106 protein-coding genes and 1 tRNA gene (2 of these 107 cut by a window edge) are annotated in these 115,343 nt (G+C 53.8%); 61 read left to right on the top strand and 46 right to left on the bottom strand.

What is annotated here, in order from left to right; genetic code table 11:
- The 13 genes from VN577_11925 to VN577_11865 all read right to left on the bottom strand — a co-directional run.
- Positions 1-202, bottom strand: the start of a protein-coding gene (locus VN577_11925; GenBank protein HWR15529.1) for an alpha-amylase family glycosyl hydrolase. The gene continues 3,479 nt to the left of window position 1, outside the view; the window shows 202 of its 3,681 coding nt (coding positions 1-202); the start codon lies at positions 200-202; the stop codon falls past the left edge of the window.
- 91 nt (positions 203-293) lie between these two features.
- The gene (locus VN577_11920) at positions 294-911 is read right to left on the bottom strand and encodes a hypothetical protein (GenBank protein ID HWR15528.1); all 618 of its coding nucleotides are present in this window, start codon (positions 909-911) and stop codon (positions 294-296) included.
- A gap of 7 nt (positions 912-918) precedes the next feature.
- The gene (locus VN577_11915; protein ID HWR15527.1) at positions 919-3,474 is read right to left on the bottom strand and encodes an AsmA family protein; all 2,556 of its coding nucleotides are present in this window, start codon (positions 3,472-3,474) and stop codon (positions 919-921) included.
- Positions 3,475-3,539: 65 nt separating this feature from the next.
- Positions 3,540-4,307 carry a signal peptidase I gene (gene lepB, locus VN577_11910; protein ID HWR15526.1) on the bottom strand — a complete coding sequence of 256 codons (768 nt, stop codon included), beginning with the start codon at positions 4,305-4,307 and terminating at the stop codon, positions 3,540-3,542.
- A gap of 17 nt (positions 4,308-4,324) precedes the next feature.
- Positions 4,325-5,122 (bottom strand): signal peptidase I, encoded by a 798-nt coding sequence (gene lepB / locus VN577_11905; GenBank protein HWR15525.1) that lies wholly within the window; start codon positions 5,120-5,122, stop codon positions 4,325-4,327.
- Entirely contained in the window at positions 5,119-5,907 is a 789-nt protein-coding gene (gene rnc, locus VN577_11900; GenBank protein HWR15524.1) for a ribonuclease III, read from the bottom strand. Before rnc ends, lepB (VN577_11905) begins: the two co-directional genes overlap by 4 nt.
- Positions 5,908-5,956: 49 nt before the next feature.
- Positions 5,957-6,898 (bottom strand): hypothetical protein, encoded by a 942-nt coding sequence (locus tag VN577_11895; protein ID HWR15523.1) that lies wholly within the window; start codon positions 6,896-6,898, stop codon positions 5,957-5,959.
- A 59-nt stretch (positions 6,899-6,957) separates the two neighbouring features.
- Positions 6,958-8,466, bottom strand: coding sequence for a tetratricopeptide repeat protein (locus VN577_11890; protein ID HWR15522.1), 1,509 nt, complete (start codon positions 8,464-8,466; stop codon positions 6,958-6,960).
- Between the two features lie 162 nt (positions 8,467-8,628).
- Positions 8,629-9,291: a zf-HC2 domain-containing protein gene (locus VN577_11885; protein ID HWR15521.1), complete on the bottom strand. Its 663-nt coding sequence runs from the start codon at positions 9,289-9,291 to the stop codon at positions 8,629-8,631.
- Positions 9,288-9,992 (bottom strand): sigma-70 family RNA polymerase sigma factor, encoded by a 705-nt coding sequence (locus tag VN577_11880; GenBank protein ID HWR15520.1) that lies wholly within the window; start codon positions 9,990-9,992, stop codon positions 9,288-9,290. Before VN577_11880 ends, VN577_11885 begins: the two co-directional genes overlap by 4 nt.
- A gap of 194 nt (positions 9,993-10,186) precedes the next feature.
- On the bottom strand, positions 10,187-10,363 hold the full coding sequence (locus VN577_11875) for a hypothetical protein (protein ID HWR15519.1): 177 nt from the start codon (positions 10,361-10,363) through the stop codon (positions 10,187-10,189).
- Positions 10,364-10,413: 50 nt separating this feature from the next.
- Positions 10,414-11,073: a hypothetical protein gene (locus tag VN577_11870; protein HWR15518.1), complete on the bottom strand. Its 660-nt coding sequence runs from the start codon at positions 11,071-11,073 to the stop codon at positions 10,414-10,416.
- Between the two features lie 76 nt (positions 11,074-11,149).
- Positions 11,150-11,329 (bottom strand): hypothetical protein, encoded by a 180-nt coding sequence (locus tag VN577_11865; GenBank protein ID HWR15517.1) that lies wholly within the window; start codon positions 11,327-11,329, stop codon positions 11,150-11,152.
- Between the two features lie 128 nt (positions 11,330-11,457).
- Between VN577_11865 and VN577_11860 the strand changes: the two genes are divergently transcribed.
- Positions 11,458-11,533, top strand: a tRNA-Ala gene (locus VN577_11860).
- A gap of 61 nt (positions 11,534-11,594) precedes the next feature.
- Here the strand turns inward: VN577_11860 and VN577_11855 are convergent.
- Positions 11,595-12,755 (bottom strand): tyrosine-type recombinase/integrase, encoded by a 1,161-nt coding sequence (locus VN577_11855; protein ID HWR15516.1) that lies wholly within the window; start codon positions 12,753-12,755, stop codon positions 11,595-11,597.
- A gap of 750 nt (positions 12,756-13,505) precedes the next feature.
- Here VN577_11855 and VN577_11850 point away from each other — a divergent pair.
- Both VN577_11850 and VN577_11845 read left to right on the top strand, forming a co-directional pair.
- Entirely contained in the window at positions 13,506-14,456 is a 951-nt protein-coding gene (locus VN577_11850) for an ArdC family protein (protein ID HWR15515.1), read from the top strand.
- Positions 14,457-14,539: 83 nt separating this feature from the next.
- A complete protein-coding gene (locus VN577_11845; protein HWR15514.1) occupies positions 14,540-15,064 on the top strand; it encodes a ParB/RepB/Spo0J family partition protein in 525 nt (174 codons plus the stop codon).
- A gap of 223 nt (positions 15,065-15,287) precedes the next feature.
- Here the strand turns inward: VN577_11845 and VN577_11840 are convergent, their stop codons facing one another.
- Positions 15,288-17,123 carry a tyrosine-type recombinase/integrase gene (locus tag VN577_11840; GenBank protein HWR15513.1) on the bottom strand — a complete coding sequence of 612 codons (1,836 nt, stop codon included), beginning with the start codon at positions 17,121-17,123 and terminating at the stop codon, positions 15,288-15,290.
- Complete coding sequence (locus VN577_11835; protein ID HWR15512.1) at positions 17,120-18,181, bottom strand: tyrosine-type recombinase/integrase; 1,062 nt, start codon at positions 18,179-18,181, stop codon at positions 17,120-17,122. The genes VN577_11840 and VN577_11835 overlap by 4 nt, the downstream gene beginning before the upstream one ends.
- A gap of 501 nt (positions 18,182-18,682) precedes the next feature.
- Here VN577_11835 and VN577_11830 point away from each other — a divergent pair.
- The 26 genes from VN577_11830 (at position 18,683) to VN577_11705 (ending at position 43,385) form a co-directional block, all read left to right on the top strand.
- Positions 18,683-19,924 (top strand): tyrosine-type recombinase/integrase, encoded by a 1,242-nt coding sequence (locus tag VN577_11830; GenBank protein ID HWR15511.1) that lies wholly within the window; start codon positions 18,683-18,685, stop codon positions 19,922-19,924.
- Complete coding sequence (locus VN577_11825) at positions 19,921-20,868, top strand: tyrosine-type recombinase/integrase (protein HWR15510.1); 948 nt, start codon at positions 19,921-19,923, stop codon at positions 20,866-20,868. Before VN577_11830 ends, VN577_11825 begins: the two co-directional genes overlap by 4 nt.
- On the top strand, positions 20,861-21,865 hold the full coding sequence (locus tag VN577_11820; GenBank protein HWR15509.1) for a tyrosine-type recombinase/integrase: 1,005 nt from the start codon (positions 20,861-20,863) through the stop codon (positions 21,863-21,865). Before VN577_11825 ends, VN577_11820 begins: the two co-directional genes overlap by 8 nt.
- A gap of 265 nt (positions 21,866-22,130) precedes the next feature.
- On the top strand, positions 22,131-22,937 hold the full coding sequence (locus tag VN577_11815) for a hypothetical protein (GenBank protein HWR15508.1): 807 nt from the start codon (positions 22,131-22,133) through the stop codon (positions 22,935-22,937).
- A complete protein-coding gene (locus tag VN577_11810) occupies positions 22,874-23,134 on the top strand; it encodes a hypothetical protein (GenBank protein ID HWR15507.1) in 261 nt (86 codons plus the stop codon). Before VN577_11815 ends, VN577_11810 begins: the two co-directional genes overlap by 64 nt.
- A gap of 392 nt (positions 23,135-23,526) precedes the next feature.
- Complete coding sequence (locus VN577_11805; protein ID HWR15506.1) at positions 23,527-24,216, top strand: hypothetical protein; 690 nt, start codon at positions 23,527-23,529, stop codon at positions 24,214-24,216.
- 123 nt (positions 24,217-24,339) lie between these two features.
- Positions 24,340-24,771 (top strand): hemerythrin family protein, encoded by a 432-nt coding sequence (locus tag VN577_11800; protein ID HWR15505.1) that lies wholly within the window; start codon positions 24,340-24,342, stop codon positions 24,769-24,771.
- A gap of 800 nt (positions 24,772-25,571) precedes the next feature.
- Positions 25,572-26,129 (top strand): ParB/Srx family N-terminal domain-containing protein, encoded by a 558-nt coding sequence (locus VN577_11795; protein ID HWR15504.1) that lies wholly within the window; start codon positions 25,572-25,574, stop codon positions 26,127-26,129.
- Positions 26,130-26,222: 93 nt separating this feature from the next.
- Positions 26,223-27,605 carry a Na+/H+ antiporter NhaA gene (gene nhaA / locus VN577_11790; GenBank protein HWR15503.1) on the top strand — a complete coding sequence of 461 codons (1,383 nt, stop codon included), beginning with the start codon at positions 26,223-26,225 and terminating at the stop codon, positions 27,603-27,605.
- Between the two features lie 510 nt (positions 27,606-28,115).
- A complete protein-coding gene (locus VN577_11785; protein ID HWR15502.1) occupies positions 28,116-28,826 on the top strand; it encodes a DNA methyltransferase in 711 nt (236 codons plus the stop codon).
- Positions 28,827-28,922: 96 nt separating this feature from the next.
- Positions 28,923-29,246 carry a TrbC/VirB2 family protein gene (locus tag VN577_11780; GenBank protein HWR15501.1) on the top strand — a complete coding sequence of 108 codons (324 nt, stop codon included), beginning with the start codon at positions 28,923-28,925 and terminating at the stop codon, positions 29,244-29,246.
- 30 nt (positions 29,247-29,276) lie between these two features.
- The gene (locus tag VN577_11775) at positions 29,277-29,600 is read left to right on the top strand and encodes a VirB3 family type IV secretion system protein (protein ID HWR15500.1); all 324 of its coding nucleotides are present in this window, start codon (positions 29,277-29,279) and stop codon (positions 29,598-29,600) included.
- Positions 29,587-32,067, top strand: coding sequence for a DUF87 domain-containing protein (locus VN577_11770; protein HWR15499.1), 2,481 nt, complete (start codon positions 29,587-29,589; stop codon positions 32,065-32,067). Before VN577_11775 ends, VN577_11770 begins: the two co-directional genes overlap by 14 nt.
- Positions 32,064-32,816, top strand: a complete 753-nt coding sequence (locus tag VN577_11765) for a TrbG/VirB9 family P-type conjugative transfer protein (protein ID HWR15498.1) — start codon at positions 32,064-32,066, stop codon at positions 32,814-32,816. The genes VN577_11770 and VN577_11765 overlap by 4 nt, the downstream gene beginning before the upstream one ends.
- Before the next feature lie 12 nt (positions 32,817-32,828).
- A complete protein-coding gene (locus VN577_11760; protein HWR15497.1) occupies positions 32,829-34,070 on the top strand; it encodes a TrbI/VirB10 family protein in 1,242 nt (413 codons plus the stop codon).
- Between the two features lie 41 nt (positions 34,071-34,111).
- The gene (locus tag VN577_11755) at positions 34,112-34,942 is read left to right on the top strand and encodes a DUF4141 domain-containing protein (protein HWR15496.1); all 831 of its coding nucleotides are present in this window, start codon (positions 34,112-34,114) and stop codon (positions 34,940-34,942) included.
- Between the two features lie 4 nt (positions 34,943-34,946).
- Entirely contained in the window at positions 34,947-35,768 is an 822-nt protein-coding gene (locus VN577_11750) for a type IV secretion system protein (protein HWR15495.1), read from the top strand.
- A 6-nt stretch (positions 35,769-35,774) separates the two neighbouring features.
- The gene (locus VN577_11745) at positions 35,775-36,458 is read left to right on the top strand and encodes a VirB8/TrbF family protein (GenBank protein ID HWR15494.1); all 684 of its coding nucleotides are present in this window, start codon (positions 35,775-35,777) and stop codon (positions 36,456-36,458) included.
- Positions 36,459-36,792: 334 nt separating this feature from the next.
- Complete coding sequence (locus VN577_11740) at positions 36,793-37,173, top strand: single-stranded DNA-binding protein (protein HWR15493.1); 381 nt, start codon at positions 36,793-36,795, stop codon at positions 37,171-37,173.
- Between the two features lie 22 nt (positions 37,174-37,195).
- A complete protein-coding gene (locus VN577_11735) occupies positions 37,196-37,549 on the top strand; it encodes a hypothetical protein (GenBank protein HWR15492.1) in 354 nt (117 codons plus the stop codon).
- A gap of 50 nt (positions 37,550-37,599) precedes the next feature.
- Positions 37,600-38,031 (top strand): hypothetical protein, encoded by a 432-nt coding sequence (locus VN577_11730; GenBank protein ID HWR15491.1) that lies wholly within the window; start codon positions 37,600-37,602, stop codon positions 38,029-38,031.
- Positions 38,031-39,062, top strand: coding sequence for a hypothetical protein (locus VN577_11725; protein HWR15490.1), 1,032 nt, complete (start codon positions 38,031-38,033; stop codon positions 39,060-39,062). The genes VN577_11730 and VN577_11725 overlap by 1 nt, the downstream gene beginning before the upstream one ends.
- Before the next feature lie 3 nt (positions 39,063-39,065).
- A complete protein-coding gene (locus tag VN577_11720) occupies positions 39,066-39,989 on the top strand; it encodes a hypothetical protein (protein ID HWR15489.1) in 924 nt (307 codons plus the stop codon).
- Between the two features lie 128 nt (positions 39,990-40,117).
- Entirely contained in the window at positions 40,118-40,438 is a 321-nt protein-coding gene (locus VN577_11715) for a hypothetical protein (GenBank protein HWR15488.1), read from the top strand.
- A gap of 41 nt (positions 40,439-40,479) precedes the next feature.
- The gene (locus VN577_11710; GenBank protein HWR15487.1) at positions 40,480-42,486 is read left to right on the top strand and encodes a TraM recognition domain-containing protein; all 2,007 of its coding nucleotides are present in this window, start codon (positions 40,480-40,482) and stop codon (positions 42,484-42,486) included.
- Positions 42,483-43,385 carry an ATPase, T2SS/T4P/T4SS family gene (locus VN577_11705; protein HWR15486.1) on the top strand — a complete coding sequence of 301 codons (903 nt, stop codon included), beginning with the start codon at positions 42,483-42,485 and terminating at the stop codon, positions 43,383-43,385. Before VN577_11710 ends, VN577_11705 begins: the two co-directional genes overlap by 4 nt.
- A gap of 10 nt (positions 43,386-43,395) precedes the next feature.
- Here the strand turns inward: VN577_11705 and VN577_11700 are convergent, their stop codons facing one another.
- The 6 genes from VN577_11700 to VN577_11675 all read right to left on the bottom strand — a co-directional run bounded on the left by VN577_11700 (position 43,396) and on the right by VN577_11675 (position 50,064).
- On the bottom strand, positions 43,396-44,334 hold the full coding sequence (locus VN577_11700; protein HWR15485.1) for a LysR family transcriptional regulator: 939 nt from the start codon (positions 44,332-44,334) through the stop codon (positions 43,396-43,398).
- Positions 44,335-44,673: 339 nt separating this feature from the next.
- Complete coding sequence (locus tag VN577_11695) at positions 44,674-46,584, bottom strand: PAS domain S-box protein (protein HWR15484.1); 1,911 nt, start codon at positions 46,582-46,584, stop codon at positions 44,674-44,676.
- A gap of 256 nt (positions 46,585-46,840) precedes the next feature.
- The gene (gene dgt / locus VN577_11690; GenBank protein ID HWR15483.1) at positions 46,841-48,169 is read right to left on the bottom strand and encodes a dNTP triphosphohydrolase; all 1,329 of its coding nucleotides are present in this window, start codon (positions 48,167-48,169) and stop codon (positions 46,841-46,843) included.
- A gap of 24 nt (positions 48,170-48,193) precedes the next feature.
- On the bottom strand, positions 48,194-48,406 hold the full coding sequence (locus VN577_11685; GenBank protein ID HWR15482.1) for a hypothetical protein: 213 nt from the start codon (positions 48,404-48,406) through the stop codon (positions 48,194-48,196).
- A gap of 927 nt (positions 48,407-49,333) precedes the next feature.
- Complete coding sequence (locus tag VN577_11680) at positions 49,334-49,639, bottom strand: helix-turn-helix transcriptional regulator (protein ID HWR15481.1); 306 nt, start codon at positions 49,637-49,639, stop codon at positions 49,334-49,336.
- A gap of 92 nt (positions 49,640-49,731) precedes the next feature.
- Positions 49,732-50,064, bottom strand: coding sequence for a helix-turn-helix transcriptional regulator (locus VN577_11675; GenBank protein HWR15480.1), 333 nt, complete (start codon positions 50,062-50,064; stop codon positions 49,732-49,734).
- A 612-nt stretch (positions 50,065-50,676) separates the two neighbouring features.
- On the opposite strand from VN577_11675, the gene VN577_11670 reads away from it, so the two are divergent.
- From VN577_11670 to VN577_11655, 4 genes are all read left to right on the top strand, one after another.
- Positions 50,677-51,231: a sigma-70 family RNA polymerase sigma factor gene (locus VN577_11670; GenBank protein ID HWR15479.1), complete on the top strand. Its 555-nt coding sequence runs from the start codon at positions 50,677-50,679 to the stop codon at positions 51,229-51,231.
- Positions 51,232-51,267: 36 nt separating this feature from the next.
- Complete coding sequence (locus VN577_11665; GenBank protein ID HWR15478.1) at positions 51,268-52,587, top strand: hypothetical protein; 1,320 nt, start codon at positions 51,268-51,270, stop codon at positions 52,585-52,587.
- A 122-nt stretch (positions 52,588-52,709) separates the two neighbouring features.
- On the top strand, positions 52,710-55,865 hold the full coding sequence (locus VN577_11660) for a TonB-dependent receptor (GenBank protein ID HWR15477.1): 3,156 nt from the start codon (positions 52,710-52,712) through the stop codon (positions 55,863-55,865).
- Positions 55,866-56,614: 749 nt separating this feature from the next.
- A complete protein-coding gene (locus tag VN577_11655; GenBank protein HWR15476.1) occupies positions 56,615-58,156 on the top strand; it encodes a hypothetical protein in 1,542 nt (513 codons plus the stop codon).
- A gap of 134 nt (positions 58,157-58,290) precedes the next feature.
- Here VN577_11655 and VN577_11650 read toward each other — a convergent pair whose 3' ends face one another.
- From VN577_11650 to VN577_11610, 9 genes are all read right to left on the bottom strand, one after another.
- Positions 58,291-58,431 carry a hypothetical protein gene (locus VN577_11650; protein ID HWR15475.1) on the bottom strand — a complete coding sequence of 47 codons (141 nt, stop codon included), beginning with the start codon at positions 58,429-58,431 and terminating at the stop codon, positions 58,291-58,293.
- Between the two features lie 114 nt (positions 58,432-58,545).
- Positions 58,546-58,686: a hypothetical protein gene (locus VN577_11645; protein HWR15474.1), complete on the bottom strand. Its 141-nt coding sequence runs from the start codon at positions 58,684-58,686 to the stop codon at positions 58,546-58,548.
- A gap of 44 nt (positions 58,687-58,730) precedes the next feature.
- The gene (locus tag VN577_11640; GenBank protein ID HWR15473.1) at positions 58,731-60,671 is read right to left on the bottom strand and encodes an asparagine synthase-related protein; all 1,941 of its coding nucleotides are present in this window, start codon (positions 60,669-60,671) and stop codon (positions 58,731-58,733) included.
- A gap of 31 nt (positions 60,672-60,702) precedes the next feature.
- On the bottom strand, positions 60,703-61,077 hold the full coding sequence (locus VN577_11635; protein HWR15472.1) for a lasso peptide biosynthesis B2 protein: 375 nt from the start codon (positions 61,075-61,077) through the stop codon (positions 60,703-60,705).
- A 14-nt stretch (positions 61,078-61,091) separates the two neighbouring features.
- Positions 61,092-63,131 carry a prolyl oligopeptidase family serine peptidase gene (locus VN577_11630; GenBank protein HWR15471.1) on the bottom strand — a complete coding sequence of 680 codons (2,040 nt, stop codon included), beginning with the start codon at positions 63,129-63,131 and terminating at the stop codon, positions 61,092-61,094.
- Complete coding sequence (locus VN577_11625) at positions 63,116-64,519, bottom strand: phosphotransferase (protein ID HWR15470.1); 1,404 nt, start codon at positions 64,517-64,519, stop codon at positions 63,116-63,118. The genes VN577_11630 and VN577_11625 overlap by 16 nt, the downstream gene beginning before the upstream one ends.
- A 16-nt stretch (positions 64,520-64,535) precedes the next feature.
- A complete protein-coding gene (locus VN577_11620; GenBank protein HWR15469.1) occupies positions 64,536-64,805 on the bottom strand; it encodes a PqqD family protein in 270 nt (89 codons plus the stop codon).
- Between the two features lie 295 nt (positions 64,806-65,100).
- On the bottom strand, positions 65,101-66,813 hold the full coding sequence (locus VN577_11615) for an ABC transporter ATP-binding protein (GenBank protein HWR15468.1): 1,713 nt from the start codon (positions 66,811-66,813) through the stop codon (positions 65,101-65,103).
- 255 nt (positions 66,814-67,068) lie between these two features.
- Positions 67,069-68,661, bottom strand: coding sequence for a hypothetical protein (locus VN577_11610; protein HWR15467.1), 1,593 nt, complete (start codon positions 68,659-68,661; stop codon positions 67,069-67,071).
- Between the two features lie 418 nt (positions 68,662-69,079).
- Between VN577_11610 and VN577_11605 the strand changes: the two genes are divergently transcribed.
- A complete protein-coding gene (locus VN577_11605; GenBank protein ID HWR15466.1) occupies positions 69,080-69,883 on the top strand; it encodes a helix-turn-helix transcriptional regulator in 804 nt (267 codons plus the stop codon).
- Positions 69,884-70,482: 599 nt separating this feature from the next.
- Here the strand turns inward: VN577_11605 and VN577_11600 are convergent.
- Together VN577_11600 and VN577_11595 are read right to left on the bottom strand one after the other, a co-directional pair.
- Positions 70,483-71,076: an ABC transporter permease subunit gene (locus VN577_11600; protein ID HWR15465.1), complete on the bottom strand. Its 594-nt coding sequence runs from the start codon at positions 71,074-71,076 to the stop codon at positions 70,483-70,485.
- Positions 71,077-71,333: 257 nt separating this feature from the next.
- Positions 71,334-71,600 (bottom strand): hypothetical protein, encoded by a 267-nt coding sequence (locus tag VN577_11595; GenBank protein HWR15464.1) that lies wholly within the window; start codon positions 71,598-71,600, stop codon positions 71,334-71,336.
- 597 nt (positions 71,601-72,197) lie between these two features.
- On the opposite strand from VN577_11595, the gene VN577_11590 reads away from it, so the two are divergent.
- The 5 genes from VN577_11590 to VN577_11570 all read left to right on the top strand — a co-directional run bounded on the left by VN577_11590 (position 72,198) and on the right by VN577_11570 (position 78,050).
- Positions 72,198-72,827 carry a response regulator gene (locus tag VN577_11590; GenBank protein HWR15463.1) on the top strand — a complete coding sequence of 210 codons (630 nt, stop codon included), beginning with the start codon at positions 72,198-72,200 and terminating at the stop codon, positions 72,825-72,827.
- A gap of 895 nt (positions 72,828-73,722) precedes the next feature.
- Positions 73,723-74,091, top strand: a complete 369-nt coding sequence (locus VN577_11585; GenBank protein HWR15462.1) for an STAS domain-containing protein — start codon at positions 73,723-73,725, stop codon at positions 74,089-74,091.
- A 215-nt stretch (positions 74,092-74,306) separates the two neighbouring features.
- Positions 74,307-75,902, top strand: coding sequence for a radical SAM protein (locus VN577_11580; GenBank protein HWR15461.1), 1,596 nt, complete (start codon positions 74,307-74,309; stop codon positions 75,900-75,902).
- Between the two features lie 144 nt (positions 75,903-76,046).
- Positions 76,047-76,697, top strand: a complete 651-nt coding sequence (locus VN577_11575; protein ID HWR15460.1) for a Crp/Fnr family transcriptional regulator — start codon at positions 76,047-76,049, stop codon at positions 76,695-76,697.
- Positions 76,698-77,588: 891 nt separating this feature from the next.
- Positions 77,589-78,050 carry a hypothetical protein gene (locus tag VN577_11570; GenBank protein HWR15459.1) on the top strand — a complete coding sequence of 154 codons (462 nt, stop codon included), beginning with the start codon at positions 77,589-77,591 and terminating at the stop codon, positions 78,048-78,050.
- Positions 78,051-78,421: 371 nt separating this feature from the next.
- Here the strand turns inward: VN577_11570 and VN577_11565 are convergent, their stop codons facing one another.
- Positions 78,422-78,874 carry a hypothetical protein gene (locus VN577_11565; protein HWR15458.1) on the bottom strand — a complete coding sequence of 151 codons (453 nt, stop codon included), beginning with the start codon at positions 78,872-78,874 and terminating at the stop codon, positions 78,422-78,424.
- Positions 78,875-79,219: 345 nt separating this feature from the next.
- On the opposite strand from VN577_11565, the gene VN577_11560 reads away from it, so the two are divergent.
- The 5 genes from VN577_11560 to VN577_11540 all read left to right on the top strand — a co-directional run bounded on the left by VN577_11560 (position 79,220) and on the right by VN577_11540 (position 85,297).
- Entirely contained in the window at positions 79,220-79,894 is a 675-nt protein-coding gene (locus tag VN577_11560) for a hypothetical protein (protein ID HWR15457.1), read from the top strand.
- A 345-nt stretch (positions 79,895-80,239) separates the two neighbouring features.
- Positions 80,240-81,223, top strand: coding sequence for a VWA domain-containing protein (locus VN577_11555; protein HWR15456.1), 984 nt, complete (start codon positions 80,240-80,242; stop codon positions 81,221-81,223).
- Between the two features lie 280 nt (positions 81,224-81,503).
- Positions 81,504-81,866 (top strand): class D sortase, encoded by a 363-nt coding sequence (locus VN577_11550; GenBank protein HWR15455.1) that lies wholly within the window; start codon positions 81,504-81,506, stop codon positions 81,864-81,866.
- A gap of 1,825 nt (positions 81,867-83,691) precedes the next feature.
- A complete protein-coding gene (locus VN577_11545) occupies positions 83,692-85,050 on the top strand; it encodes an ice-binding family protein (GenBank protein HWR15454.1) in 1,359 nt (452 codons plus the stop codon).
- 82 nt (positions 85,051-85,132) lie between these two features.
- On the top strand, positions 85,133-85,297 hold the full coding sequence (locus VN577_11540) for a hypothetical protein (GenBank protein ID HWR15453.1): 165 nt from the start codon (positions 85,133-85,135) through the stop codon (positions 85,295-85,297).
- Between the two features lie 882 nt (positions 85,298-86,179).
- Here VN577_11540 and VN577_11535 read toward each other — a convergent pair.
- From VN577_11535 to VN577_11500, 8 genes are all read right to left on the bottom strand, one after another.
- Positions 86,180-86,929 carry a hypothetical protein gene (locus VN577_11535; protein ID HWR15452.1) on the bottom strand — a complete coding sequence of 250 codons (750 nt, stop codon included), beginning with the start codon at positions 86,927-86,929 and terminating at the stop codon, positions 86,180-86,182.
- Between the two features lie 202 nt (positions 86,930-87,131).
- Positions 87,132-87,746, bottom strand: coding sequence for a zinc dependent phospholipase C family protein (locus tag VN577_11530; protein ID HWR15451.1), 615 nt, complete (start codon positions 87,744-87,746; stop codon positions 87,132-87,134).
- Between the two features lie 299 nt (positions 87,747-88,045).
- Positions 88,046-88,747, bottom strand: coding sequence for a hypothetical protein (locus tag VN577_11525; GenBank protein ID HWR15450.1), 702 nt, complete (start codon positions 88,745-88,747; stop codon positions 88,046-88,048).
- Positions 88,748-88,788: 41 nt separating this feature from the next.
- Positions 88,789-90,330 carry an OmpA family protein gene (locus VN577_11520; protein ID HWR15449.1) on the bottom strand — a complete coding sequence of 514 codons (1,542 nt, stop codon included), beginning with the start codon at positions 90,328-90,330 and terminating at the stop codon, positions 88,789-88,791.
- Positions 90,331-90,415: 85 nt separating this feature from the next.
- A complete protein-coding gene (locus VN577_11515; protein ID HWR15448.1) occupies positions 90,416-90,607 on the bottom strand; it encodes a Thivi_2564 family membrane protein in 192 nt (63 codons plus the stop codon).
- Positions 90,608-91,105: 498 nt separating this feature from the next.
- Entirely contained in the window at positions 91,106-91,384 is a 279-nt protein-coding gene (locus VN577_11510; protein ID HWR15447.1) for a hypothetical protein, read from the bottom strand.
- Between the two features lie 123 nt (positions 91,385-91,507).
- Entirely contained in the window at positions 91,508-92,101 is a 594-nt protein-coding gene (locus tag VN577_11505; protein HWR15446.1) for a hypothetical protein, read from the bottom strand.
- A 386-nt stretch (positions 92,102-92,487) separates the two neighbouring features.
- Positions 92,488-92,946 carry a Crp/Fnr family transcriptional regulator gene (locus tag VN577_11500; protein ID HWR15445.1) on the bottom strand — a complete coding sequence of 153 codons (459 nt, stop codon included), beginning with the start codon at positions 92,944-92,946 and terminating at the stop codon, positions 92,488-92,490.
- 29 nt (positions 92,947-92,975) lie between these two features.
- Here VN577_11500 and VN577_11495 point away from each other — a divergent pair, with 29 nt between their 5' ends.
- From VN577_11495 to VN577_11485, 3 genes are all read left to right on the top strand, one after another.
- Positions 92,976-93,302, top strand: a complete 327-nt coding sequence (locus VN577_11495; GenBank protein ID HWR15444.1) for an ice-binding family protein — start codon at positions 92,976-92,978, stop codon at positions 93,300-93,302.
- A 1,057-nt stretch (positions 93,303-94,359) separates the two neighbouring features.
- Positions 94,360-94,653 (top strand): hypothetical protein, encoded by a 294-nt coding sequence (locus tag VN577_11490; protein ID HWR15443.1) that lies wholly within the window; start codon positions 94,360-94,362, stop codon positions 94,651-94,653.
- Between the two features lie 77 nt (positions 94,654-94,730).
- Positions 94,731-95,498 carry a hypothetical protein gene (locus tag VN577_11485; GenBank protein HWR15442.1) on the top strand — a complete coding sequence of 256 codons (768 nt, stop codon included), beginning with the start codon at positions 94,731-94,733 and terminating at the stop codon, positions 95,496-95,498.
- Between the two features lie 266 nt (positions 95,499-95,764).
- Here the strand turns inward: VN577_11485 and VN577_11480 are convergent, their stop codons facing one another.
- Positions 95,765-96,541: a Crp/Fnr family transcriptional regulator gene (locus tag VN577_11480; GenBank protein ID HWR15441.1), complete on the bottom strand. Its 777-nt coding sequence runs from the start codon at positions 96,539-96,541 to the stop codon at positions 95,765-95,767.
- Positions 96,542-96,740: 199 nt separating this feature from the next.
- On the opposite strand from VN577_11480, the gene VN577_11475 reads away from it, so the two are divergent.
- The 4 genes from VN577_11475 (at position 96,741) to VN577_11460 (ending at position 101,654) form a co-directional block, all read left to right on the top strand.
- Entirely contained in the window at positions 96,741-97,439 is a 699-nt protein-coding gene (locus VN577_11475; GenBank protein HWR15440.1) for a lipid-binding SYLF domain-containing protein, read from the top strand.
- Positions 97,440-97,840: 401 nt separating this feature from the next.
- Entirely contained in the window at positions 97,841-98,107 is a 267-nt protein-coding gene (locus VN577_11470; GenBank protein ID HWR15439.1) for a hypothetical protein, read from the top strand.
- Positions 98,108-98,241: 134 nt separating this feature from the next.
- The gene (locus tag VN577_11465; GenBank protein ID HWR15438.1) at positions 98,242-100,674 is read left to right on the top strand and encodes a glycosyltransferase family 4 protein; all 2,433 of its coding nucleotides are present in this window, start codon (positions 98,242-98,244) and stop codon (positions 100,672-100,674) included.
- Positions 100,671-101,654 carry a hypothetical protein gene (locus VN577_11460; protein ID HWR15437.1) on the top strand — a complete coding sequence of 328 codons (984 nt, stop codon included), beginning with the start codon at positions 100,671-100,673 and terminating at the stop codon, positions 101,652-101,654. Before VN577_11465 ends, VN577_11460 begins: the two co-directional genes overlap by 4 nt.
- Positions 101,655-101,765: 111 nt before the next feature.
- Here the strand turns inward: VN577_11460 and VN577_11455 are convergent, their stop codons facing one another.
- Together VN577_11455 and VN577_11450 are read right to left on the bottom strand one after the other, a co-directional pair.
- The gene (locus VN577_11455) at positions 101,766-102,383 is read right to left on the bottom strand and encodes a hemolysin III family protein (GenBank protein HWR15436.1); all 618 of its coding nucleotides are present in this window, start codon (positions 102,381-102,383) and stop codon (positions 101,766-101,768) included.
- 108 nt (positions 102,384-102,491) lie between these two features.
- Positions 102,492-102,683: a hypothetical protein gene (locus VN577_11450; protein ID HWR15435.1), complete on the bottom strand. Its 192-nt coding sequence runs from the start codon at positions 102,681-102,683 to the stop codon at positions 102,492-102,494.
- A gap of 419 nt (positions 102,684-103,102) precedes the next feature.
- Here VN577_11450 and VN577_11445 point away from each other — a divergent pair, with 419 nt between their 5' ends.
- From VN577_11445 to VN577_11435, 3 genes are all read left to right on the top strand, one after another.
- The gene (locus tag VN577_11445; protein HWR15434.1) at positions 103,103-103,546 is read left to right on the top strand and encodes a hypothetical protein; all 444 of its coding nucleotides are present in this window, start codon (positions 103,103-103,105) and stop codon (positions 103,544-103,546) included.
- Between the two features lie 34 nt (positions 103,547-103,580).
- The gene (locus tag VN577_11440) at positions 103,581-103,931 is read left to right on the top strand and encodes a DUF6804 family protein (GenBank protein ID HWR15433.1); all 351 of its coding nucleotides are present in this window, start codon (positions 103,581-103,583) and stop codon (positions 103,929-103,931) included.
- 322 nt (positions 103,932-104,253) lie between these two features.
- Positions 104,254-104,946 carry a hypothetical protein gene (locus VN577_11435; GenBank protein HWR15432.1) on the top strand — a complete coding sequence of 231 codons (693 nt, stop codon included), beginning with the start codon at positions 104,254-104,256 and terminating at the stop codon, positions 104,944-104,946.
- 665 nt (positions 104,947-105,611) lie between these two features.
- On the opposite strand, the gene VN577_11430 is transcribed toward VN577_11435, so the two are convergent.
- Positions 105,612-107,357 (bottom strand): cation:proton antiporter, encoded by a 1,746-nt coding sequence (locus VN577_11430; protein HWR15431.1) that lies wholly within the window; start codon positions 107,355-107,357, stop codon positions 105,612-105,614.
- A gap of 2,269 nt (positions 107,358-109,626) precedes the next feature.
- Between VN577_11430 and VN577_11425 the strand changes: the two genes are divergently transcribed.
- From VN577_11425 to VN577_11395, 7 genes are all read left to right on the top strand, one after another.
- Entirely contained in the window at positions 109,627-109,977 is a 351-nt protein-coding gene (locus VN577_11425; protein HWR15430.1) for a DUF6804 family protein, read from the top strand.
- 102 nt (positions 109,978-110,079) lie between these two features.
- The gene (locus VN577_11420) at positions 110,080-110,379 is read left to right on the top strand and encodes a hypothetical protein (protein ID HWR15429.1); all 300 of its coding nucleotides are present in this window, start codon (positions 110,080-110,082) and stop codon (positions 110,377-110,379) included.
- 36 nt (positions 110,380-110,415) lie between these two features.
- Positions 110,416-110,736 carry an RNA-binding protein gene (locus tag VN577_11415; protein HWR15428.1) on the top strand — a complete coding sequence of 107 codons (321 nt, stop codon included), beginning with the start codon at positions 110,416-110,418 and terminating at the stop codon, positions 110,734-110,736.
- 204 nt (positions 110,737-110,940) lie between these two features.
- Positions 110,941-111,204, top strand: coding sequence for a hypothetical protein (locus VN577_11410; protein HWR15427.1), 264 nt, complete (start codon positions 110,941-110,943; stop codon positions 111,202-111,204).
- Complete coding sequence (locus tag VN577_11405; protein ID HWR15426.1) at positions 111,201-111,614, top strand: hypothetical protein; 414 nt, start codon at positions 111,201-111,203, stop codon at positions 111,612-111,614. The genes VN577_11410 and VN577_11405 overlap by 4 nt, the downstream gene beginning before the upstream one ends.
- Before the next feature lie 150 nt (positions 111,615-111,764).
- The gene (locus VN577_11400) at positions 111,765-112,787 is read left to right on the top strand and encodes a radical SAM protein (protein ID HWR15425.1); all 1,023 of its coding nucleotides are present in this window, start codon (positions 111,765-111,767) and stop codon (positions 112,785-112,787) included.
- Between the two features lie 196 nt (positions 112,788-112,983).
- On the top strand, positions 112,984-115,343 hold the 5' portion of the coding sequence (locus VN577_11395; protein ID HWR15424.1) for a chemotaxis protein CheB. It continues 1,354 nt past the right edge of the window; 2,360 of the gene's 3,714 nt are visible here — the first part of the coding sequence; it begins with the start codon at positions 112,984-112,986; the stop codon falls past the right edge of the window.

The raw sequence follows: 115,343 nt of genomic DNA, 5'->3' as shown, positions 1-115,343 counted from the left end.
CGTTCAGCGCACCTGGATTTACGGCTCGCGCGGGGTCCTTCTCGGCACCCCGAACAACATTCATCTTGTGGGCAAATTCACGCGTGGCGGAGAGGTCGGCGAAAACAACATTGCCGGTGACCGAGAACAGCGCGTGCGAAAAATCGTAGCGTTCACGCGCCGACCGAGAGACGTGGAACTCGAACGTCGGCCTTACGAGCATTGCGTCCGCAGTATAGCAGGGTACATGCATGCCTTCTGAAAACGGGTTTAGATGCGCCCAACTGCACGCATGCCGCAAAGCAAACTCTGCTCTACTTAAGTGCTTTCTGGGTTACGGTAAGCTTTCGGGAGCCTACACGCGCGATATCGATCTTGTGAGGCAGTCTGAAGGTAGAATCCATTCCGAGATTCGGATACTTCGGACGTATGTACTTGTCGACAAAGAACTCCAGCGCGAACTTCGGTACGCCGACGCCATCAATAGATACCGATTCAATGTGTACTTGCCCTACTCCCGCGCTTCCGGCAGCGCTAGCCCTGGCCTGTACCTCGTGTGTGCCACGAAAAAGCGAAAGCAGCGGGTGGCTGGAACGCCTCCCGGCCGTAATCTGATCGAAATCGACAGTCGCGGTGGCGTCTATAACTCCGGGATTGCCCCTGAACTGGAGCTTCCTGACGCCCTTGGGCAGTTCGGCATTGCCGGACATCAGCCAGGAATTGATCTCGTTCTCCGTCAGCACGGTGGGATTCTGGTCCGGTGCTGCCTTCGCACCGTTTTGGATTATGTAGTCGAACTTCTTCTGTGCCGATTGGACTTGGGCGTTATAGATGGCCTGCGTGGAAGAAGCCGCGGGGGTCTGCTGCTGCTGTTGTGCGACAAGCGCCAGAGCAGCTATGACGAGGATTGCTGGAAAAGTGAATACGCGCATCAAGCGTCTATCTGAGAACTGCTTCGGTTTGCGGAACCTTCAATCGCGAAACTCTTGGACGCTCCAGCGTACCCGAAACTGAGTAGCCGGGAGCACCGTCGCGCGCCAGTTTTACTTCCAGCGCACGGCCGAGTGACGCTGTTCCGCTTACCTGATAGATGCCGGTTCTCGTCTGCAATTTGCTTTCTGAAATGGTGAGAATCCCTGATTTGAGTTCCATGGACCCGGCAAAAAGCTTGAACCGGAGCGGGTTTCCGGCGCCATCCAGGTTGATGTGCTTTAACTCTCCCTCATGCCACTGAAAAGTGGCGCGTCCAGCAGCCGAACTGGCCAGTTCCTCGGCGTTCCACCCGGTCGCCTTGCCAGAGTAACTGGCGTCCGCTTTGCCACTCGCCCAGGTATCATTCATCACCGACGAGATACTCCCGAACGCCACGTTGGAGAACTTGCCTTTCGACTCGTACACAGGGGGGGCGCTCCCGAACTCAGCAGTGACGTCACCGGAATATCGTCCGCCCAAAACCTCTGAACTTATGTTCGAAAGATGAAAACCAGTCGGCGTGATGGACAATGCAGACGAAAACCGTGTTGCCGTCACACCCTTGATTACAACCTTGCCGACCGCGATCTTTCCGCTGGCATAGATCTCAGGCAGCGTGCTTCGATTCTGGCCCATAACGGACTTGGCGAGCGCTGCGTACCAGGGCTGCTTCTGGGCTTTGGGATTAAGCAGTGAGTTGATCCTATCCAGGTTTAGCTGGTCGGCTTTGATATCGAAGGTTGCTGCACAATGATCTCCTGCCAAGTCTGACGCTGCACAATTCCTTGGCCAGTTAACCGAAAAATCCAAGATGCTGGGAATATCGGCAAAGCTGCCGACGGCCTTTGTCAACGCCAGTGAGTTTGTGTCGACGGTGAAGTGCGCAGTCTGCAACCGCAATGGTGAAGCTACGCCATTCAACTTGGCGGTTACCCTTTGCAGGTCCGCTTCTCCTGCGTAAGTCGGTAACGCGAATCCTTGCCAGGAACCACTCAGAATCAGCCTGCCTTTTGCGGTTCCGGCTAAATCGGTCGAAGACGTCGGCAGTCCAGCTAATCGGGCCAATTGGAAGAGACGCTCAATCTCAGCTTCGCCCTTTAGTTCCGTCACGAAGCGCTCGCGCGTAAACCATCCGGTCACCGTGGCCGGCGAGGTGCCGCCCATGGGGATCGCAACCGGCTCAAATCCGAAGGCAGTCGCATTCGGCTGAGGCAGGGATGGCTGTGGTGCCCGCTTCAGCTTCGCTGCTGCCAGGAAGTGCTCTGTTCCCGGACCTATGAGGCGCCACCGGTTTGCAGCGATCACCAGCGGCTCGCGGAGAACCGTTGATTGAACTTTGACCGATGACATCTCTCCGTTGCCGGCCCACGTACGCACGCCGTTCAGGTCATCGACTGCCATCGATGCACTGATCATTCCAGACGCAGAAACGTCCTGCGGAATATTCTTCTTCATGTGCCGGACAACGTTGAGAACGAACTGGGTGGGAACGTTCTCCGCCCAGAACGTGAAGGCCCCTCGCTTTTGCGTGTGCCATTCGTAGTTGCCACGCGCCTGCAACATCCCGCCGCCGAGAGGAGATTGGCAGTACAGGTTCTGGATCTTATGCGAGGTCAGGCTCAGCTCAGCTTCACAGCGCGCACGAGCGCCGACCGAATCCTCCGACGTAATGTCGTACCGGCGGAAGTCTTCCAGTCGCGCGTCAGCGTTGACCTTGAGCGACTCAGGCGTGCCCTGAACAGTTGCACTCGCCCGAATTGATCCTCGCCAACCACGATCGCGACCGTAGACCAGAGTCGTCGTTTGGCCGAGTTGTGCGTTTTCCCACCAGAACTTCAGGGAGATGGGCGTCTGAGAAAGTCGCTCGGCACGACGGAGGCTGCCTTCCATCTTCAACGTGCCGGTATCACTGAGGTTCGCGTCCGTTCGGATTGGCCGCGCTTCCAGCCGCAAGCGCCACTCGTTTTCCGAGGCGAGCCACAACCCCAGGTCGGCCTCACCGAGCGCAAACACCTTCTTCTCATTGCCGAGCTTCAGATTGATCCGCGCACCATCGGTTTCGATGTAGGGGAACCGTCTGCGTGATTCGGGACGAGGCTGCGCAGTGGGAGCTGTTGGCGTTTGCCGGGCGCGCTCGAACAATGACTCAACGTTCCAGCGACCGTCATACGACCGCACCAGATTCAAACTGGGGTAGGCCAGCTTCAGGGTGGAGATTTCTAGTCGTCCTCGCCACAGGGAACTCACGTGCAAGGTCGCCAGCACCTCATCCGCACGAAGCATTGGTTCGGCACTGATGTTTGGGTCATCTGCGACCACAACGCCCTTGAGTGCAAGTCCGGGCTGAGGAAACGTCTGGATCTCGATGCTCTGAACAGTAACTTCGCGTCCGAGAGCGTTGCTCAAGGATCGCGCCACCGACATCCGATACCGGTTCACGTTAATCGCAGGCAAAACAAACAGCACCACGACAACCAGAATCGCAGCACCGACCACCACCCGTTTTTGAGAGCGTGAAAGCATTTAACAGCGGTATCCAGCGAGGCAGGCAAACCGGAGTTCGTGCGGGCCTGCGTAGTCCAGGTGATCTACCTGACGATGTGAAGCATACGATTCCAACGGGTTTCACTGAAGAAGTTGAGAACCACTTTTCCAATGAACTTGATTCGATCGCTCCACGCTGTCTTTAGGTATTGATCTTTGGGCGTCTCGAACGACCAGTAAATCACCATTGGGCGTCCAACAACGTTTTCACGAGGAATAAAGCCCCAATATCGCCCATCGTAGCTTACCTCCCGGTTGTCACCCATTGCGAAGTAGCTGTCGGGAGGAACCACGAGTTCGCCATCCTGGATGTGCTCGCGCATGGTGAGACTCCACTCCGGCGTAACGCCTCCGCCGAGCATGGGCGACACGGAAGGGAAATCGTCGCGGTAGGGAATATAGTCTCCGCGACTGTGCTTCACGAACGGCTCAGGCACCTCTTCGCCGTTGCGGAACAGCTTGCCTTCGCGAAGATGAAGCTTATCTCCAGGAACGCCGATTACGCGCTTCACCACGAACAAGCCCGGTTCCGCGGGCGAGAGAAAGACAACGATGTCGCCACGATGAACATCCCGGTACGGGATGATGGGGAACCAGTTTGTTTTGGGCGCAGGCGTTACTCGGTCAACGAAGACGTGGTCGCCAATCAGCAGAGTATCTTCCATCGAGCTGGAAGGGATCTCAAAAGCCTGCAGGTTGAACGTGATGATGAAAAGCCCCACGACTAGGATGGACGCCATGGAAGCAATGAACTCCATGGGCGTTTCTTTTTTCTTTGTGGGCTTTACGTCGGCTTTCTTGTCTTTCGCCAAATGGGTTGCGCCTCGTATCAATGCACGACCGTCATGGTGCGCTTCCAGCGCGTGTCCCTGAACAGCCGTTTGAAGATATTTGTAAGACGCTCAAGTTTAGCATTCATGGTCTTAATTTCAGGATTTTCCTCACGCTCGCGGTCCACGGACCAATAAATAATCAGCGGCCTTCCCACGATGTTTTCGACCGGAACAAAACCCCAGTAGCGGCTATCCAGGCTATCGTCCCGGTTATCCCCCAGAACGAAATAATGCCCTTCCGGAACGATCAGGTTGCCGTCTTCCGTAAGCTTCCTCATCTGTATCCACCACTTTGACTCCACGTTGCCGGAGATATACTTGGTGGTGGGGAAGTCGTCGCGATAGTGATCGCGATCGTTTCTCTTATGGATGGTGTACGGTTCGGCGATGGGTTCGCCGTTCACAATCACCTGCTTGTTCGAGATGCGGACTCGGTCGCCAGGAATCCCGATTACCCGCTTCACGAAGTGTTGAGCAGGCCGCACCGGATACCTAAAAACTATGATGTCTCCCCGCTGGATTGCGCGGTAGGGAAGCATGAACCCCAGCACACTGCTGCCTGCGTATTGCACTTTGTCGACGAGCAGGTAGTCGCCAATGAGCAGCGTGTTCTCCATTGACTCCGAAGGAATCTCGAACGCCTGCACTACGAATGTCATGACGAAGGTCGCGATCACCACGACGGTCAGCAGCCACTGGGCTCCCCCCAACACATCCATCTGGGAGTGTTCCTTCCGCGGAGCCGGCGTGGTCGCACGCTCGACGTTAACTTCGGGTTCGGTCACAACGTTCACTGAATACTTTTACGAGACTTCGTCTTGTGCTCTTTCTGTAAGTAATCGAGCGCTTCTTTCGCAGCCGCCTGTTCGCCTTTCTTCTTCGTGCTCCCCTGCGCCTGTGCTGAGAACACGGGCCGTCCGCCTCCGTTCTTCCGAAGACGAACCTCGACTGTGAATGTCTTGTTGTGCTGTGGGCCTTGCTCCCGCACGATGAAGTAAGACGGTTGTTCCAGCTCCATCGAATGGGTAATTTCCTGCAACGCCGATTTGTAATCGGTCACGGGCAACGGCGTATCGGCACGGCGCCGTTTCAGCTTTCGCACCTCAACACCGATCACCTTATCAAGGATGAACTGGCGCGGCTTGTCGATTCCTGAATCCAGGTACATCGCAGCAAGTACGGCTTCCAGCGCGTCGACTTGCAGCGCAGTCTTCTCGCGTCCACCACTTAATTCTTCGCCGCGGCCCAGACGAAGATATCGGCCGATCTTTATCTTGCTCGCCGCGACTATCAAATGTTTTTCGCTGACCAGGTAGCCGCGTAATTTCGACAACTGTCCTTCCTGGTAGTGCGGAAAGCGCTGGTAAAGCTCGTGGCTTGTGACCAGGCCGAGCACGGCATCACCCAGGAATTCCAATTGCTCGTTGTCGCCGACACTATTCGCTTCGCCCTTGGCCGCTTGCTGTGATTCCGCCTCGCGTGCAAAAGAACTGTGAGTCAGCGCCAGTTCCAGCAATGAGCGGTCCTGAAAAGTGTGGCCGAGAGCACTCTCGAGTTTTGAGAGATCAGGAACTTTCATACGGGAAGGGAGCCCCGCATTCGTTCTGCGCGGGGCTCCTGGACAATTGCTACTTCGTTGTTGGGCCGGGCGTGATGGTCTGTGGTCCCGACGTGCTTGCCGGTTTGTTCGCCGGCGGATTCGCGGCTGCCTGCTTCGCGTGGTCTCTTTCCTGTTCGCAATACTTCGCGACCGGGTGTCCCTGCGCGACCTGAATGCACTTTTCCGCCGCTTGCTGTGCGTCTGCATATTTCTGCTGACGATCGAGGCTGAGCGAAAGTTGGAACCAGGTGATCGGGTCGGCCTGGATGTTGGTGAAGCTGGTCGATTTCCGCAGTGCCTGTTCCGCCGCAGCGTAGTTGTTGTTGACAAACTCTGCCTGGCCAAGTGCGCCGTATGCCATGGCAAGAATGGTGCTCTTGTACTGCCCCGCCTGATCCGGCGTGTAGTTCGCCGGCACGCCCTTACCCGAGTCCATCAACTCGATGGCGCGTTGCGCGTCTTTCTTCACTTCGGCGAGCCGCTCTTCTTTGTCGATGTCGGTTTCGCGTGTTTTCACCGCAATAGTGGAAGCCACCGTCACGAGTGCAACAGCATTGTCGGGATCCAACTCGATGGATTTACGGCCGCTGGAGATTACCTTTTCCGCATTGTTGGCGTTCTGGTACTGCAGCATCACCGTCTGATAAAGCGGAGCGCGCAATTCGCTTTCGGGGAACTGCTTTGCGAAAGCGTCGGCAGACTGCTCCATCGTTGCCGGATCCGGTTTGGCTGCTGCGTCCTGATAGGCCTTGAACTCTTCCTGAGTCTTTGCCTGTGGCTGCCGTTTTCCGACAGGTGCTGGCGCAGGCGTCGCTGCCTGTCCTGCAGGTGCCTGCCCCGCGGTAGCGCCGGTTGCCGGCTGCGTCTGTGCCTGTCCCTGGGGAGGCGTTTGAGGTGCGGCACCGCCTGTCTGGGCAAATGCCAATCCGGACGCAGAAATTAATGCGAGGATTGCGATCGTTCTATTCATTTCTTCTCCTTAATATTCGGCTACCGACTGCGCCGGCACGCCCGTCTCCCAATGGAGACTTACTGATCCTTGTCGTCTGATGCTTGTCGCTGATAGGGGGCTTTCAAACCAAGTTCGGCAGCTGCTTTCGTTTGGGGAGCATCATCTCCCGCTCGAAGTGCGGCCTGGTAATGCTTCACTGCCATGTCCCGTTCTTGATCCACGTCATAAATGCGTCCCAGATAAATGTGCGACCAGGCAATTAAGCGCGGATCCTTCGCCACCTGCAGTGCTTGTTCAAAGTATTTAATCGCTGAATCTTTGTCGCGGCGGAGTGCGGAGATTCGTCCCAGCAGCATGTATGCTCTGGCCGCCTCAGACGGCTGTTCCTTCGCCGCCTGCATGGCAAGCTTCTCCGCTCCATCGGGATCGCCTTCGGCCAGCTTGCGGTTCGCAAGTTCCAAAGTGCTGGGCGGAGGTGCTGGTTTTCTCGAGACCACTTCTCCCCGGCCGCGCGCAACGAAGGTCGTTTGCTCGGCGATTTTCTGCTGCTTCGAGACGTCCATGTAATACAGCCAGTCGGGGAAAACCGTGCTCAAGGCTACCGGCTCCTGCTCAAATTTAATGAGCGAGTCGTAGAAATAGCGTGTGAGCACGAACCCGTCCGCCATATCGTCCGCGACTTCTTTCTCGCGCTTTGGCTCGGCGGCCTTTCCGCCCGGCATAGTGCGCGCTTCGATGGCGCGAATCAGTGACTCAGTCACAAGCAGGGAAGCATCGCGCTTGTAACTCTCGTCGAGCGGCGCTGATTGGACTGCCTTCAGCACAGGGTCCAGTTTCTTCATCGCCGTTGGACGCCGCGCAGCGAGCGGATCCAAAACAAAGTGCAAGTAGGTGTGACGAACCTGATCCTTCAGTGCGCTGCTCGTCGGATCTCCCACCAGGTAGTAGTTCTCTCCGTAATTGCGCGCGTTTACCTGCCCGGGACCAGCCATCGGCTCCACGTAAATTACGAACTGCCGCCCCGTATAGCCGCTCATCGGAATTTTGAGATACACGTCGGTGGCGAGAATCATGTTCGCCAGGGGCTCATGGAACTCGTCGATCATGGATTGATACTTCGGCTGCACGGAGGTCCATATCTTCGCCAGCCCTGCGGCTGAATAGAACTTGCCCACTAACGGAACGAACCCCAGAACGTACGTGGCGTCCGGAGGCATATCCGCTTCTTTGATTGTCGGCTTGAATTCAGGAGCGGGGCCCAGGTTCAGTGCCAGCGAAACGTACTGCGAAAGGTCCCGTGCCGGATCTACGCTGTGATCGCGATAGAAGGCGCACATCTGCTGTGTTGCCTGTGCAGCCTCACTCGACTTTTCGATGGCTCTTGAGACCATCGACCGCACTTCTTTGCGGACCGGATCGGAGATATCCAACTCGCGATCGTAGCCGCAGGTGTTGATTCCGGTCATTACGGCGAACACGGTCTCGTTCGGTTCGAGTTCGACCCTTGATTTCTGTTGGGCGGTGGAAGTCAGCGAGAGCAGCAGGCACACGAGCCCGGGCAGTATGAAACGACGCGGTTGCAGCACAATCCTCCCTGAAGCTGGAGCGGAATCCTGCTGAAAGTTTACGGATTCCGCATCAGCACGGTCAAACCCGAATGAATTCTCGTGTAAGTGGCTGAAGCTTCGATGCATAGAAAAGCCGTCATAGCTGCTTCTATGACGGCCGGTAGCATGAAAACTCCAGGATCAACCCTTTACGTTTATATGCGAAAACGACAGAATCACCCGTCCGGTCGTCGGTCTTCCGAAGGAAGTCGCAGGCCGGAAAATCGTGAAGATCAGCATATTCTTCAACTGCTGATCGATCATGCCCACCCCATCCGGGGAAGAGAGCACGCGGTAATCCTGTACCCTTCCGTTTGGATCAACCACCGCTTCCAGCACCACTGAATCCGTCGAGACACTGCTCGACAGTCCAAAGGGCGCCATCGCCAGTTCGGGCGGCGTGTAGAGCATGGTCTGTACCGGCACATCATTGTTGAGCGAAGGAATAGCAAAGAAGCCGATAAGAAGACCGAAGAAAACGATTGCACTCAACAATCCTGCCGTTGCGGGCACCATGAAGGCGTTCAGTGCGTTTTCCAGACGGAACCGCACCATCGAGAACGGGCCCTGGTTCAAGATCGCGGCTTCACGCGATACGGCCAACTTGATCTTCAGCGCGAGATCGCCGGGCGCGGGCTTGCGTCCGACGGAAAGCAGCATGGTGCGGGTCTGCTTCAGTCCCGCCAACTGCGCCGTGCACTTATCGCATGTACCAAGATGCGCGTCAACTAACCGCGCCTTGCTGACCTCCAGTGCGCCGTCCAGATATGTCGACAACAACGATCCAACTCTCAAGCAATTCATGGCGTAACCTCGACTTCCCGGCCCGAATGACCTAGAGGTGAGGGAACCTCTTTCGCTTCTCTCAAATACCTCTCCAGTTTCTTCCGCAGGGCCTCTCTGCCTCTCGTGATACGCGACTTCACCGTTCCCATCGTGGACTCAGTGATCTCGGCTATCTCTTCGTACGACAGCTCTTCTATGTCGCGCAGCACAAGCGCGGTTCGATACGGTTCCGCGACTTGCGAAAGCGCCGCTTCAACCCTGGCCCGCAATTCACCTCGGGCACAGTCGTCAAACGGCGAAGCGCTGGTATCAACCAATGTGTCCTTTACCGCTGCCATGGGTTCAAACGACGAATCCTCCACGGCGTTCTCCATCGAAGATTCCTTCGACTTGTGCCGGAACCACCAGCGACGGCGATTCGACGCCTCATGGACCGCGATACGGTAGATCCACGTCTTCAGGCTCGAAGAACCGTTGAAGTGCTTCATACCTCGAAACACTTTCAGGAATACTTCTTGTGTGGTGTCGGCGGCATCCGCAGAGTCATTCAGGATGCGGTAGACCAGGTTGTATACCGGAGGTTGGTACTGGGCTATTAGCCAGGAATAGGCCTCATCCGATCCGGCCTTTAATTCGGCCACGATCGCAGACTCTTCCACCCGCACATTGAGTGCGCCTGCTAACTCGCCCAAGGTTGCTGCTCCCGCCATGGTTCTCATGGCGTCACCTCCACATTAGCAGGAACTTTTGCCTACAACAACACACGCCCGTAACAAGGACTCAACCGCATGTCCCGATTTGGACTTCCACCGGGGCATTGCGTCCCACACTCCTATAGACCCCAAAGGGGACGGAAATGTTCCCGATTTTGCACAGGCTGGTAACTCTCGTGGTTACAGCAGTTTAGAGGAGGCTATTTTGGAGAGACGGGAGTGAACTCGGTGTCGCGGTGTTGGTCGGTCTCGCCCTTCTCGAAAAGGACTGCGAAAAACCGGGCGGCCGCCAGCGGAATCGTAATCGCGCACCCCAGGGCTCCGATGCCAAACAACACCATCAGAAAACCGAACAGGATACGCTCAAATACTTCCATAACGACGGTTTATATCACATTACCGAGTTGCTCGCTGAGGCATTCTGCCCTCATTGAGGTTTGGTCTGACCGGAGCTTGCCGCTTTCTTCTTGGTCGAGGTCGGCTTCTTCTTAGGCGCGTTATCGTCCACCACTACCTTCTTCGGAGGCGCTGCGGCCGCTGCCTGTTGTTGAGCTCGGATCTGCGCCCGCAGTTGGTTCAACTGTGCATCCTGATTCGCGGCCATCTGCTCCAGTTCGTCCGCCACGGAGCGACGCACATTCTCGATGTTTCCGAGATCGCTGGCGAGCATGTTGTAGTCGTCTTTCGATCCGAATGCTCCCGTGGATTCTGTCACCGACGCCATCACGTCATAGACCGCGTTCAGATTCCGATACAGTTTCACAACCGCGGCTATGCTCGAAGGGTTCTGCCGAACCTGCTGAATGAGGCTGGGCAGTGCAGCGTCGAGGTTGCGCTGTACGGATTCCACATTCGCGCGTGACTGGTCCTTGTAGCGGCCGTCTGCCTTCCATCTGTCCACGCGAACCCGGCTCAGGTCCACGACGGTGCTTCGTGCAGCTTGTTCCAGTTGCGCCAGCGATTGCGAGAGTCCATACGACATGGGCACCTGCGCGGCAGGAGCGGCATTGGGTTGCGCCGGTGCGGCAACTTGTGCGAACGACATGGAGGCGGAGAACAGGGCGAACGAGACGATCTTCTTGAGCATAAGAAACGGCGCACATGGCGCCGCTCCTAGTTTAGACGAGAATTCAGCAACTTGGGTTTTCCAAAAGGCAACCCGGCTACGATCGCGCACTTGGTTGCTGCCACACCACGGCACCGCTTTGAGGACGGTCCGGTTGCGATTGTGCAGGTGGAGTCCGACGCAGGAAAAGATAGATCAGCACCATGAGCAGGAGGAATCCGACTACGGCCAGGCTCCAATAGCTTGCGGTTGTACCTTTTCGAGGAAACTTCGTCATACGCGTGCTCTGTGCTTTCGATGCGCCAACGTGCGATGAAGAGGGCTGATGAGAGTGGCCCCGGTTTGACTAACAGTCGGCGATACGAGAGAATAAGTCTCGACAATTCACCGCATTACCCACAAAGTGGGCCTGTGGCGCAGCTGGGAGCGCGCTTCCATGGCATGGAAGAGGTCGTCGGTTCGATCCCGACCAGGTCCACCATCCTTTCAACAACTTAGCGGACCCACCTCGAAGCGCTTGGCCGGAAATTGGCCGGAAATTTCTAAGAAGCTTTTGCCGCCTGCGGCTTCAGCCTCAGTTCTTGGTTGATGGCCGCCACCGTCGCTTTCACGCTCTCGGGAATCTCCTGCATGTAAACATCGGTGGTGGTCGATAGCCGCGAGTGCCGCAATACGCCCTGGATGTCCTTGGGTGTCCCTTTCTTTTGTCCGAGCGTAGCAATCGTGCGCCGGATCACCTGAAAGGTCAGCTTCGGCAGTCCCAAGTCCTCGCCCAATTTCCGCATCTTCTTCCGGTAACTCTGCGGATCGATGAATCCGCCTTTTCGTAACCGGTTTGAGAAGATGAAGTCCTCGGCCTTCGGGTGCTTCGACTTCTGCCGCCACAGCCAGAGATCGTCTGCCAGTTCTTTCGGAATGTGCACGGGGCGCAGCGCCTTCTTGGTTTTACCCCAGTTGCGGAGCTTTCCCCGGTACACCGTCTCGTGCAGTTCCAGCAGGCACTCGTCATAGTTGAAATCGCGCCAGCGCAACCCGAACAGTTCACTAGGACGCAGCGCGTCGGTCATGTCCAGTTCGAGAATGAGCCGGTCTTTCAAGCTCAACTCCGCCAGCACGCTTCGCAATTGATCCCAGCTGAGAACTGTGGTGTCGGTGTCCGCCAGCTGTTTGGGCACCTCCACTTTCCTCGCCGGGTCTTTGGGAAGGAAGTCCTGATCGACTGCTTCGGCAAAAATGTCGCGCACGTATGCGCGTATCTGCAGCACGCGGTCTCGCGAACGAGTTTTTGCCAAGTCGTTCAAGTGAACCTGCAACGTGAATTTATCGAAGTGCTCCAGAGGAATGCTTTCGAATTTATCGAGCAGATCTTTCTGAATTATGCACTTCTTATCCCGTGCTGTTTCTTCCTTCCAGTTTGCTTCCTTCAGTGGCAACCAGCGATTGCGAACGAACCAACCGAAGGTGATTACCTTCATATCGGTTTGCGGCTTAGGACTAACTCCCATCCGCTTTGCAATTTCTGTCGCCAGAGCATCACGAGCCTGAAACTTAGTCATTTGGGAGCGAAAGCCCAGCGCAATCGGTGCCGCCGTCTTCCACTCTTCTCGTCCCGTTTCAGGGTTGAGTTTCTTGACCTCGTAATACCCGTACCACTTCTTACCCTTGGGCCGAATCCAGCCCTTCTGATACGACTTCTTCACCATAGTCCTCCCGTTAGGGAGCCGCTATGGGCGGGGTTGGCTTATTGTACCGTCGTCCGGCAGTGCTGAGTCGCTCCAATTCCGCAATGAATTTTTCAATTTCACTGGCACGGTAACGCAGTAGTCCCTTTCGACCCGGCCCCCCGCCCAATCGAATGACCGGAAGACGAGGAGTCTTTCGCGAAGAGTGGTCCCGCACCCAATCGACTGAGACACAGAGTCGTTCGGCCACCTGTTCAGGCGTAAGGAGAAGATCAGTCGAATCAGTTTTCCATTCCATCCATATCTCCGTTGCTTTCTGCAAGGCACAGAACAGCTGAGGAATTACCAGGCGAGGAGTTGGCACTCATCAAGGTCAAGATAAAGCAAGAATCTTTTGGTGATTGATATCTATTTAGGCCGATTATTCACTTTTAGATACAAATCCCGGAAGCCACCTTTGAACGCTGGAATTTGTTGCTTCGACAACCGGATACAAAAACAACACCGTAACCCTTAGCTGCGCTACGCGCGTCATTTCTCCACTTCCTTCGGGCGAGGGCGACCACTCCGCTGCGCTACGGGACAGCCCTTCGGACAACGCGCCTGCGCGCCAAACGATAACCCGTGTTTGTCACTAGTCGCGCCCGCCTCTCGGTCCTTCGCCCTCGCCCTCCGGTCGTTCCTCCTTGTCCGCCGGTGGTCCGTTTTTTCCTTCGCTTCGCTCCCAGATGAAAGGAAAAAACGCCCCACCGGGCAGACAAGGAAAAAACAATGGAATTTACAAGCAACAACAACAGCAACCGCACAGCCGTCAGCCATTCGGCTTCCGACAGGAAAAATCGGAAGCCGCAATCCGCACAGCAACTCATCCGCGAAAACGTCCAGTACCTCATTCAGCAGCTTGAGGCAGGACACAGCGAAGTCCTGACGGCGTTCCTCGACGCAATGGCACATTTCCGAAATTATTCCTTTGGTAATGTGCTCTTAATCGCGAGACAACGGCCTTCGGCAACGCATGTGGCCGGGATGCGGACGTGGAACGAGCTTGGACGCCGTGTGAAGCGCGGCGAAAAGGGCATCGCCATTCTTGCCCCGATTGTTGGCAAGAGCCGCAAGAAACGCGAACAAGAGTCAGACACAGACCAAACTGCTGACCCCAACAAGCCCACTTTGCTTGGATTCCGCCGTGTGTTCGTGTGGGATGAAGTCCAGACCGAGGGCGAACCTATTCCGACGCTTGGGGAGACCACAGGCGAAGTTGGCGAATATCTCAATCGCCTGCGGGAGTTCGTTGCTTCCCGTGGCATCGAGTTGGAATACAACGACGCCATCGCACCTGCCCTCGGCGTTTCCTACGGCGGCAGAATCGCGCTGCTGCCCGGACAGACCAAGCCCGAGGAATTCATCGCGTTGGTCCATGAAACGGGACACGAACTTTTGCACTCCGCAGAGCGTCGCACTGCCACCACCAAGGCTGTACGTGAGACCGAAGCCGAAGCCGTTGCCTTTGTTGTTGCCAAAGCCATTGGTCTGAATGCGAGCACCAGCGCCTCGTACATCCAGCTATACCACGGCAATGCTGACTTGCTGACGGAAAGCCTTGAGATGGTGCAGCAGACGGCTTCCGTGATCCTTGCGGCCATTCAGATGGAGGAATCGGCCTCTGAAGAGGCTCCCGAGTCCCAGATTACAAACGAGGAAGCGCCTCAAAGCGCGGCCTAGACACACTCGCCCGTCGGCGCGGACAGGTGAAAGTGTGCCTGTCCGCATGACGCCCAACCTTCAATCAAAAAAAGGAGAATGTCATGTCGAAAGCTGTTACTGCCGCGAACAACGAATATCGCAACCTGCCTGTTGCCCAGTTGCAGGAATCACCCACTAACACGCGCCGCCGCTTCAACGAACAGACTTTGATGGAATTGGCGGCCAGTTTCAAAACCCAAGGCGTGCTACAACCGCTCGTGGTGCGCAAGATAGACGACGAGAAGTACGAAGTGGTGGCGGGAGCGAGGAGGTTCCGCGCGGCGAAGTTGGCTGACCTTCCCACCGTTCCCGTCCGCCTCGTAGAACTCAGCGATGCCGAGGCCGTCGAAGTGCAGGTTGTGGAGTTATCTGTAGCTGTCAAGAGACTTTCCTTTGTTTCTGCTGCTCTGCACGTCGTGGACATGTCCACGACGTGCAGAGTTGGAGCTCGGGGCATGTGTAGCAAGCTGACCGTAGGCGCGCTCCAGTTGTCCTTTCAGTTCCTCGTTCTCCGATTTCAGTTGCTTGACGCGAAGCCGCAGGGTCGCGATTACACGCTCCTGCGACATGAGCCGACGATTTCTTGAATCGTTTTCGACAGGTGTCTTCGAGATAGCACGCAGTTTCATGATGCGGTCTCGTAGAGGCTTCGTGTTGTAGAGCCATGCCGTAGAGACTCCAGCCTGGGCCGCGACTGCCCGGAAGTTGATCGCGGCTTCTTTCTTCTGCATATGACCGAGTGCCGCTTGTGCTCTCTCCAGAGCAGAGGCGCTTCTGAGTTTCGCGTTGCGTTGCAGTCCTTCTGTATTCCTACGCATGTACCGCCTCCAGAGACGCGATGATGTTCACCAGGTTTGTGCGTTTCCGTTGGTTCATCTCGCTTTGTCTCACCCAGCCGTTAGCGTCTGCTTTGGCGATCACTCGTTCTGTCTCACGCAGCTCAGATCGATGAACGTCCAGGAAGGTGATATCGGTTCGGAAGTGCGCACAGTTCAGGCAGGCATTCGGATGAGGACACGGGCCAGCTACTGTTGGGATCGCGCAGTAGCCGTTGGTCAGCGCCTGTGCAAGCACATTTCGCGTGAACCACTGCAACTCCGCCGTATCGTTAGCCGTGTCTTCCACCACCTTCTTTCCGCTGACATCCACGAGTGTTCCCGCAAGATATTCCGATAACTTCTCGCGCATCGTGCTGTCGTGAATGTGGGCATAGCGGCTGGTCATCTCCGGACCCTTATGTCCCAGGTAACGCTGGATGATGTGATGTGGCACGCCGAGATTGATCATCCGCGTGCCAACCGTGTGGCGGAACTGGTGCGACTGAAAGCGGAAGAGCTTACCCATCGCATCTTTAATCTGGTGAGTATAGGCCAGATGATTGATTGCCTGCGTGAAGCTGGCTTGGCGGATTGGACGCCCACGTTCGCTCGGGAACAGGAGAGCCGATGGTTTACCGCGCTCACGCACCGCTTCCTGCTGCTCCTGTACGACGCGTGTAATCTCTTGTGAGACAGGGATTGCATTCTCGCGTCGGACCTTGCCTTGAAGATAGCGGAGATAGAAGACGCCGCGTGCATCTTGCGACAGACAGTCCAAAGGAAGCTGCAACAGTTCGTTGATTCTCATCCCGCATTCCTGCAGAATCAGCACCATCCGCATCCACGCCGGCCTCAGTTCGTGAAGGTGCTGATTCAGCTGGTCGAGTACCGTGGAAGGGATATAGCGAGGCTGAGGCTTCGCTGGTTGCGGAACCTCTTCGTCATGGATCAGCCTTTCAGGCCCCACCGGTAGCCATCTTTCCCGATGGGCCATTTCAAGGAACGTTCGCAGATTGATGATGTGATTCTTCCTGGTCCCGGTACATACCCGATTTGGAAGATAGCTCAGATAGCGCAGCAACAGCGGGCGCGTGATCGAACGCGCTGTAGCACGAGGCTTCTCGATAGCAAGGAACTCCGAGAAGCACACAAGAGCCTGCAATCGTGTACGACACGTTCCCTCGGCGTAAATCGGAAGGCAGTATGCCAGGAAGGATTTCGCCGCGGCACGGAGCCAAGGCTGTTTGATCAGGAGGAAGTTGAGCGGTCCCGGCGACAGCGTGGGATTGTGCAGCATCGACAAACGACGCAGATCCCAGATGTCCTTCTCCTGTTCGGAACGCTCATCGTATGCGTCGCCCAACAGAACAACGGCCTGCCGCAGTGTGCTGATGTAGGCGCTGTCGCGCGGTGTAATGCGTGGTTGCTGATCGCCGTCCATGCGGCTCGTGGTTCCCATCCGATACATCCCGCACCGTTTCAGATAGGCCGTATAGGATCGCCTCCACCACTCAAGATCACGTTCCATGAGCGATACAGGAAGATGCTTCAGACTATTCAGCCACTTCATCAGTAGATGGATTTTGCTAAGCTCCTGTGTACTCGTCCACTGGCGCTCAACGAACTTCTTCCGGAACACATATTTCAGCTCGCCATTGATCGTGGGTGATTTGCATTCGAAGCGTAAGTGGCGTTGATTTGAGTTTGGGGATAGTCCTTCCACTGGGCAACATCGCATATCCCACACATCCTCGGACCAGAAGCCCTTTAGCTCTACACAAAGACGACGTTGCTTGCTGGGGTTCCATTGTGCAGTCCGGCGGTTCATCGCGCACGCTCCCGTTCCCTCAGGTAACGTGCATACGCTTCTCCCATGTCCTCTCCGGACAGATGCGCGTAGATGCTCGTCGTAGTTTGGATATGCGCATGCCCCAGGCGTTTCTGCACGTAGGCTGCATCCCACCCAGACCGCAGCAACTCGGTCGCATGCGTGTGACGGAACATATGCGGAGTGACGCGCAGTCCCGTTCTCGTCCCCAGAGTGCGGAACAGATCGATCACGGTTCCATAGCTCATCGGCGTCCCAACGTGGCCACCCCACCAGTTCACGAACACATAGTCGTGTGCGACCTCTCTGCATTCATGAACCAGGTAATCCGCATAGAGCGTCATCGCATCCTTGGAGACATGGACCACGTATGGATTCCGTGATTTTGTGCGAGCTCCATTGAGATTGCTGCGCGGCACGATCTCGATCTCTCCATCGAACGACCGTATGTCTGCATGCCGCAGACCAAGCGCCTGGCCAATGCGCATTCCGCTTTCATACAACAGGCACAACAAAAGACGATCTCGAAGATGCATGCAGGCTTCCAGCAGACGCTGGACATCTGCTGCCGCAAGCACCTTTGGCAACCGCTTTGTCGTCGGCACGCGCATCACGGATTGCCGAAGAGTCTGTCTTCGATTGATGTGGTGCAGGAATGGCTTATAGGGACTCTTTGCTCCGAATCGTCGTGAGCGGCTGATCTCCGTTTCTATGCCCAGCCGATCTTGATACTCATAGAACGATCCCACTGCTGCCAGGATGACATTGATCGTTGAGTCAGAGCGCAGTCTGACGGCAGATGGCCGGCGAAGCCAGCCTATGAACGCTGCAAGATCATTCAGCACGACCTGCTTCCAGCCAAGCTGATGAGCGATCAGAAACTCATGGAACAGGCGAAGATGATGGGCATATGCTCTGACCGTGTTTGGAGATCGCCCCAGATGGTGGAGATACAACAGGTACTCGTTGACTTCGACGACCGCCTGTCCATCCCCATTCAGGACGATCCAGCTGCGCTCGTGGCCATCCGCCACGATGATTCGTTGCACTCTGATCACGTCTACCCTCCCAGAGATAAGGCGCCAGCCCGCGTTGGCGCAGTTCGCTACGCTCACTGCGCCAACGCAGGCTACTTTCCTCCGGCGAGCAGAGAGCTTCACTCCTACTGCACGTCATAGACGCTCTGCAGTTAAAGATTCCACGACGTCCAGAAAAGGATCGTTATAGACGTCATGGACAGATTCTGAAGAACTAAAGATAAGTCGAGAACCTGCAACGTGAGGACATTCACCCGCTGGAAGAAGCTCTGGGATTTAAGGCACTTCTCGAAACGGACGGACTTCAATACGACATCCCGAGTTTGGCAGCGAAGGTTGGCAAAAATCCGTCATTCATCGCCACTTTATGTGGTTTTCAACATAAAGTGGTTTATGTTGTGTAGTTGCTTATGTGGCGATGGCGCTAGGCTGGGGTGTTTTCTGCCGGTAAGAGCACGACTGAGCACAACATAAATAGACGAGCGCATGTGCATGGAAGAACCTCCTACCAGGAGGAAGCACATGTTCAAAACCTTATATCGGTGCGCACACACGTCCACTCGTCACGAGAACGGTCCTGCGGCGAAGTCTCGTTTGGCCTATCTGGAATATCTGGCGGCAGGAGGTGCAACACTGCATACCTTGCGTGCAAGGGCCGGTGTTCTCTTTCGAGCTGCCGTGCACATGAATCTGGACGACATCAGTCCCGTAAAACAAGAGGCAGTCGAGGAAGCGGCACGGGCATGGGCTCATCGCCCGTATCTGAACACGATGGCAAAGGGGACTTACAAGACCGAACGTGAGTTCCGAATGTTCACTTGCAGTTGGCTGCGTCATGCGGGGCGGCTACTGGAGAAGAGCGGGCCGCCGACTCCGCACCAAGCCGAGATCGATGCGTACTGCCGTTACATGATAGAAGAACGTGGGTTGGCGAAAGCAACCGTCACTACAGCTCAGTGGGAACTTCCGAAGTTCTTTCGATACACCGCAGACAAGACTCTCAAGCAAATGCGGCTGGCAGATGTAGAGGGGTTCCTTGCACATCTCGGAAAGCTGGGATGGACGCGGCGTGGAATAAACACCATGGCGCACGTCATACGCGGCTTCTTCAAATATGCCGAGGTGAAGAAGTGGACCAAGCCAGGTATCGGCGTAGAAATCCACGGTCCGCGCATATATCGTCAGGAGTTCTTGCCACTGGGGCCATCCTGGCCCGATGTGCAACGTCTTCTGGCGAGCACTGAGACCGATCATCCATACGACATACGGGATCGTGCGATCCTGTTGCTGCTGGCGGTTTACGGAATGCGCATCGGCGAGGTTCGACGCATCCGGCTGTGCGATGTGGACTGGGAAAATCGCACGCTGACCATCCCGCTTACCAAACAGCGCCGGGCGCGGATCTGTCCTGTGATTCCAGCGCTTGCTGATGCAATCGAACGATACGTGCGGGAGGTGCGTCCGAAATGTGCTTATCAGGAACTCTTCCTGCGGCTCCACGCTCCCCATCGACCATTTACTCCAGGCGGGCTTTACGGAGTCGTCGGCGATCGCATGAAGCGGTTGAAAATAGAATCTCCGCGGACCGGCCCTCACAGCCTTCGACACGCCTGCGCTACGCACCTGCTTGCGCAGGGCCTGACGCTGACAGAGGTGGGAGGACATCTCGGGCACACTTCGGCTGACTCCACGCGGGTATACGCAAAGGTAGACATGCCCAGATTGCGCGAAGTGGCGGAGCTTGATCTTGGAGGTCTGCTATGAATCTGAAGCTTGCCACACTGGAATATGTTGCACTGAAGCAGTCCATGGGAATGAGGTTCGAGACAGAAGCCACGATACTTCGTGCGTTCGTAAAGCGGATGGGAGATGCGGTTGCCATGGCGACGGTGACATCCAAGGATGTTCTCCAATATCTGAATGGCCGCAAGGCCGACCCGGTGACCTTGTTCTGGCATCGCAAACACGATGCACTCAAAGGCTTCTGGGAGTTCGCTATCCGTCGCGGCTATACGGACCGTTCTCCTGTCCCGGTGCGTCGCGCCAAAGAGCCGGTTCCCTTCGTTCCGTATATCTACACACGGGAAGAGCTGAAGCGACTACTCGACGGAGTTACCAGCTACCAGAAGAAGTGGTTGAAGCTGGAATCCGTCACTCTGCGAGTCATGCTTCTGCTGATCTATGGCGCGGGCCTCCGCACCAGTGAAGCCCTGCATCTGACATGTGCAGATGTTGATCTGCCTGGCGCAACACTCACCATCCGGGAGAGCAAGTTCTATAAAACCCGACGCATCGCTCTCAACGTTCAACTCTGCGGCGTGCTTGCCGAATACGACCGCAATCGCCGGCAGATGGAACATGATCGATCCGATGCGGCGCCGTTTTTCTGCTATAAGAACGGCGCTTCCGTGGCGCGCTTCGTTCTGGAAGATGCGTTCCTCCGGCTGCGCGATCATGCGGGTGTGAATCGCAGCAATGCTCGTTATCAACCGCGACTGCACGATCTCCGTCACACCTTCGCTGTGCATCGGCTCACGGCGTGGTATCGAACAGGCTCCGACGTACAGAATCTGCTTCCGGCTCTCTCGACTCATCTGGGCCACGTAAATCTGAAAGGCACTCAGCGCTACCTGACAATGACGCCCGAACTTCTTGCAGAGGCATCTCTCCGCTTCGCAGGTTATGCTCAGGAGGTGCTTCATGGATAAGCGCGAGTTGCTAGGGCCATGGCTCCGCCGGTTCCTTCTGGAATATGCCGTTCATGAGCGAAACCTGTCGCGCAACACGCAGCAAAGCTATCGTGACACGCTTACCTTGCTGCTTCCGGTCGTTGCGGATCGAGCAGAAAAGCCGCCAGATCAGCGGCTGGTCATCGATCTCTCAGCCAACCGGGTCCGTGCCTTCCTCGCTCATCTTGAGCAGGTTCGTAAGGTCAAAATCAGCACACGCAATCAACGGTTGGCTGCGATCCACGCGCTGGCGCGCTTCATCGCAGAGCATAGTCCTCAACATGTCGCATGGGCGGGAGAGGTGCGAACGGTTCCCTTCAAGAAGACGGTGCGAGAACTAGTCTCCTACCTCGACAAGCATGAGGTCGAAGCGCTGCTGGCTGTGCCGGATCGCGCAACTTCACAGGGGCGGCGGAACTATGCGCTGTTACTGTTCCTCTACAACTCGGGCGCGCGTGCCAGCGAGGCCGCCAATCTTCGTATCGGCGATCTGGCGCTGGATACGCGGCCTCCTCTGGCCGCCAGCGTTCGCATCCTCGGCAAAGGTGGGAAGGTGCGCCAATGCCCTCTGTGGCCCAAAACGGCGCAAGAACTGGAACAACTTGTAAGAAACCGCTCGGCGGAACAGAGGGTTTTCCTCAATCGACGTGGAGAACCGCTCACTCGCTACGGCATCTATGCACTCATCCGAACATGCACCGTTCAGGCGGCCAAGCGTGCGCCATCGTTGCTCTCGAAAAGGATCGGCCCGCACACACTGCGCCACTCCACGGCCACGCACTTGCTGCGGGCGGGCGTCGATCTGAACACCATCCGCGCATGGCTGGGACATGTGTCGCTCGATACGACGCAGATATATGCGGAAATCGACCTAGAAGCAAAAGCGCGTGCGCTTGACCGATGCCAGACGCCGGAGATGCAGAAGTCAACTCTGGAACCGATCGTAGGGCTGATGCAGTTCTTGCGAACGATCTGACCACGTCCAGCTTATGTGGTCTTCAGCTCTGGCTTCACCGCGACACCGATAGAAGCGACCATCTGAAGGCCACATAAGTAACTATGCAACATAAACCACTAGACTTCGTTTAACCGAACTGGTTCCACAAATTCAGGATGCTTTTCTCGCCGACCAGATCGGTGTTGGTCATGCGCTGGAGATTGCCAAGCTACCCCAATCGGAACAAGAACGGGCGTTCGATGCTGCCTTCCGTACCGTATGGACAGGCGGCAAAGACAGTCGTGTGTTGCTTCCGGTTCGGGACTTATCGGCATGGATTGAGCCAAACATCCTGCTCTCGCTCGATTCCATCCCCTTCGACAAAAAGGACGAGACGCTTGTTCCCGAAGCTGGCAGTTGCGTCAATTGCCCCAAGCGTACCGGGTTCAACACCCTACTCTTCGATGCAGCATTGAAGGACAGTTGCAGCGATTCAAGTTGCTACAACAACAAACTCGGCAAACACATCGAGCAGCAAATTGCCGAAAAACCGAAACTGGTACAGATCGCGACCAGCTACGGCACGAATGGCAACAACAATGTGCTAACCCGCAATCACTACGTTGCGCTGAACCTTTCCGCCGCGAAGCGCAAGGCACAAGCGCCGCTCTCGCCTTATCAGAAGCCGTGCAAGCAGATGAGCGAGGCGATTGTGGTAGATGGCTGTGCACGCGGACAGATCGTGAAAGTTTGCGCCGACACCAATTGCTCCATTCACTTCGCCGACCGTCGCGCTCCCGATCCGGAGCAGATGGCCAAGGAACGCGCACGGCGTAGGAAGGAACTGGAAAAGATGCGGCTCGAAATCACGATTCGGCACCGCATGTTGGCAGAGGTACTGAAGCGCATCGGCTCACCGCTTGACCGCGCCGATCTTGCGTTGGTGGCTAGTGCGCTGTTCAACAAGCTGGAACCGCTTCGCCGGGAACTATTGGCGCGGCGACACAAGCTGATCGAAAGACAGACAACAGCGTCAGTATTCAGCAGGTGCAGCAGGCCATCGCAAAGATGCTGCGGCAAGCGGATGAAGCGGCCCTGTCCAAACTGTTAATCGAGATCACCTTGCTGGACTTGGCAGATCGGGCAGCAGAAGGCGACAACGATGTGCTGACAGCAACGGCGAAACGTCATCGCGTGGATGTGGCAAAAGTGCGCAAGGCGGTCGAGGCGGAATTCGCTGCCAAGCGTGCCAAACAGGAAGCTAAAGAGAAAAAGCTGAAGAAGAGCACGGCGAAATCGGCAGCGTAACTCTACTACTTGGCAACTCAGGCACTCGGACATTGTCCGAGTGCCCGTTTCTTGTGGGCTGCGACGCCCGTGTTCCCACCCGGCTGGGGATGCTGCGTTCGCAGCGGCTTTGCTATCCCGCCCCACGGGAAGAAGACTCCCACACGCCCAACCCAAAATTCTGTGGCCGACGATTTACCGATGCGCTCGGGCTTGGTTCCGAACTTGTAACCAAAGTCCCGAGATGGGATCCATTGTTTTCGCTCATGTCAGGCTAGATCTTTGCGAGAACAAACCACATAAGTCCCAACTGCATTCACCTAATGGGTTTAGGTTAGGACTGGGTAACCTTTACCAGCTAGCCGAGAAGTGAAATCATCCTCTCGAACAATGTTTGCGAGAAAAGCTAAATCATGCACAGCCTGACGAAGCTATCGATAGCAGCGATTATTGTTGCCATGAATTGCTTGGCATACTCACAGCAAGATTCATCGAGTCAACCGCTGGGAGATATCGCACGAGAGCAAAAAGATAAGCGCAACCAGCTAGAAAAGAAAGATAAAGCCAAAAAGATATACACCGACGCAGACCTGCCGCCTGCTTCTGGCCCCGACAAGGACTTATCTGCTGCTACAGCTTCTAGGGATGCGGAGGAACGAGATCCGACGGTTCCGAAACCACCCATTGAGCCCGCCATTACCAACGAGGTTGAGCAGAAAAAAGCAGGGAATCCGCAAGTATCTGGCAGCTCAGAGGAGACCAACGATTCACTGATCATTCTTGCAGGTACTCAGATCAAAGCAGACATTTCGCAGGTTCCGGCGGGTATACAGCTTTCTCCCCACATTATGTCAGGCAGAGTTGTTGTACCCGTGCGCATCGGTTTTACTACTGCGATTCCGGCTCTGACAGAGGTTACCGTTTCCGTTACGGGGCATCACTACGATGCAGGCTATGTCGACGTAGTCGAACTCATCGCAGTTAAGATCGTTGGCACCACCTATACCATACATACCGATCAGATACCGTTGTTTTCAACACGAGCAGGCAACGTGCGTGAAGTGACCTTTACGCTTATGGAGCCATTGCGTATTCCCCGGTGATCGCACTGCGTGCCGCTACAGAGTTTCGCCGCTAGCGAGCTTTTTTATCGGGCGCATTGAAAATATGAGGCGACTATTAGTCAATATTCGATGCGTCCATGAGCACAGATTGCGGAGATACAGATGGCGCTGATACGTGTTGATGAATTGCCGGATCTCGGATTCCCTGAACTTGATGCTGAGCACCGAGAGGTCGTGCGACTCATGAATCAACTGCACGACGCAAGCACCTTAGAAAAAGACCCACAAGTACTCAACTCCATTCTCCAGGAACTGGTCGCTTTTACAAAATCGCATTTTGCTGAAGAAGAGCAGGTCATGGAGAAGCTTGGCTATCCGGCCCAAGCCGAGCATAAGAGACAGCACCAAGAGGTACTGGGGATGCTGTTAGCATTTCAAGGAGGCTCCGACGCGGGAGATTCCATATCGAACATTGCTATGTTGGAGCTGCTGCAAGGATGGCTCGGAAAACATATTCCCACCGAAGATAAGAGGCTCGCAGTTTGGTATCGGGCGCGACGTGGCCCACAAGCTGCCTGGAAGATCGCAAAGTAATTCTCTTCCCGAAATTAGCCTGCTTGATCGCCACAATTTTCAATACGGGAGTTCTCGTTACGAATTTGGAACAAAACGCAGAATTAAGTTCGTTTTCTAAGAACTCGAATATGCTGTCGAAGAGTTTTCAGATCGAGAGTGACTTGTGTCTAGCGTGTTTGATATGACCGACGCCATCAACGCTGGAGTCCTCAGGTTCGGGATTGCCCAACGGGACTATGTTGCCTACGTTGAAGTTGCTGACTCCGGCGTTGGTTTTCAGTATTGTGTGACTCGCCGAGGGGTCCGGCTTACCGCAGGCCATGCACCTGACTTTGCTACGGCAAAACAGAAAGCAGAAGCAGACTTGAAGCTTTTCTGTTCGACACCGCATTAGAACAAGCATTTCTAGTCCTCGAAACGGTAAAAACACGCCAATGGGCTAGCTGCTCTCGAATCCCATTGACTACCTAAATCTCACCTAACATACTAAGGTCGATGGCTCGAAATGCTCCAATCATCATCACTGGCATGATAGTTGTTACACTATTTGTGCTGTTGGCATTTCCAGCGATCATTCCGATCAATGCCCCACCGGTCCTGAAGACATTCAAGGACATGTTTGTCGGTGTCTTGTCCCTGGTGATGGTTCTCTTGACGTTTGTTCTATTGAGGGATCGTATCAGTGTCGATGCTTTTCAATTCTCTGAATCCACCTTCAATAGTTTGTCCCTGCCCACCCTCCGTTGCTGAGACCACTTTCCTCGTTTAGCGCCAGTACCAACCATGCCTGCTTTTGATTGCGCACAGATGGAGGATAAGTGTCTACGCACGTACAGCAGCGTTTGCCTAAGATTCGCGTGGCCGATTCCAAGGCTTATCACTGGTTTTGGTCGCACGCCCCTTGCTACTGGCAGGGCAAAGTTGATCTTGAGATTTGTCTCATTGATTTCGGTCTCCTGGAACCCGCACATACGCTGAAACATTGGGATGTCCTAGCTACCTGGACGCGGCAGATCGCTTGTCGCCGACAAATCCCGCCGTTGATTGTTTCTCGAACTCCGCATGGAACGTACTACATCCACGACGGCAATCATCGGGTCGAAGCCCTAAGGATCTGCTTTCGAAAGCACCTCAAGCGATTACGCGTTCGTGTGGCAGTTGCGAAGCCTAGAGATGGTTTCGTATTTCGATGGCAAGAGTTCAGTACTCACAGTACATATCAGCTGGTGCCGAACGGGTGCGGTAAGCTTTCGTTCCCGGACGAACTCGGGCGTGCCGGGCCGCCCGAGTCTTTGCACCTGCTCAACTTCTTCACCCTAGAGAAGGAATTAACAAAGAAAGAACCGACGGAATGCAGTTCGACGATGGACCGCTAATTGGTTCACCTTGGCAGGTGCTTGAGCATCTGCCAAGGGTTTTTCCTCTGAAACGCTCAGGATCGCAGCAGAGGGTGCTGTTAGGAAAAGAAGATGACGATTCCACCGCGCAGATTAGGGCAACTCAACGTCGATCAAGAGTTCTCGTTTGCCACACGCCACATCGAAGTTCCTGCACAAGAGTTTATCTACCGGGAGGGAGTCAGTGCGATTCTTTTACTGTCCGCAGCTCTCCTGGCGTTGGGCTGGGCAAACTCACCTTGGGCTGACTACTATTATCGCTTTTGGCAAGCGGAACTATCCTTTGACTTGGGATTCTTGCATGTAGGTAAAGATTTTCACCACTGGATTAATGATGGCCTCATGGCACTGTTTTTCTTTCTGGTTGGGATGGAGATCAAGCATGAACTGGCTCATGGATATCTATCTACTCGAAAACAGGCGTTTCTTCCGGTTATCGCCGCACTGGGCGGCATGATCGTTCCGGCAACTTTGTTCTTGGTACTTACCCACGCTACGCCGTTTGCACCGGGATGGGGTATTTCGATGGCTACGGATATCGCCTTTGCCGTGGGGATATTGTCGTTGCTCCCCGGTATTTCCAGTGAAGCGAAAGTATTGCTTTTGGCTCTTGCCATAGCAGACGACATCGGTGCCATCGCCGTGATTGCTTTCTTCTACAGCGAGACGATTCAAATTGCTCCTCTTGTGTTCGGGGGAGCACTCCTCCTGGGGGTTTACGGCTTACGCTGGGCGCGAGTCAGGTTTGCATTTCCCTATGTGCTGTTAGGCATTCTCTTTTGGATGGCTATTCTGAAGTCCGGAATCCATGCCTCTATCGCAGGTGTAGTTCTTGCGTTCATGGTGAGTACGCGGCAGACTGTTTCCCGCTCCGCATTTGAGGAAAGGTCGGCGCCGATACTGGCAGAGTTCCGGCAATCAATGCGGGAAGATAACGTAAGCCGTGCCGATGCTAATCTCGGTGCGCTTGAAGCATTAGTTGTAAGCACTGACTCTCCGATTGAACGCCTCACCCGTGCGCTCCATCCCTGGGTCGCCTTTGTCGTGTTGCCACTGTTCGCCTTTGCGAATTCTGGAATCACATTTTCCGCGAGTGCGGTTAGAGCTTCGTTTCAGACGACTTTATTTTGGGGTGTTGTTGTGGGCCTTGTGTTGGGAAAACCGATTGGCATTTTCCTGTTTAGCTGGATTGCAGCTCGAACCCGGCTGGCCTCGCTCCCCAACGACATGTCCTTCAGGGAACTAGCAGGGATTGGGATCGTGGCCGGAATTGGGTTTACGGTATCGATATTCATCGCCGGTCTTGCCTACGAAAACCTACAGTTGGTGAATATCTCCAAGTTCGCGATTCTTGTGGCTTCGACTGTCGCGGGCATTTGCGGTTATCTGTGGCTGCGTTTTTCTGGCCGCAAAACAAGCACGCAACGGTTCTCGTTCTATCAGAAGACGGCGTAGAGTCGTTTTGTTTGAGCGTAGGCTGTTTCTGGTATTAGCGCCGAATGAGGCCACGCCTTCGGCTGGAATCCATGAGTTGTATTGTTCCCGGGGACTTGAGAGTGCCCTACGTACTCCTGGGATCTGTGCGGAATCGCAACAGGGAATGACCTCCTTCCGGTCTCTAGTCGCTGTAGCCATAGTGTCTCCATTTGCACTTTGATCTCTTGCTTCGCTCAGGCACTGCTCTGGGAATTCTTCCTGCGCCCTGCGAGAAGCGCTGTTCTGCTTCGCGAGTTTTCGCCATTTTATTTTTTCTGAATGTTTGGGAGACATGAAAACTCGCGCCCTCCGGGTCCCGGTTTCACGCCGCAATTTCGCATGCGGATAACGGACTTTTTTCGTCGGCAAAATTCCCTCGCGATCCTCCGGGAATGCACCGCGTCTCCCTTGGGAGCAGGACCCCTCGCATGGCTCCGCCCAGTGTGCCCCGAGCGACTCCAGAGACAAGGGGCAAGAGGAGATTCGAAAATGACAACCGCAAACGCAGTTCGCGTCCACAACGGCACGCTCGTTAACAGCATCGTCCATGGCGATTGCATTCAGGTGATGTGCCAGCTTCCTGCACAGAGCGTGGATCTGATTCTGACCGATCCACCGTATCTGGTGAACTTCCGTGATCGCGCAGGCCGCAGCATTCCGAATGACCGCGATGACTCCTGGCTTAAGCCGGCATTCACTGAAGCATTCCGAATCCTGAAAACCAACCGCTTCATGATCTGCTTCTACGGCTGGTCGAGGATTGATTCTTTCTTGCAAGCATGGCGGGAAGCAGGATTCCATCCAGTCGGCCACCTCGTGTTCGCGAAAGACTATGCATCGAGAACGACATTCCTGCGCTACCAGCACGAGCAGGCTTTCTTACTAGCCAAGGGTCATCCGAACGCGCCCGCCGCGCCGATCTCTGATGTGCGGGAGTTCCGCTATTCCCGGAACAAGTTGCATCCGACACAGAAGCCGGTTTCGTCGCTCATCCCGTTGATCGAGAGTTTTTCGCGGACCGGCGATCTTGTAGCCGATCCATTTTGTGGCTCGGCATCGACATGCGCTGCGGCCTTACTCACTGGCCGTCACTTTATCGGAATCGAACTGGACGAGGCGTACCACCGCATCGCCGTAGATCGTATGGCAAGAATCCGCAACAGGATCGCCGCCCAGCGATTATTGCCTAAAAGAGAATAATCGTCCTAAAAAGATACAAATGGTGTCTCGATTTCTGGCTTAGGGTCTTCCGAGCACGCGGCAGATGGTCCGCGAAAACTCGGAGGAACCTGATTCATGCAGCCACCTACTCCCTTAACTCCTAAGCGCCGAAGATTCGGCACGCCGTTACGTACCGCTTTAACCGCTTCGCTGACGTTGCTGACCATTCCAGCCTTTGCGCAAGGCACAAGTGCCTCCCCCTGGGAAAACGCTGTCGATGTTCTCCGTACAGCTTTTACCGGCCCCATCGCCACCGGTTTGTCGCTGGTAGCCATCGTCGTCGGCGGTTTGATGTTCGCCTATGGCGAGGGCCAGTCCAAGCGGATGCTGGCTGGAATCGTCTTCGGCGTCGGCATGGCCATCGGGGCAGTGAACTTCATGGCCTGGTTGTTTCCATAAGAACAACAGAAGAAAGGAGGAGACTGCGCGATGGTCAAGGGCGGCTCACAACTGGAATATCGGCGCAACAAGGTGTTCAAGGCCATGAACCGCCCACTGACCATCTTGGGTGCAGAGAGGCGACTGTTCTTCGTCGCGTTGATCTCAGGAGGGGCAATCTTCTCGCTCATGCACTCACTGTTAGGCGGCATTGTGCTGTTCGTTGTAAGTGTTGTCGCAGCCCGTATCGCCACCAAACACGACGTGGAAATCCTCCGCGTGCTCTTCAACTCCAGCAAATTCCGCAGACGGTACGACCCGATGAAATGGGAACCCATCGCAATCACGATCAGGAGTCACCGTGTTCAGGACTAGCAACATCACCGAGGACTGGAAAGAGGCAGGATCATTCGCCGCTCAGATCAATCTGTACGGCTTCTGGGATGAACACTGCTTCCTGACCAAGTCCGGCGATCTCGGTTGTGCGCTGCGCATTGGCGGCATCGACTACGAAAGCCTCGACCATGCAGGACGTGACTACGCGGTGAAACGACTGGAAGCGGCTTTTCGATCGCTCGACACCAGGACGCGGCTTTATCAGATCCTCTTCAAACACAATTTGCCTGCTATTCCGTGCCCGCGACAAGGCAGTCCACTGGTACGCGCCACCTTCGGACAACGCACGTCGTTCCTTGAATCGAAGGCCGAGCGGTTGTACTCGATCGAGATCTTCTGGGTCGTGATGATCGACGGCAGACACGCCAGGACTGGATTGCTGCACGCATTGGCACAGTTGCCAAAACACCCACGACAATCGCTTCGCGCTTTGTGGGGCTTGGCCTCCAGTCATAAAGAACGCACTCTTCTGTACGAAGAGATCGAACGCGACCGGATGCGGTTGCAGCAAAGAGTGCAGAGCTTGAGTGGGCAGCTCAACGACCTGATCGAGGTCGAGCTGCTAGGGGCGGAGAAGACCTTCCGGCTGGTCCGGCGTCTCGTGAACTTCCGCCCCTCCAAAGTTCAAGAAGCGCGACTGCACGGGCCGCGCTTCCTCGACTGGCAGTTGTGCGGCTCGGAGCTGGAAGCACATCGCGGCTATCTCCGTCTGGATGACTACTTCGTCCGTGTCCTGACACTGAAGGAGATGCCGAGTGAAACGCAGCCTTTGCTACTCAACGGGCTGCTCGACATTCCAGCCAATTTCCACGTTGTCACCGAGTGGCATCCGGTGGATAACGCCGACGCGCGCAAGGAGATCAATAAGCGGCGCCGCCACTACCACAACTCCAAGACCAGTTTTCTTTCCAACTTGCAGGACCGCCAGAACACCGGGCCTCGCGATGAATTGGTGGACGATTCAAAAGAGGCTGCCGTCGCCGAATTAGGTGACGCGCTGACCGCACTTGGAATGGAGGGCAAATCCTTCGGTGAGTTCACGCTCTCGGCCATCATTTATGACGAAGACCGTATGAAGGTGGAACAGACGATTGGAGAATTCCAAAAACTGTTCACCACGCACGATGGCCTGCTTTATGAGGAACGCTACAACCTGTTGAATACCTTCTTTGCCACCGTACCGGGCAATCGCCAGTTCAACCTCCGCCGTCAGTGGGCGATCAACTCCAATTACGCCGACTTGTCGTTCCTGTTTACGGTCGATTCCGGAAAACCCTGGAATGCCCACCTGGAACGAGAATACCTTGCAGTGCTTGAAACCGCCCATGGAACTCCCTATTACCTGAATCTGCACGCGGGAGATGTGGCGCATACGCTGGTCCTCGGGGCCACCGGTTCCGGCAAGAGTTTTGCTCTGGGCTCCCTGCTTCAGTCGCTCCAGAAGTATGAACCGCTGACATTCATTTTTGATCTCGGTGGCAGTTACGAAACACTCACGCGCGTCTTTGGCGGAACCTATCTCAATGTCGGACTGAAGAACCCCGGCTTCACCATCAATCCGTTCTCACTCGACCCGACGCACGAGAATCTGAACTTCCTCTATCTCTTCCTGCGAGTGTTGATCGAATCTGGTGGGCGATATGAACTAACAACAACGGACGAGAAGGCGCTGTTTGCCGCGATTGAGCGCGCCTACAAGCTTCCGCGCGAGATACGGACCTTAACCAACTTCGCCTCTATTCTCGGTCCGCTTGGTGAACGGCTCCATCGCTGGACGCAGGCTGGTCAGTTTGGATACCTCTTCGACAACGTCGAAGACACACTGACCTTCTCGCGTTTTCAGACCTTCAACTTTGACGGTTGGTCCGAATATCCGGACATTCTGGAACCGCTGTTGTTTTACGTCCTGCAGCGTGCGTCATCGGAGATCGAAAAGCCTGAGAACACCGCGATCTTCAAAGCCTTTGTCATCGACGAAGCATGGATCTTCCTCAAGAACCAGACCATCCGCGACTGGATCACGCGTGCGGAAAAGACCTGGCGCAAGAAGAACGCCGCGATGATCCTTGCGACGCAATCGGTCGTGGAGTTGCAGACATCGGAGATGCTGCACGTTGTCAACGAATCCTGCCCGACCAAGATATTCCTCGCCAATCCGAATATCGACCGTCGTCTCTACACCGAGATTTTCCAATTCAATGATACGCAGCTGGAACTGCTGGAGTCGCTCGTTCCCAGGCGTGACCTACTACTGATCCAGCCACAAGGCACCAAAAGGCTTGTGCTGGAAGTTGATCCACTGACGTACTGGATCGTCACCAACAATGCCCGCGACAACCTGCGCAGGCAGGAATATTTCAGCCGCTACGGCGCGGAAGAAGGACTCCTGCGCCTTGCCCATGATTATCCCAACCTGCAATCCCAGGAAATGAAAGGTGACCAATGAAAATAAGGTTCCTATCCGTTATTTGCTTGTTGTTTGGTTCGGCCTTGGGTTTCGCCCAGCCGACCGCTCGTGTGGTGAAGTACCACACCAATGACATCGTCAGCGTGAAGGCAAAACTCCGCTACACGACGCTGATTCAGCTTCCCGCCACAGAGAAGATTTTAGAGGTCGCCACCGGCGACAAGGACTTCTGGATCATCGACGCCAGCGGCAACTACTGCTTTCTCCATCCCGCGAAAGAAGGCATTCGCTCCAACCTGAACCTGATCACCGACAGGGGCAACGTATATTCGTTCACGCTCGACGAAGTCGAATCTGGCGAACCCGACCTGAAGGTGGTGATTGAGCCTTCGGATGCTTCCTCCATTGCTGCCGTCCACAGCCTGCCGAAGTATGTTCCGGCATCGGAAGTCGAGTCGGCAAAGGCCCAGGCACAAGTGGCACAAACACAGGCGGCGCAGGCGATTGAGCAGTTTCGTGCCGAGTATCCCATCCGGATACTCAAGTTCGACTATCGCTACCGCAACGACAAGCCGTTCAACGTAGATGCCATTTATCAGGACGGCCAGTTCACCTACATCAAGTCCACTGCTACCGAGAAGTTTGCGATCTACGAACTGAAAGACGGCAAGCCCAACCTCATCAACTTTCAGTTGAGAGATGGAACGTATGTCATCTCCAAGGTTGTGGATCGCGGTTATCTCCGCATCGGCAAGCACAAGCTCGCCTTTGAACGGGTCAACCAATAACAGGAGGGAGCGATGTCAGAGGAAAAAGACAAGAAGTCCGGTCGCGTTCCGCCCGCTGAAGAGATGGTGGACATTCCCGAATTGCACGACCGACGTCCGAAGCCTGAAGGTGTTCTGCCCAAGCAGAGTCAGGCTTACGCCATTGTCGGACTGGCCGTGCTGATCCTGATGGCGGTGATGTTCTCGAAGAACCAGACGAAACCTGCAACCAAACCTTCGGCGGCAGGTCCTGCCGTTTCGACGGAGGCGAACCGGCGCAACATCGAAGAACTGCAACGCGAGCTAACGGAACAGCAAAGAAAAAGCGAGGAAACACAATCGCGGAGCAGCGATATTCCAGTGACGAACGTCGCGACTAGAAGTGACGCACAAGCAAACGTTGCTCGGAACAGTGATATCCGGCAGTCTGAGCCTCCGCACGATCCGATGGCGGATGCCGAGCGAACACTGAGCTTCAAGGCGCGCTTCGCCTCCAACCTTGTCGGCATGAGCGATGCCGTGAAGCAATCTTCCTCTACACAATCACGAGATGTGGTCTCCGACGTCGGCAACGAATCACTGGCCATGTCGCCGTCCGCAAAGGCACAACTTGTCGGCACCAACACGACCGAGAAGACACAATCGAGCAACCAGAAAACATCGGAGGTGAATGTCAACTCCGCCTATGGCCAGCTTTATGTGCTCTTCGAAGGGACCACCATCGACACAGCGCTTGTCAACCGTCTCGACGGTGAATTCTCCGGGCCGGTGAAGGTAATGGTCACCAATCCCGTTTACAGCCAGGACCGTCAGCACATTCTCATACCGGAAGGCACGTTCCTTCTCGGCGAGGTGCTGAAGGTTTCCGGCTTTGGGCAGAAGCGGCTTACGGTCACATTTCATCGAATGCTGATGCCGGACGGCTATTCCGTTGACCTCGACCAGTTCCTCGGTCTCGACCAGGTCGGCGAGACCGGATTGAAGGACAAGGTCAACAACCACTATCCCCAAATCTTCGGGGCCTCGATTGCGCTCGGCATCATCTCTGGCGCGGCGGAGGCAACGACCGACGGCGGCTACAACCAGAGCGGCTCCGATATGTACCGGCAAGGTGTCGCATCGAGTCTCTCGCAAGAAAGCGCTCACGTCCTGGACCGCTTCATCAACATTCCGCCGACCCTCACTATCCGTGAAGGTCATCGGATCAAGGTTTATCTGACACAGGACTTGCTGCTGCCTGCATACGAAAACCACACGGTTCCTCCCAATATCTGAGCCGGGAGCCGACAACTATCACCGATGAACAGGAGGTTTGAATGAAATCAGGAAGGCTTTGCTGTCTCGTTTTGCTGTCCGTCGCACTGTTTGCCTCTTCAGCGCACGCGCAATGGACTGTCTTTGATCCCACCAACTACGCCAATGCCGTCAAGGAGTTCAAGCAGCTTCAAGACATGTACACAACGGCGGTTCAGACGCGCGACCAGATCATCGACGCGTACAACCTCGCCTACCAGATGTCGCGAATGCCGCAGAACCTTTATCAGCGTTATAAATCAGACTTCTCGCAATGGACCAATCTGTCCGCGCCAAACACCTACGGCAACACTTCGGCATGGATTGATGCGCTGGACCTCGGAAGCCCAAGTCGCGCGCTTGCCGCCTACGAAAACGCGGTGATTCAGCCCGACACTTATCCAGAGATCAGTCTTTCTGCCCAGGATGCACCGACGCAGGCGGCCATCAAGAACCAGTATGCTACTTCCGAAATTGGACAAGGCACGCTAACCAGCACGCTCTCGACGCTCGGTACAATCCGATCAAATTCACAGGCATTCGCTCAAAAGCTGGCCAATCTCGAATCGGACACCTTCTCCACCGACCCTACGCAGCAGACCGAGATGGCTGTGTTGGGAAAGATCAACACCGCCACACTACTCCAAATCCGTTCGCAGCAGGACACGAACCAGATCCTCGCCGCTTCTGTCGCGCATCAGGCGCTCGCCGACAAGCAGCGCATGGACGAACAGAACCGGCTAATCAATCAAGCTGTGTATTTCCAGCAGAACTTCAACGTGACCATGCAACATGTCAGTGGCGGGGTGAGCGATGCCATTCGCTCGATCTCATTGAGCACGAACGCACACTAATTCGATGAACCAGAATCCGTTCACATTTCTCGGCCAGGCGATCAGTGAATTGCTCACCAGCCACAGCACAGCCATTCAGGCGATGGGCCTGAACCTGTTTCGTGGCCTGGCGTTGATCCTGATTGTCTGGTTTGGCGTGAAGGCCGCCCTCTCCGCCGCCCACGGGCACGGCGGCGGATTCAATTTCGCTCACTTCGCCGACCTGATTCTGTTGATCTCTTTCGGCCTCGGTATGCTGACCTACTACTCAACGCCTATTCCGGGAGTCGGCTATAGCTTCAGCGATCTGGTTACTCAAGAGACGCTGCAACTGTCAGCTCTGATCGAATCCGACCAGATGCAGCAGATTGCCGACGCCGTGGTGAACGCCGAGGAGCAACTCGGCTCTCCACCTGGCATCTTCAGCTTTCACGAATCGCTGACCTTCATCGTCATGGCGGTTGCGCTTGCCGCCATGCAAGCGGTGGCGTTTGCCATTATCGCCTACGGCTATGTGGCGTCCGCCGTTTGTGTATTGCTGGGGCCGATCTTCATTCCATTCTTCATCGTGCCCAAAATGGACTGGCTCTTCTGGGGGTGGTTCAAGGCGTTTCTCGGCTTCAGCTTCTACCAAGTCGTCGCCTCCGCCTTCATCTTCGTCTTCTCAAAGGTGCTGCTGGGCATGCTGGCCGTCATCGGACCGCTCTCACTCTCCAATGCCTTCACCATCCTGCCCGCACTACTGGTGACGTTATTTGTTTGCATTTACGGGTTGATCAAAATTCCGGAGCTAACTGCTTCCATTCTCGGTGGACGCGCCGGCTCCTGGGTCAACCCACTGGGGTAAAGAAATATGACGAAAACACCAAATTCGTTGCCGATCAGCGCGGCCGGACAAAGGTTCTTGGAACTCTACGCTGAGCCAGTCGTGACCAACACCTACCTGAAGATCGCGATTCTGGTTTTGGCAGGGGTTTCATCCGTCTGTCTCTATCTTCTATATAGGGCGCAAACGGCGGCCCTACAGCTTAAGCCTCTGATCATCTCGGTTACCGACTCCGGGCGCGGGCAGGTACTCCGCTATGACGACCTCCGTGCCATCCCTATCGAGCGTGTCAGCAAGTATTACCTCGCGCGCTGGACGGAGCTCTACTACGGACGCAATCGTGCGACCCTGCATCGCGACTTTGCGGAATCGCTGAACTTCTTTTCGAACGAATTGCAGGCTGCCACGCTGGCCGAGGTCCGCAAGACGAATGTGCTCGACGCCTTCCTGCTCGACGCCAGCCAGCAGAATGTCGACATCGAGATCAAGGCCGTCGTACTCGAAGATACGCGGCAGTCGCCTTATCGCGCACGCATCGAATTCGACAAGGTTTTTCACTCCATCGGCGACCAACGGGAGCAACGCCGCGAGCGCTGGACCGCGAACGTCGTCTATGGATTCCGCGACGAGGTGCCCAACCAGATGCTGTTGTCCAACCCACTCGGACTTGTCATCAGCTACTGCCGCGAGGATCAGGCGTTCGGGAGTTGACGATGGCCCGGTTTCTTCGCCCTTCCGGTTTCCCTGGCTGGAATGTTTTCGGTGAGCGCCATTCCTCCAGGTTTAGTCCTGTCACTCCCTCGGTCACCCGCTCGGTGCTTGTCCTGCGCCCGGCGGGAACTGCGCGGCTCTGCTTTTCCGGTTCCTTCCACAACAAATCTCCCGCGCTAACCAACGCGCGGCTTTCGGCCCTGTGGGCGAGATTTCTTGCGGGTCCTTCCCCTAAAGCGCCGCTTGCCCTTGGGAGCAGGGCACACTACGCGACGCTTCGCGCAAAGGGTGTCCCGAGTGAGATTCGGGCCAAACCAATACGGAGGAAAAGATCATGGCTCTCTACAAGAACACCATCCAGCTCAAAGGCTTCGTCGGCAAAGACGCCGAAACCAAGTCCGTCAGCAACGGCAACTCACTCACCGTCTTCTCCCTCGCGACCAAGTCCAGCTTCAAGGACAAGCAGTCCGATGAGTGGGTCTCCCATACCGAGTGGCACCGCATCGTCTGCTTCGGCAAGCCCGCCGAGTTCGCGAAAGAGCTCAAGAAGGGCGACTACGCCGAAGTCGAGGGCGAACTGCGCAGCTCCGAGTACGAGGCCAACGGCGATAAGTCGTTCAAGCGCCGCAGCTGGGAGGTACGCGCCAGCAGCGTTCGCAGGCTCCAACGCCCGGAGCGCTCCGGGCATGATCCGATCGACGACGAGGCCGCGTGAGCGGCTTCGTCCAAAAGGCGGAATGACCTCCGGTCTCTCCGCCTTTTTTACTATCGAGTACCCCACTGATAAGGAGACCCTCATGTTGGCCAATGCCGTCTTCATTGCGACCTTGATCTTTCTTGCGCTGATCGTCTGGCTCAGTGGCGAGCTGCGCTTCCTCGCGCCCTGGCGCAGCTTGATCGTCCGCAGCTACCTGCCGGAAATCAGTGCGTACTGCGCGTTGTTGTTTGCCAACATTCTCGGCCTTGCCATCTGGATCGAACGCAAGTTCTTCCTTCGCGACACCGGCCGCAAGCTCAAGCACCTAGACCAGGAGATTCACAGTGGGCACAACGAACTCTCAGAAGAAATCACAACGGAATTCAGCGAATAGCCGGCAACCGTACACACGACAAACCGCCCAACAGGCGAGAGAAGGAGATCATGATGGCAGTAGAGGATTCCCCCAGGAAATCACCACGCGAAACGCCAAAGGGCGAAGAGGCCCAAGGTATCGAGTTCGGCGAGGCCCCCGCTCCCTCGCCGGTGCCTCACCGGCGAAGCCAAGCGCCACAGTATTACGGGGACGACGATCTCGTTGCCCGCGTGCGCGCCGCTCGCGCGGAGTATCAGCGCAAGCTCGAAGAATTCGGAGATGTTTCTGAGTACAAGATCAGCAAGATCTACGGGCAACGAACCGATATCCGCTACGACGATGAGGTCAAGAAGGAAGACCCGCCAGCACCTACATCTCCTCAGGCTCGCCAATCCGTCCCCGTCGAACGCTCGCGAGGTAACGTCTCGAAGAGTGATCCTGGCCAAGAGTCATTCGAGTTTGAAGCCGAAGATACGCTGTCCAAACGCGAGGAGCGGTGATGCGATTCGATCTTCCGCACGAGCTGCTGCGGCGGCGCCAGCCGGAGTCGCCGGAGACGCCACCGCTTGAACCATCGCCGATCGAGCTGCACGGCGACCGACTTCGCGATCAGCGAGAGCACGTTCGGCAGTTGAACCTCCATCGCGAGCCGACAAGGACGAAGGACGGTTCGCCTCAATATTCCCCGCAACACTCGCAACCGGATGCGCGGCGGGCCGTCGCACACGATCACCAAACCTCGCGCCGCCCACGGCGCAACAATTTGCCGGTCTCAGTGATCGGTCCGTCACTCCGGCCAGAGGAGATCACGGCGCTGGGCGAGATCGGTCGCTTCCGGGTCGTCTCGACCCGAGATCTTGCCGCCAGTGTCTACGACGGACAGCACTCTCGGCTTACCCGCGATCTTCGATTCCTCACGCAACAAGGGCTGGTCCAAGTCGAATCGGTCAATGCTCGCCGCGACGGTCGCGCTGGAAAGGTGGAGCCTATCGAGGTCGTGACTCTCACCGAAGAGGGGCGTAGGATGGCTCGCCAACTCGCGGGCCTGCCGGAAGATCAGCGCCTCTACTCGGGCCTCGTCAAGCCGCGCGAGGTCGAGCACGACGCGCAAATCTATCGTGCCTATCGGAAAGAGTCCGAGCGCATCGAGAACGCAGGCGGCACCAACCTTCGCGTCCGTCTCGACTTCGAGATGAAAGCGCAAATTCAGAAAGCGATCTATGCCGAGCGCAAGGCTGATCCTGAACGCGACATGAACGAAATCAAGCAGCAGGTCGCTCAACAGTTCGAGCTTCCGTTTGTCGGCGGCGGTATTCAGATTCCCGACGCCCGCATCGAATACGACCTTGACCAGGGAAGTCGTAGCGGGCACGCGGATGTAGAGGTCCTGACCGCCGCCTATCGCCCCGGCCATTTGCACAACAAGGCGCAGGCGGGCTTCCGGCTCTACGCATCCGCCTCCGACCGTTCCACCTTGACAGCAAAGATCGAGGACGAACATCACCTGCTCGATCGCATTCTGGAGTTGTAAGTCATGACCATCGATCCCATTGCCGATATCAGATCGCTCGGCTACACCGAGCGCGAAGCGATGTTCTTGTATCTCGTCGCTGCTCACTCCGGCTACTTCGTCCGTCGCCAGTACGATTACTTTATTGACCGGGTTGCGGGAGCGATTGCCCAGAAGCTGATCGAGAAGACGCGAACTGCCGGGCATGTCGAGGTTCTCGACTACTGCAATGGCTATCGCGTCTATCATTTGCGCGCCAAAACGATCTATGGCCTCCTCGACAACCCGGAATCGCAGAATCGGCGGCGGAAGGGTGACGCTGCTATTCAGGCACGGCTCATCGCTCTCGACTACGTTCTTGACCGGGAGGAGGATCGCTTCCTGGTGTCGGAGGCAGAGCGCAAACGGTTCTTCGTCGAGACCAGAAGGGTTCCTCTCCAGTTGTTCACCGATCACCGGGGAAAATTTCTTCCGCCGCTCGCTGTGTTTCCCATCTCGCTGGCAGACCGCGAACATCCGGACGAATCGCAAGTGCGGTTTCTCTTTCCCGACGAGGGCATGCTCACGATCAAGAAGTTTCGTCGCTATCTCGATACAGTCGAGCCACTGCTGCGGGCGCTCGGCAATTTCGAGTTGGTCTACGCTTCGAGTTCGGAGCGCAACTTCGGAGCGGCAACCGAGGAGTGCCGCAAGAGATTCTCTCCCCAAGCGGATCAAGACGCGCAAACGCGGTTCGACGATTGGCGTCAAACTCGTGCGGCTTCACCGCGGAATGCTGTGCTGTTGAGGGGAAAGCTCACTCCGTTGCTGTATCGCCGGAGCTATCCGAGGATACGACGTAACGAACCCGCCTCTCTAGCCGCCTCTCGCCCTCTGCCTCTAGACCGTCCTCCCAAAGTTCTTACCCAACAACAACTTGGCAAAACGGCGGGGTCAAGACCGGGGTAAACCGGGGGCGGGAGCGACCCTCCGCGCACAGCGCTGGTCGCTCCCGCCCCCGGACCCTTGCTGGACAGACAAAGGTCTCGAAGGAGTACTAGCTTCGGCCACGATTGCGACCAAGGAAGGACGTCAACATGAGCAAACTGAGAATTGAACACGGAGCGAGCAAGATCAATTGGGTCCTGCTCAAGACCAACATCGAAGAGTCGATCTCGTCGGATATTGACCTGATGTGTAAGTGGAGTGAGAACGAGCGCAAGTACATCATCAACGAACTGCTGCGCTTCGCTCTTGCACAGTCGGAAGACTTTCAAAAGTACAAGGCTGAGCTGGCAGCGAAGCCGTCTCGTACCGAAAACAATCCGAAACTTATACCTCCATCGAACAAAGCAACACCGGAACAGGCAGACAGAATAAACGCAACAGTCGCAGCAGCACCTATTCGCCAGGATTGAGAGGACAGTCAGTGTCAATTACTGGAACCCCTAGGAATCTCTTGCGGTATCTGACCGAACACCGGCTTTTGCTCTCCATTGGACTGAGCGCAGCTTGTGGAATCGTGTTGCAAGGACTCTACCCAATAGATACGGCTGATCCTCTCCTGCGATTGATAGCTCTCGAACGTCCAACTGTTTATCAAATACTCGTCAGAAGCTACATTCTGTTTCTGTTCAGTACGCCTTACCTGGTTGTCTCCATCCTGTTCTCACTGGCGTATGTTCATTTCTATGCACCAGATGTTCAGCGAGCCGCCGGGCGCCTGCCCGAATATCCTGACCCGCAATCACGGCGTGACTTGTTCTTGATCGTTGGCGAAGTCCATCAGCAGATCAAACCCGAGCCTTCGGAGAGTCCGCACTGGCTTGCAATCCCAGAGCGCGGTCTCTACACCGGAATCGCTGTCATTGGCGCGATTAGTTCGGGCAAGACCCAAGCCCTCATCTTGCCCGCCATGCGGCAACTCTTCTCGTATCGCGCAGATGATCCAGGACAAAGACTCTCCGGTGTCGTATTAGAAGTAAAGGGCGACCTCTGTCGGCAACTGCAAAAGATCCTTCAAAGCTGCGGACGCGAAGACGACTACATCGAGGTCTCACTCTATGGAAACATCCGCTACAACCCGCTCAACAACTCGCTCGACGCGTACGCCCAGGCTTTCAACATTGCCTCGATCATCACGGTCATTTGGGGCAAGGGCAAGGAACCGTTCTGGCAGCAGTCCTACACTGATCTGGTCCGATATGTAATCCTGCTGCACCGTGTCCGCGATGGGTACGTCACCTTGCTGGACGTGTTTCGAACCGTCATCAGTGCAGGCACGCTGGAAGAGATGTTGGTGGACGTAGGCAGGCGGTTCACTTCGGTGACTTTCATCGGAATCGACAAAGCCGCATATCTGCGACACCAACCGGCATTGAAGGCATTCGACTTTGAATGGAATTCCACCACTGGCCAATATGTAGCGAGATGGAGCCAGGATTTGGAGTCGATTCTGGTCCGCGATACCGGTGCCCAGATAACCTTATATATACGCAAGATAGACGACCCGGTTGCCCGCGCCCGCTTCGAGAGCATCCACTACTGGTACTGGGAGCACTGGAAGTTCTTTCGCTCCGAGGTCAAGACTTCCATCATCCAGGGCATTGCTGTTTTTCTCTCACTGTTTGAGACCGATCCGGATGTCCGCCGTGTCTTCTGTCCACCCAAGGAAATGTATGAAGGCAAACACTGCGAGGACGATCCAGATGGGAACGTGCTGCCATCCTTTGATGAACTAATCGAATCCGGAAAGGTCGTCGGCCTGAACTTTCCCGTTGCGCTGAATCCAGCCCTTGCCAAGGTCATAGGCACCATGATGAAGATTGACTATCAACGTGCCGTTCAGTTGCGCATCCCCAAGATGGACACCGAACCGCATCGGTATTTCCGGCCTACGGTCTTCATCTGTGACGAATATCAGAACTTTGCCACGGTTGGCGGCGACAATCCAACCGGCGACGAGCGCTTCCTCTCTATCTCGCGCCAACCCAAATGCATTCCGATTGTGGCCACGCAGAGTATCTCGTCATTGAAAGAGGCGTTGCCGAACGAAGGTGTGAAAACACTCCTTCAGGCATTTCGCACGAAGATTTTCCTGTCCACGTCCGACCCTGACACTGCAAGATTTGCCTCCGAACTCTGCGGCAAGGCCGATCATACCCGAATTAGCTACACCGTTTCCGAGTCCAGCACCAATGCCAATGTCGGTTGGCTCAGTGGACGCACATCCTCCAGTAAGGGGTCGGTATCGGCTTCCAAGCAATACCAGAAACACAAAGAACCATTGTTTGAGGAGCGCGTGTTCTTTGAACTGAAGAACGCGCAGGCAATAGTTGCCGCCTTCGACGGCATTAGCCCGCAACCGGCAACGTATTGCTATCTCAAGCCAGACTTTCTGCCCATCACGATGACTTGGTTCGAACAGGAACACATCGGCTTCGATCCACGGAGACTACAATCATGAGCTTCGAAGTGATCCTGCCATTTCTGAAGCCGATCAAACACCTACTTGAGGCTGAAACGGTTTCCGAGATCATGGTCAATCCTGATTCGTCCGTCTGGATAGAGGAAGAAGGCCAAATACAGCCCCTTCCGGGAATACGTTTCGAGGAAGGGCAGCTTTCGGCGGGACTCGAAGTTATCGCCAACCGATTCGGCAAAAAGCTCGACGCCGACTCCCCAATCATGAACTTACGGCTCCCCGATGGCAGCCGTATGGCCGCCCTGATTCCCCCAGTCGTTCATCCATGCCCAATGATGACCATCCGGAAATTCACTTCACGCGCATTCACCATGGAAGACCTGATCAGCCGTAAGATGTTGACCGAGGAACAAGCCGAAACGCTGGCATCTGCGGTCCAGCGCGGTGACAACATTCTCATCTCGGGTGGAACCGCTTCCGGCAAGACGACTTTGTTGAATGTGCTGGCCGGATTCATCCCTGAGCACGAGCGGATTTTGGTTCTTGAGGATACCGCCGAGTTGTACATAAGGAAGCCCCACGTCATCTCCGCCGAAGCACAGCTCGATACCCATAAGAATCAGATCAGCTTCACCGACTTGCTCAAGGCCGCGCTTCGCCACCGCCCCGACCGGATCATAGTGGGAGAGATTCGGGGAACAGAAGCCCGCGTCTTTCTGGATGCTCTCAATACCGGCCACCGCGGATCATTGACGACCATTCATGCCAATGGTGCGCAAGAATCTTTGCTTCGTCTGTCCCACCTCGCCATGCGCAGTTCTGGAAATGTTCATCTTCGTGATGTCGAAGAAGAGTGCCAACGGTCCATAGATCTCGTAATCCATGTCTCACGGAGTGAGAAAAGGCGCACGATTTCTGAGATCCTGGAACTTGAGAAATGAACGCCCACGTCTACTGCACACTCGGTTTTACAGCCCGGAGGTGTGAGACAAGAAACTGCATGAGATCCTGTAGGACACCATGCATGAACTCCTTCTTTGTAAATAAGACCGTCTCGATTTGGAGATATCGGTCATTGATGGTTCGGAACACCACACCTGCACGCGACAAGCGCACGGCGGAATTCGGTAACAGCGCTATGCCAAGTCCGTGCACCACCATTTCAATGGCTTGTGTCATGGACGGTCCCTCCTGATACAAAGGACGGGCTCCCGTGCTGCGGATATATTTCACCATTCGGTCGTAGAATCCTGGATGCATCTCCCGCCGTATCCAGAAGAGTGTCTGCCCATGCAGGTCACGAGCCGAAATAGTCGGTTTCTGAGTCAACGCGTGTCCTCTCGGCAGGCAGACGCAAAATGGTTCTCGCGCAAGTACCTCCGTCCAAAGCTCGGGATCAAACACTGGCTGAACGCCGACGCCGGCATGTATCTTCGCTCGCAGCACGCATTCAATGAGTTCGGGTGTGGTAGCGCCTTGAAACTCAAGTCGCGGTTCAGGACTGTCTGCAACTGTCACCAATTGGGCTTCTAGTTGCCGTGCATCCACTCGATGGAGTGCACGGATTAGGGACTCCTGCGCGTACGGAGAGTAGCCGATCCGTATGGGGCCATTCAGCAGCCGACCGTAGTAATGGGCTAGTTCCCACGCCCGTTCCGAATGACGAAGCGCAACTTGAATCTCGGGCAGAACGAGGCGGCCCACGGCAGTTAGCTCAAGCCTTCTGGTAGTACGGTCGAATACACCAGTACGCAGATCTCTTTCAACCTCGGCGATCTTTCTGGTCAGGAAAGACGGAGCAGTGCGTAGGCGCTTCGCAGCACGCAAAAAACTTCCTTCTTCCGCGATTGTGGCGATGAAGGCTTGTGCTTGTAGCCATCTATAGTCCAAAGCCAAATGCCTCCCGTTCGTTGTCTACAGAGACCCAGGTAAAAAAACGGATTTGATCTAGAAGCAGTGCAGACTGGGCCTCTCATTTCAGACCGCCCCGTCTGACGACTCAGCCATTTACCGTCGCCCTTGCCTGAATGCCCGACAACACAAGCGATGCTAAGCTGCTCTCCTTTTCAGGAGTGCATTTTTCTTTTTTGTGGTCGGAATTCCGAACAGGCGCAAGACAAGCCGAAACGTCCGGTTTGATAGGACGAAAGCCTACGGAGAAACGATCTTCGAGAGTTTTACGGCTCCAGAACCGGAAGCCGGACAGGAGAAGTCGAACTGACTTTGAGATTAGTTGCTCTGGTGTGGATCGAATACATGCACGTCTTCAGATACCGCGAGAACACATTGTTGGCCATCGAACTGGATTCGATCAGCCGAGTAAGCCGTGACTCTGATTTCCCCCGATTTTGCGCGTAACTTAGTGACGATCGAACGAACCGGACCTCTTCTAAGCTGTGCGGTCATCAGCGTGCGGTCTGCCGGATCCTCCCAAATTCCAAGTTCATGCACGGTTCTGCCAATCAATTCACTGCGTGTGTAGCCGTAGCGGGCTTCAAAGGCCACGTTTACGTCCACAAACCGGCCTTCATCAAGCGTCGTGATGCTAAAGGCAATGGGGCTGGAGCGAAAAACCTTTTGAAACCGTTCTTCGGAGGCCGTTCGCGTACTCTCTGACTGGATCAGAGCAGCCTTAGCCTGATGGAGCTCCGCAATTCGTTTTTCAAGCTCTTCCGCATAGATTTCCGCTCCCGCGTAAAGCTGAGAATTCTGGATCGCCGCAGCGGCAGGAATCGCCAGTAGTTGAGCGCGGCGAAGATGTTCCACGTTGAACTGGTTCGACTCTACATGTCCGACCGAAAGAAATCCTAAATACTGGCCAGAAGCAAACAAGGGAACCGAGAGCCAGGACCGAAAATTCTCATGACCTTTGAATGTCTGCCACTCCGCTTCCTGCCTTGTGTCTGGGATCAGAACACTCTTCTGTTCTGACGATATACGCTGGAGGAAGGGGGATTCCTCAGCATTCAGGTGAATCAAGTATGCATGAGATTTCATGCCGGATTCTGGGCAGACTCTCTCGCCAAGCGCTTGCACCCATGGACCGCCCTCGGGAACGAAAACTCGCGCACAGGTGTACGGAACCAACTCGGCGAGAGCGCGAAGTAAGGTGTCCATCACAGAATCCATGTGGAGATCCTGAATGAGGGCTAAGGTTGCACTTCGCAATGCCTCGGCTTCTGTGACATCGAGTGCCGTTCCAACTAACCGGCGAATCACTCCATTCGCCTCTCGCACGGGGAATCCGCGAGCCCATACCCAACGAACTTCACGATCGGGGCGGAGAACGCGAAATCTTTCGTCGAAGCGGCCAGTTCGGGTGGCTTCATCACGCTTCTCAAGCACGCGCTGCCGATCTTCGGGGTGGATTACTTCCTCATAGGAAGAAGGCGCCTCGTGTAACGACTCGACGGAACGTCCGGTGATTTCTGCGTATGCCTGATTGACATACAGCGCGTTCTTTGTTTCCGCGTCGATCATCCAGAAGACTTCCTGGATATTGCTGGCCATCTGCTGAAACCGCTCTTCACTTTCCAAGAGAGAAAGCTGGGCGCGGCGTCGTTGCGTAACATCGCGGAAAATGATCACGTGCTGTCCGGGCAAGCAATCGCTCTTTGCCGTGAACTTGACGAAAGCAGGATGATCATTCCTTATTAGCTCCGCCTCACCCTGTTGAACCTTCTCAGCCGAAAGACGTTCCCAAAACGGTTGAAACGGCTCAGGGTTCTTGTAGAAGTGGACGATCGCCTGCCCAATTAATTCTTCGCGTCGTACTCCAAAGAGCTTTTCGGCGGCGGGATTAGCCTCACGGCAGACAGCCTGGTCGTCGAGAATGACAATCGCATCCAGTGTGTTCTCGTAGACCGACTGAAATCCGCGTTCGGTATCGTTGAGCACGCCTTCGGTTCGACGTTGCTCTCGATAGGCGTGGAACAGAAACTTCGAAAACACGAACGCTGCAACGGCAAAGGCGAGCGCCAACCCAAGTGACAACGTGGCAGGAGGTGTAATACCACGAACTCTATAGCCGAGCGTCGCTACAATTAGGCCGAACGACACAGTGCAGATGACAAACGATACGACTTTCCAGACGAGATTCCCCTCGATGTCAGGGAAGAACGCACGCCGAACTTGTCTCACCTGCTCCATAGATTGCCTAGCCGTGAACGGTCCTGACCGGTGATGCAAGCTTGATCGCTTGGTTGGTCAACTCTTCCGCAGATAGTAGGACGAGGTCGCGGTCCGGTCAAATCTTGTGCTGAATGGAGCGTGAGACCGCTGAGCGTACAGTCACTACCGTCGCGGGCGTGGTCGGTTTTCAGAGCAGAACATCAGCAAAGGACACGTGGGGTGCTTGGCATTCTCCAGCAGGCAGGTGTCCTCTTCGAGATCCGCCTCAAGGCACGATTTCATGCAAGCCCGTACCCGCTTCTAGCCCTGATAATCTCGCAAACATTGCCAAGGCTTGGTTTTCAGTCATGCCTGCTACAAAATCGACAACTGTTCTCTTCATTATTTTGGGATCACCGCCCGACTGCTTCAGCGAATCACGATAATAAGGCGGAAACAAATACCATCGTTTCTGATCATTTGCGGCTTCGAAGAAGATTTCACACAGGCCGCGAATTACCCGACGTTGTCCAAATTGCTTGGTCACGAGTGCCGGTGCCTCAATAATGTAGGTCCAGGTGAGTTCCTTTAGGATCGCTACCTCGATTCGGAGCTGTTCATCAATGGCCGGAACGCAATCGCCATCCCCATCTGCCTTAAGTCGAGTGCCGCTTATGTACCGCCCGATCAATTGGCTGCTGAAATTACGAAGTGCTGCCCTTTCTTGCCAAGTTCCGGAATAAGGTCTGTCCAAGGGGAAAAGGCCGATTACAAGGTCATTGAACGCCTCAATGGACGCTTCCCGGTCAATTGATCCTCCGTTCCTGTCCACACGCTCGAACACATTCTCAAAAAAGAAACGGCGTTCTCTCTCGTAAAGCCTGTCAGCGAGCAGGTGTAAGGGTATTTTGCCGGCTCGATAGAAATCTTCGAGGTCGTGGACCGAATAGGTAATGTCGTCGGCCCAATCCATAAGCTCAGCTTCAATCGTTCTCTTGTTCGCTTTTCCTAGCAACTCACAGGCGAAATCGAAATTCTTTTGCTCACTGCGATAGGCGCCCCATTTTCCCGACTTGGACGGATTATTTCCTTTTAGCCATGGGTACTTCAGAATTGCCGCCAATGTTGCCCGCGTCAGGTCCAGTCCTCGATGATGGGTCGAGTGTTGAGAAAGCCGTGTAACAATTCGAAAACTCTGGGCATTGCCCTCGAAACCATCAATTTCATTTCCCGCAAAGTCGTTGAGTTCTTCCTCAGCAATGTGACCAAACGGTGGGTGTCCCAAGTCATGCGCTAAACATGCGGCTTCTACGACATCTGGATCAAGTCCGGTGGAACTCGATTCAACAATGCCGTGGTCCAGAAGCAGCAGCCGTTCCGCTAGCCTCCTACCTACTTGAGATACCTGCATTGAGTGGGTAAGACGATTGTGAAAGACGTGACTGGTATCTGCGGAGACGACTTGAGTTATCTCCGCTAATCTGCGTAGTGAGGAGGTGTAGAGTACACGGTCCCGATCTTTTTGAAAATAGGAACGGCTATCGGTCGGATCCGTTTTGGGGCGGTCACGTTTGACGCTATGGCGGCGAGCAGTACGGCTATTTTGATCGATCAACGTTGTCTGAGGTGTCCAACAACACTACGCAACCTGAGCGACGTGCAAGCGACGGTCCGACGACAACTCCAGTTTGCCTTCCTGCAAAAGCTGGAGAATCACTTCCTTGATTTCCGGATCTGGATACCTTGAATGAAGAGAAGTCAATACGTCCGTCGGACGCAATGCCCTAGTCTGGAGTTCACGAATGATCTCATCTTTCAAAGCTTCTAGATCGGCAACAGCCATTACAGACATGATGCACTCTCACCTGAGAATGATGGATCGGACATCTCTACTGTATCCATTTATCCTTCGAAATTCAACAGACAGAACCACCTGCACAAATAACGGCGAATTCTGGTTTGGTGATTATTCCCGTTGCCAATTCTCATCAAAACGAGCGTCGAAAGCTGTTCCGCCAGGCCGAATCTGACCATTCAGAATATGCCCTTCGCCACACTCAACTTCGTGTGCAGTTGCCAGTGCGAGCATTCCCGAAACTTCCGCATAAAGATCACCATCGAAAGCCATCACCGATAAGGCGCATTGTTTGCCTTTCGGACAGCATTTACCTACAAGCTTACATTCATTGCATGCCGCAAAGAAGAGTATCTTGGCTTTCCGCACCTTTCGACGAAGTATGCACTTGATGGGTGCTGAAAGGAATAGTTTATTCTTTGGGTGATGACTAGGACGGGGAGAAACTCTCAGAACTCAACCTGTGTCAGAGGAATGGGGACCTCCAGAACCCAGTAATCTTACCTTCGAAAGAGGGCTCTCAGTACCCGAAGTGCTAACTGAAGTTCTTCCGTATTTCGATTTGAAAGCAACTGCTGCAATTTACTCAACAAGATGTCGTTGTTGATCTCTTCAGCTTCGTATTCAAATAGGGTCGGAGGCTCTACTTCAAGGGCCTTTGCTAGGAGTTCGAGCGTGTCAAATGCCGGCCACTTCTCCCCTCGTTCGATTTCGCCAACGTAACTGCTGCTCCTGTTCATTCTTTCGGCAACAGTATCGCGATTGAGTCCTGCAGCTTCGCGAACGGATCGTACTCTGCTCCCGAAAAGTTCCTGTCGTTCCATTCACATTGCCCCTGCGGGCATCTCTAATAGCTGGGGTAGAAGTTTGGCGCTCGAAAGTTGAGTTCGTTCTTTGAAACCTAATTAAGACTTTAGGCCCGCTCTAAGTAAGCGATGTGCTTTCCGCAGGTCTGCAATGTTCCTGCGTCTCGATCAGACGCACTAATTGCTCTTTCAAAATCTTTGGATCTGTTTCAAGATTCTCGAATTCGAAAAACACTGAAGGCGATACGTCCATCGCATTCGCCAAAGCGATGATCAGCTCGAACAACGGTGCTTTCTCGCCGCGTTCAAGACGACCGAGGTGCTTCGCTCCTATATCCACTCTTTCAGCCAGTTCCCCGATTCCGAGTTTATGAGCTTTTCTAGTAACGCGAAGAAGCTCACCGAATAACACTGCTTCCTTCATGAGTTGCAAGATGTCTATTTTGGAATATTGTCCCAAAGATCGTGTGCTCGAACGCGCACCATATAGTTCACGAGGGATTGTGCCCTCAGTTTTTACTTCTCACGGGCAACAAGCATCAGGCGATAATACTTGCGCAGCAGGTCGACATTCTTGGTTTGCGCAAGCCTGTGAATTTTGGATCGCAGTTGTTCCTCGCTATCATCGACGCCTTCAAAAAATAACAGATCACTCATTGAGACGTTCAGAGCATTGGCCACCTTTGTCGTCTTAGGCCACGGTGGAGTCTTAATGCGGCCGGTTTCAACATGACTGATGTACTGAGGGCCTGCCCCGATCTCTTCAGATAACTTCGCCTGCGTAAGCCCTTCCGCTTCGCGGAGGCTCGCCAATCGTTTGCGAAACAGTCGACCGAAGTCTGTGCTCATTCCACACACAAAGTAGTCGCGTCGACGAGGCTGTTAAACGTCATAACAGATATACTTGACAGGTAAAATATTGTGGACTAGATATATAAACCACGAATTCTCGTCCGGGAGCTATTTACATAAACGCTTCTTGGCCAGACTAGCGACGATAGAACCGCGACTTTTCCATTCGACGCATCATTTCGCTCGGGCTGATACGAAAAGCCCGGGAAAGACGATCAATTGTCCTGAGAGTTGGGCTTTGCACACCGCGTTCAATAGCGCTCAGTTGGGTTCTGTCGATACCGAACCTCATGTACACGTCCAATTGAGAAAATCCCGCCGCCTTCCTAATGTCACGCAGCACAATGCCAAAGGCCTTTTCAGGGCCTGACTTGGGCTGAATTTGCTGGGAATGCGGCATCAACGAAGAGTGTCTTGGAATGATGGATAAAAACAAACGGGGAAAACCCATCATTTTCAAATGCGCGACCGAATGCATGATCGGCGGATAAGGTGGATAGTTCGATAGCAGGTAGGCTTCCGCTCTCCCTGTCCAGGAGAAAGACGCCGATCTCCGCGTTGGAAGCAGTTGACGCGAATTCTTTGTCTCAACGATCCGACGAAGAATTGATGTCTGACATCTGCGACGGTGAACGGGACGCACTGGCCGCCCTGTTCCGCCGTTATGCGCGGGTGGTCCGAGGAATCGCCTATCGAGCCCTTCGTGATGCGGCTGAGGCAGATGACCTGTTGCAGGAAATTTTTCTGCTGATTCTTCGTCTTTGCCACACTTTTGATCCAGCTAAAGCTTCGGCACGGCTCTGGATTCTCCAAATGACCTATCGCCGTGCTATCTCGCGGCACCGTTATCTGGTCTCTCGCCATTTCTACAACACGCTCGACATAGAGGAAGTGTCGGAATCCGAAGAGGACGACTCCATCAGCATTGCATCACCTGATACACAATTGATTGCGCGAGACGTGTTGCAGGAGATCGTGCACGAGCTTTCCGAAGATCAGAAGAAAACTTTGCAACTGTACTTTTACGACGGCTATACATTTGGCGAGATCGCGGCGCAGCTAGGACAAACAGTCGGAAACGTAAGCCATCACTACTATCGCGCGATCGAGAAGCTCCGCCGGTGCGTTTTTAATGGCAAATTGTGGGGCAAGCGCGAAATATGATACAAAGTGTCGTCTACCCTGGGAACGAGGGCGCTTTTGCCAAACGAATCCCATGACGAGTTCCTGGAACTTTGTGCCGTCTCGACGTCGGGCCAGCTAAGCCAGGAAGATCAAAAGCGACTACAAGACCACCTTGCTGTTTGTTCTGGCTGCCGAAAAGCTCTCCAGCAATACGAAAAGATCGTAGATGAGGCCATCCCGGTGATGGCCCCGGACAAAGTACTGGATGTTGATCCCGGTCCTGGCTGGTCGCAACCGCGAGCCGAGAAGATCTTTCTTCAGCGTCTGGCGCAGGAGGACCACCGCAAAAACACCGCTGCGAGAAGTGGCAATGGGCCACACACTCCCTTCAACCTTGCTTCCCCTGTTTCATCCAGGTCCACGTGGCGTCACGTATGGATGTTAGGTACTGCTGCAATCCTGCTCATTGCCACTCTTGGGCTGAATACCCACTGGATGAGCAGCCGTAACTCGAAACTTGGAATACAACAAACTCAATCCGGCAAAGTTATCGAAACACCGGCATCGTTAACTGCGCAATCGTCCCTTGAGGAACAACTGAGTGACGCGGCACACGAGCGTGAGCTGTTGCGAACTGCGATCGTGCAACGCGATGAAGCACTTAAGGATTTGAGAGCGCAATTCGAACAGCAGAAGGCTGGAATCGAGCAAATGAAAGGGGCACAACAAAGGCTAGAAAGCGATCTACGCAATGGAGACGCCGCTAAACAGGAGCTCGTGGGTGAGAGAACGGATCTTGCGCAGAAATTGCAGGCGGCACAAGAGAATTCTCAAGCCCTACAACAGCGTCTGGCCTCTCTAGCTGCGCAGTCAACTCACGACACTGCATACGCGAAAACGCTTCAGAGCAAAGTTGAGGATTTGACTAAACAGTTACAGGATCGAGAGGGAATTATCGACGAGCAGCAGCAGTTGCTTGCACACGATCGAGATATTCGTGAGCTAATCGGTGCGCGTGACCTCTACATTGCGGAAGTCTACGACGTTGCCGATAACGGCACGACGAAGAAGCCATATGGCCGCGTCTTCTATGACAAAGGAAGGTCACTGATTTTCTATGCTTACGACTTGGATCAGCAGGATGGCCTGAAGCGTGCAACGACTTTCCAAGCGTGGGGCCGCCGTGGGCCGAATCGGCAGCAGGCACTCAGTCTCGGCGTTTTTTCGGAAGACGACATTTCCAGAAAACGCTGGGTATTGAAGTTCAATGATTCGCAAACGTTGGCACGAATCGACGCCGTTTTTGTAACCGTCGAACCCAATGGCGGGAGCCCGAAACCCAGCAGCAAACCGCTTCTTTTTGCATATCTCAAAACAGATCCTAACCATCCATAAGGCAGCCGTTCGGCAAATCTAGATTTCTTCTTCCATCCAGGATTAAGGTTACTTGGTAGAGTTTCGGAATTTCCTGCGAATAAACGAGTAGCGGCAGATTCGCTGTTCGCTGGAGAATTCAAATGCCCTTGCCCCGGATTGCCATCATTCTCTGCTGTTTTCTGGTGTTCCTCCTGCCGGTTGTTGCCCAGTCGCCGAACGCAAACATTAACGGCCAAGTTCTCGATTCCACCGCGAGCGTGATCGCGGGCGCAGATGTCCTTGTCGTCAACGATGTGACTGGCGTGCAGTACTCCACCAAAACCAACAACGAAGGCATCTATGTGCTGCCGAATCTACCGCCCGGGCCATACCGGATTCAGGTTTCGAAGACCGGTTTCAAGACCATCATCAAACCCGACATTACGCTGAATGTGCAGGATGCGGTCTCCATCAATTTCACGTTGCCGGTTGGAGCGGCGATGGAAACGATCACGGTGCAGGGTGGAGCACCACTGGTGAATACACAATCCGCATCGGTGAGCACCGTGATCGACCGCAAGTTTGTAGAGAATCTTCCGCTCAATGGGAGGAGTTTCAATACGCTTCTTCAGTTGACTCCCGGAGTAGTTATCGCTCCGAGCAGTGCCGGGGCACCAGGACAATTCAGCGTTGCGGGCCAGCGGACTGATGCCAACAATTTCACGGTGGATGGTGTATCCGCGAATTTCGGAGTTGGTGTTGGCCCAAATTTGGGACAGTCGGGTACTGGCGCGGCCCAGGCTTTCAGCGCCTTGGGTGGTACCAGTAGCCTAGTTTCGGTGGATGCGCTGCAGGAATTCCGGACTGAAACCTCATCGTTTGCTCCCGAATTCGGCCGCTCACCTGGAGGCCAGGTAATCCTCACTACGCGGTCCGGTACAAACACCATTCACGGAGGCGTGTTTGATTACCTGCGGAACACTGTCATGGACGCAAACAATTGGTTCAACAACGCAGCGATACCACCGACTGCAAAGGCTCCCGAACACCACAACGATTTCGGGGGATTCCTTGGAGGTCCCATCCGCAGGAACGAGATGTTCTTCTTTCTGTCGTACGAAGGAGCACGTTTAGCCCAGCCTCAGAGCATGGTAATTCAAGTCCCGTCTGCTTTTGCGCGATCCTCCGCGCCGGTTGAACTGCGGCCATACATCGACGCCTATCCTCAGCCAAATGGCCAGCCTATTTCCCCCACGGCGTACACCGCACCATTTACAGGAAGTTATTCCAACAGTGCGGCGCTGGACGCGGGAAGCGCGCGGATTGATTACACCTTAAGCAAGCGATTCACAGTGTTTGGTCGTTATGATCAGGCGCCTTCTCAGAGTATCAGCAGAGTCAGCATTTTAAGTAACCTCCAAGCCGTCGAGGTCGACACGAAGACGTTGACTTTGGGATTCGACATGCTGCTCAAACCGCACCTCGCCAATTCGGTTCGAGCCAACTTTTCAACTCAAGCTGCAGATCTTTCCTATCGGTTGGACTCGTTCGGCGGCGCGGTGCCGATCAGATCGAACTTATTGCTTGGAGATCTTCAGCCTGAACAGAACCTTGCCTATTTCCAGTCTTTTGACACGGGTTTCTACCAGGTAGGTTCCGGAGGACGCAATCGAACTAGGCAATTGAACTTCAATGATGATCTTTGGATCTTCAGGGGGGCACACCAGTTGAAATTCGGCGCGGATTATCGCGCTCTCTACTTGGATGTAAATCCGTACCAGCATGAGCCTTTTTATATGGTATTTAGCACCCAAGACTTGCTTTCTAGCGGTTCCACCGATTTCTTCTTCACCTCCACGAACCTGCCCACAAAGTTCTTGACACATGCACTGTCGTTGTACGGCCAGGACACTTGGAAAGCGTCACAGCGACTCACGATTACCTTCGGTGTTCGATGGGAATTGAATCCTGCACCCTCTGCCCGAGAAAAGACATCACTGACGACGTGGAAGAACGTAGATAACCCGCCGGAGATTACCATTGCGCCGCCTGGGACATCTCTGTGGGCAACCACGTATCACAACTTCGCTCCGCGTCTGGGATTAGCCTATGCACTCACAGGCAAGGGCGACTATGTTATCCGTCTCGGGGGAGGGATCTTTTACGACCTAGGCACCGGGCGGTCGGGAGATCTCGGGTTTAGCTTTCCCAACGCGTTTGCAGTCCAAGCACAGAACGTCTTGCTGCCTGTCTCCGATCTCGCTCTCCACTTACCTCCCGTATCACTTGCGCCTCCCTACGGATCAGTCATCACGGCATTTTCCCCCAATCTGGAACTTCCGCGTTCGTATCAATGGAACCTCGCTTTGGAGAAATCTTTTGGCGGAGAACAGGTTGTCTCGGCGACTTACGCCGGACAGGCTGGCAGAGATCTGCTGAGACAGAATATTCTCCCTCGCCCCAACGTCAACTTCACTCAACCATTTGAACTAACAGGCAACGACTCACAATCGAACTATCACGCTCTGCAATTGCAGTACCGGCGGCCGCTCGGGGCCGGCTTGCAAATGCTGCTGAACTACGCATGGTCTCATTCGCTCGATGATGCTTCGGATGACATCGCTTTGGCGCTTTCTGATGCTGTTATCTCTGGTGCGCGCGACTACGCCTCCTCTAGCTTCGACGTGCGCCACAGCTTCTCTGGCGCGGTGAGCTATGAGCTGCCCTCAGCGGCAAAAGCCGGGTTGCTCGCGCTGCTGACAAAGAACTGGTCCATAGACACCGTCGTTGTTGCTCGAACGGGATTTCCCTTTAATGCACTGCTTGCGATGCCATCCGCCTTCGGTGGGATCGGATACACTCGTCCCGATCGTGTGCCTGGAGAACCGCTCTATGTGTATGGAGCACAGTGCATGCACACCTTCGGCCCCACAACACAAGGCGGTAGTGGAGTTCTTATGGCAGGGCAATCGTGTCCTGGAGGAAAAGGACTCAACCCCGCCGCGTTTTCAATTCCCGCGTCACCTAGACAGGGCACGGAAGGACGCAATGATATTCCCGGTTTTGGCCTGACCCAAGTTGACCTGTCCATAGGCAGGAAGATCTCTATTACGGACCAGGTCAGACTGCATTTCCGCGCCGACGCCTTTAACCTGATCAACCATCCGAATTTCGCCAACCCTTTTCCCCAGATCGATGCAGGTCCAGCCAATCTTCTTTCGACGCGGATGCTGAACCAAGGACTCGGAGGACTCAATCCGTTATTTCAACAAGGTGGCCCTCGCTCACTTCAGCTGTCGCTAAAGATGACGTTCTAGCGCTCCTCATCCTCAAACGTCTTTCCATACCTTTGAGAATTGGAGGGGATGTGTCTTCCTGGCGCTTGTTCGTCGCACTACTGCTTCTGTCGGGACCGCTCGCATCAACTGAAAAAGGCTGGTCGCAAAGAATCCAGCAATCCGAGAAGCGCGCCGTGACTGTTTCCGACGCCGTCGCCATGAAACGCGTCGGCGAACCACTTTTGGTAGGCTACACCGGTATCGGTCCTGCGCACGATTTTGCCGTCTTTTCTCCGGATGGCAAACACTTTGCGTTCGTGGTCACTACCGGCGATCTTCAGCGAAATGCTAATAATTACTCTCTCTTGGTCTACCGCACAGCCGATGTCTTTCGCAGTGCAATTCCGAAGGAAGTTGCGTATTTTTCCTCCGCGTCGAATCGAGCGGGGATCTCAAACCTACGTTGGTTGGACGACAACGACACCATCTTCTTTCTCGGCAGCGAAGGAGAAGAACCAACACAGCTCTACTCGATTCGCTGCAGTTCGGGCGACTTGAAGAAGTTGACGAAACACAAAACATCGCTGCGATCGTTTGCGATATCGGCTCACGGTAGCACTCTGGCGTTTCTCGCTGACAAGCCGGAACGCGACATAGAAACCCGTGCCATTGCCCGCTATGGATTAGCGATCACGACGGAGTCGCTGCAGGATTTGATGAGGGGGAAGATCACTTCATTCGAACGCGAACTCTTCATAGTGCAACAGGGTGCGCGGACGGAGACACGATTGCAAACGGTCGGTTCGTTGGACGGGGGAATCAACGATCTCTTTCTGTCCCGCGACGGCCGGCACTTAATTCTGAAGACCGGGATCAGCGAACTACCAAAAAACTGGAAGCAATACGAGGATCAGACGATCCAGACGGCATTTCGCCGTGTGATACCTCCAGGGGCGTCAAGCGGGCTGTTGCGCTACGAATGGATTGATCTGAGCACGAACCAGAGCACGCCGATACTTGAGGCGCCGGCCCCATTTTCCTCCGATGAACTCCTGTGGGCGCCTGACTCGCGCTCAGTCCTTTTGGGTGGTGTATATCTCCCCTTGGATTCAAATGATGTCGGCAGACAGAAAGAAAGGAAATCGGCAAAGTACGTGATCGAAATCCGACTGCCGACAAGAAAAGTCATCGAAGTTCGGGCTGGTGAGTTGATACCTGTGCATTGGGACCAGCAGGCAAATGTCGTGCAATTCCGAATGCGCTCAAACCAAAGCCAGGCTGTATCTGAGCGGAAAGATGTCTACTATCAAAAGGTCCAGGATGAATGGAAACAGGTTCTCAGCAGCTCAAGCGGACAACCAAAACATCTGCCAGATATCGTTGTCGACCAGGATCTCAACATTCCTCCCCGAATCGTCGCGATTAATGGCGCAACTAGACAAACGATCCTCGACCTCAATCCTCAGTTCGCTGGTCTAGCATTCGGTCGAGTCGAGCCAATTGAATGGCCGGACGGTTCCGGTGAAACTATGAATGGAGGGCTCTATCTGCCACCTAATTACGATCCATCTCACCGATATCCACTTGTTATTCAGACACACGGATTTGATCCCCATGCTTTTTGGATCGATGGACCATGGTCCACTGCTTTTGCGGCGCAGCCGCTCGCTGGTCGTGGAATAGTCGTTCTGCAGATCAATGATTCCGTCGAGTCCTGGAGAAATACCTCCGTCGAGTCCGAACGCATCATGAGAGCCTACGAAAGTGCTATCGATTTCCTCGACCAGAAAGGGATCATCGATCCACGCCGTGTAGGCATTGTTGGCTTTAGTCGGACTTGTCTCTATGTGAAATACACTCTGACCCATTCACGGAGACGTTTCGCCGCGGCTGTTGCGAGCGACGGCTTCGACGGCGGATATTTCGAATACGTTGCGGCTGGTCCGCTCGCTAAATCAGAAATGGAAGCGGTCGCCGGGGCACTTCCGTTTGGACCAGAACTGGGCTTATGGATGCGAAAGGCTCCAGGTTTCCTGCTGGACAAAGTACAAACACCTATACAGCTTCACGCAAATGCGGCTGCTTCATTGCTTGAGCAATGGGAATGGTTCGCGGGGCTGAAAAGATTGGGCAAGGCCGTCGATCTTTTGTACATACCTGCTGATGTCCATATCCTTATGAAGCCGTGGGACCGAATGGCGGCTGAGCAAGCGAGTGTCGACTGGTTTTGTTTTTGGCTGAAGGGAGAGGAAAATCCGAACCCGGAAAAAGCAACTCAATATGTTCGGTGGCGCCAACTGCGCGCCTTAACGCGCTCGCCATCGGAGTAATGGCAACGAGAGGCATTATCCTTGCTGTAGATGGGCGAGGATTTACGAACGACTCGGGGCGAGGATACGGTACAACTCCAAGATGGAGAAACGACGCCCGGAGCAAATCTCGCGACCTGCCCCAGGCAACTTTGCTACTCATCGGCCTCGTAAGCGGGAACGGTGAGGTGCGTCTGCATGACCGGATTGTCCAGGGAGAGACCAATCTTGCCTGACCCCTGGATTGCCGCCGCTGCAGCGCTGACAAGTGTGATTGTTGGTGTCGCGTAGTTCATATTCTCATCTCCTTTTGTGCTCGTTGTAGGTACCGCAGGACTCCAGAAGAATGCTCCAACGAGATTGCTTGAATAAGGCTGGAGCACTCCTGGATGAATGCTCCAGCCTTTCAATTACTCATCAGCTTCGTATGCGGGAACTGTTAAGCGCGTCTGCTGAGCCGGGTTGTCAAAGGCGATGCCCGTCTTTCCAGATCCCTGAATTGCGTTCATCGCGGCCTCGATCAGAGCGATCTCTGGCTTCACGTATTTCATTTTGTTTACCTCCTTTCAGTTGCAATTTGATTTAGACACTACAGCTAGCTAGCTGAACTCTTTAATGAGGTGGAACTCGCCCATGCATTTTGCGATTGGTGAGGACCAATCTCGACGTCGAAGGGACTAGGAAAACTGTGAGAAAGATGAGACTGCAACCAGAATTCGATATCAAACGTGCGCATCAAGGGCACAATTGAGACAGCCTGACCTTCTTTGGCCCTTTGCAGGGCTTCACAGAACGCCTCTCGATTAACAATTCCCACAGAGGAACTCACCATTGCGCGGCTGGCTGAGACGAGATGCGGCCACTCGGCCGAGATCATGGAAGCAGGACCGCGCGAAAGGTATGCTTTCCTCCGTCTCTCAAGCACTTCGTCTGGCACGATGCCTCTGAGTGAGCGACGCATTAGGGATCGTCGCTGTCCTGGGCGCACGATCTGCTCCCTTGGTATCGCGTATAGGAACTCCAAAAAGTTCCGGTCGAGATACGGGTAACGCTTCTCGTAATTCGGCTTCCTCGGCAAAAACCCACAGGCGAGCTGCCTTCGCAACAAGTTGAGGACACTTATGTTTTCTTGGAACGATGGGAGCGGACCGAAGAGCTTCACCCTGGATTCGTAACCACGCATAGCGCATTGATGGCGCCGTACAAAAGCAGGTCGTAACCATGATGGTAACTGCGAGCACTTTGCGGAGTGCCAGACAATAGGGCAGAAAGCGCTCACGGACTCAAGGAGCAAGTGAACCCATGGTCGTCGCTTGCTAAGTGCCCAGGTTCTTAATTGTCCGCGAAGTGTAGTAAACCGACCGCAAGCAAGAAGGTCTTGAATTTCCGGGATGGGCGTTGGCACCCCGCCGGTCACCTCATCACCACCCACTCCCGACAGGACCACGCGGTTCCCTTGTGACTCCATGCATTCAGCCAACACGCGAGTCACTTCGTCAGAAGCGGGAACACAATTCGGAATCAGTGCTGGAGCGCCCGTCCTCATGCCCCAAGGAAGAAGTCTTAGCGGTTCGGCCGCGATGTGGCAGCCTGATCGGCCACGTCTTGCCTCAATCGTTGTGAAATACGGTCGCTCGTTCCAGTTCGGTTCTGAGTCGTCGTAGAACGAAACGGTATCGAGGCGCGGGCACGGTTCCGAGCCTTGCGTCGAGATGCAATCGGCCATGCAGACGATAGATGACGAGTCCATTCCCCCGCTCAACTCGGCAAGGATCGGAGAGTCTGAGCGCAAGCGTCGCCGTACGGACCGTCCAAATGCAAGGCGGAAATGCTCTTCGTACTCTGCATCGCTGCGATAACGAATTCGCTTGCCTGGATCAAAGTCCCAGTACTTGGTGACCTGGCGACCTCTCTTCGTCAGGAGAACGAATGCCGAGGGCGGTACCGAATAAATGCCAATGTAGGGTGTCAGGTGGGCTGCTGGAAAGAACGACAGCCATCCGGCAATGTAGTCCTCCTCCAGTTTCAGAGCACGTTTTGCGAGCAGAACCAAAGGATCAAGAAGCGTGCACCATGTGACCTCGTCCCCCTCAATTGAGTAATAAAGATGGCGTGTACCTACAAAATCCTTGGCAAGGACGAGCGACTGATCTTTAGGATTCCACACAGAAAGCGCCCAGTCCCCAATCAGCTTGGCAAAAGCAGTAGTTCCCCAGCGTTGGTAGACTGCAGCGACAATTTCAACATCGGTGGAGTCAAGCGAAATCTCGCCGCCAATCTCTTCGACCAATTCCTTGCGGTTATCCAGCCGGCCATCCCAAGCGAGAACAAAACCGTATTTCGAGATATGTGGCTGGACTTCGCGATAGGACTCTTTGGTCGTGTGGAAAGCACGGTAGAGAATGCCGCAGTTATCCTTGCAGATGAGTCCTTCTCCGTCCGGCCCATACGGCACGAGAAGTGCACGAGCCTTGTCGAGATCTCCTAGATCCATCGGCTTGCCATCGAAATTGCACTTTCCAAATTGAACACTCATGTTCGTGGGTCCTTCCGGCAGAAACGGCCAACTAGCATTGATCAAGCACGCCGTACATTTCGCGCATGTAAGGCCTGTCGTTGACTACCTGTCCATCGACTTCGACCCAGGCGTGAGCTTTGAAAGGCATCTGCTGCGCGCCAATAATCATTCGGGCCGGTACACCATGGTTTTTTAGCAAACAAGTTGTAGCCGCGGATCGCTGCAGACAGAGCACCTGTTTCCAGTACCAGATTGACGCCATATCCACCGCCAAACAGATCTCCTCCACAGCTCCGGCCTTGACCGGCATGTTGCTCAGCGGATACCTGCGCACTGTTTCGTAGAGGGCATTGAAATTTCCGCGGGCAAGACACAGGTCGAACTGAATCAGTCCCAAATACGCTCGCAACACAAGAAATGACATCGCAGAAACTCCTATCAGACGGTCAACTGCAATTGGTCGCAGAGAAATGCCATGCGGTCTGTGAGTGCTTCGATGCGCTCGCCCAGGGGCAACACGGGCGAATGCCCGCGATACGGACTGTAGTCAAGGAAGATTGGGTTAGCGGACGGACTCGCCGCTTGCAGCCGTGACGTCATCTTCCGCGCGTGCAGCGGATTGCAGTTCTGGTCTGCATCTCCGGACACAATCATGGTTGCCGGATAGCGAACTCCGTTATGGACGTTGTGATAAGGGGAGTAGCTGAGGAGCGCTCGAAAGTCGTCGGCATCTTCGACGGTTCCAAACTCGTCTTTCCACACATGTGCGTTGTCAAACAAGTGATAGCGCAACATATCGAGCATCGGTGCGATACAGACCACCGCGCGAAACAGATCGGGCCTCTGAGTTAAGGCCGCGCCCACCAGCAGTCCGGAATTCGAGCCGCCGAAGATAGCAAGTTTTTCGGGCTCCGTCCGTCCGGTTTGAATCAACCATTCGGCGGCGCCGATGAAGTCGTCGAATGCGACTTGTCGTCTTGTTCGTTTTGCCGCCTCGTGCCATGCGGCGCCGAATTCCGAACCGCCGCGAATATTGGGCAGTGCAAAAAGGCAGCCACGCTCCATCAGGAAGGCGACAAACACGCTGAACTGCGGCGTCATCGCTACGCCGTAACCCCCGTAGGAGGTCATGATCGCTGGATGCACGCCGCCGGCAAGGACCTCCTGCCGACCGACAAGGAACATCGGAATCTGCGTGCCATCCTTCGACGGAAACGAGATTTTTGTATAAGTAAAGGCCTGTGAGTCAAATGGCACCTTGCGCTCAGCCCATGGCGTCACCTCGCCTGCGTAGGAGCGATAGCTGCAAATTCGAATGGGAGTTGTGAACGATTCCTGTTCGAAGAACAGCTCATCACTGTCTTCGGATCCTCCCAGCAGCCGGATGGTGTTGCCGGGGCGAACTTGTAAGTGACCGATGCAATGGCCGGAGAGATCGAAGATATCAGTCTCCGTTTCCATATTCCTCAAATAGGAAACGAAAATCCGGTCTCCGCATACGGTCCAGTTCTGGATCCTGGCATTACAAACGGGAACCAGATCCACAAATTCAGGTTCGATACTGTTGCGTCTCTGAATTTCGACAATCCTGAAGTTCGGTGCTTTTCGATCCGTCATGGCCACAATGCGACCGTCCTTCACCAGGCGCGGTGCGAACAAATACTCGGCGTTCTGAATCAGAAGCTCTGGTTCATCCTGACTGTCAAATAGCCAGAGGTAAAAGTCGGTAGCCGTGATATGTCCGAACCGGAGTACCAGGAAACCCAGGTGAGTCGGGTCGGAAACGATGTGCAGCCGCAGCTTTTCGTCATCGCCTGGAGAGAACACCTTGCGATCCTCCGCAAAGCTCGTGCCCAAAACATGCTGATGAGCGGCGTTACGCTTTTGTCTTTGGGCATTCACCGTTTCATGAACGTAATAGAAAGATCGAGAATCCGGCGCAAATACAAAGCCACGCAGATAGCCACGTGGTAACACATCGGGCAGAGTCTTTCGGGTGTCGATGTCGAAGAATTCAAATGTTCCGGTGCGCTCACCGCCCTGCTTAACCTCGTAAAGCAACAAACGTCCGTCAGGTGAAATGCGGAGGGGCTTAACCGCGCTATACGGTCCTGAACCTCGCAGAGACGGATCAATTAGCAATTCGTCTATTCCATCCCACCCGTCGCGAAAATAGATGCAAGGTTGCTCCTGGCCTGGTAGTCGCTTCGTGAAGAAATACCGCCTGCCCATCTTCTGCAACGAATCGTAGGTTTCGACATCGAGCAACTGACGAACACGATCTCGAATGCGCTCTCGCCCTCGGATCGCATCAAGATACGACCTCGCATATTGCGTCTGCGCGGTAATCCACTCTCGCGTGCGAGGCGAATCTTGATCTTCAAGCCACCGATAAGGGTCCTCTACTGACACTCCGTGCAGCACTTCAGTTACTCGCTCGATATATGAGGTAGGTGGAGGTTCTATCGTCCCGCGCATACAAAACTCCGATCGACTCGTGCATTGGCTTCTCGATGCATCCGTCGCGTCAGACTGCGGAAATATCCTGCCGTGTGAGGGTCCTCCAATCGATTCGCTTTTTTCCAGGTATCATTCCCGGCTGCATAGCCAAAGACCGCCAAAAGAGGCGAAAGAGTGAACACCTCCCGGATCACCGCGGGCGACAAGACCTGTTCCCATTGTTGGCAATACAAGTTCGCTAGCTTTTCTTCGACGGAAGACTCTTTCCCGATCGTACGGCGCAAATGTTCCCGCAGGTATTCAAAGGTCATAAACGGAAGCCCTACGTAGGCTTCTGCCCAATCGAGAAATACACATCGGTCCGGAGATGCGACGAGATTTCCAGGGTTGAGATCAAGATGTCCGAGTGCTTCGGGAACTTCCAAAGTTTTCATTCGGTGCAGCGCGGCTTGAATGTCTTCTCCGAGATTGAGCAGTTCATCCCAATTGAGGACGGGCGGTGGAACTCTTGTCTGCTTTGCCATCAATCGTGCCATTGTCTTCAGGAACGGCTGCACGGCTTCGGAGAGCGTGGCGATGCTAAGGTCAAGAGCGCCCGCTGAAAGAATTTCCCTCGTTGAATGGATGGATTGAATCTGCAAATCGGCCAGCGCTCTCGTTGCACTCTGCCAGACCTCGCCTTCCTGGGTTTCGGAGAGAGACTGGCCTGGGGCTTCTGTTGCAAGCCATCCATTGCAGTTGGGTCTAACCGCCAAGAGTCGGGGGAGATATTCGGGAAAAAGTTGTGAAAGCGTGCAGGTAATCGAAAACTCTCTTTGATTAGGTTCCCCAACAGCCTTGAACCACAGGGCCGGACCATCGGTCTCGAACCGGATCAGGCTGAATGACGCGCTGGCATTTAGCTGACGAAATTCATCTGTTAAGTAAAGATGTAGCGGCTCAATTGTGGAACTCACCCACTGGCGCAAATCGTCGAACCAACCCAATCTTGCAAAGGGCGAGGCAGACGATTCGTTGGCCGGGGCAAGGCACCTCGCGATGGATCTTCGAATTGCCTCGAAGTCGTTGAAATCGGCAAATGAGTGAGGCGATGGATCCGAGAGGAGGGACCATTGGGCTGGTTGTTTGTGCCCAGGGAACGAATCCCGGAATTCGCTTACACAATAGCGATTGGTCTCGACGATGGGGCACGGCACATCTTCCAATTCGAAGAGGCAAATGACGTCTACTCCCCAATCTTCTCTAAGGGCGGCGGCAATATTCTCTGCGACTCTCTGCCAGCGTTCGATCTGTACGAAAGGAAGCGCGAAACGACCATGATCCGGAACTAGAAGGGCTCTGGTTCCATGGCGGTCAAAAATGATCACGCGGTAAGTCTCGTGCCCGCCGTGTTCCATCGCTGCCATTTGCGACTCCCGCTGCTTACGTTCTTTTGCTAGGTTCGGAGAGGAGCTTGTGCAGTTTGAGTGAGTGAATGAATTCGCCTACGTCGTTCTGGACGATATCGCGATCGGCTTTGAACTCCTGGCAGATTGCGTTCACGATCTCAGGTTCTGTCTTGCCGAGTTCAAGCAATTCGAGAATCTTGGATCCCACCAGGTTGACACTAAACATCTGGCCTTGGTCGATATCCAAGACGACCGCGCCATCCTGGCCGTGTGTGCTGCGAACGCCTTTGGAGACTTCGTACATCGCATACCCCACATAACTCGTTCGTTTGCCCCGAACGTATGCGACACATTGCCACGAATACAGAAGCCAATGCCACGATCACGTGCCTGTGTTCGGAAAATCGTCAACCTGAAAGGTATTCTGCTGTTTTCTCAATGACATCCAAAAGTGCGCCATCCGATGCGAACGTGTTATGTGTTCGCTCTTTCGACATCATTCCTCTACAAACGACCATTGAGAGGTAATTGCGGCATCAGTTGCCGGCAAATGTATTCTTCATTTGTGAGAATCCAATCTAGGGCCGGCAAGCCTGCTATCAAAAAGACGGAGTCAAGGGCGGCGGCGCTTCGGCTATTCTGTCCGCTACGACGCGGCCTTCGGAAAGGAAAAGCACCCGGTCGAATGTCGAGACTGTCGAACCACGATGGGAAACAACAATCACCGTCATAAACGACAAGCAAGAGCGCAAATGTTGGAAGATCCGAGTTTCTGAATCGAGGTCAAGACAGGACGTTGCCTCGTCGAGAATGAGGATGCTAGGGCGCTGCAGTATAGCTCGCGCGATTGCCAATCGTTGTCTCTGCCCGCCAGATAGTTGACATCCATTAGGACCAACCCACTGCTGATATCCGCCAGGGAGGGTTTCTAGAAAGACTGCCAGGTCGGCTTGTCGAAGTGCTTCCCGCACTGCTGAGTCAGAAGCGCCGGGAGCGACAAACCGAAGATTTGAAATGAGTGTGCCATCGAAAAGCACTGGATCTCGTGGCAAGTAGCAAACTCGCTGACGTAGATCCCGCAGGCGAATGCTCCGGATGTCCGTGTCACCGATAGAAATTGAGCCCTGATTCACGTCGTAGGCTCTGGCGATGAGCCTTGCCAAAGTGCTCTTGCCCGCGCCATTCTCTCCAACGATGGCTACTTTTTCTCCCGCCGAGATTCGCAGCATAGGCACGCACAAGGCTTCTCGCTGAGGCGAATAGCCAAACACAACCTCATTAAATCGAATTTCCCAATCGTGCGGTGGAAAGCTGCGCGGCTTGCTTGCATCAGCAACACTTGGCTGCAAAGACAACATGCATTGTAGCTGACGAATACTCGCAAAAACCTTTTGTGCCCTGGCATACAAATCTGCGACTCCGCTCAGCGGCTCAAACAACTGTGCGACAAAACTAAAGTAAGCCACCATACTGCCAAGACTGAGGGTCCCGACTATGACTTTCCAACCCCCATAACCGATCGCGGCAGACATCGCCAAGGCAAGTACGAACGACGTGCCTGCTGTAAACCAAAGAATCGATTGAAACAGCTTCACCTGCGAACGCGCCGAACGCGCCAGAAGCCGGAATGCCACTCGCTCCTGCCGTTCTTCGCGTCCCAGAAGCTGTATGCACAGGATCGAAGAAAGATGCTCTGTGAGGAATCGACTCCAATCGGCCAGCCTTAATTGCACGTGGTCGGAATCAGACATCAATCGTTTCCTAAAATACTGGCGCATGATGAGGAAGATGGGAATCAGTGGAAGGACAACCCAAGTCAAGCCAGGGCTCAAGATGAACATCGTCCCAATCATGACGCCCGTTGATAACGTTGTTCGCAAGATCGCAGGAAGCAGGTCGGAACCGAAGTAGGCGACTTCGTCAACCGGCTCTTTAAAAAAGTACATCACTGCGCCGGGTGTCGCGCTTTCATAATAGTCGGCAGAGAGTCGATCGGCATGCAATAGCAGGTCGAGCCGGACCCTTAGTATCATTCGTTGAATAGCAATCCATGTCAGATAGTTTCCAAAGCTGGCAAGGGCGGTATGACCTTCATTTCCGATGAAGATCAGCATTACTGCACACAACAAAAGACCAGTCTGGCGTTGTGGCAATATCTCATCAATGAGCCACTTCAAAACCAGTGGAGTGATCACCGCGAGAAAACTACCCGTGGTTACACAAAAAAAGCTTGCAAAATGCCAGCGGAGATACGGACGTACCTGTATAGAGAGCCAACGAATCTCAGGTGGAACCCAAGGTGGGGCAGTCATCTTACCTCTGACACACAACGAGCGCCGAGGCCGTGAACATACTTCGGTTCCAGCAAAATAGGTAACAGAGACCCCCGTGTCCAGAGACTCGCTGCCGCGTTCGCTTTTTAATCAAAACGGAAGAACGGCATTGAAAACAGAGAAGATAAAAGCGTGAACGATTTCTCGGGGTGTTCGGAAAATCGACCTTTTTCCATGATCTGAGTGAGGCACTTCCAAAAAAGAGGTCAAGAAAACAGTCACGGCCAAGTCCAACTACGGAAGTCTTCGGATGACCATGACTATTCTCCCGATAACCTCAACATTGCCACTGCGGAACCGCTCGACCGAATGTTGCCCGCCTGCATAGGAGTGAAGGATCAAGTCTTGTTTTTCTGTGCTGCAATGAGCACACAAGTACTCCCCATCACGTTTGAGGATGACAAACAGCGGTTGCTGCCACAAGGGAATCGACCTGGATGTATTCGGACGTTTCCTGAGCCGATTCACAACGACCAGCATTCCCCCTTGCAGCGAAGGATGTAAGCCTCTTCGCGGTTCTCCAATCCAGAAGAAGTCTCTCAGGGACAAGTTTGGCAATCCCGAAAGGTATCTCAGAGATCCCCTCAAGAAAAATGGAACCTCCTCAAGATCAGCAACCAGTTGTTCGAGGAATCCGCTCTCGTCCGGATCAAAAAGTGCAGCATTTTCTCTGAGATTCGATCGAAGCCCATCGGCGACTGTCGACTCCGGGATCGATTCGTAGCCAGATTCCTGCGCGTGAAGGTCGAGGGCTTCGATGATTTCGTGAAAAGGTATGGCATAAACGACACAGAAGGAGATGAACTTCTGGAAATAGCGAGGCAGGGCATCCTTTAGTTCATAGTCGGAGAGCGTGCCCGGAGACACAAAGTAGTGTTCATCTCCCAGTAGATCTGCAAGTTCTCGGCTGCGGGCAGAAGCAGCGCGAAAGGAAAGTCCCATTTTCCGCCTTGCACGACGGAGCAATGCATTCAGGGGTGTTTGCATGATCAAGTCGGGATCTCCTTCCAAAGTTCTCGTCGGCTCAACCGCGATCTTGGGCTCTTTCGGGGCGAGTAGACTACGAATCTCCAAATCCACAAGACCAATGGGCGTGACGTCTTCAGATATCGAGTACTCGACGTTCGGGCGAGACCATTGCGTGCCGACGACGAACCGATTTTGTCCAGTGCGGCGAATACGACAACAGAGGAGTCCGTGCTCGTGCTCGACCAAGAACAACCGTTTTGAAACCTCATTTAGCCCACTTGGTATATCGGCATTCGCGACCTCAGGATCGACACGCACGATACTGCCCGCGAACAAGTCAGGAAAAACGATGGCATCCAACTCCCCAATCCTTGCATAAAGGAAATGTCTGCCTGTCGGCTTTGTTAGCGAGCCAAGAGGGCGGGCCTTTCCCCATCCAAGAACTTGTGACAGTGGCACTACGGAACCAATTTGAGCATGGGGAGGCAGATTGCGGAACCAGGGGATGTACACATTCGGATCATCCACTGCCGAATCGAGCAGGATTGTGTGCTGTGTGGAAAGCTGAATCTGTAGGTGAGGAATCGCTGCCACGTCGCAACCGAATAAGCGCAGCCATCCGCTTAGGCGATATCTGGAAATCTGGCTGAGAGCAAACAACTGGAACAGACTGGGACCAAAGCGGCCTTGCCGCAATTCGTAATACATATTGTGTGGCAAGTAATAGGGAGAGGATCTTCCAAACAAAACGGCAGACTGTTTTGACACCAGATGAAGGGTGAGCCCTTTCCTCGCAAGAACAGATTTAATTCGTTCCACGAGTTCCTCGTCCCGAACGAATTCCTTTGCCGATTCCATCGTCGTCCTCTCCATTCATTACTTGTGCGAGAGGTCTTGTTGTTCGAACCTGAGAACGTAGCCGAGCAGCGCCAAACATGATTTATGAGCTTCCAGCAGTTCTCGTAACTCGCAGAAATCGGCTTCTGTTTCAACATGTAACCCTCTGATTTGTCATAGATTTTGTAAGGCTGCCCAGTTTTCCGACCACCCATGCAAACGGGACGCAATGAAATCAGCGTTTATCGCAATATGGGCTCGATCATCGTCGAGGTGATATCGGTCGGAATTGCGACCATGTTGGCAGGGATCTTCCATTGGGTTGGAGCAAAAAAACTGTCGCACTCGATATATTTCGCTCTTATGGTTGCAGGATGTTGATGGACAAACAGAATGATTTCTGCTTACCATACTGCATCGCCAACATGAGCCGTTTCAGATGTCGGCTCCTTCGTCCATTCTCGATCCGGGAAAGCGCCTAAGAGCAGAGCGCGAGCGGCTGCATCTGTCCACACGAGCTGTGGAGCGCTTGAGTGAACGAATCGCACAAAAAAAGAAGAATCCGACTCTACAAATAACCCACAATTGGCTTAGCAACGTCGAAAACGGAAAATTCAAGCCTGGTTTTTCTAAACTTTACAGCCTCAGCCTTATCTACCAGTGTGACATTGAAGACCTGCTCGCACTATTCGGCCTGGACATTCGTAATCTGAACAAAGAGCGGGCACTAATCACGCTGCCCAACACACATCTCCTCCGGCCTACGGCGAGGCAACTTATGCCAATCGTGAAGGCTTCTCTTAACTTTCACAAAGACATCTCACTCAAACACACAAATCTGGTCAGCCGGATGTTTGGCGACCTGAGCGATTTTCCGATCTTTCTTCTCCAACAGGCGAATCCGAGGTACGCACTGTATGGATACGTCGGAACGGAAGACTATACTTTGGATCCTGTCGTCCGTCCTGGCACCATCGTACAAATCGACACGCGCCAAACAAAGGTCAGCAGAGATTTCGTTAGCAGGAATGAATATGAGCGTCCGATTTACTTCACAGAACTGCGGGATAACCAATATGCCTGTAGCTGGTGCCAACTGGATGGCAATTACTTGTTCCTTATCCCCAGTCCACAATCGCGGGTTGGGATTCGGCAATTCAGATATCCGCAGGATGCCGAGATCATTGGTCGAGTTACCGTAATCACCATGCGAATCTCCTCTCGACTGTCGGTACATGTCTGATTGGCATCACTGCGTAGCTTCCCTAGAAACAAATACACCAGATGCGAGTCATCGAGTTTTCGATATAGGTTCGCAGTTCGTTCTTCTCAACATAGACCAAAGACTCGTGGCCCCCACAAGTAAGGTCCGAGCTTACAATCACCTGCTGGGAGAGACGGGCACCACCTTTATGGCAGCGCCCATTGTGGCGGTGCGATGCCGAGGCAGGTTTCCTCATTCCCTCAACGATCTACCGCTTCTGCCCCCCGCCGACAACACGGCCATTCGACGCGACTTGGACGAATGGCTACGTCGACAAGCCCTACGCCCGATCCAACTGGGGGAATTTGAAAACTTCGCTTTGCTGAGGGAATTTGGCGAAGCAGGCACTGAAATCTTTCCAGTGCCGAGTGTTCTCGAAAGAAAATTGCAGAAAGAGAATGGGCTGGAGGTGCTCGTGTAGCCTCGATTCGCACCCGGTATTACGCGATCTCGCTTGAGCGCAAGCTCAGTCATCCCGCTGTGGTTGCTGTCTCGAAAGGCGCACGCCGCAAGTTATTCGCAGCGTAGCGAGACTTAGAAATGTAAATCTCAATTCTTCAGTGGTCTCAAGATGCAATCTAGCTGTCCAGCCTATATCTCGTCTCTGCCAACCGGTACATTGGCCGCCACACCGTTCGATTGACCGTTACTACAATCGCGGCCATGGTTATCGTCGCTGCCAAAAGCAGTGGGAAGTTTCCCGAGTCTGTGGCGCGGCTAATTGTTGCACCTAAGCCAACGGTCGAAATAGTCTGCCCTTTGAAGTGAAAATACTCAGCTACGATGCTTGCGTTCCAGGCCCCACCAGCCGCCGTCACTAATCCGGTAATCAGATACGGAAAGATGCCCGGCAAGATTAGGGTTCGCCACTTCTCTCGTTTCTTAAACTGAAACACTTCAGAGGCTTCCTTCAGATCGGTAGGAATCGCAATCGCACCGGCGATGACATTAAACAGAACGTACCACTGCGTACCCAGCAACAAGAGCACGATGGAACCGACTCCAAGCCCGCCGCCAATCCGAATTAACAAGAGGAGTACAACCGGGGAATAAAGCCGTAGCGGGCACCGAAGCGGCAACTTGGGCAATTGGCTGCCATGCGCAGAAGCTGCTCTTGACTGAGTCTTCCAGTTCCATTCTTTCTTCACGACGCGCTTGTTTCCGTGGTTCATGAGAACATCGGCAGGCAGCCGAGCAGTTCCAATCCCTCCCTGATTTTTCGCATCAGTGGATTCACGCCCTCGCCGTAGATGGAATTGACCTTCCGTGCCTCCTTCGAACGTCCGATCAATGTGGCGATCAGACCAGGCGTCTCCTGGCCGATATGAAACGAGCCGAAACCTCGCTAAGCCCGACGGAACGGTATTCAATCTTCTCGTGCCATTCGGAGCCGATCGCTCCGCGGGAATCTTGACGCGGCTGTATTGGCTCAGGGCCGACCCATACAGGCTCTTCGTGCATAGCAACACGAGTCGAGCTTTTCTGTGTACAGGCGCCCCTCGCATACTTGACGCGATGAGACTGGTTTGGGCTTGCTGCGGTTGACTTTGTGTGGCGCGATCAACTCGATGCCATGTTGCTGTCGCAACTGCTGATCGAGCAGATCGCTATCATAAGCTCGATCCCCGATCATTAGTTGCGGTGCTGCCGCCATGAAGCGTTGCTCGACGGTGGCGGCAACGAATCGGGTTTTCATGCGGCGAAGCACTTCCAATCCCCACGGCGGTAGGAAAACCATGGCGCTCCGCAATTGCTATGATCTTGGTCCCTTTTGCCGCGCTTCGTTGGACCAACAGCACGGCCCCTTTTTTTCGCCACGGCAGCGAAAACTGCAATCGCCGCGCTCCAGGCGAGGAGCAGTAAAGTTACAGAATCACGAGCTGAGAACCAGGACATAGACAACATTGGAGGCCTCAATTCTAGAGCGTGTGTTCGTAGACTGGCATAGACAATGTGCCGCCAAGTTTCGGCATGAGCAGCATCCAATCTTCAGCGCTCAGATGCTGATCAATATTGACCGCTAGACGTGGGAATACACCAACAGCCGGTCACGCTGGCCCATAGCCAAAGTCATGCAAAGGCCCAACCTTCCGGCGTTTGGCCTCCGGCGCTGTCCGTCTCCATCAACAATTTGTAAGACCGCTAATGCGTTCAAAAAACCTTTTGTCGGCGATCGGTCAATTCTGACCAGACGTGAGTTGCGGAAGATGGCAAGATCGGGTTAGTGGTGGGAATTCGATAGATCGTATTCGTTTCAAGAGGAGTTCTGTCCCCCACTTTGTGGAGAAAAAAGATGACGGTTATGAATGATTCCAAACACTTGATCCTCGTTGTAGACGACGAGCAAAGCATCCGCGACAGCGTCGCCCTACTGCTGAGGGCTTCTGGATACGAGGTCAATACTGCCATACATGGATTCGATGCCATATTGCAGCTGCAAAAAACGACTCCAGACGTCATCATTTCTGACCTGAACATGCCGCAGATGTCAGGATTTGAATTCCTTTCCGTGGTGCGCCGCCGCTTCCCGGAAATCCCTGTGGTCGCGATCAGCGGTGCTTACGAGTCCGGGGAGCAGGTTCCCGGTGGAGTCATTGCCGATGCCTTTTATGGCAAAGGCAGACATCGTCCGGAAGAACTCTTGCGCGCGGTTGCCGAATTGATTCGAACCGCGACATCACGGGCGATAAACCATCACCGGCAGTCGGCTCCAGTCTGGGTGCCCCGGAACGGGCAAGATTTAAACGGCGTTCCTTTCATCGTGTTGACCTGCGCGGAATGCTTGCGGTCGTTTCCACTGAGCGTACTAAGTGAAGACGTACAGGAAATCCAGGAAACCCCCTGCCTTTTTTGCGCCAACCCGGTCCGATACGTCATTGATTTCTCCCTGGCTGTTTTTTCACCGAAAACGAAAGCGGCATAGTCGCAGCACTCCATGTATTCACCCCGGGCCAGAGCATTGCTCAATTCGAAGCAACGCATACAAAGCAGGGCACACTATGACGGAATTGGAACCGAATGCCACTCCAACCTTACCTCCTGAAGCCGTGATATTTCCCTCAAACTTGTCTGCCCTTGCTTGCCGCACGCCAATCTGAGCGAGGAAAATAAGGCGTGGAGCTTGTGGTTTGCAGAAACACACTTTGAAGGGGGTAACCTACATTGGATGTGCAATTGCTGAACGGCTACGTAACATCGCACTGGTTGCGATCTCGCATGAACTCAGAGTTCTAGCCAAGAGACGCGGCCAATCCTCCAAACATCCTGAGCAGAGCATGCGGAAAGGACCGGATGTCGTCTTGCTGAGACAACAAAACCGATAACGATCGGAAGGCGTTGCAGGACCACCTGACGAATTGCAGGCGTTGCCGCGGTTCGGAAGTTGGCGAAGCGAGGAGTCTAAAAGACGACGATACGGAACTGTCGGCGAACAGGACGCCCCGTCTCTGAAACGCTAAGACCTGCGGATAGTTGAATTTTCGGTAATCAGTGATAGCCGCCCTCGGTGTGCACTTGTGCGTGAGATAGTGATCGGCACTAATCTCTCGACTTTGTTCTCTTGGCGGATTTACGCGTCCGGTTTTGGCAGGGACGGAAAGCATGGCCGGATTACCAAATTGACCATTGGAGTATGTCTTCGGAATACTCTCCAAGAGCATCCGCCCCAAGAATCGTGAGTGAGCAATTTTGAACAGTATGTAATTCCGGGGGCATGGCAGGATTAGTAAGTCATGGTTTCCCAGTGGTGAACAATTGCGTGCCCGTAGAGCCGCAACCGCAACGGAAGCTTACAAAAGGTAGAGGAACCTCGAAACCGAATGAAGATCAATTCTCGCGACGTTGATGGCATAACGATCCTCGACATGGAGGGACGTATTACTCTGGGCGAAGATATTGCAGCCCTCAAGCAAGTGATCGGCGGACTTATTGCTGCTGGCCGCAAGTTGGTCCTGTTGAATTTGCGCGACGTCCCCTACATAGACAGCTCGGGTATAGGCGAACTCGTTACTGCATTCACCAAAATTCGTAATTCAGGTGGTGAGTTGAAGCTGTTGAATCTGACAAGTAAGGTTCGCACGCTTTTGGAGATCACCAGACTCTATGCCATCTTTGATATTGGAGACGATGAAGCTGCGGCCATCCATTCCTTTTCCTCAGGTGAACACTTCCTCACGAAGAGACCGTAATGGAACTCGAAAATAACAGAATAATGCGTCTTCACTCGTCTCCGGTTTTGATGGCGGGCATCCGGCTAAGCGCTGATCACGGCTGCTCATGCGATCAAATTTGGTTGTGAAAACCACAGAGTTCCTCGAACTCGCATCCTACAAAGGTGATCAAAATTGACCACTTCATTCATTTGGAAGATGTGGTCGTGAGCAAAAAGAGAGTGATTTCATAGATGACAGTCCACCTTATCAATCCGAGTGACGTTTCGTTCGGAACTGCGGTCATTACGCCCAGGTGGCTGTACGTCATTGCTGCGGCTACCCCAAAATCTTTCGGCGATCCGGTTCTTGTGGACGAGACTCTCGAACGGCTTGATCCGCGACAAATCCAGAAAGGCGACGCGGTCGGCGTTAGCATCCACACGGGCAACGCGCTGCGCGGTTATGAAATCGGCACGGCTGCACGCGAGCGTGGCGCTTACGTAATATTCGGCGGGATTCACGCAACTCTCTACCCCGAAGAGGCGCATGAGTTGGGGGGCGCGCACGCTGTGGTTAAGGGTGACGGAGACCGCGTTTGGGCGGAGGCACTGCATGACTGCGCGAATGGGTATCCACGCCATATCTACGACGGGGGAAGACTTGAAGCTTCGGATCTTATGCCCGCTCGCTGGGACCTGATTCCGCGCAAATCCTACATGTGGGCATCGGTGCAAACGATCCGCGGTTGTCCTAAGCACTGTTCTTTCTGCTCAGTATGGCGAACAGACGGCCAACGTCCTCGGCAACGTTCCTCGGATTCAGTCATAGAAGAGATCGTCCAATTGCGGCGCCTGGGTTTTCGCTACATCGCTCTAGCCGACGACAACTTTTATCCGGTGAGTCTTGCCGATCTCGAACTGGCGTCTCGTAATAATCCGGAACGGCTACAGGAACTCACTCGCATTCGTGAAGAACGCTTTGAACTGATGTCGCGGCTGGCGCAACTTCCGCCTGACACAGTTTTCTTCACCCAGATCACGATGGAGGCGGCAGAAGACCCGCAGTTTCTGGACGCCATGAGTGCGGGGCATATCAAAGGTGCGCTCGTCGGAGTAGAGTCGGTCACTCCCGAAGGGCTGAAAGATATTTACAAAAATTTCAACTCGGCAGGAGAAAGTCTCGTCCAACGACTACGGACCTTTCGACAGCACGGCGTGTACGTGCTTGGGTCATTCATCTTCGGACTGCCGAGCGATCGGCCAGAAACGTTCGCGGCGACTGTCTCCATTGCCCAAAGGGCGGACCTCGCGTTTGCGCAGTTTGTCATGCTGACACCGTTTCCCGGTACTGTAGATTTCAAGAAATGGGAAGCTTCGATGGCTGGTGACGTCCTGAGTGTGGCAGGCGTACCCATAACCAGGCGTTGGCTTATCCCAAACTCCCTGCGGCCAAAACTCTATATTCCTCATCCGGTTATGTCTGCGGAGGAAATCCGGAAGTGTACGCAGGCCGTCTGGGACCGATATTACAGCCTGCATTTCATTTGGAAGCGTTCCCAATTCCTAAAAGCCTTCAAGAGCCGCTTGGCTTTCCTGCTGATCTCCAAGATCTACCGCCAAATGTATGCCGACACTGGCATTGCCAGCGACAGCGCCCGAATTGCATGGTCCGCTCGCTGGGCACGCTGGCTGGCTAAGCCTTGTCAAAAGTTGTTCGCCGCCCGTCCGCTGCCCCACCTCGCGGTTCCGGAAGGCAGATCTGAACCTCAGCCAATATCGGGTACTAGCCAAGACCAACGGAGAGAGCGGAGTAGCGAACCCTTAGTAACAATTTCCCAGCCGTTTTAGCCAACACTTTGCGATTCAGACGAAGAAGACCTGCTCTTTTTACCCTTTTTCACATCTCCCACTGAGCACTATTGACCAGCGTAAGCAAGCACCCTGACTAGTAAGCTTAACCAGTTACTGGATCACGCCGGTTCAGGAGTCACCATGGCCGATAATCCCTTTAGTTTCGATCATCTGGGTCTGTTCAAGAGGATGAACGCCCAAGCAACCACTCAGGATTACGGAAATAAACACACGATCATTGAGCAAGGTGATAAGGCCGACGCGATTTATTACATTCAGAATGGCAAGGTGAAGTTAACCGTTGCGTCTACCACGGGAAAGAAAGCCGTGATTGCCTTCTTGCGTCACGGCGATTTCTTCGGCGAGGGCTGCATGGCCCAGCAATCGCTGTGGACGTACACCGCAACGACGATTGAACCTTCTACAATCTCCCGCGTAAGAAGGTCGGCCCTTGTTCGAATCGTTCATGAAGATTCCTCTTTTGCGAAACTTTTTATTTCATATTTATTGTTTCGTATTGTGCGGATGCAACAGGAGTTCGTGGACCAGATCTTCAGTTCCAGCGAGAAACGATTAGCCAGAATTCTGCTGATGCTGGCGGGGTTTGGACTACGGACGGAGCCCGAACCAGTCCTGATTAAGGTAAGCCAGGAGACTCTCGCGGAAATGGTGGGTACCACGCGGTCCCGGGTGAGTTATTTCATGAATCGCTTTCGGAAAATGGGGCTTATCGATTACAACGGCACTTTGCAAGTGCACGCCGCGCTACGAACCTTCCTGCTCCAAAAGTAGCGAACAGTTTTTATCAACACTCATGGACTGGCCGACGCGGATCTTAAAGGCCAAGTGAGCACTATAGCTCAGAACTCTTGAGTGCAAATTGTTACCTTACGAAATAGGGCGATCCTGAGCGAACGACCGCGTAGCGACCACCCCGGGAAGGTAACATGCCTACCGCTACAACTTCCATTACTGTGCTGCCGCACCCACCGGGCGAGTTCAATCAGCGAGCATCTCATGGTGTTGTCCAGAGCTTTGGCCATCATGTTGCGGCGTTTTCTCGAGAGTTATGGCGAAGTATAAAGATCATGAAAGCCGATTTCGAACGGGCAGGAGATGGCTCTCGATCGCGTGAACGAAGCGAAGAGCGGTTCCTTGACGAAGAAGCCTGGTCGCGCATGAATAACGAAGGTTGTCCTAACGATTGTCATCAGCCCCATCTGAACCGGGCGACTATCGCAAGGGAGGCCGGGGTCCGCACAGGCGATGGCCCCGCTGGTTATGGATCATCCACTTAGAACTTTACTTTACGAATTGTTCGTTGCGCCGCCGCTACGACTGCTGCAACGAGCATTTGACCGCCATGCGTCTACAGCGTTGCTACGCCCTATTTCGAAGGAGGCAGCGAAGGCTGGCGAAACACCGTCGACGAAATAAAGGGAGGTTTGATATGCGTTGCCATTGGGAAAAGTTGGGTGTTCTCGGTCCCATCTACGGATTAGTCAGAGAGGGTTTGAGCGATCGCGACATTGCCCATCAGTTGAACCTTACGGAAGAAACGGTACACGGCTGCATTTCCTGGCTGTCGCGCTTTCTCAAGTGTCATACCCGTGCGGAATTGGTCTTGTACGCTTCCCCGACACAATTAGGAACATGGGGCTTATGTGTCCGTGAGGGGGAAGCATGATGTTGATCGCCAAATCACAGCTGCTACCAACAGTTCAGCTTCAGTGCGCCCTGGGATATGCCGTAATACAGAGCTGGGATGAATTCATGCCGGATTCCGTCTCAGGGCTGATTCATATTGAATACCAGGCCGGCAGCGACGGCTCGCTCGACTTTCTCTTAATCTGGGCATCCACACTCTGGGGCTACTGGAATCTGGTCTGCGAATATTGGCCAAGGCCCCTTTGGTCTCACGCCATCGGCCTACGCTACAGTAATAATTACCACTCGGTGCGATTTGCCCACGCGCTGGAATTCGTGATGGCACATGAAGAAGCGTTTTCAAAACTCCCAAATCGACACGGACCAATTCAGATCTATCCGCCGACACAAGAGCAACGAAGAGAAGCAGAACGCTGGTCGAGTGAGGTTTACGACAATCTCGGTCCCATACCCATGGAACCGCAAATCGCCTCATAACTCGACGAGGAAGAGCCACTGTGCCAACGTCTCTACTTTTCACGATAGCGGTAAGCGCTCGCCCGACGAATTCAGGTGACGGCAACAACGAACATTACACCGTCCAAGCCATCGCACGGAATGGAGAATGGTTGCTGTATCACGGAGAAAGCGCGTCCCTTGCGGACGCATTGCAGCAGTTAGTGGATGCAGTGAAGAAACAGGAAAACCGCAAAGAAGATTGGCAGGTCCAATCCATTTCCAGGAAGGATTCCTTGTCACTGTTTTCAAGATTTTGCAGGGCTGTCCGCATTCGCTAACCCATTGACAAACGCGTGTCAGGCGCACCTGGATTTCTTCTCACTCGGTTCGCGCGAAAACCATCCTCATTGCTAGCGGTGGCCTGTCGCATCGCGAATGATGTCCATAATACGAAGGGTACGACTTTCTATTATCACCATGTCGTGCCCGATCATGCCGCGCGTGTAACCGCTATAAAGAGGGTGCAGTCGGAGTTCGAGGTCATTGGAAAGCGGCCGCACTTGATTCTGCAGTCTCTGCGGCAGTAAGCCGTTACGTTGCAGGTGATGGCCATTGCTCTTTGTCTGGCCGACAGCAGGGTTCGAAGCGGTGTCGCGGAAGTAGATGCGAATGGCGTCGCGGTCTTGTGCTGAAAATACAATGGGGTCACGTTCCCATTTTTCCTCGCGAGTTTCAACGCTCCGACTGCTGTCTGCCGTTGTGTTGCCGCTGCGCTTGGGGTCCCCGCCACTAGCTGCAACACCAAACATAAATGGCGCTGAAGAGAGAATAAGAACAAGTACATACTGGATTCTGCGGTTCATTGCAGCGCCTCTTTGTAACGAGAACACATTACTGGCTGTGACTTAGGTGGGTCTGGTCACAAGCGCTCACATTTGAATATTTATTTCAATGCGTTTAGGCAATAAATTCCAGCAACCTTAACTCTCGCTTCATTGCTCATGCGATTCGCAAGATAAATCGTCATTTGATCAATACAGACCAGTATTCCTGAGCTGCTTAACCGATAGTGACGAGTAGAGTCTCCGCATGCGCGGAGCCAACCGGTGCTAGACATCAGCGTTCCCGGACGCATCAGGCTCCACTACCGCACTTCCCGCCGCGCATTTTGCGCAACCGGTAACCAATCTTGGAGAGAAGGTAACAAATTGAAAATCTTCACCAGATGTTTGCTCGTTACTTCCGTGTTCGCCATTTGCCTGTTCGTTTTGCCGAGCGCTTCGGCTGACGACTGGAACAAAAAGACTGTGGTCACATTCAGCGCGCCGTTCGAAGTTCCTGGTGTAGGCGCCCAGATTCTGCCAGCTGGTACTTACGTCTTCACGCTTGTGGATTCCCTCTCGGACCGCCACATCGTACGCATCACCAGCGAGGATGGAAGTCACGTTTACACCACCATCCTGGCGATCCCGAATTACCGCTTGCACTCAACCGACAAGACAGTTATGACGTTCAAGGAACGTGCAGAGGGACAACCGGAAGCGCTGCGCGCATGGTTCTATCCTGGTCACCAATGGGGCGAGGAATTTGTGTATCCGAAAGTGAAGGCAGTGGAGTTGGCTAAGGTCAGCAACGAAACAGTGCTTTACACACCGGTCGAGATCGCCAGTGTAGAAGATCTCAAAACGGCGCCTATTGAAGCCGTGCAACCGACAGGCGAAGCAGTTCCGCTAACTGCGGCCGTAGAAGCTCCGCCGGTGGAAGTAGCCAAAATGGAAGATCCCAAACCGATGCCTGCGACGGCGAGCTATTTGCCGCTCCTGGCATGCCTCGGGCTACTTTCGTTGGGCGCTGCTGGTGTAATCACCAAAGCTTCCGCCTAGTGCGCTAGCAAGTGTGATTCTGTGGCGTAAGGCGCAGAATTTCCTTGCTGGGGCTGTACGTGTCCAGGAAAACAAGCCGGCACGTACAGCCGCAAGATTTGGCAATTTCGGATCGTTAATCGAGAAGGATCGCTAAGAAGCAAATGAGGTCACCATGTTCATGATGAGTGAATACGCAGCTTGTGTGCTCCTGGTGATCGCGCTATCGGCGCTAGTGCTGATAGTTGGCGGAATTGTTTACCTACTGAAAGTCGCCGCCGAGATCGCCATGCGGGTCATCCGGACAAAAGTGAGTCTCACACAATCTGTTGAAAAAGAGCCTACCGCGGTTGCGGATAGTGTGTCATGAAAACCGCGATTCGGATCAGCGAGGTCTCGTCAGCTAAATCCATTTTCGTGATTATCTGCCTGTTGACGATGTCTACAGTAGCCTGGGGTCAGCGAGCTGATGTTTCCGCTGGGAATGACGGTCAGTACACGATCAGCGTAAGCGTTGACGAAGTCGTGCTGCATATGACTGTGAGAAATCATCGCGGCAATCCTGTGGCCGGATTAGGCGAAAACGATTTTAAGGTTCTCGAGGACCATGTCCCGCAGCCGATCAGGCATTTCAGTCATGAAGATGTCCCTGTGACAGTTGGGATGGTCATCGACAATAGCGGCAGCATGCGGCCCAAACGGGCAGAAGTAATTGCCGCTGCGCTGGCATTCGCCGGCTCCAGCAACTCGCTGGATCAGATGTTCCTGATCAACTTTAACGAGCACGTTTCTTTCGGGCTTCCCGGCGACATCCCCTTTACTGACCAACCTGATCAACTGCGAACTGCTATGGGCACGGTCAAAGCCAATGGCAAGACCGCACTGTACGATGCAGTGAGTGTCGCACTTGAGCACCTGAAGAAGGGTAATCGCGACAAGAAAGTCCTCATCGTCGTGAGCGATGGTGCTGACAATGCAAGTTCGAACACCATGGCGGGGATGCTGAATCTGGTAACTCAGTCCGACGCCATCATTTATGCGCTCGGAATCTACGAACCAGATGATCCTGATAATAAGAATCCCCATGTTCTCCGCGAACTCGCTAAAGCCAGCGGAGGCGAGGCGTTCTTCCCGGGAACCTTACGAGAAGTCGTGCCAATATGCGAACGTATTGCACATGAAATTCGAAATCAGTACACCCTTTCCTATATACCGACAAACACAAAACGGGACGGCAGATATCGCTCCATTGAGGTGCAAGTGTCTGGCGGATTATTGGTAACTACGCGCGCTGGGTACATTGCGCCGTTGGAGGCCACAGCCGGCACTGCACCGGAAACACGGAAATAAGATGCCCCTTGTATTAACTCGCCAAAGCCGATATATCCTACGACTAGCCCGCTGGTTCTTTCTTGCGCTCGGTCTAGCCCTGCTGGGAGTTGTGGGCTTTGCGTCGTTGGACGCGAAGCGTTTCCAAGAACGGGAAAACAGCCGTTTGAACCAGGCAATCAAACTCTCGGCCAGAGTATCCCCAGAAATACCACCGCAAGCACTAGCGGCCATGTCATTTGCAAGCGTCGATGCTCAACATGTTAACGTCGCCTCTGGATCGATAATTGGACGGATCGAGATGAGTCGAATTGGTATCGACGTGATCATCGCGGAAGGAACCGATGGAAAGACCCTCCGGCGTGGAGTTGGCCACGTAACGGGAACGGCCTTGCCAGGCGGGCTAGGGAACGTCGTGATCGCAGGCCATCGGGACACCTTTTTCAGAGCGTTGCGCAATGTCCGCCAGGACGATGAAGTTACGTTGACAACTCTCGCTGGAACCTATCGCTACCAGGTGGATTGGGCGAAGGTGGTAGGAGTGGAAGCTAATGACGTCCTGAGTGACTCCGACGAATCGATACTCACCTTGGTGACGTGCTATCCGTTCTACTTTGTAGGGCCGGCACCGAAGCGGTTCATCGTACGCGCACACAAGCTATAGACCAGTGCATGAACACCCCGCGCGCGGCACTATCGAACTAAACGCGGAATCATCGATCTGTGGCTCATGGTGAACGTCCCTTAGCGGCAGTAATCTACCCGATCCTGATCGTCTCTATGCACAGATTCAGCAAGAGAAGAAAACGCTCGACGTTATCTTCGCGAACTGCGAAAGGCCTGATCTTTCTTACCCTCGAAGACGAAACGGGACACGCCGCGTGTCGATCTTGTACAAAATATCCGGGCCGTATCAATGGGATCCATGTAGTACCCAACGCGCGGAAGCGCGGTTCCCCTCAACTTTCAACTACACCCGTGTGAACGAACTGAACAAAAAATGTTCGGCTAGGTGCACAGTTTTTTGAAAAGATCACGATTTCAACAATTCCGTTGCAAAACAGCGTCAGCAGACGCATTGATTTTCCCAAATGCATCACGTACCCCAAAGGGATCAATTGGCTAAAGGGGCATGGCGATACACGCTGGGCCTTCATCAGGCACGTCCTTCAGCGAGCCGTCGTTCTGGGAGAAGTAATTCGGGCGAATGATAGATGAAAAGGAGATTGAACTCATGCAAGGCGCTGGACCATCTCGACTCCTTTCGGCATGTGATTGTTGCAGCGATCGAGCACCACCATGAGCAACATTGACCAGACGGGACGCAGAACCTGCCTCTACTTTTGTTGGTCTTAAGCTTTGCTTGAGTAACCTAGCAGCCGCTCGCGGAGACTCACAACAGAAGTACAGTTTGTTTTACATATTCGCCCACCCTCTGACAGTAGAATCTGATGAACGGAAGCACGGTATACCGAATTCGCCGTGCAACATACCTTCCTTCACAGGCATCGTAAGTTCCCCCAAGATTGCTGAATAAGAACTACTACGCTTGAATACAGCGCTCGCAAAAAGCTTCGGAACTCAGATAGTGGTGCAGTTTGAATTTAGGCCCAAGTAGAAATCGGGTCCGGCCTATGGGACACTATGAGCATGGCACAACCAGAACTTAGAATTACATTTAAGGGCCGTCACGGAGAAGCACTTTCAGGAAGGTGTTCCGTTTGCAATGCGAGCATTGACAGGGACCAGCCACCAAATAAATTCGAGACGATTGAAGATGCATTCAAGCTACACGTGAAGCAGAAGCATAGCCGCGAGGACGTAGACCAAGCGGTTGCCCCGAATCGTTATACTGATCGCTGAGCCATGATGCCAGCGCCCCTTTTCTGTACGTGGTTGTGACGGTACTTTCCCAGTTGGTCAGCCGATCAAATTCTATTCCAAAGGCTAGACATGTGCAGCTATCCCTTCGTCGGCGTGCCCCCTTTCTGCGTGGTCTTCTTGAGCCACAAGCGAACGAAGCTATTGCCGGCCTGGAGCATGCTTCTTTTTCACCGCGCATTCAGGCGCTGGTGCGGCTGACGCCGCAGGCATACCCGCCCAGTCCTAAACGAAGAGCGCAAATACCGGCATCGTGGCGAGACAAAATTGAGTTAGATCAATTCGGATGTTTGTGAGGTCTTTTGTAGCTTATTGAGACAGAATAGTTGTTGGTTGCAGAGCCTAATGCTGAAAAATGCCGTTCGGCTATGGCTCGAACGCGATGATGGAACGAACATGAAGCGCTCGTAGTGGCCTAGGACGGCTGATCCGTCTTTTCGCAGGGAGCCGCGGCCATCCTGCCGGGGCTAAGCAGCAACAAAGAAAACTGCACGCAAGTTGCTGCCTCAGGTAAGGCCTGAGGCTTTGTGCCCACGCCGGCCCCAAAAGCGTGCTTTACAGGCGTAATTTCGGTCATGGGCGCCCCATTTGCGTGAAAGGGAATTCGTATGTCGATCCATCAGTTCTCTCAGGTTGCCACCAATCTTCTGCTAATAGCTTGTCTTATCGGCTGCAGCGATGTTTCCAAGCCATCGTCTGCTACGTCTCCACTAGCGTCCGAGCCTCCCACAGTATTAAAGGAGGTCCCACCAACTGATGCAATCGGCACCACGCGTGAAGTTGCGGTGCTCTTCAGCAAGCCCATGGATCCGGCAAGCATCCATACCGGCACCTTTATCGTTGCGGGTGCGACTGGCACAGTCACTTACGACACGACCAACCAGATTGCCGCCTTTAAGCCTATGCCTGCATTCGCTCCCAACACTACGCACAACGCGACCATTACTGTTGGGGCCAGGGACACAAGCGGAACTCCACTTGCCGCACCCTTCAATTTCTCTTTCACCACTCGCGCGACCGCAGACACTTCTCTACCGACCATTGCTGCTGTCAATGTCGCTGCGGGCGCCACCTGTGTGCCGCTGAATCAGCAAATCAAGATCACCTTTACTGAGCAAATGGATTCACTCACCATCAATTCCAACACGGTTTTCATCGAAGGTGTGCCGGGCAGCGTGACCTATGACGTAGGCAGTCACAATGCCACGATCACGCCTTCCGCCAACCTGGCCGCGAATACGACATTCACGATCATGGTGACAACCGGAGCCAAGGACTTGGGCGGAAACTCCATGGCTGCACCATTTCAGCTGACTTTTACAACTGGTCCCTGCTCCGGCGGTGGAGTGGCCCCAGTCGCGCTTTGTCCGTTCATAGGAGGCTTCACCGTTCTGGCCGGATCCACCGTCACCAATACCGGTCCAACCCTGATCTCTGAGGATGTTGGAGTTAGTCCGGGTACGGCTGTAACAGGATTTCCGCCTGGACTGGCAAGCGGTGCGATCCATAGTGCGGACGGCGCCGCAGCCCAGGCTCAGGCGGCATTGACTGCCGCGTATCTCGATGCTGCAGGGCGTGCAGGCGGCACTTCGGTAGCTGGAGATTTGGTAGGGCAGACGCTGACTGCGGGTGTTTATAAATCGACGTCGTCGCTGGCAGTATCCGGTGATGTCACTCTCGATGCTCAGGGCAATCCGGATGCAGTGTTTATCTTCCAGATTGCATCCACGCTCACCACCGGGAGCGGCAGCCATATTATCCTGGCCAACGGCGCCAATGCCTGTAATGTTTTCTGGCAAGTAGGCAGCTCGGCAACTCTGGGAACGAATTCAGTGTTCAAGGGAAACATCCTGGCACTGACGTCAATCACGATAACCACCGGCGTGAATCTGGAAGGCAGAGCGCTGGCTCGGAATGGTGCGGTCACGTTGGACAGTAATGTCATTACCGGCTGTACCTGCCCGTGAGGCATCCGAGGCGACGCCAAGCTGCCTGTGTGGAGAGGGTGCGGAATTTCTATCCAGGTTGAAGCGGTGGAAGATCGAGTAGATGATTCGGTCCACGCTTGCGACGTTGACAAAACACATCATCGGGCGCGTGCGGCGTCGCACCTCCGCCAAACAGCGTTCGATGATGTTGGTGGTGAGCAGCTTCCGCCGTAGGTGTTGGGTCACACTAATGGCCATCTACTTCAATCTTATTTCGGGGCAGTGATGATATCGCTCGGCTGCGCGCACGATTGCTTCTGCTCTTCCGCTTCCGATCAATTGATAACACCTTCTGCAGATCGTATAAATTATTTCCTTGATACGTTACTCGATTGGGAGTCGCACTAGCCGGCAGTGGCCTTCTCTGATTGCGCTGTGATAGGGAATCTTTCTACGAGGCCCGCAGAAAGGAGGTATGGCCGCACTTCCGCGTAACGTAAGAACTACCTTGTTTTACGGAACGAGCATCTGGAGACTCGTCCGGAATTTCATCAGGCTGGGCTATAACGGACATCGTATCCAGCCTCCGTAAGCAACAACGCAAGCGATTCTCGAACATGGGGTTCACCGTCTAACAAGCAGCACTTGGTATTTCGATGGGTTGGAAATAAACCCTCCTTACCCTTGGTTAAATTTCGCCTATCTCCTCAAGTCGAGAGTTACAGGTATGTTCAAAATTGCACAGGCTGCAAAGAATCTTCGCGTAGATGAGCTAGCTGTTATGCCTTCAACTTTGTGTGATGCAGCGCCCAAGATTTAGCCTCCAGCACTGTTCAATCCTGCTCAGACATCCGGTGGTTCTGATGCGAGATTGGTGTATACGTGCAGTTGCGAGTCGGAGTCAAAGGGTTGACCGGCAGAGTTAAGCATGGCCTCGGGACGCGATGTTCGTACACAGAAGGAGGCAAACGTGAGATTCAAGTTTAGGAAATATCTCTGGACTCAATTATTGATCGTTAGCTTGTGGCCCGTGTTGGCATCCACACAAACTTCGGGTCTCACGCACAACCTTGAGGCTTGCAATAATGACAGTGCAACATGTGATCGCTCCAAGTTGAGTCCTCTGCAATTAGCCGAAGTAGACCGCGCCAACCACAAGCGCAACGTTTCAAATTGCCGGAGCGGTTATCCGTCCTGTGATCCTTCGAAACTCACCACCGCCGAAGCCGTCGCGTTGGCGGTAGCTGAGCACCAGCGTAATGTTGCCGCCTGCCTGGATGGATTTGGGCCGTGTGATCACTCTATTCTGAGTCCACAAGAGGCCCGTGCAGTTGCGGTCGCGGAGCGCCGGCAAAACGTTTCCCGGTGTATCGAAGTCTCGACGCCTTGTGATCATGCAATGCTCAACGTGCAGGAAACCATTGAAGTGGCCGCTGCGGAGCGCGAACGCAATGTTTCCGATTGCACGAACGGTATAGGGACTTGCGATCATTCCGCGCTTACAGATCTTGAATCGCAGAAGGTAGCCGCTGCTGATCACGCACGGAATCTTTCGCACTGTATCGAAGCGTGGGGCGCTTGCGACCAGTCCAAACTGAGCCCCGGGGAAGTGCGGGCTGTAGAGGAAGCAGAGCGCCAGCGTAATGTCTCTGCTTGCAAAGAGGGTTCGGAATCTTGTGATTACTCCAAACTGACGGTGGCAGAGACAACCCAGCTGGAACTCGCGGAGCAGCAGCGCAATTGGAAAGCCTGCCGAAGCGGTTACGGTTACTGCGATCTTTCTCGACTCACACCAGAAGAAACTCGCGCCCTCACGCCAACTACCAAGTAACCACCAGCGAGTCTTTTCTAAATTGATTGAAGAGATCTGCCGCATTCCAGGCAGCACGTCTTCTTTCGTGAGGTGATCAGTCCGCAAAACGGGCACATCCGTTGCGATCTGAAATCTTTGTCATTTGACTCGAAGATCGCTAGTAGTTTCTTCAGTGAGTTGGTTATGAAGGTAAGCCGTCTACGAAGCTGATTCTTAAACTGGCGAACATTAGTTTTGATGAATGTACCTTGCATTATATCTTATCGAAGGCAGTCCGGCACAGTGACAAGAGACGTCATGTTCTTCGTTAGCCGCATCCGGCCCTACGGACTTCAACTGATCCAGCGACATCAGAACTCCCTGCCAGAGGACCGGGTCTTTCTTCGTCGCGCAGCTCTACCGGAGTCCGTTCGAACTTACGTTCTGACAATCGGAGCGAGTCAGTGCGCATCTGTTCGAGAAAGGCCCGGTATTGATCAACGGTTGTGTTGATGCTTTTGATATATAGATCTTCCGTTTGCGGGGTCGGATTGTTGAAGGCCAATCCTTTTAGCGGTCCGATTGGTTTGAGCACGCGTATCTTATCGACTCTTCTGCGATTCATGCCGACATCCTCGTGGGTAAGCACGTCTTTGAGTTCTACTCCATATACCACGGGAAAGACGCGCTCCAACAAAGATTTCGACACTTGGAACCCGATGAAATCATGATACTGCTGCGATGCGTAACGGTTCCGGGCGACCTGCACCGTGTCGAATCCAAACTCTGTTTTCAAATGTGCAGTCTTGTCCTGCGCGTACCGAACGGATTTACCAAACTTTGCTTGCAGCTTTGGATACTCGATCGCAACCGCCTGGTTAACAGCCGGGTGACCGGCAATATCCGATGCATAGTGCGACGCGAAAGATCCGTCACCGCACATGAGGAGAACAAGAAGAAGCGCCACCACGCGGAGAGTGTGGTGGCGCCAGCTTCTAGCTATATCGTCTTGCGATATATCTCGAAAGTTTACGAATCAAATCCGTCCCAGAACAAGGAGAATGACCACAATCACGAGGACCAGCCCCACTCCTCCGGTCGGGTAATATCCCCAGTTTCTGCTATGCGACCATCTGGGGAATACTCCCAGGAGCGCCAAGATTAAAATCATGATCAATATAGTTCCAAACATGATTCACTCCTTACTTTACTTTCAGTGCGGTTGGGACAGCACAAATGTCGCTAAAACGAGATATTGATCGCAATTCCTGTCGAGGGATATCTGCGGTCGTACAGGTAGTAGCCGTTGTCAACGTAATTGACATAAACGTCGTCGGTGTCATACCAGTCATTCGCCCAACTCTCGGGCCATGGGTCAACGAGACTGAACCAATAGCCGTTGTACTGGAATCGGGGATATCCGCCGACAACCTGGAAAGGAAGGCCATGGATGCGGAATCCGTGGCTCGGCCCGAAGTATCCGCGGAACCGATCATCGGGGATGCGATAGCCGTTGTAGCCGCCACGCTGTTGCCAGGTGCGGTGGTCCGATTGCCAGCTTTTTGCGCGATGCTGCTGCCACGCCGCCTGCCGGATGTGCTGCGGCTGCCTATGCTGCGGTTGTGCTTTCGACTGCTGCTGCGGTGCGTGCTGCTGATTTGGTGTGGGACGTGGTTGAGCATGCGCTTGTTTTTGATTCTGGTTTGGCTGAAGTTGAGCGTGTGCTTGCTTCTGATTTTGAGCTGGGTGATGCTCTTGCTGCGCTTGCGTTGCCGGTTTGGTTTTTTGAGTTGGTGACGGTTGCGGTTGAGCGTGCGGTTGTGCAGCTTGTTGATGCTCGCCTTGCTGACGTGCTTCGGAACGCTCCTGCCTGGCATAGGCAGGAGCGGCGACTCCGAGGAGCAGAGCCAGAATGGCTGTGCTGGTGGTTCCTATTGCTTTCATGGATAGTACCTTTCTCATTGCCGGCTGGGGTCCACGTGCGCTCAGCGCAAGCTTCCCGTTGTTGTATCAGCCGGGCTTCCGATAGCTTCACCGGATACCAGTAGTTCAACTCTTCGGTTCTGCTGCCGGCCGGTGGAGTTATCATTGGAGGTTACTGGCAGTGTTTCTCCGAAGCCTTTGGATGTGATCGAGTTCGTTGGAACTCCCTGTTGCACAAGGTAGTCACGCACCGAGGCAGCGCGGTTCTCGGAAAGCGTTTGATTCATTGCCTCACTGCCGACGTTATCCGTGTAGCCACCGACCACGATGTTGAGTCCTGGATACGCCAACAAAATGCCGGCGACCTTCGCCAGTTTTTCGCGCGTGCCAGATTTCAACGAATATTTTCCGGTGTCGAATAAAACATCGGACATGCTGACGATGAGCCCGCGCGCAGTGTCCCGAGTCTGGAGTATCGAGTTCAACTGCGTGGACAGCCTGGCCCGCATGGCCGCTTTGTCATCGTCCGATCGTTGTGCGGCTAAGCGAGATTGCTCAGCATCGGCCTGAGCCGCTGCCACTGCCGCGGCGGATGTTGCCTGGTTGGCGGCCAGGTCAGCCTGCGCCTTGGCGGTATCAGACTCCGCTCTTGCGGTATCAGCCTGCGCAAGTTGCTTCTGCCATGTTGCCTCATCCGCCTTGTCTTGGGATTTTGCTTGTGCATCCACTGAAGCCCGTCGTTCGTCCGCCAAGCGCACTTCGTCCATTTTCTTTACCGCGATGGCGCGGGCATCTTCCGCGGTCTGCACGGCTTCGCGAGAGACGGCGATCATCTGCTTCCGGGGTGCGTTCTTGTCCATCGCATAGCCATCGGCCTTTGCCATTAATTGCATCGCATGCTGATAGCTATCGCTGGCGTACAACTCGGCTCCCTCGGATTGCGCAATACGAACTGCATTACGCGCTTCGAAGAACTCCAGCGGCAACTTGCTGTTCAGGACCACCGGGTCGAAGTTATAGCCGGTGGGGATGTAGCCGCCGCGTTCCAAGAAGTCATGCTTGGTATTGAGCGCCTCGACCGTTCCCTTGGTGTCGGCACGAACCACGTTTTCAATGACCACAACGTTGCTGGGCTCCCGCACGGCGAAGTAAGGCTCCGCCGTAACGATCAGTGCGAACGCCTGCAAATCGGTGGTCACATCTACCTTGCTGCGATGGTTGTCACCGACCAAGATTTCGCCGAGGTTTACGGCGCGGCCTTCCGGCGAGATTGCCCACAGGATGTAAGTGAGATACTCATTGCCGAAAGTAGTAGGCTTTTCCAGATTGCCGAATTCCACTTCGATTTCGATGTAACCCTTCTTGCTTTCTATTTTGGCTTCACCTTTGGCCGCAGGCATTAGGTCCGTGCCCGCGAAATCCATCTTCGTTGCTCCGCTGCGATGTTGATAGTTGACCGCCTGTACGGTGCGGCTGACGACGTTCACTCGGAATACAGGCGTCGGGTTCATGGGCTCGACGGCCATGGTTGTCTGAGAATTGGTTTGAGCGAATGCGCCCAAACTCAGGACGATTCCAGCTGCTAGCAAGAACTTGCTTTTCAATGTGTCTCCTCGAGGCAGATGTCTGCCGTTCTACGTTGTTCTAAGTTCTTCGCGTTCGTGTATCAGGCCCCTTCGCCGTGGTCCATCAACTCCCAACGTGAATTCTGGAAAGGGAATGAAAGAGTCCAAAAATGTTGAGAATCCACAGAACCACTGCGATAACCACTACGCTATTCAGAATTGACTTGATGGATCCCTGCATGGGGATGAAGCGATTCACCAGCCACAACAGGACTCCCACTACAAGCAGTACTTCGAGAACTTGAATCAAAGGCATGATCTTTGCCTTCTTTCTTTTGGGACAACCCTCCGCTCGCCTGGAGGTATTGCCCTGAGTTTCCGGTTCGAGATAAGGCTGAATCGTGATCCGCCGCGAGGTCCCACGGCATCCATACGGATAAAGAATTCCAAATTGGCTGGATGTTGGCCGTTCGCGTTGACGGCGGCCCCGACCTAAGAAAGAGATCTATGAGTCGGCGGTCGCCGCTCTGTTCCACACACTCAGAAGTAAACAATGACACATGTAGATTTTTGTGTCTGAGCTAAATAGCTCAACTCTGCGCACATGCTGCCGGCGGCTCAGAAGGTTAAAGATCAATACTACCAGCGCCACTACCAGAAGAAGGTGAATGAGGGCGCCGCCAACATGGAGACTGAAACCAAGCAGCCACAGGAGCGCGAGAATCACAAAGATTGTCCAAAGCATATTTACTCTCTTTCCGCGTGGTGAGCACCCGAGACCCGCCGTTCGTGTAGTTCCATATCGAAACCTTCACTAACCGCGATGTCTCACAGACGCAAGACAAGAGCGATGTATCTTCTTCAACACTTCAAGAGAGACGACGAACAGGATGATGGTAGCTATGTTGGACGCCAGCATCACATTGGCTGGAATAGCCAGCATGATTATGGAGCCCATTACGCCCGCAAGCCCGAGAGAGACGGGAATCCAAATGAATCGGCCAGTCACATCCGAAGCAGCGAAAACTGCAATCGCTGTGCTCCAGGCGATGAGCAATAGAGTTACAGAATCACGGGCTGAAAACCAGGACATAGACAACATTGAGGGCCTCAATTCTAGAGCGTGTGTTCGTAGACTGGCATAGACAATGTGCCGCCAAGTTTCGGCATGAGCAGTATCCAATCTTAGGCACGACGGCGGCTAAACCTTCAGCTTTTAGCCTCCTGTGCTGTATCCCTGCTGGTAGCCCTTCTGGTAGGCCTCACGATATTGCTGTTCGTAAGTCTTCTTATCGCCGTAGCTGTCTTGATAGCCGCGATCAGGATGCTTGAATCCCAACCCATAATTGATGCCTCGACCTGCACGACGGTCGTTGTGACCGTCTGTGTTACCGTCACGATATCCGGCCTGGTAGCCCGGATTCTGGTTTTGTCCAGGCCCGCGCTGCTGTCCATCGTTTCGATGGATTCCAATATCCGCACGACTCCCGTAACTGCGGCGGTTATAGCTCTGTTGGTAAGCTTGCTGATAGCCCTGACGGTACTCCTGTTCGTAAGCCTTTTTGTCACCATAGCTTTTCTGATAACCCCGGTCTGGGTGCTTGTATCCGGGGCCGTATTTCAGAGGACGGCCAGCAGCGCGATCGTTGCGCCCGTCGATGGTTCCATCCCGAGATCCCATCTGGTAACCAGGATTGCGGTCCTGAGCCTGCTGCGACTGATGGGCGAAAGCGAGTGTCGGCGTACTTAGGAGAGTAACGGCAACTGCAACGGAGATCGTCCATATAGCTTGTCGTAAGTTGATTCTCATTTGTGACTCCTATTCTTCTACGGAGGAAAGACCTAAAGCCCGTTATTGGTACTTGGCCCAACACGACGACCAGCAAACGAACGACGCGTAGCAAGACGCTGTATCCGCGGCATCGCGTCAGGCGACAAATTCGCCTGCATCAATCTTTAGCAGCTACTTGAACACACGTCTGAGCAGAATTGCTCTTGAATACCAGGTGACGTAGTTCGAACGCTGGCTTCGTCGTCGACCACTAATATCTTGTGCGCGGGTTTGTTGGGCATGGGGAACCATCTTTTTATAGGGCAGTACCGGTCATCTGTTGTTAGAGACTACGCAATCTCAAAGATTTCTTTGTACTTATATGAAAGAGAGCTTCTCCAGAGATTTGACATGAGGGAATACCACTAGTCGTGCAGGATGACGTTGAGAAGCGAACTGTGTACATCCATTGAGTTGCTGTTGTAATCAATAAACCCCAGTTTGCGGAAACGGTTCATGAAGAAACTAACCCGCGACCGAGTAGTGCCAACCATTGCGGCCAAGGTCTCTTGGCTAATCTTGGGAATCATCGTTTCGGGTTTGCCAGGCTTACCAAAGTGAGCCAGCAGCAAGAGAATCCGGGCCAGGCGCTTCTCGCTGGAATTGAACAACTGGTCGACTAGGTCTTCCTGGATGCGCGCATTACGCGTGAGCAGAAATGCAACAAACAAGTCTGACAAAGCGTGCTGCTGGTGAAGTGCTTGCACCATCTCCGCTTTGTTGATCCTAAGAACCGTGCACGGAGTAATCGCTGTTGCCGTTGCCATGCGTGTGGGGTGAGCAGCAATGATGCAGTCTTCTCCGATGAACTCTCCCGGTCCCAAAGGGGCGCACTATTTCGGAACAGCTTGAGATGGGCCATGATTTCCACCTGGATTGGCGGGCGGTGCGGACGGCACCAGCCAAGGCTCAGGCGGCATTGACTGCCGCGTATCTCGATGCTGCAGGACGCACCAGGGGCACTTCAGTAGCTGGAGATTTGGTAGGGCTGACGTCGTCGCTGGCAGTATCCGGTGGAGTTACTCTCGATGCTCAGGGCAATCCGGAGGCAGTGTTTATCTTCCAGATCTTGTCCACGCTCCATAACCGGGAGCGGCAGCCATGTTGTCCTGGCAACGGCACCAATGCCTGTAGTGTTTTCTGGCAAGTCGGCAACTCTGGGAACGAACTCAGTGTTTAGGGGAAACATCCTGGCGCTGACGTCAATCACGATGAGCATCTACACACAGGCTGAAGGAGAGGGATTGTGTATCACGCCATCGTCAAACGGATTGCGAAGAGGAACTTCGGGCGGTTAACCAGGATGGCGTGCCCAACGTGTGCCACCGCTTCAGTGGTCGGCATGCTCTTGGGTGAGAACGTCACGACCGCGAGGCACTCGGACGTTGGTTTGCTCGCCTGGAAAGGCTCGAGCCCGATATGAAGTTGACGGTGCGGGATGTGTGGGTGAAAGGTCTGCCGCACAACACGACCGTGATTGTTCGTTGGACAACACCGACGCGCTGCCCAATGGATCGCGTTATGAAAACCACGGCGTACACATTGTAAAGATGCGGTGGGGGCAAGATCGTAGAGATCGATGTAAATGAGGACTCACAGGCAGTCACCGAGGCGCTTCAGATGCGGACAGTAATACGGTCAGGCGGAGGCAAGCGCCCGCCAATCGTCAGTTGAGCGATTTACTAGCTTCGACCTTTTCTCATGGAACCTTCATGCTGCGTTGTGCGCGCTGTGTCACCGTCTGTGACGTGTAGGTCGCACCCCGGGACTAGGGCGGCACCAGAAAAACCGCTACTGGTGCGGTATCGACTGGTTCGGTCCAAGGAACACCTGCATTTCAACTAACTCTGTCAAGAACAATAGTCAACTGGTTTCGTCGGGTTGCAGCACAGGGAGCGGTGATCTTTTCGCAAGAAGCTCCTTCAGACCAACGATAATCGCTATCGGAAGTCGTAGTGTCCTTTCCGCAGAGGAGGAACAGTGTATTTCATGCCATCTGCTGTCGTTTGCTGTCGTTCTAAGTTGTTGCATTTACATTGTATGCGGATTAGGCCTTTGCATGACTTTGGCTATGGGCCAGCGTGACCGGCTGTTGGTGTATTCCCACGTCTAGCGGTCAATATTGATCAGCATCTGAGCGCTGAAGATTGGATGCTGCTCATGCCGAAACTTGGCGGCACGTTGTCTATGCCAGTCTACGAACACACGCTCTAGAATTGAGGCCTCCAATGTTGTCTATGTCCTGGTTCTCAGCTCGTGATTCTGTAACTTTACTGCTCCTCGCCTGGAGCGCAGCGATTGCCGTTTTCGCTGCTTCGGATGTGGCTGGCCGATTCATTTGGATTCCCGTCTCCCTCGGGCTTGCGGGCGTAATGGGCTCCATAATCATGCTGGCTATTCCAGCCAATGTGATGCTGGCGGCCAACGTAGCTACCATCATCCTGTTCGTCGTCTCGCTTGAAGTGTTGAAGAAGATGCATCGCTCTTGTCTTGCGTCTGTAAGACATCGCGGTAGTGAAGGTTCGATATGAAACTACACGACGCTACTCGTGGAGTAACAAAGCCGATTGCAACCGAGCCTCGCTTTCGCCCTGAGTTTGCCATTCTCTTGCTGCTGATCCAGTTGGCACTATTCCAGTCCGCAAACGCGCAGCCACTGGATGAGTCGCCTGCTGTCGATCCTGTTCCCCTCACCGCAGAGCAGGTAGTGCGTAATCTCACTGAGATGAACCTACATCGCGCCCAGTCGCTGCACGGGTTTCAGGGAACCCGAGTGTACCGGGCTGTCTACCGGGGATTTGGTGGCCCACGTAGCGCGGAGATGTCGGTAAACGTGAAATACCTGTCACCCGGCACGAAGGAATTCACGATTTTATCTGCGACAGGTTCCAAACTTATCGTTGACCGAGTATTCAAGAAGTTGCTAGAAGCAGAGAAAGAAGCGCTGGCCCCCCGCATACAGCAGCGCTCTGCGTTAACTGAAGATAACTATCGCTTCACGCTGATCGATTGCGAAATTGACGGCGCTGGAGCAAGTTACGTGTTTGAAGTGGAGCCTCGGTCCAGAGACAAATTTCTTTATCGTGGCCGGATCTGGGTAGACGCAAAAGATTTTGCCGTCATCCGATTAGAAGGCGAGCCAGCCAGGAACCCTTCCTTCTGGACAAAGAAGGCAGAAATTGTGCAGGCATACATGAAAGTGAACGATTTCTGGCTGCCTGCACACAACCGCAGCGTCACTGCAATTCGACTGGGTGGCCATGCCGAATTAACCATCGAGTATACGGATTACCAAATCACAGGCGCCGGCATGGGGAGCGGTTTGCCTGTGCCCGAAACAGTGCCTAACGTTAATACCACCCGGATGCGGAAATAGCGCCGGTTCAACAGTGCAATTGAGAGGGGAGACATAAGCTCATGGCAGATACAGGTGAAAATCGGCAAATCATCGGACGCGCAAACGCGAGAGAAGCGGAGACGATTCGGGTATCAAGAAAGATGGTTTCCGAAGAACGGTCAGCAGAACAAGCAAACGATACCGCGTTCGGCAAGCTGCAGGGGTTTCGAGAGCCCACGAAAGGAAGCAAAGGACGCAGTTCGCATCCCAAACTCCCAAATAGCAGGTAGGCCGACGATGACTATCTAGTCGTGAAGCACGACGCTAACCAGCGAGCTGTGTATGTGCATGCCACCGCCGTTGTAGTCAATGAATCCCAAGTCTCGAAATCGATTGAGAAAGAAACTGACGCGCGAGCGAGTGGTGCCGACCATTTCCGCGAGAGTTTCCTGGCTCATCTTTGCGATCAATGGTATGGGCTTCGATTCCTGGCCAAAATTGGCCATCAGCAGAAGCAAGCGAGCAAGACGCTTCTCGCTGGAGTTAAAGAGGTGGTCCACCAAGTCAGCTTCCATGCGAATGTTGCGGGAGAGGATGTAGGCGAGAAACTGCTCCGCGAATTTTGGTTCTTTATGAAGCGTATCTAGCATCACTGGCTTGTTTACCCGGACAACGGTGCTTTTCTGGACGGCACTGGCGGTGGACATGCGCAGCGGCTGGCCGGCCAGGGAGCCCTCACCAAAGAAGCTACCTTCCGGCAGGATGGCGACAACAGCTTCCTTGCCACGTTTGGATACAACCGTGAGCTTTATTTTGCCGCTCTGAATGTAGAACACTGCATCCGCGGGATCCCCTTGCGAAAAAACGGATTCACCGTTCTGGAACGCTTGGCTGGTCTTCCCGTTCTTGAGCTTGGCCAGAAAGAGGTGGGGATTGAAAACCGCAGTGCGTTCAGGCGACCCGTCGAACTCAGAACCCAATGTGACCACGTCGCTGCCGATCGGGTGCAATGGCTCCTCGCTATAAACCGGTGGTTTGTGGCGTATCTTTTCCTTGATGACGGGGCGCTTGCTGGTGGCCATAAGTATCTCCCCTCGGAGACTTTGTATACGGGGCCTCGCCGAGTAGTAAATAATTATAGGCTCATTTCAGGAGGTGGCATGAGCAGTATTGCTCAGACCACCTGCCCCGTAACCCGCTAACGTGATCCTCACCTCGTGCTCTATGGACGCGCAGGAAACAAGAGGCGCTCTGCCGAGGTAGAAGATAAAGGTGAGAAGAGTGAAGAAATTGGTATTGCTGGTTATATTGCTCAGTCTGGCCAATTTGGGCTGGGCGGAGTCGGACCGCGAATCGTCAACCGATCGGCTGGACAATGCCGGCAAAGTGCTGCGCGAGATCATGGCTGCACCCGACAATGGCATTCCGGAAGAAGTGCTGGAACATGCGAGATGCATCGCCGTAGTGCCGCACATGATCAAGGGCGGCTTCGTGTTTGGCGGGCAGAATGGCCGCGGTGTGGCCACTTGCCGAACCACCAGAGGATGGAGTGCGCCGGCATTCTTTTCGATCACCGGCGGTAGCTGGGGATTGCAGATTGGTCTTGAAGGCGTGGACCTCGTCATGATCATCCAGAATGAAAAGGGCATGCAGCAGTTGCTGGCGAGCAAGTTCCAACTGGGAGCGGACGCCTCGGCTGCCGCTGGACCGGTGGGACGCCATGCTTCCGCCGAGACCAATTGGAAGCTGGAGACGGAAATCCTGACTTACTCTCGCGCTAAAGGCGCTTTTGCCGGACTCACGTTGAACGGCGCTTCCATTCGTCGCGACGACGATTCCATGAAGGCCATCTATGGTCGTCATGTCACCACGCGTGCCGCATTGTTGGGCAAAGTAGCGGCGCCAGCCGCCGCGGAATCATTCCTCAGCGCGGTGAAAGGCGCCAAGGCGCAGGCCATAGCGGAAGCAAACAAGAACTAGTTGGCTACTTGGATTGCGCATGCGCACCCGAGACGAACGGCGGGTCTCGGGTGCTCACCACGCGGAAAGAGAGTAAATATGCTTTGGACGATCTTTGTGATTCTTCCGACCCTGTGGCTGCTTGGTTTCGGTTTCCATGTTTGGCAGCGGCCTCATTCACATTCTTCTGGTAGTGGCGCTGGTAGTGTTGATCTTCAACCTTGTGAGAGGACAAAGGAGCGCGGTGTAAGCGCGACACTCGTACGAATGACCTGCAAAGACCTGCAAAGAAAGATCGCTTCGGCGATGCACTGATGACGCACCTATATACATAAGCAGGTATTTATTTGACCGCAGCCCCACAAAGCGCCTTGGGTACTGCGGACCCGCATTGTGAGGTGGCAAGTGAACTGGACAACACAATGACAACGAAAGAGACGGACTTTCGCGGGCGCATAGGGCTTACATATACGCTGCCGCGTAACGTGATGACTGCCATATTTGCGTGTCCATCTTGCAACTGGCCAATCGTCAATTCGATGTTCACCGAGCGCGAGAATCGGGACGAGCTTCATGATTCTGTGTTTGAGCTGACCTGCGGGCAATGCAAATGGAATGGTGCAACACTCGGGCGCGACATCGTGGATTGCATGATTGACGATTGGACCGCTTACAAAGTCCGTAACTAATAGGTAAGAAGCTAGTCAATTACTTGTTCGCGAGCACGCCGCATATGGACTGCTGAGCTTGATGGCCAATCGCAGTCAAGACGCATGAAGTGCGTGAGAACCTCACACCCCTTACTCAAACAAAGGAAATGTGAATGTCGTTGCCAGAGAGTACATCGTTAAAAAGATCATCAGTTCGACTCAAGGTTCGTACACCGGCATTCAAAGAAAAGCTTGCGGCATCGTTATGGTTGAGATCCGGCGCTTCGCATCCAAGCCGAATTGCGGTGGTCGGGAACTACCTTCCGCGACAGTGTGGAATCGCAACTTTCACTACAGACTTGTGCGACGCCATCAGCGCAGAGTTTACAACCGCTCAACTATTGGCTGTTCCGGTCAACGACCCTGGATCGAGCTATAGCTATCCCGCCCGCGTTCGCTTCGAGTTAATAGAGATGGACCCTGCATCCTATGAAGATGCCGCTGACTTTCTTAACTTCAGCAATGTTGATCTAGTTTGCCTCCAGCATGAGTACGGCATTTTCGGAGGAACGGCTGGCAGCCACATCTTGCGGTTATTACGCCGCCTTAAGATGCCAGTGGTGACAACTCTGCACACGGTTCTCCGCCAACCGGACGGCAACCAACTTAGTGTCATGAATGAAATTGCTGCTTTGTCGGATCGGCTCATCGTCATGAGCGAACATTCCTCGCGCTTCTTGCAAGATGTTTTCGGTGTTGCGGAGGAAAAGATTGACCTTATTCCTCACGGTGTTCCCGACCTCTCTTTTGGAGATCCCAACTATTACAAGGACGCCTCTGGAACAGAAGGCAAGGCCGTATTGCTCACATTCGGGCTTCTATCTCCGAATAAAGGGATTCAGAATGTAATTGAAGCTCTACCGCGCATCGTAGCCAAACATCCGGAAGCTATCTATGTCATTGCTGGCGCCACACACCCCCACGTCAGGCGTCGCGAGGGGGACCAATACCGCCTCCAACTGCAGGCGCTAGCGAGGAAGCTTGGGGTGGAACGCAATGTGATGTTCCACAATCGGTTTGTCAGCCCGGAAGAAATGGCCCAGTTCGTTGGATCGGCCGACATTTACATCACGCCTTATCTCCACGAAGAGCAAGCCGTGTCGGGGACCTTGGCGTATGCGTTAGGCGCGGGTAAAGCGATTATTTCTACTCCGTATTGGCACGCAGCTGAACTGCTGGACGACAACCGCGGAGTTCTTGTTCCGTTCAAGGATTCGAGTGCGATTGCAGATGCGGCAATCGATCTTCTGGACAATGAAGCAATTCGCCATGCTATGCGCAAACGTGCTTATTTTTATGCGCGCGGCACGGTGTGGAGCAAAGTGGCGCAGTCCTACATGAGTACATTTGTCCGCGCTCGTTCTGACCGCATGCAAACTCCACGTATCGCATTTTCGGATTTGAATGCCGAACGAACGCTGGACAGACTGCCTTCGATAAAACTGGATCACCTGCATCAGATGACCGATCATACCGGACTCTTGCAGCATGCTGTCTTTTCGGTTCCTAACTATCGGGAAGGTTACGCCACCGACGACAATGCTCGCGCCTTGATTGTGGCCATTTTAATGGAACAGCTCGGCATGACAGCACCATCCGAGTCGGCCAGGTTGGCATCATGCTACCTGGCATTTCTATGGCACGCATTCAATCCGGCAACAGGCCGGTTTCGAAATTTTCTCAGTTACGAACGCCAGTGGCACGAAGCCGAGGGGTCGGAGGATAGTCATGGGCGCGCGTTGTGGGGATTGGGAACTGTCCTGGGACGTTCCAAGTCGCCAGGGTTAAGAGGAACCGCAGGCCGGCTCTTTGAATCTGCCATTCCTGCCATCCACAAATTCAGCAGTCCCCGTGCATGGGCTTTTGCTGTACTGGGATTGCAAGAATACCTCGACTGCTTTCCAGGAGACAGAGCTGCGCTTCAGACAAGAGATGGTATGGCAAATCGACTTCTTGATATTTATCGTGCCAGTCGCTCACCTGGCTGGGACTGGTTTGAAGACGTCCTTGCTTACTCGAACGCCCGATTACCGCAGGCTCTCCTCGCGTGCGCTTCTCACAATGGAGATAAAGCCATGCTCACGGCTGGATTGGAGTCGTTGGAATGGTTTGTTTCTATGCAGCGTTGCGAAACAAAAGGACACTTTGTTCCCATCGGATCACAGGGCTTCTACCGCAAGGGCGGCGAAAAAGCTCGCTTTGATCAACAGCCCATCGAGGCAGGCGCTGTTGTGTCCGCATGTCTGCAGGCATTTCGTGCGACTGGAGACGACCGTTGGCTAAAAGAAGCATGGTCAGCATTCAACTGGTTCCTCGGCGACAATGATTTACAGATCGTTCTCTACGATTCCAGCACGGGCGGGTGCCGGGATGGCTTGCACCCCGACCGCGCCAACGAAAACCAGGGAGCCGAGTCTACCCTGTCATTCCTGATGGCGCTGTTGGACATGCGTCTATTGGAGGATACAGATATACCTGTCACCAAACACAAAGTAGCAGCCAGAGGTGGCTTTGATGTATCCCGCATTTCATCGGAGATCCAATGAACGCAAGTAACAATCACGAGGAACCGCTTCTTCATCGTCATCCCACGAACCCAATCCTGACAGGCAAGGACTGGCCATATCCGATTAATAGTGTCTTCAATGCGGGCGCGACACTGCTCGCGGACAGAACAACTTTATTGCTTTGCCGCGTAGAAGACCGCCGTGGCCTCTCGCACCTTTGTGCCGCCCGCTCTTTAAATGGTGTGGACGGATGGGAAATTGATTCAGCGCCTACGCTTATGCCGAACCCCGATCAATATCCAGAGGAGTTATGGGGTATTGAGGATCCTCGAATAACTTACGTGGCGGAACTGGACCAATATGCTGTCGTGTATACCTCTTATTCCCGAGGTGGTCCCGGCGTTTCCTTGGCGCTTACCAAGGACTTCAAGACTTTTGAAAGATACGGCGTAATTATGTCGCCCGATGACAAAGATGCTGCACTGCTCCCACATAAGATCGGGGGCTTCTGGGCTCTTATTCATCGACCCATGACGGCGCTCGGAGCCCACATCTGGATCTCATATTCCCCGGACCTGCGCCACTGGGGAAGCCATAAGGTGATGTTGGAAGCCCGCCGAGGCGCATGGTGGGATGCCAACAAGATTGGCATGTCACCACCGCCGATCAAAACGCCCAGAGGTTGGCTTGTGATTTACCACGGAGTTCGGCAGACACCTTCGGGCTGTTTGTATCGGCTGGGTTTGGCGTTGTTCGATATTGAGCAACCGGACAAATGTTTGCGCCGAGGTGATTCCTGGATCTTCGGCCCTGAAGCCGAGTACGAGCGCCAGGGTGATGTCCATGACGTTGTATTTCCCTGTGGATACACGATGAATCCCGATGGCGACACAGTGAATATCTACTACGGAGCTGCTGATTCCTCGATCGCCTTGGCTCGAACCAGCGTGCGCTCTCTTCTTGACTGGCTTGACACTCACGGAAGTTGCGAACGCCGGCAGCGGGCGCAAGATCAATGAAGGTTGCATGGATTTTTCAGGTTGTCTACGGATGCTATCACCGTCATCTAGCTATGTGTTCACCGAGAAAGCAACATGAACCACTCCTGAGAGGATGATGCATCCATTGTTTCATCGAACTCTACTCGTTAGGACAACCGAGTACATCACCGCCATGTAATGGCATGTGCTTGCAGCCATCACAAACAGGTGCCATACGACGTGGCCAAAAGAAATTCGTCGCAATGCAAAGAACATTACGCCCACCGTGTACAGGACTCCTCCGGAAAGCAGCCATGCCAGACCTGTGAAAGAAACATGGGTGATCAGGGGCTTGATAGCAATAACCACCAGCCAACCCATCGCAATATATGTGGATGTAGACAGAACTTCGTACCTCTCAGTAAAACGGAGTTTCAGTACGATGCCCAGTGTGGCACAGCCCCAGATAACTCCAAAGAGCGACCATCCCCATCCACCGCGAAGATTGACTAGCAAAAAAGGGGTGTAAGTTCCAGCAATCAGGAGATAAATCGCCACGTGGTCGAGAATACGAAGCACTCGTTTTCGACCAGGTAAAGAAGCACTGTGATAGAGCATCGAAGCCAGGTATAGGCTAACGAGGGTACTACCATAGATTGCACAGCTCACTATGCACAGAGCTGTTCCTCGTTTCACAGCCAACACAAGGAGAACGATGAACGCAATAATGCTCAGAATAAGGCCGATTCCGTGAGAAACGGCGTTCATTAATTCTTCCCAAGATAACCGATAGCTTTGGCCCATAATCCCTGTCTGCTTCGTTACAGCGTTCCAGATAGTTGATCCCAACGGGATTTTCATGACCCGGCGGGCAAGTCACACTTCTACAAAATTCGCCACGCTCGCGAGTTCTGTTGTCTCGACACAAGTGTCCTTCGCGTGCATCGCGAGCGGCTTGTAAGGAGTAGTCCGACCCTTGCCGCCAGCAATGTAGTATTTCTGCCAGATTCGTTCGGCGATTTCAGGGAACCGGAAAATGATCGAGCGCCGGCCGAATGTGCGAGCCAAAGTCTCCATCTAGCAGAAGCCGCGCGAGGATTACATCCAGGCCTACACCGGACACAACCCCAAACTGACCCAAAGAAGAAACGGCACGGGCAAGTCGCCAGTTGGAGACGCCTGCGCCCATACCACCTTGAATAATGACGGGCCGACCAACCATGCTCGAATTATTTCAGAGCTGCGCAATTGACTCCGTCATAGTTATGTAATCTCGGCGACAGGCATTCGTGTCATTGGATATCGGAAAGCACGGACCCTATATCACGATCTTCGACCGCGCCATCTATATAGACTGGTTTGACAACTCCCCCCGATAAGCCTAATCTAAAAAATGAGCGAGTGTCCTCTCCTCTTTCAGATCCTCTGAACTAAGTCAGCCCATCTGAAGTTCCTTCCTCTTAGCCGCCTGATTCGGGAGGTTCACCATGCTCAGTCCGAACACCATAGTTGTCGCCCCCGGAACGGTACTGATCCATGCAAGTGTGATGTTACTGGCGTCTTTGAAGATTGAAACCTCCCTGTATTCAAAAAGCTGGCGCCTGATTACTACCGACCAGGAAACTTTGAGCGGCAGTATCGCGGCTGCTGGTTGGAACTTCTTCTTCACTGTGCTCAAACTTGAAGGGTTGGCGTTCGGGACCTTGGCGCCGAAGACTCTGGATAGGGCACTACGTCGCATTCTGCGGCAAGTACAAGACATGCACTTTAATGCCGTCGAGATCGTTAAGGTCGAAACCCATAAAGCATTGGGCCTGGTTCCTTATATCGGCATCTCGGCTCACGCCCGGCATATTCAACGAAGTGAGCAATTGGAAAACGACGAGCAACGAAAGACCGCACAAGCCCAGTCCGCCTGGGCAATTGGGTAGAGACTCGCAAACTTCGACTTCAAAAGGAGTTGTCATGGGAACATTGATTCTGAAGTACGCAGCGATTATGTCGCTGTTGACTACCGCTGCATTAAAGCCGACGCTAAACCTCCAGACACTGCTTGCTTTCATCATTTGCGCTAGTGGCGTGGCCGTAGGGGCACAGGCAATGCGTGCGAAGAAATATATCTGGAGTGCAGTGTTCTTCACCATCGCCGTGTTCTTCAATCCTGTCTTCACCATTCAGCCTTCCGGAGCACAGTACATCGGAGTGAGTGTGGCTTGCACCATTGCATTTGTCCTGTCCCTATTTTTGCTGAGAAATATTCCAATAAGAACAATCGCATCTATTACTAACCAAAACCCGGGGAGCGACTCGTTATAAAGCTGCCTCGCTGGCTGGTCGAAATCTTTGTGCTCAGATGAGCTTTTTTGACCAGCTCAGCGATTGTCTAGCGTCTAAGTTTGACTTGTGTGTTGGTATTTTTATCATTCCAAGAGTCCAGCTATGGAACAAACCTCGTTTGCTTTTCAATAGATTTGCTCAAGAGGGTTAGTACGCAAGCGACCCAAACAGTCGGATCTTCTCGCAGAACGACAACAGTGATCGGCGGAGTCATCTGAAACATAAGATTGCTGTGTCGATGGAAGAACTGCGTTCAAATTTCGGTTTTCTGGACGCAAAACGAGCTCCTGAGGAAATGAGAATGACTAAGCCCTTTATGTGGACATTGATAGCCGTGGGATCGCTGCTTTTTGCATCATCGATGCGAGCACAAGACTTGTCGATTTACCGAGGCTTTCGATTCGGATCGGACCTCCCGTCGGTCGCGACGCAGACGCAATTGAACCTATCGGACGCGAAGACCATTCACAGCCGGCCAGCCTTAATCCAAGAGCTTGAGTGGCACCCCGGACGCACTCTTGGCTCCTCGTCGGTTCAACCGGATTCGGTGAAGGAACTTCTTTTCAGCTTCTATAACGGCGAGCTTTTCCAGATAGTCGTACATTATGATCGCCACCAAACGGAGGGGCTGACGGACGCCGATGTAATTGAGGCTATATCGGTGACGTATGGACTTGCGGCAAAACCTGCTGGCAAAGCCATCACCTTTTCTACCTCTCAGGTTTATAACGACAGCGAGAAGGTCATCGCCTGCTGGGAGGACGAGCAGTACTCGTTCAATCTTTATCGGTCCTCGTACGAACCGACGTTTGGAATGATCGCGTTTTCGAAGAAGTTGGATATTCTGGCTCGGGCTGCCGTCGCGACAGCGATTCGACTCGACGAACAGGAAGCCCCACAACGTGAACTCGCACGTCAGAATGCTGAAGCCAAGGAGAGCCGCCTTGCGGGAGAAAAGGCCAGGTCGTTAAACAAGCCCGCCTTCCGCCCATAAACCCGGAGGACGCATCAATGGACATTCTGGATACTCAGAGCGATCACAGTAGGCAACCCGTAATGGCATTGGGAGTTGTAGCCGTCGCTGCTACTTTCAGTGACTTCACCCGGGCGCAATACAGTAGCGAGAACGGCCAGGTTCATATTGAATCGTACTGTAACCGCTGCAATTTCAGAGTTGCTGAGAGGACTTCCAATGATTTTGACCGTGAAGAACTGGCACACGCCACACATTGCGAAGGGCTCGGAGCAGAGTAACAAGACTGATCCTTTTGGGCGCATGTCGCGCTGGCAGCGCCGTTCTTCTGTGTGAACACCGCAATTGCTGCCTGATACAGAGGTGGATACGGAGTAGCCTAGAGCTTGAATACCTCTGCGACTTACCAGTCGGGTGTATCGCGGGCGATTGCCTCGTCCTTACGTTGTCGTCTTGAGTGCGGGCTCGGTCTAGAGGATGTCGGTCTAGGTTCTATCACTCGACATGAACGTGCAGGTTCCGAGCCATTTTCACGCAGTTGTTCAATCTCGTCTGCTGAACTGCGATTGTACTTCCGTCGCTGCCAGTTCATTTCTCGTTTTTCAAGGCGTCCCAAGCCAATTACTAGCTGTGCCCCAGCGCTGTGGCGTTCCTTCGCGAAAAGAAGCATCAGGCGGAATGATCTTCTAACTTTCAGACGCGGGTTCGCGGAACAAATCGGTTCTGATCCGCGCACGCTCTTCGTCAAGTTGTTCCGGCGTAGCGCCCAATTTTCGTAAAATGCTATCTGTCATTGCGAGCGCCACCTCACCCTCTCCGGCAAATACCTCATCGGCACCGGCCTTTCGGAGTGCGTCCGCGTGTCTGAGATAATCAACTCTCGACACAACATGTAGTCTGGGGTTGATCTGTCGTGCGATTCGAATTCCTTCGCTCAATCCCGCCGTTCCGGAAGTGCTCAAGATGAAACTGGCTGCCGTACCTACACCAGCCTGCTCCAAGACCTCTCGTTGATTCGCGTCTCCGTACACCGCACGGTGTCCGTTTGCGCGTAAGCTCTTGTGGGTGTCGATGTTCATTTCGATGATCGTTGGCTCAATTCCCCTGTCACGCAAGAGCCGCGTAACTGTTTTCCCAATTGGGCCGTAACCAACCACAACAGCCAGGTATGGAGAAATCATGTCTCTTTTCTCGGGGAATTCCGCCAATCCCTGGGCCACCGCCCTTCGGTTGAGCAAACGCCACAACCGGGGAGGCCGTGTCAGAAAGGACTCCATGCCACCCAAGGTCCGATACAGCAGTGGATTGAGCATAATCGAGACAATCGCTACTGCCACTAGCGGATTCATCGCTTCGGGCGGAAGCGCGCCAACTTGGATGCTGAGCGTGCCCAATAAGAAGGAGAATTCGCCGATCTGCGACAGCGCGATCGCCACACCAAGGCCAATACGCGAGCTGTAGCCCAGCAACGCGACGATAATTATCGTTGTTAGTGGCTTTCCAATCATCACAATCGCGAGCGTCGCAACAATGAGTAAAGGCGACTCGATGAGTTGATATGGATCGAGGAGCATGCCAACAGACACGAAGAACATGACCGCGAAGGCGTCGCGCATCGGAAGGGCTTCAGCTCCGGCTCGCCCGCTGAACTCCGACTGTCCCACCACCATTCCTGCGAGGAACGCCCCCAGTGCCATCGACACACCGAAGAGGTAGGCCGAACTAACGGCCACGCCGAGTGCAACTGCCAGAACGCCGAGGGTGAACAATTCACGTGAGTGTGTTTCGGCGATCTTGCTCAATATCCAGGGAATCACGCGCCCAGCTGCGAACAACGTAAAAACGATGAAAATCACAAGTTTCAGCGCAGCCAGTGCAAATGAAACCGGAAGGCTGGAGGTGCTTGCGGTTGGAGCAACAAAGATGACTGGAAGAAGGACGAGCACGAAGACAGTGAAGAGGTCTTCGACGACAAGCCAGCCGATCGCAATTCTGCCCGTTGGGCTCTGTAACTGGCCATTATCCGAGAGAACTCGTGTGAGTACAACTGTGCTCGCCACCGAGAGGGCAAGTCCGAAGACAATACCGGCTGACCAGTTCCATCCGAAGAGCCTTGCGGTCAATGCACCTAGCAACGTCGCAACCGTGCTTTGGCATATGGCGCCTCCAATCGCCACACGACGCACAGCTATTAGATCTTTCAGATGAAAATGGAGTCCGACCCCAAACATCAACAGGATTACCCCCACTTCAGCTAACTGATCGGCCGTATGTCTGTCAGCCACAAGACCTGGGGTGTGAGGTCCGACCAGAATCCCAGCCAGCAAGTAACCTACGATGGGAGACCAGCCGAGGCGATGGGTAAAGTATCCGAATGACACCGCGCCGATGAACGCAACCGCCAGTGTTAGAAACAGATCAAGATTGTGCATCGTGTGTCGCTCTTCGCAATCTTAATCTGGTTCCGGCTCTGGCGGGCGCAACGCTGCAAGCAGTCATTCAGGGACGGTTGCCAGAGTCGAAAGGCTTCCTGTTTTTTCAAGATCGGTTCTTCGTGCCAGGCGGGAAGGTCATCTCCGCTCCGCGCAGGTTTTGGCATTGCGGCGTTGGCTGTCCCCAGCTTTGGTGCAAGCGGTTTTTCGCGCAGGTTCAGCACCAAGAGATTATCGCCCCTTGGATAGGACAATACATTCGGGTTCCTCGATCAACAGCTTTGGCTTCCCGCAAAGCGAGTTGCAAAACAAGGTACGTCAGGTTTGTGTCCCAACGCCGCTGCGCGCATGAGCGTGACCTTTTGTTCTCGCCTCGGCAGAAGGTTCATTCATTTTGTCGTCGACGGTTGTTTAGGCATGGATACCGCCTTGTGTACCTATCAAAGCGTACACTGCAGCGAGCAGCCAAACAGGTGAGCATTAAGGCGTACAGTCTCCAAGCTCAACGTCCTCTCATCACAAATTTCTCGCAATCTAAAACGAGTTCGATGACGCCGAATTAATGGACCGGACGATGTTCCGCCTACAAAGATTCTTAGTCTGTTTCAGGTCTCGGATAACATGCAAGAAACGTGTTTCGAAGTACTAACGCTAAACTTGATCCCAACCTGCTCATCCCGATTGGTTGTCAATCTGAGATACTTACAACTCTCAAGGGATGGTGAAGAACGGTTGCAAAAAGTCCAATTTCTTCGCGGAAAGTATATAGTGGTGACTACTTGACCTCGAAGACACGTTCACACTAGGCATCTGCGCCTTCGCGATTGAGCAATCCACAAAGGAACGTGTTCGATGATATCCCAACTAATTGCTCTCAAGGGTATTTCTTCTTCTACACGAATTGCGCAATTGGCAACACGACCCAGTTTTCCAAAAGCCATTGACCCGAGAATTGCCAAGATATTCCCAGTACCCATGGTCAACTAACTAACTGCAGACTTCCTCGTCGAAGGAGATATATATGTCAGGAATCAACGGCGACAAATCCAGATTTAATCGCCAACGCCGGCAGGGGATTAGCCGCCGGAAGCGCAACAGGGAACTCTTGGAACGTTCTACGCAGAGCGAGAAAACCGGGATTGGAATAGTTTTGAAAAATGAGAAGAGGGAACAATGAAAAACTTGTATGTCGGCAACATTTCGCACAGCACTACAGAATCCGAACTTCGCAGTGCATTTGAAGTTTATGGAGCAGTCGAGAGAATAAGCATGATGGCAGACCGGGACACAGGGCAAGCGAGAGGCTTTGCCTTTGTCGAAATGACAAATACGGAAGAGGCTGATAAAGCCATTGCTGCATTGGACGGTTCCGATCTTGGGGGACGAACGTTGAAAGTGAATGAGGCGAGGCCCAAGTCCAGTAGTGCTGGTAGTGGTGGGCGTCGCTTTGGAGGAGGCAGTGGCCGAGATGACGATCGAGGACATTTGCGGCAGCCTGGAGGGCGGCGTCGGTAGTTTCTTTTCGCAATCTTTAATAATTGAGCGGGTACTTGCCCAAGCGCGATAGGCTGGCGGTTTGACAATCAGCTGGATCGCGCCTATGGTTAATGTTGAGGTACAATACCTCCCTCTTTCAGATCCTCTGAGCTAAGTCAGTCCTTCTGAAGTTTTTCCCTCTTAGTCGTACGCCTCTCGTTGTGCCAGACACTGTCAAATTTTCGAAGCAGTGAATTTCTGAGCATATTTCGTCCTCGCCATCTATTCGAGTACTACCGGAGGAAAATATGGACTGCTTGCTTTGTAAGGAGCTCTCACGATTAGTCGATAGGTCTTCGTCGGAATACCGTGATTCCCGATCCTCATCCTTCTACCAGGTAAGCACCGAAATCGCTGCGATGAGACAAGTAGAGATGGAGCGTGCGAAGACCAACTTGCAAGAACACCAGTTGATTTGCGATTCGAGCCCCAGAATTCGGACTTTCAGCCTCGTACGTTTTCATGGGCCAGCCCTAAGTGTCAGGCAGATGGTCGCATGACCATTCGCATTCAAATCTCCCTGGCATGATTCGCAAAGGCTCTTTCTTTTTCTCACGGTGTGGCAACTGGAGCATTCGCCATACTTGCCATACGCAGAAGCACCAGCAGTCTTAAGCCGGCCGAAGGAATTCATTCATCGGGTGTCGTCGCGTCGCTATTACGGCTAGGTGAGAACGCTTTATCTCACCTAGGGATCGAAAAGGCTCTGAGTCAGAAAGAATGAGGTGATCGAATGGCAACCAAAATCGTGAAGTACCTCTCAATCGTGGCCTTGCTTATTGCTGTGCTATGGCGCGGCTCCCTGGATTACCGGCTGATCTTGGCCTTTGTAGTTTGCTGGGGTGCGATCATTGTTGTTAGGCAGGCGTTTCGCTCTCACTGCTACGGCTGGGCATTTGGGTTTTTCTTGATTGCGATCCTCTTCAACCCGATCTGGATTTTCAGGTTCCCGGCTGGCGTAACCCTCTGGGTCGATGTGGTCTGCCTTACTGCGTTCGCAGCCTCTTTGATCTTACTGAAATCTCAGCCGGTGTTGTCGATTCCATCTATCACGGACAGAACTCCCGAAAGTGAGTCGTTATAGCAAGGATTGCTGTTTGCGGGTGTAGCGTCACCGGACATGTGCTGTTTTGGCAAGCGCAACAGTTTGGCCCGTCTGACATATGTCACAACAGGGGGAGTCCATATGCGTTCCAATCTCGTGTTTCGTGCCACAGACAAAGTAAGTAATCGCTTCGTACTTTGTCTCATGGTCTCTCGTTCCGCCAGAACCATGACTCGTAGGTCAGTACAGATGCATGACGCTATCAATGACGCTTTTACGGCAATTGGCAAACACGTCGGGAACTGCTGTATCAGTGGTGACCTAACTGAGGCGAACGCCAGTCCCATCACACGCGAGGAATCGTCGGTCCGTGCCGAGGCGTTACCAGCGGACAATGACGACCCAGCAGCACATGTGGTCAACGAGATTGTACAGGCGTGAAGCAGGTCCGTGTGCACGATGGATGAGGAGCGCTTGATGCCGGATCCGGCCGTTAGAACGAACGTCTTCGTAGGCAATCTCGCGAGCACGACCACGGGAGAGATGCTTCGAAACATTTTCGTCCCTTTCGGGCCAATATTGAGCGTAACCATTGTTCAGGACCGTAACAGCGGAGCACCAAGAGGATTTGCTTTTGTTGAAATGCAGGTAGAAGCTGATGCAGAAAAAGCCGTGTCAGCTCTCGATGGGAAGATACTGGATGATCGTCCTTTACGCGTCAATTTGGCATGTCCGAAGGATGTCGATAAAAACCCCATGCACGAACATATGAGACGCCATCGCGACCATCGATTATAGAGGCGATGCGGAGGGAACATTTGGCAAGCCGATTTTGCATCACATGCTTCGTTCTGAGAACGAAGCATGTCTCGCTAGGACTTCATCGCGATCCGGATTTGACTTTCTCGGTCTCCTCGGGCCTTCTGCAAGGCACGCACGGGTATCCTGCCGATTATTGCCTATCGGCCATGACTCTCAACTGACCACAATAAAGGACCTTCCATGAACAAATCCGACAGCAAGTATCGTTTGCGCGACCTGCTCGGAGAAATCGATCTTTATGATCGAAAAATTGTTCATTCCCAAAACCGCGAGAGCTTCGCTTCAGAAGCGGACTGCTCCCAGGTCGTTGCCAAATTGGCCGCAAAGCGCGATGCACTCGCGAAGAAGGCAATCGCTCTGATCGAATCAGGCGTTGAGTTTGATCTCAGCGCCCTTCCCATCTCATTCAAACAAGCGTTCCTACCCATTGAGGAAAACATATGAATACTGCCGTATCGGCTGTTGCAAAACAGGACTCGATCCAATCTATTCTGTTGGTTGACGTTCATACACACACTCGCGCGTCGCGAGCGCAAACAATGCGAAATCTTGGAGCTACGGTAGATTGTGCCCCGAGCGCCGTTTCCGCAATTTCGCAATTCGCTTCAGGCTTGTACCGGCTCGTTCTGATTGACTTAGGAAGCGATGTGCCAGGCGCCGAACAACTGGCAAGCGACATCCGGTTGAAGCGTCCGAAACAATTGATCGGATTCCTGGTGGGAGGACCGAAATTCATCGTAAAAACTCTGACGCACAAGTCCGTGTTGCCGGTATCTACGCGGCCGGACCCTGAAGAACAAGATGCGTCGGATTTTGGACGTAAAATCAGAGAGGCGGAACGACTCCGCAACTAACACAAACCGAACCCTCGCACTTTCGTTCGCTCGGCTCGGATATTCCTCCAACTAAACAGAGCTACAGAACACCAGGAAACATGCATCCAATCAAAGTCTGTCGAATTTACCTCGGTTAATGAGGATAACTTCGACGGGAATGGAGAAGGTTTGAAGGGTAAAGAAGTCATACAAGGGTGGGGCAAGATCCTCGCTGGAAGACGTCCCTTCCTGTCAATTGAGATCACGCGTGAGTGTCCCCTGCGTTGCCCCGGTTGCTATGCCTATGGTGATACGCATATTGGCAATGCGGGCGTTACTCTCCGTCAATTGGCTGATTTCAAAGGCGACGAACTGGTACGTCGAGTCCTCGCCATAGTTGACGACCTAAAACCGCTACATCTCTCCATTGTGGGTGGCGACCCATTAGTCCGCTACCGTGAACTAGACCAAATTCTACCCGCTTTGATGGCGCGCGGGATTCACGTCCAGGTGGTGACCAGCGCCTTCCGGGTAATTCCGCTGGAATGGGCGAAGCTGCCACTGCTGAACGTGACTGTCTCGGTGGACGGCCTGCCGGCAGAGCATGATGTGCGACGGAAACCGGCGACGTACGAGAGAATTCTGGCGAACCTCGCCGGCCACACCAAGATGTTCTCGATCCACTGTACGGTCACATCACAACTCGTCCGGCCGGGTTATCTGCGCAAGTTCATCGAGTTCTGGGAACCACGTCCTGAGGTTAAGCGAATCTGGTTCAGCCTGTACACTCCGCAAATCGGCGAAATATCAGAAGAAAGGCTTTCCTGGGAACAGCGTCAGCAAGTGACTGAAGAATTACTTGCCTTGCGTTCCGAGTTCAAAAAACTCGACATGATCGCAGGAGCGATCAACGGATTTATGAAACCGCCGTCTTCACCTGGCCAGTGTACATTTGCCCGGTCAACGGAGACGATTTCCGCTGACTTGAAAGCGCGCATTACACCGTGCCAGTTTGGTGGCAATCCCAACTGCTCTGAATGCGGATGCGTAGCATCCGTCGGGTTACATGCGCTTGCGGACTACAGGTTAGGTGGCTTAGTGCGGTTGGGAAGTATCTTCAACGCCTCATTGCGTATAGGCGAAGCCGTGGACCGGCGCCGCCAGCGTATGACCTCCGATTTGCGAGTTCCAAGGTTTTATCCAGCTAAGTAGAATCGGACTCAGTCCGAAACTTCTGGATGTCCTCTACGACTATCGTGTGAGTCACGCGAACACGTTGCTGTATCCATAGCTCGCCGGGAAGCATCTCAGCCAAAGCAACCCGAAACCGCGGCGCGCCGGTATGGACACGTCTAGCGAGACTATAATCCCTCCGACTCGCTTGTGCTCGACCGCGGAGATGATAGCAATGGCGGCCAAAAATCGAAACCAAATCCGCAGAACCAAGCCTTTATCCGATGACAATGCACGTATGAAGGCACCTGCAAGTGCTCTCTTTCCCATTGTCGCTATTGGCGCATCTGCCGGTGGCCTGGAAGCTTATTCGGAATTGTTTCGTACCCTACCGCTGGACACTGGAATGGCGTTTGTGCTAGTGCAACATCTTGATCCTCAACATCACAGCATGCTGTCTGGAATCCTCTCCAGGATAACGCGGTTGCCTGTAGAGGAAGTACAGTCCAACGTCGAGATTAAACCCAACCGCGTTTACGTGATTCCTCCCAATGCCTTTATGGCGATTGCGCAAGGTAAGTTCGTGCTGACGCCGAGAGAATCGGAGCGGGGACAGCATCTTTCAGTTGATTTTTTTATGCGGTCCCTGGCTGAGAACAGACAAAGCGCTGCCATTGGAATCATTCTTTCAGGTACGGGCTCGGATGGGACGGCGGGCGTTGCGGCCATCAAAGCGGAAGGCGGCATCAACTTTGCCCAAGCACCCAGTTCAGCAAAATACGATGGTATGCCTCGCAGCGCTATTGCGTCTGGGTGCATAGACTTCGTTCTGACACCCCGGGGAATTGCCATCGAACTTGACCGGATCAAGCGGCACCCTTACGCAAAGTCAGTTGCCGACGTGACAATCGATGAAGAACCGCAGGCAACCAAGGATGCATTCATCCAAATTATCGAACTGTTACGCAGAAGCAGCGGAGTCGATTTCAGCCAGTACAAACCGAACACGATCCACCGGCGAGCGCTGCGACGAATGGCGATTCTGAAACTTGAATCACTGGGAGAATATGCGACATACGTCAAGGATCATGCCGAAGAGGCGGGTAATTTATACGACGACGTTCTCATTAACGTCACCAGGTTTTTCCGCGATCCAGAGGCTTTCGAGTCTTTGAAGCAATGTGTCTACCCCGCTATTGTCAAAGGTGGCAAGCGTGTGATCAGGATGTGGACTCCCGGGTGCTCCACCGGGGAGGAAACCTACTCTCTCGCTATCACTCTTCTTGAATTCCTTGGCGAACGCGCCGGTGACTTCCATATCCAACTGTTCGGAACCGACCTCAATGACAAAGGCATTCAGAAAGCCAGGACCGGAGTGTATGGCGAGCGAATTGTCGAAGAGATTGCACCTGAGCGTTTGAAGCGTTTTTTCGTGAAAGTAGATGACGGCTACCGGGTAAGCAAAATGGTTCGCGATTTGTGTGTCTTCGCCCGGCAGAATATCGCCAACGATCCGCCTTTCTCTCAAATGGATATTGTCGCGTGCCGAAACATGCTCATCTACATGGGGACAGGTCTACAAAAAAAGGTAATCCCTATACTCCACTATGCCCTTCGCCCCCACGGGTTTCTATTTTTAGGAAGTTCTGAAAGCATCTCGGCTTTTCCTTCACTCTTTGCCGTCGCAGATAAGAGACACAAGGTCTACGGGAAGAATCCAATTGCGTCCCGGCTGCACTACGACTTTTCGCAAGTTCACTATCCGATTCCGAGCGGAGCGAACGCTCCCTCGAAGAAGCCGGAGACGGAAGGGACAGTACCGCGGGAGGCAGATGTCGTTGCTGAAGCCGATCGTATCGTGTTGAAGAATCACGCTCCCGTGGGAGTAGTTATCAATAGTGCGATGGAGGTTGTGCAGTTTCGGGGAAGAACGGCTTCTTACTTGGAGCCCGCGCCAGGCAAGCCCACCCTAAATGTATTGAAACTGGCCAGGCACTCACTGGGACGCGAATTGCGTGCCTTGATCGGCACAGCTAAGAAGAAGAGACTCCCGGTTAACAAAAGCAACGTTTCTTTTGGCGAAAGTGGGAAAGAGAGCACCGTCAACCTCTCGGTTGTACCTCTCGGCGGCGAGGACAGCAACCATCAAGATGAGTGCTTTTTCCTGGTCCTTTTCGAGGAAGCAAGACCCCTCGCATCACCGGATGCAAAATCAGCCAGCCAGAGCGCACAGAAGGGCCTTGAGTTTCAACGGTTAAGACAGGAACTCGCAACAGTTCAGGAGGCGCTTCACGCAGCGATCGAATCTGAAGAGGCCACCAGAGAGGAGTTTCAGTCCGCCAACGAAGAGATACTCTCTGCCAACGAAGAACTGCAAAGTACGAATGAAGAGCTGGAGACTTCTAAAGAGGAACTCCAATCCGCCAATGAGGAACTCAATACCCTCAATGAAGAACTTCGTCATCGCAATACCGAGCTAAATGAGTTAAGCAATGATATTTCCAACCTGTTAAATAGCACAAAGCTCCCCATCGTGATGTTGGATCGTGAACTCCGCATACGTCGTTTTACTGCGACCGCAGAAAGAATGCTGAA

The sequence above is a fragment of the Terriglobales bacterium genome, from assembly GCA_035561515.1.
In the GTDB taxonomy this organism is placed as follows: Bacteria; Acidobacteriota; Terriglobia; order Terriglobales; family Acidobacteriaceae; genus DATMXP01.
The sequence above is the reverse complement of the archived record's forward strand: the minus strand, read 5'-3'. Positions and strand labels throughout refer to the sequence as shown.

What these genes read in the sequence shown, in the direction of transcription:
- VN577_11630 (HWR15471.1), bottom strand. Translation starts at nt 63,131, where the DNA reads ATGCGCGGGACGATAGAACCTCCACCTACCTCATATATCGAGCGAGTA.
- VN577_11880 (HWR15520.1), bottom strand. Translation starts at nt 9,992, where the DNA reads ATGAGAACCATGGCGGGAGCAGCAACCTTGGGCGAGTTAGCAGGCGCA.
- VN577_11920 (HWR15528.1), bottom strand. Translation starts at nt 911, where the DNA reads ATGCGCGTATTCACTTTTCCAGCAATCCTCGTCATAGCTGCTCTGGCG.
- VN577_11670 (HWR15479.1), top strand. Translation starts at nt 50,677, where the DNA reads ATGTCTGACATCTGCGACGGTGAACGGGACGCACTGGCCGCCCTGTTC.
- VN577_11605 (HWR15466.1), top strand. Translation starts at nt 69,080, where the DNA reads ATGTCGGCTCCTTCGTCCATTCTCGATCCGGGAAAGCGCCTAAGAGCA.
- VN577_11870 (HWR15518.1), bottom strand. Translation starts at nt 11,073, where the DNA reads ATGCTCAAGAAGATCGTCTCGTTCGCCCTGTTCTCCGCCTCCATGTCG.
- VN577_11820 (HWR15509.1), top strand. Translation starts at nt 20,861, where the DNA reads ATGGATAAGCGCGAGTTGCTAGGGCCATGGCTCCGCCGGTTCCTTCTG.
- VN577_11505 (HWR15446.1), bottom strand. Translation starts at nt 92,101, where the DNA reads ATGAGAATCAACTTACGACAAGCTATATGGACGATCTCCGTTGCAGTT.
- VN577_11780 (HWR15501.1), top strand. Translation starts at nt 28,923, where the DNA reads ATGCAGCCACCTACTCCCTTAACTCCTAAGCGCCGAAGATTCGGCACG.
- VN577_11675 (HWR15480.1), bottom strand. Translation starts at nt 50,064, where the DNA reads ATGAGCACAGACTTCGGTCGACTGTTTCGCAAACGATTGGCGAGCCTC.
- VN577_11565 (HWR15458.1), bottom strand. Translation starts at nt 78,874, where the DNA reads ATGAACCGCAGAATCCAGTATGTACTTGTTCTTATTCTCTCTTCAGCG.
- VN577_11865 (HWR15517.1), bottom strand. Translation starts at nt 11,329, where the DNA reads ATGACGAAGTTTCCTCGAAAAGGTACAACCGCAAGCTATTGGAGCCTG.
- VN577_11875 (HWR15519.1), bottom strand. Translation starts at nt 10,363, where the DNA reads ATGGAAGTATTTGAGCGTATCCTGTTCGGTTTTCTGATGGTGTTGTTT.
- VN577_11595 (HWR15464.1), bottom strand. Translation starts at nt 71,600, where the DNA reads ATGAAAACCCGATTCGTTGCCGCCACCGTCGAGCAACGCTTCATGGCG.
- VN577_11420 (HWR15429.1), top strand. Translation starts at nt 110,080, where the DNA reads ATGCGTTCCAATCTCGTGTTTCGTGCCACAGACAAAGTAAGTAATCGC.
- VN577_11800 (HWR15505.1), top strand. Translation starts at nt 24,340, where the DNA reads ATGGCGCTGATACGTGTTGATGAATTGCCGGATCTCGGATTCCCTGAA.
- VN577_11635 (HWR15472.1), bottom strand. Translation starts at nt 61,077, where the DNA reads ATGTCATTTCTTGTGTTGCGAGCGTATTTGGGACTGATTCAGTTCGAC.
- VN577_11585 (HWR15462.1), top strand. Translation starts at nt 73,723, where the DNA reads ATGAAGATCAATTCTCGCGACGTTGATGGCATAACGATCCTCGACATG.
- VN577_11610 (HWR15467.1), bottom strand. Translation starts at nt 68,661, where the DNA reads ATGGAATCGGCAAAGGAATTCGTTCGGGACGAGGAACTCGTGGAACGA.
- VN577_11785 (HWR15502.1), top strand. Translation starts at nt 28,116, where the DNA reads ATGACAACCGCAAACGCAGTTCGCGTCCACAACGGCACGCTCGTTAAC.
- VN577_11540 (HWR15453.1), top strand. Translation starts at nt 85,133, where the DNA reads ATGATTCGGTCCACGCTTGCGACGTTGACAAAACACATCATCGGGCGC.
- VN577_11490 (HWR15443.1), top strand. Translation starts at nt 94,360, where the DNA reads ATGTCCTGGTTCTCAGCTCGTGATTCTGTAACTTTACTGCTCCTCGCC.
- VN577_11660 (HWR15477.1), top strand. Translation starts at nt 52,710, where the DNA reads ATGCCCTTGCCCCGGATTGCCATCATTCTCTGCTGTTTTCTGGTGTTC.
- VN577_11510 (HWR15447.1), bottom strand. Translation starts at nt 91,384, where the DNA reads ATGTCCTGGTTTTCAGCCCGTGATTCTGTAACTCTATTGCTCATCGCC.
- VN577_11430 (HWR15431.1), bottom strand. Translation starts at nt 107,357, where the DNA reads ATGCACAATCTTGATCTGTTTCTAACACTGGCGGTTGCGTTCATCGGC.
- VN577_11600 (HWR15465.1), bottom strand. Translation starts at nt 71,076, where the DNA reads ATGAACCACGGAAACAAGCGCGTCGTGAAGAAAGAATGGAACTGGAAG.
- VN577_11750 (HWR15495.1), top strand. Translation starts at nt 34,947, where the DNA reads ATGAACCAGAATCCGTTCACATTTCTCGGCCAGGCGATCAGTGAATTG.
- VN577_11580 (HWR15461.1), top strand. Translation starts at nt 74,307, where the DNA reads ATGACAGTCCACCTTATCAATCCGAGTGACGTTTCGTTCGGAACTGCG.
- VN577_11405 (HWR15426.1), top strand. Translation starts at nt 111,201, where the DNA reads ATGAATACTGCCGTATCGGCTGTTGCAAAACAGGACTCGATCCAATCT.
- VN577_11440 (HWR15433.1), top strand. Translation starts at nt 103,581, where the DNA reads ATGGGAACATTGATTCTGAAGTACGCAGCGATTATGTCGCTGTTGACT.
- VN577_11590 (HWR15463.1), top strand. Translation starts at nt 72,198, where the DNA reads ATGACGGTTATGAATGATTCCAAACACTTGATCCTCGTTGTAGACGAC.
- VN577_11840 (HWR15513.1), bottom strand. Translation starts at nt 17,123, where the DNA reads ATGAACCGCCGGACTGCACAATGGAACCCCAGCAAGCAACGTCGTCTT.
- VN577_11915 (HWR15527.1), bottom strand. Translation starts at nt 3,474, where the DNA reads ATGCTTTCACGCTCTCAAAAACGGGTGGTGGTCGGTGCTGCGATTCTG.
- VN577_11885 (HWR15521.1), bottom strand. Translation starts at nt 9,291, where the DNA reads ATGAATTGCTTGAGAGTTGGATCGTTGTTGTCGACATATCTGGACGGC.
- VN577_11455 (HWR15436.1), bottom strand. Translation starts at nt 102,383, where the DNA reads ATGAACGCCGTTTCTCACGGAATCGGCCTTATTCTGAGCATTATTGCG.
- VN577_11570 (HWR15459.1), top strand. Translation starts at nt 77,589, where the DNA reads ATGATGTTGATCGCCAAATCACAGCTGCTACCAACAGTTCAGCTTCAG.
- VN577_11765 (HWR15498.1), top strand. Translation starts at nt 32,064, where the DNA reads ATGAAAATAAGGTTCCTATCCGTTATTTGCTTGTTGTTTGGTTCGGCC.
- nhaA (HWR15503.1), top strand. Translation starts at nt 26,223, where the DNA reads ATGACGATTCCACCGCGCAGATTAGGGCAACTCAACGTCGATCAAGAG.
- VN577_11895 (HWR15523.1), bottom strand. Translation starts at nt 6,898, where the DNA reads ATGAATAGAACGATCGCAATCCTCGCATTAATTTCTGCGTCCGGATTG.
- VN577_11745 (HWR15494.1), top strand. Translation starts at nt 35,775, where the DNA reads ATGACGAAAACACCAAATTCGTTGCCGATCAGCGCGGCCGGACAAAGG.
- VN577_11625 (HWR15470.1), bottom strand. Translation starts at nt 64,519, where the DNA reads ATGGCAGCGATGGAACACGGCGGGCACGAGACTTACCGCGTGATCATT.
- VN577_11740 (HWR15493.1), top strand. Translation starts at nt 36,793, where the DNA reads ATGGCTCTCTACAAGAACACCATCCAGCTCAAAGGCTTCGTCGGCAAA.
- VN577_11525 (HWR15450.1), bottom strand. Translation starts at nt 88,747, where the DNA reads ATGAAAGCAATAGGAACCACCAGCACAGCCATTCTGGCTCTGCTCCTC.
- VN577_11775 (HWR15500.1), top strand. Translation starts at nt 29,277, where the DNA reads ATGGTCAAGGGCGGCTCACAACTGGAATATCGGCGCAACAAGGTGTTC.
- VN577_11825 (HWR15510.1), top strand. Translation starts at nt 19,921, where the DNA reads ATGAATCTGAAGCTTGCCACACTGGAATATGTTGCACTGAAGCAGTCC.
- VN577_11680 (HWR15481.1), bottom strand. Translation starts at nt 49,639, where the DNA reads ATGAAGGAAGCAGTGTTATTCGGTGAGCTTCTTCGCGTTACTAGAAAA.
- VN577_11725 (HWR15490.1), top strand. Translation starts at nt 38,031, where the DNA reads ATGCGATTCGATCTTCCGCACGAGCTGCTGCGGCGGCGCCAGCCGGAG.
- VN577_11620 (HWR15469.1), bottom strand. Translation starts at nt 64,805, where the DNA reads ATGTACGAAGTCTCCAAAGGCGTTCGCAGCACACACGGCCAGGATGGC.
- VN577_11615 (HWR15468.1), bottom strand. Translation starts at nt 66,813, where the DNA reads ATGACTGCCCCACCTTGGGTTCCACCTGAGATTCGTTGGCTCTCTATA.
- VN577_11545 (HWR15454.1), top strand. Translation starts at nt 83,692, where the DNA reads ATGTCGATCCATCAGTTCTCTCAGGTTGCCACCAATCTTCTGCTAATA.
- VN577_11470 (HWR15439.1), top strand. Translation starts at nt 97,841, where the DNA reads ATGACAACGAAAGAGACGGACTTTCGCGGGCGCATAGGGCTTACATAT.
- VN577_11410 (HWR15427.1), top strand. Translation starts at nt 110,941, where the DNA reads ATGAACAAATCCGACAGCAAGTATCGTTTGCGCGACCTGCTCGGAGAA.
- VN577_11530 (HWR15451.1), bottom strand. Translation starts at nt 87,746, where the DNA reads ATGTGCGGTGACGGATCTTTCGCGTCGCACTATGCATCGGATATTGCC.
- VN577_11720 (HWR15489.1), top strand. Translation starts at nt 39,066, where the DNA reads ATGACCATCGATCCCATTGCCGATATCAGATCGCTCGGCTACACCGAG.
- VN577_11650 (HWR15475.1), bottom strand. Translation starts at nt 58,431, where the DNA reads ATGAACTACGCGACACCAACAATCACACTTGTCAGCGCTGCAGCGGCG.
- VN577_11435 (HWR15432.1), top strand. Translation starts at nt 104,254, where the DNA reads ATGACTAAGCCCTTTATGTGGACATTGATAGCCGTGGGATCGCTGCTT.
- VN577_11415 (HWR15428.1), top strand. Translation starts at nt 110,416, where the DNA reads ATGCCGGATCCGGCCGTTAGAACGAACGTCTTCGTAGGCAATCTCGCG.
- VN577_11830 (HWR15511.1), top strand. Translation starts at nt 18,683, where the DNA reads ATGTTCAAAACCTTATATCGGTGCGCACACACGTCCACTCGTCACGAG.
- VN577_11575 (HWR15460.1), top strand. Translation starts at nt 76,047, where the DNA reads ATGGCCGATAATCCCTTTAGTTTCGATCATCTGGGTCTGTTCAAGAGG.
- VN577_11640 (HWR15473.1), bottom strand. Translation starts at nt 60,671, where the DNA reads ATGAGTGTTCAATTTGGAAAGTGCAATTTCGATGGCAAGCCGATGGAT.
- VN577_11805 (HWR15506.1), top strand. Translation starts at nt 23,527, where the DNA reads ATGCACAGCCTGACGAAGCTATCGATAGCAGCGATTATTGTTGCCATG.
- VN577_11555 (HWR15456.1), top strand. Translation starts at nt 80,240, where the DNA reads ATGAAAACCGCGATTCGGATCAGCGAGGTCTCGTCAGCTAAATCCATT.
- VN577_11855 (HWR15516.1), bottom strand. Translation starts at nt 12,755, where the DNA reads ATGGTGAAGAAGTCGTATCAGAAGGGCTGGATTCGGCCCAAGGGTAAG.
- VN577_11735 (HWR15492.1), top strand. Translation starts at nt 37,196, where the DNA reads ATGACCTCCGGTCTCTCCGCCTTTTTTACTATCGAGTACCCCACTGAT.
- VN577_11850 (HWR15515.1), top strand. Translation starts at nt 13,506, where the DNA reads ATGGAATTTACAAGCAACAACAACAGCAACCGCACAGCCGTCAGCCAT.
- rnc (HWR15524.1), bottom strand. Translation starts at nt 5,907, where the DNA reads ATGAAAGTTCCTGATCTCTCAAAACTCGAGAGTGCTCTCGGCCACACT.
- VN577_11755 (HWR15496.1), top strand. Translation starts at nt 34,112, where the DNA reads ATGAAATCAGGAAGGCTTTGCTGTCTCGTTTTGCTGTCCGTCGCACTG.
- VN577_11480 (HWR15441.1), bottom strand. Translation starts at nt 96,541, where the DNA reads ATGGCCACCAGCAAGCGCCCCGTCATCAAGGAAAAGATACGCCACAAA.
- VN577_11715 (HWR15488.1), top strand. Translation starts at nt 40,118, where the DNA reads ATGAGCAAACTGAGAATTGAACACGGAGCGAGCAAGATCAATTGGGTC.
- VN577_11515 (HWR15448.1), bottom strand. Translation starts at nt 90,607, where the DNA reads ATGCCTTTGATTCAAGTTCTCGAAGTACTGCTTGTAGTGGGAGTCCTG.
- VN577_11460 (HWR15437.1), top strand. Translation starts at nt 100,671, where the DNA reads ATGAACGCAAGTAACAATCACGAGGAACCGCTTCTTCATCGTCATCCC.
- VN577_11550 (HWR15455.1), top strand. Translation starts at nt 81,504, where the DNA reads ATGAGTCGAATTGGTATCGACGTGATCATCGCGGAAGGAACCGATGGA.
- VN577_11465 (HWR15438.1), top strand. Translation starts at nt 98,242, where the DNA reads ATGTCGTTGCCAGAGAGTACATCGTTAAAAAGATCATCAGTTCGACTC.
- VN577_11495 (HWR15444.1), top strand. Translation starts at nt 92,976, where the DNA reads ATGGGCCATGATTTCCACCTGGATTGGCGGGCGGTGCGGACGGCACCA.
- VN577_11845 (HWR15514.1), top strand. Translation starts at nt 14,540, where the DNA reads ATGTCGAAAGCTGTTACTGCCGCGAACAACGAATATCGCAACCTGCCT.
- VN577_11760 (HWR15497.1), top strand. Translation starts at nt 32,829, where the DNA reads ATGTCAGAGGAAAAAGACAAGAAGTCCGGTCGCGTTCCGCCCGCTGAA.
- VN577_11705 (HWR15486.1), top strand. Translation starts at nt 42,483, where the DNA reads ATGAGCTTCGAAGTGATCCTGCCATTTCTGAAGCCGATCAAACACCTA.
- VN577_11730 (HWR15491.1), top strand. Translation starts at nt 37,600, where the DNA reads ATGATGGCAGTAGAGGATTCCCCCAGGAAATCACCACGCGAAACGCCA.
- VN577_11645 (HWR15474.1), bottom strand. Translation starts at nt 58,686, where the DNA reads ATGAAATACGTGAAGCCAGAGATCGCTCTGATCGAGGCCGCGATGAAC.
- VN577_11685 (HWR15482.1), bottom strand. Translation starts at nt 48,406, where the DNA reads ATGTCTGTAATGGCTGTTGCCGATCTAGAAGCTTTGAAAGATGAGATC.
- VN577_11425 (HWR15430.1), top strand. Translation starts at nt 109,627, where the DNA reads ATGGCAACCAAAATCGTGAAGTACCTCTCAATCGTGGCCTTGCTTATT.
- VN577_11445 (HWR15434.1), top strand. Translation starts at nt 103,103, where the DNA reads ATGCTCAGTCCGAACACCATAGTTGTCGCCCCCGGAACGGTACTGATC.